This is a genomic window from Amycolatopsis tucumanensis, assembly GCF_021654135.1.
GTDB classification, from domain to species: domain Bacteria; phylum Actinomycetota; class Actinomycetes; order Mycobacteriales; family Pseudonocardiaceae; genus Amycolatopsis_E; species Amycolatopsis_E tucumanensis.
In genome coordinates, this window is sequence record NZ_JAKGSD010000033.1 from 5,924 (window position 1) to 90,665 (window position 84,742).

The 84,742-nt window shown below is 68.2% G+C and carries 94 protein-coding genes and 1 pseudogene; 53 read left to right on the forward strand and 42 right to left on the reverse strand.

Annotated features, from left to right (window positions below; genetic code table 11):
• Positions 1 to 959: 959 nt before the first annotated feature.
• Complete coding sequence (locus tag L2C96_RS27825; RefSeq protein WP_158559785.1) at positions 960 to 1,334, forward strand: winged helix-turn-helix transcriptional regulator; 375 nt, start codon at positions 960 to 962, stop codon at positions 1,332 to 1,334.
• Between the two features lie 26 nt (positions 1,335 to 1,360).
• Here L2C96_RS27825 and L2C96_RS45200 read toward each other — a convergent pair whose 3' ends face one another.
• The 13 genes from L2C96_RS45200 to L2C96_RS27890 form a co-directional block, all read right to left on the reverse strand.
• Positions 1,361 to 4,327 carry an AfsR/SARP family transcriptional regulator gene (locus L2C96_RS45200; RefSeq protein WP_110341341.1) on the reverse strand — a complete coding sequence of 989 codons (2,967 nt, stop codon included), beginning with the start codon at positions 4,325 to 4,327 and terminating at the stop codon, positions 1,361 to 1,363.
• Positions 4,328 to 4,472: 145 nt separating this feature from the next.
• Positions 4,473 to 4,910, reverse strand: a complete 438-nt coding sequence (locus L2C96_RS27835) for a hypothetical protein (protein ID WP_110341339.1) — start codon at positions 4,908 to 4,910, stop codon at positions 4,473 to 4,475.
• Between the two features lie 54 nt (positions 4,911 to 4,964).
• Positions 4,965 to 5,417 (reverse strand): pilus assembly protein TadG-related protein, encoded by a 453-nt coding sequence (locus L2C96_RS27840; RefSeq protein ID WP_237338358.1) that lies wholly within the window; start codon positions 5,415 to 5,417, stop codon positions 4,965 to 4,967.
• Positions 5,414 to 5,911: a TadE/TadG family type IV pilus assembly protein gene (locus L2C96_RS27845; RefSeq protein WP_233520034.1), complete on the reverse strand. Its 498-nt coding sequence runs from the start codon at positions 5,909 to 5,911 to the stop codon at positions 5,414 to 5,416. The genes L2C96_RS27840 and L2C96_RS27845 overlap by 4 nt, the downstream gene beginning before the upstream one ends.
• Positions 5,908 to 6,327, reverse strand: a complete 420-nt coding sequence (locus tag L2C96_RS27850) for a TadE/TadG family type IV pilus assembly protein (protein ID WP_233520033.1) — start codon at positions 6,325 to 6,327, stop codon at positions 5,908 to 5,910. The genes L2C96_RS27845 and L2C96_RS27850 overlap by 4 nt, the downstream gene beginning before the upstream one ends.
• 76 nt (positions 6,328 to 6,403) lie before the next feature.
• On the reverse strand, positions 6,404 to 6,589 hold the full coding sequence (locus tag L2C96_RS27855) for a hypothetical protein (RefSeq protein ID WP_112277136.1): 186 nt from the start codon (positions 6,587 to 6,589) through the stop codon (positions 6,404 to 6,406).
• Positions 6,590 to 6,639: 50 nt separating this feature from the next.
• Complete coding sequence (locus L2C96_RS27860) at positions 6,640 to 7,479, reverse strand: type II secretion system F family protein (protein ID WP_308191187.1); 840 nt, start codon at positions 7,477 to 7,479, stop codon at positions 6,640 to 6,642.
• 50 nt (positions 7,480 to 7,529) lie between these two features.
• The gene (locus L2C96_RS27865) at positions 7,530 to 8,453 is read right to left on the reverse strand and encodes a type II secretion system F family protein (protein ID WP_110341582.1); all 924 of its coding nucleotides are present in this window, start codon (positions 8,451 to 8,453) and stop codon (positions 7,530 to 7,532) included.
• On the reverse strand, positions 8,450 to 9,898 hold the full coding sequence (locus L2C96_RS27870) for a TadA family conjugal transfer-associated ATPase (RefSeq protein WP_110341331.1): 1,449 nt from the start codon (positions 9,896 to 9,898) through the stop codon (positions 8,450 to 8,452). Before L2C96_RS27870 ends, L2C96_RS27865 begins: the two co-directional genes overlap by 4 nt.
• Entirely contained in the window at positions 9,895 to 10,734 is an 840-nt protein-coding gene (locus L2C96_RS27875; RefSeq protein WP_110341329.1) for a CpaE/TadZ family protein, read from the reverse strand. Before L2C96_RS27875 ends, L2C96_RS27870 begins: the two co-directional genes overlap by 4 nt.
• Positions 10,734 to 11,447: an SAF domain-containing protein gene (locus tag L2C96_RS27880; RefSeq protein WP_112277131.1), complete on the reverse strand. Its 714-nt coding sequence runs from the start codon at positions 11,445 to 11,447 to the stop codon at positions 10,734 to 10,736. Before L2C96_RS27880 ends, L2C96_RS27875 begins: the two co-directional genes overlap by 1 nt.
• A 119-nt stretch (positions 11,448 to 11,566) precedes the next feature.
• Positions 11,567 to 12,568: a hypothetical protein gene (locus L2C96_RS27885; RefSeq protein ID WP_199542615.1), complete on the reverse strand. Its 1,002-nt coding sequence runs from the start codon at positions 12,566 to 12,568 to the stop codon at positions 11,567 to 11,569.
• Between the two features lie 35 nt (positions 12,569 to 12,603).
• Positions 12,604 to 12,960, reverse strand: coding sequence for a hypothetical protein (locus tag L2C96_RS27890; protein WP_233520032.1), 357 nt, complete (start codon positions 12,958 to 12,960; stop codon positions 12,604 to 12,606).
• A 517-nt stretch (positions 12,961 to 13,477) separates the two neighbouring features.
• Here L2C96_RS27890 and L2C96_RS27895 point away from each other — a divergent pair.
• Positions 13,478 to 14,122, forward strand: a complete 645-nt coding sequence (locus L2C96_RS27895) for a prepilin peptidase (RefSeq protein ID WP_110341324.1) — start codon at positions 13,478 to 13,480, stop codon at positions 14,120 to 14,122.
• A gap of 66 nt (positions 14,123 to 14,188) precedes the next feature.
• Here the strand turns inward: L2C96_RS27895 and L2C96_RS27900 are convergent, their stop codons facing one another.
• Together L2C96_RS27900 and L2C96_RS27905 are read right to left on the reverse strand one after the other, a co-directional pair.
• A complete protein-coding gene (locus L2C96_RS27900; RefSeq protein ID WP_110341322.1) occupies positions 14,189 to 14,671 on the reverse strand; it encodes an NUDIX domain-containing protein in 483 nt (160 codons plus the stop codon).
• Complete coding sequence (locus L2C96_RS27905) at positions 14,668 to 15,963, reverse strand: helix-turn-helix domain-containing protein (RefSeq protein WP_110341320.1); 1,296 nt, start codon at positions 15,961 to 15,963, stop codon at positions 14,668 to 14,670. The genes L2C96_RS27900 and L2C96_RS27905 overlap by 4 nt, the downstream gene beginning before the upstream one ends.
• 921 nt (positions 15,964 to 16,884) lie before the next feature.
• Between L2C96_RS27905 and L2C96_RS27915 the strand changes: the two genes are divergently transcribed.
• The 12 genes from L2C96_RS27915 to L2C96_RS27970 all read left to right on the forward strand — a co-directional run bounded on the left by L2C96_RS27915 (position 16,885) and on the right by L2C96_RS27970 (position 25,744).
• The gene (locus tag L2C96_RS27915) at positions 16,885 to 17,136 is read left to right on the forward strand and encodes a hypothetical protein (protein ID WP_146240081.1); all 252 of its coding nucleotides are present in this window, start codon (positions 16,885 to 16,887) and stop codon (positions 17,134 to 17,136) included.
• A gap of 215 nt (positions 17,137 to 17,351) precedes the next feature.
• Positions 17,352 to 17,840, forward strand: a complete 489-nt coding sequence (locus L2C96_RS27920) for a hypothetical protein (protein WP_110341316.1) — start codon at positions 17,352 to 17,354, stop codon at positions 17,838 to 17,840.
• The gene (gene queC / locus L2C96_RS27925; protein ID WP_237338359.1) at positions 17,834 to 18,547 is read left to right on the forward strand and encodes a 7-cyano-7-deazaguanine synthase QueC; all 714 of its coding nucleotides are present in this window, start codon (positions 17,834 to 17,836) and stop codon (positions 18,545 to 18,547) included. Before L2C96_RS27920 ends, queC begins: the two co-directional genes overlap by 7 nt.
• Before the next feature lie 207 nt (positions 18,548 to 18,754).
• On the forward strand, positions 18,755 to 19,528 hold the full coding sequence (locus tag L2C96_RS27930; protein ID WP_233520031.1) for a reverse transcriptase domain-containing protein: 774 nt from the start codon (positions 18,755 to 18,757) through the stop codon (positions 19,526 to 19,528).
• Positions 19,529 to 19,533: 5 nt separating this feature from the next.
• Positions 19,534 to 20,091 (forward strand): formylglycine-generating enzyme family protein, encoded by a 558-nt coding sequence (locus tag L2C96_RS27935; protein ID WP_110341310.1) that lies wholly within the window; start codon positions 19,534 to 19,536, stop codon positions 20,089 to 20,091.
• Entirely contained in the window at positions 20,088 to 20,549 is a 462-nt protein-coding gene (locus tag L2C96_RS27940) for a DUF6884 domain-containing protein (RefSeq protein ID WP_110341308.1), read from the forward strand. The genes L2C96_RS27935 and L2C96_RS27940 overlap by 4 nt, the downstream gene beginning before the upstream one ends.
• Positions 20,546 to 21,595 carry a glycosyltransferase family 2 protein gene (locus L2C96_RS27945; RefSeq protein ID WP_110341306.1) on the forward strand — a complete coding sequence of 350 codons (1,050 nt, stop codon included), beginning with the start codon at positions 20,546 to 20,548 and terminating at the stop codon, positions 21,593 to 21,595. The genes L2C96_RS27940 and L2C96_RS27945 overlap by 4 nt, the downstream gene beginning before the upstream one ends.
• Positions 21,592 to 22,569 (forward strand): radical SAM protein, encoded by a 978-nt coding sequence (locus L2C96_RS27950; protein ID WP_233520030.1) that lies wholly within the window; start codon positions 21,592 to 21,594, stop codon positions 22,567 to 22,569. The genes L2C96_RS27945 and L2C96_RS27950 overlap by 4 nt, the downstream gene beginning before the upstream one ends.
• Positions 22,566 to 23,129: a phosphoribosyltransferase gene (locus tag L2C96_RS27955; RefSeq protein WP_110341302.1), complete on the forward strand. Its 564-nt coding sequence runs from the start codon at positions 22,566 to 22,568 to the stop codon at positions 23,127 to 23,129. The genes L2C96_RS27950 and L2C96_RS27955 overlap by 4 nt, the downstream gene beginning before the upstream one ends.
• A complete protein-coding gene (locus L2C96_RS27960) occupies positions 23,122 to 24,261 on the forward strand; it encodes a glycosyltransferase family 4 protein (protein ID WP_237338360.1) in 1,140 nt (379 codons plus the stop codon). Before L2C96_RS27955 ends, L2C96_RS27960 begins: the two co-directional genes overlap by 8 nt.
• Positions 24,261 to 25,115 carry a 5'-3' exonuclease gene (locus tag L2C96_RS27965; protein WP_110341298.1) on the forward strand — a complete coding sequence of 285 codons (855 nt, stop codon included), beginning with the start codon at positions 24,261 to 24,263 and terminating at the stop codon, positions 25,113 to 25,115. Before L2C96_RS27960 ends, L2C96_RS27965 begins: the two co-directional genes overlap by 1 nt.
• Positions 25,109 to 25,744: a PIG-L deacetylase family protein gene (locus L2C96_RS27970; RefSeq protein ID WP_233520029.1), complete on the forward strand. Its 636-nt coding sequence runs from the start codon at positions 25,109 to 25,111 to the stop codon at positions 25,742 to 25,744. The genes L2C96_RS27965 and L2C96_RS27970 overlap by 7 nt, the downstream gene beginning before the upstream one ends.
• Before the next feature lie 52 nt (positions 25,745 to 25,796).
• On the opposite strand, the gene L2C96_RS27975 is transcribed toward L2C96_RS27970, so the two are convergent.
• The 7 genes from L2C96_RS27975 to L2C96_RS28010 form a co-directional block, all read right to left on the reverse strand.
• Positions 25,797 to 26,615: a phosphotransferase gene (locus L2C96_RS27975; RefSeq protein WP_168214097.1), complete on the reverse strand. Its 819-nt coding sequence runs from the start codon at positions 26,613 to 26,615 to the stop codon at positions 25,797 to 25,799.
• A gap of 107 nt (positions 26,616 to 26,722) precedes the next feature.
• Positions 26,723 to 27,622 (reverse strand): phosphotransferase enzyme family protein, encoded by a 900-nt coding sequence (locus tag L2C96_RS27980; protein ID WP_237338361.1) that lies wholly within the window; start codon positions 27,620 to 27,622, stop codon positions 26,723 to 26,725.
• A gap of 1 nt (position 27,623) precedes the next feature.
• Positions 27,624 to 28,940 carry an NsdA family TPR-like regulatory protein gene (locus tag L2C96_RS27985; RefSeq protein WP_199542613.1) on the reverse strand — a complete coding sequence of 439 codons (1,317 nt, stop codon included), beginning with the start codon at positions 28,938 to 28,940 and terminating at the stop codon, positions 27,624 to 27,626.
• Positions 28,941 to 29,020: 80 nt separating this feature from the next.
• A complete protein-coding gene (locus tag L2C96_RS27995) occupies positions 29,021 to 29,380 on the reverse strand; it encodes a hypothetical protein (RefSeq protein WP_110341576.1) in 360 nt (119 codons plus the stop codon).
• A gap of 14 nt (positions 29,381 to 29,394) precedes the next feature.
• Positions 29,395 to 30,726: a helix-turn-helix domain-containing protein gene (locus L2C96_RS28000; protein WP_233520027.1), complete on the reverse strand. Its 1,332-nt coding sequence runs from the start codon at positions 30,724 to 30,726 to the stop codon at positions 29,395 to 29,397.
• A 466-nt stretch (positions 30,727 to 31,192) separates the two neighbouring features.
• The gene (locus tag L2C96_RS28005) at positions 31,193 to 31,921 is read right to left on the reverse strand and encodes a GntR family transcriptional regulator (protein ID WP_110341290.1); all 729 of its coding nucleotides are present in this window, start codon (positions 31,919 to 31,921) and stop codon (positions 31,193 to 31,195) included.
• Between the two features lie 30 nt (positions 31,922 to 31,951).
• Entirely contained in the window at positions 31,952 to 32,485 is a 534-nt protein-coding gene (locus L2C96_RS28010) for a GntR family transcriptional regulator (RefSeq protein ID WP_110341288.1), read from the reverse strand.
• 274 nt (positions 32,486 to 32,759) lie between these two features.
• On the opposite strand from L2C96_RS28010, the gene L2C96_RS28015 reads away from it, so the two are divergent.
• The 9 genes from L2C96_RS28015 (at position 32,760) to L2C96_RS28055 (ending at position 39,937) form a co-directional block, all read left to right on the forward strand.
• Positions 32,760 to 33,449: a 6-pyruvoyl trahydropterin synthase family protein gene (locus tag L2C96_RS28015; protein WP_110341286.1), complete on the forward strand. Its 690-nt coding sequence runs from the start codon at positions 32,760 to 32,762 to the stop codon at positions 33,447 to 33,449.
• The gene (locus L2C96_RS28020; protein ID WP_205215108.1) at positions 33,446 to 34,150 is read left to right on the forward strand and encodes a 7-carboxy-7-deazaguanine synthase QueE; all 705 of its coding nucleotides are present in this window, start codon (positions 33,446 to 33,448) and stop codon (positions 34,148 to 34,150) included. The genes L2C96_RS28015 and L2C96_RS28020 overlap by 4 nt, the downstream gene beginning before the upstream one ends.
• Positions 34,151 to 34,307: 157 nt before the next feature.
• Positions 34,308 to 34,934, forward strand: coding sequence for a GTP cyclohydrolase I (gene folE, locus L2C96_RS28025; RefSeq protein WP_199542610.1), 627 nt, complete (start codon positions 34,308 to 34,310; stop codon positions 34,932 to 34,934).
• Positions 34,934 to 35,749, forward strand: coding sequence for a hypothetical protein (locus L2C96_RS28030; RefSeq protein WP_110341284.1), 816 nt, complete (start codon positions 34,934 to 34,936; stop codon positions 35,747 to 35,749). Before folE ends, L2C96_RS28030 begins: the two co-directional genes overlap by 1 nt.
• Positions 35,749 to 36,816, forward strand: coding sequence for a hypothetical protein (locus L2C96_RS28035; RefSeq protein WP_199542608.1), 1,068 nt, complete (start codon positions 35,749 to 35,751; stop codon positions 36,814 to 36,816). The genes L2C96_RS28030 and L2C96_RS28035 overlap by 1 nt, the downstream gene beginning before the upstream one ends.
• Positions 36,817 to 36,820: 4 nt before the next feature.
• Positions 36,821 to 37,531, forward strand: a complete 711-nt coding sequence (locus L2C96_RS28040) for a dTMP kinase (RefSeq protein ID WP_199542606.1) — start codon at positions 36,821 to 36,823, stop codon at positions 37,529 to 37,531.
• Between the two features lie 31 nt (positions 37,532 to 37,562).
• Positions 37,563 to 38,483, forward strand: coding sequence for a DUF2797 domain-containing protein (locus L2C96_RS28045; RefSeq protein WP_098085328.1), 921 nt, complete (start codon positions 37,563 to 37,565; stop codon positions 38,481 to 38,483).
• 66 nt (positions 38,484 to 38,549) lie between these two features.
• Entirely contained in the window at positions 38,550 to 39,389 is an 840-nt protein-coding gene (locus tag L2C96_RS28050; RefSeq protein WP_098085325.1) for a class I SAM-dependent methyltransferase, read from the forward strand.
• On the forward strand, positions 39,386 to 39,937 hold the full coding sequence (locus L2C96_RS28055; protein WP_098085322.1) for an NUDIX hydrolase: 552 nt from the start codon (positions 39,386 to 39,388) through the stop codon (positions 39,935 to 39,937). Before L2C96_RS28050 ends, L2C96_RS28055 begins: the two co-directional genes overlap by 4 nt.
• Before the next feature lie 20 nt (positions 39,938 to 39,957).
• On the opposite strand, the gene L2C96_RS28060 is transcribed toward L2C96_RS28055, so the two are convergent.
• Positions 39,958 to 40,473, reverse strand: coding sequence for an NUDIX domain-containing protein (locus tag L2C96_RS28060; protein WP_269467510.1), 516 nt, complete (start codon positions 40,471 to 40,473; stop codon positions 39,958 to 39,960).
• 398 nt (positions 40,474 to 40,871) lie between these two features.
• On the opposite strand from L2C96_RS28060, the gene L2C96_RS28065 reads away from it, so the two are divergent.
• Entirely contained in the window at positions 40,872 to 41,471 is a 600-nt protein-coding gene (locus tag L2C96_RS28065; RefSeq protein WP_098085319.1) for a methyltransferase domain-containing protein, read from the forward strand.
• Between the two features lie 70 nt (positions 41,472 to 41,541).
• Here L2C96_RS28065 and L2C96_RS28070 read toward each other — a convergent pair whose 3' ends face one another.
• The 9 genes from L2C96_RS28070 to L2C96_RS28110 form a co-directional block, all read right to left on the reverse strand.
• Positions 41,542 to 42,576 carry a S1C family serine protease gene (locus tag L2C96_RS28070; RefSeq protein ID WP_205215107.1) on the reverse strand — a complete coding sequence of 345 codons (1,035 nt, stop codon included), beginning with the start codon at positions 42,574 to 42,576 and terminating at the stop codon, positions 41,542 to 41,544.
• Positions 42,573 to 43,526 (reverse strand): M48 family metalloprotease, encoded by a 954-nt coding sequence (locus L2C96_RS28075; protein WP_098085316.1) that lies wholly within the window; start codon positions 43,524 to 43,526, stop codon positions 42,573 to 42,575. Before L2C96_RS28075 ends, L2C96_RS28070 begins: the two co-directional genes overlap by 4 nt.
• A gap of 36 nt (positions 43,527 to 43,562) precedes the next feature.
• Positions 43,563 to 46,232, reverse strand: coding sequence for an ATP-dependent chaperone ClpB (clpB, locus tag L2C96_RS28080; protein ID WP_098085313.1), 2,670 nt, complete (start codon positions 46,230 to 46,232; stop codon positions 43,563 to 43,565).
• Between the two features lie 3 nt (positions 46,233 to 46,235).
• Complete coding sequence (locus tag L2C96_RS28085) at positions 46,236 to 46,592, reverse strand: chaperone modulator CbpM (protein WP_098085310.1); 357 nt, start codon at positions 46,590 to 46,592, stop codon at positions 46,236 to 46,238.
• Positions 46,589 to 47,581 (reverse strand): DnaJ C-terminal domain-containing protein, encoded by a 993-nt coding sequence (locus tag L2C96_RS28090; RefSeq protein WP_098085307.1) that lies wholly within the window; start codon positions 47,579 to 47,581, stop codon positions 46,589 to 46,591. The genes L2C96_RS28085 and L2C96_RS28090 overlap by 4 nt, the downstream gene beginning before the upstream one ends.
• A 6-nt stretch (positions 47,582 to 47,587) precedes the next feature.
• On the reverse strand, positions 47,588 to 48,238 hold the full coding sequence (locus L2C96_RS28095; protein WP_098085305.1) for a nucleotide exchange factor GrpE: 651 nt from the start codon (positions 48,236 to 48,238) through the stop codon (positions 47,588 to 47,590).
• A 14-nt stretch (positions 48,239 to 48,252) separates the two neighbouring features.
• Positions 48,253 to 50,136: a molecular chaperone DnaK gene (dnaK, locus tag L2C96_RS28100; protein WP_098085302.1), complete on the reverse strand. Its 1,884-nt coding sequence runs from the start codon at positions 50,134 to 50,136 to the stop codon at positions 48,253 to 48,255.
• A 23-nt stretch (positions 50,137 to 50,159) separates the two neighbouring features.
• Positions 50,160 to 50,615 (reverse strand): YflT domain-containing protein, encoded by a 456-nt coding sequence (locus tag L2C96_RS28105; RefSeq protein ID WP_236808363.1) that lies wholly within the window; start codon positions 50,613 to 50,615, stop codon positions 50,160 to 50,162.
• A gap of 223 nt (positions 50,616 to 50,838) precedes the next feature.
• A complete protein-coding gene (locus tag L2C96_RS28110) occupies positions 50,839 to 51,477 on the reverse strand; it encodes an STAS domain-containing protein (RefSeq protein ID WP_158559783.1) in 639 nt (212 codons plus the stop codon).
• A gap of 266 nt (positions 51,478 to 51,743) precedes the next feature.
• On the opposite strand from L2C96_RS28110, the gene L2C96_RS28115 reads away from it, so the two are divergent.
• Positions 51,744 to 52,199 (forward strand): Hsp20/alpha crystallin family protein, encoded by a 456-nt coding sequence (locus L2C96_RS28115; RefSeq protein ID WP_110341272.1) that lies wholly within the window; start codon positions 51,744 to 51,746, stop codon positions 52,197 to 52,199.
• A 104-nt stretch (positions 52,200 to 52,303) separates the two neighbouring features.
• Here the strand turns inward: L2C96_RS28115 and L2C96_RS28120 are convergent, their stop codons facing one another.
• Positions 52,304 to 53,092 carry a GAF and ANTAR domain-containing protein gene (locus tag L2C96_RS28120; protein ID WP_220818364.1) on the reverse strand — a complete coding sequence of 263 codons (789 nt, stop codon included), beginning with the start codon at positions 53,090 to 53,092 and terminating at the stop codon, positions 52,304 to 52,306.
• Between the two features lie 490 nt (positions 53,093 to 53,582).
• On the opposite strand from L2C96_RS28120, the gene L2C96_RS45375 reads away from it, so the two are divergent.
• From L2C96_RS45375 to L2C96_RS28140, 4 genes are all read left to right on the forward strand, one after another.
• The gene (locus L2C96_RS45375) at positions 53,583 to 54,638 is read left to right on the forward strand and encodes an STAS domain-containing protein (RefSeq protein WP_110341268.1); all 1,056 of its coding nucleotides are present in this window, start codon (positions 53,583 to 53,585) and stop codon (positions 54,636 to 54,638) included.
• Positions 54,526 to 55,008, forward strand: coding sequence for an ATP-binding protein (locus L2C96_RS28130; protein ID WP_369973562.1), 483 nt, complete (start codon positions 54,526 to 54,528; stop codon positions 55,006 to 55,008). The genes L2C96_RS45375 and L2C96_RS28130 overlap by 113 nt, the downstream gene beginning before the upstream one ends.
• Positions 55,005 to 55,394, forward strand: a complete 390-nt coding sequence (locus L2C96_RS28135) for an STAS domain-containing protein (protein ID WP_158559782.1) — start codon at positions 55,005 to 55,007, stop codon at positions 55,392 to 55,394. The genes L2C96_RS28130 and L2C96_RS28135 overlap by 4 nt, the downstream gene beginning before the upstream one ends.
• Positions 55,395 to 55,583: 189 nt before the next feature.
• Positions 55,584 to 56,105 (forward strand): hypothetical protein, encoded by a 522-nt coding sequence (locus L2C96_RS28140; protein WP_098085288.1) that lies wholly within the window; start codon positions 55,584 to 55,586, stop codon positions 56,103 to 56,105.
• Between the two features lie 57 nt (positions 56,106 to 56,162).
• Here the strand turns inward: L2C96_RS28140 and L2C96_RS28145 are convergent, their stop codons facing one another.
• Positions 56,163 to 56,513 carry a MerR family transcriptional regulator gene (locus L2C96_RS28145; RefSeq protein ID WP_308191188.1) on the reverse strand — a complete coding sequence of 117 codons (351 nt, stop codon included), beginning with the start codon at positions 56,511 to 56,513 and terminating at the stop codon, positions 56,163 to 56,165.
• A 134-nt stretch (positions 56,514 to 56,647) separates the two neighbouring features.
• Here L2C96_RS28145 and L2C96_RS28150 point away from each other — a divergent pair, with 134 nt between their 5' ends.
• From L2C96_RS28150 to L2C96_RS28210, 13 genes are all read left to right on the forward strand, one after another.
• The gene (locus tag L2C96_RS28150; protein WP_143271349.1) at positions 56,648 to 57,043 is read left to right on the forward strand and encodes a hypothetical protein; all 396 of its coding nucleotides are present in this window, start codon (positions 56,648 to 56,650) and stop codon (positions 57,041 to 57,043) included.
• Positions 57,044 to 57,435: 392 nt separating this feature from the next.
• Entirely contained in the window at positions 57,436 to 57,867 is a 432-nt protein-coding gene (locus L2C96_RS28155) for an Hsp20/alpha crystallin family protein (protein ID WP_098085284.1), read from the forward strand.
• Between the two features lie 100 nt (positions 57,868 to 57,967).
• On the forward strand, positions 57,968 to 58,372 hold the full coding sequence (locus tag L2C96_RS28160) for a hypothetical protein (protein WP_098085281.1): 405 nt from the start codon (positions 57,968 to 57,970) through the stop codon (positions 58,370 to 58,372).
• A 2-nt stretch (positions 58,373 to 58,374) separates the two neighbouring features.
• Positions 58,375 to 58,569 carry an Rv3202a family protein gene (locus tag L2C96_RS28165; protein ID WP_098085278.1) on the forward strand — a complete coding sequence of 65 codons (195 nt, stop codon included), beginning with the start codon at positions 58,375 to 58,377 and terminating at the stop codon, positions 58,567 to 58,569.
• A 118-nt stretch (positions 58,570 to 58,687) separates the two neighbouring features.
• Positions 58,688 to 59,023 (forward strand): hypothetical protein, encoded by a 336-nt coding sequence (locus L2C96_RS28170; protein WP_127516257.1) that lies wholly within the window; start codon positions 58,688 to 58,690, stop codon positions 59,021 to 59,023.
• A 14-nt stretch (positions 59,024 to 59,037) separates the two neighbouring features.
• Entirely contained in the window at positions 59,038 to 59,367 is a 330-nt protein-coding gene (locus tag L2C96_RS28175; protein WP_098087039.1) for a J domain-containing protein, read from the forward strand.
• A 209-nt stretch (positions 59,368 to 59,576) separates the two neighbouring features.
• Positions 59,577 to 60,305, forward strand: a complete 729-nt coding sequence (locus L2C96_RS28180) for a GAF and ANTAR domain-containing protein (protein ID WP_098085274.1) — start codon at positions 59,577 to 59,579, stop codon at positions 60,303 to 60,305.
• A 568-nt stretch (positions 60,306 to 60,873) separates the two neighbouring features.
• Positions 60,874 to 61,323, forward strand: coding sequence for an Hsp20/alpha crystallin family protein (locus tag L2C96_RS28185; RefSeq protein ID WP_098085272.1), 450 nt, complete (start codon positions 60,874 to 60,876; stop codon positions 61,321 to 61,323).
• A 266-nt stretch (positions 61,324 to 61,589) separates the two neighbouring features.
• Positions 61,590 to 61,802 (forward strand): DUF2905 domain-containing protein, encoded by a 213-nt coding sequence (locus L2C96_RS28190; RefSeq protein ID WP_098087038.1) that lies wholly within the window; start codon positions 61,590 to 61,592, stop codon positions 61,800 to 61,802.
• 55 nt (positions 61,803 to 61,857) lie between these two features.
• Positions 61,858 to 62,634, forward strand: coding sequence for a redoxin domain-containing protein (locus tag L2C96_RS28195; RefSeq protein WP_098085268.1), 777 nt, complete (start codon positions 61,858 to 61,860; stop codon positions 62,632 to 62,634).
• Positions 62,635 to 62,655: 21 nt separating this feature from the next.
• Entirely contained in the window at positions 62,656 to 62,964 is a 309-nt protein-coding gene (locus L2C96_RS28200) for a glutaredoxin family protein (RefSeq protein WP_098085266.1), read from the forward strand.
• Positions 62,934 to 63,410: a thioredoxin gene (gene trxA, locus L2C96_RS44715; RefSeq protein ID WP_098085263.1), complete on the forward strand. Its 477-nt coding sequence runs from the start codon at positions 62,934 to 62,936 to the stop codon at positions 63,408 to 63,410. The genes L2C96_RS28200 and trxA overlap by 31 nt, the downstream gene beginning before the upstream one ends.
• Positions 63,407 to 63,778 (forward strand): nuclear transport factor 2 family protein, encoded by a 372-nt coding sequence (locus L2C96_RS28210; protein WP_098085261.1) that lies wholly within the window; start codon positions 63,407 to 63,409, stop codon positions 63,776 to 63,778. The genes trxA and L2C96_RS28210 overlap by 4 nt, the downstream gene beginning before the upstream one ends.
• Before the next feature lie 79 nt (positions 63,779 to 63,857).
• Here L2C96_RS28210 and L2C96_RS28215 read toward each other — a convergent pair whose 3' ends face one another.
• Entirely contained in the window at positions 63,858 to 64,145 is a 288-nt protein-coding gene (locus tag L2C96_RS28215; protein WP_237338363.1) for a DUF2267 domain-containing protein, read from the reverse strand.
• A 156-nt stretch (positions 64,146 to 64,301) separates the two neighbouring features.
• Here L2C96_RS28215 and L2C96_RS28220 point away from each other — a divergent pair, with 156 nt between their 5' ends.
• The 3 genes from L2C96_RS28220 (at position 64,302) to L2C96_RS28230 (ending at position 68,714) form a co-directional block, all read left to right on the forward strand.
• Positions 64,302 to 64,877: a hypothetical protein gene (locus L2C96_RS28220; RefSeq protein ID WP_127516255.1), complete on the forward strand. Its 576-nt coding sequence runs from the start codon at positions 64,302 to 64,304 to the stop codon at positions 64,875 to 64,877.
• Positions 64,878 to 65,037: 160 nt separating this feature from the next.
• Positions 65,038 to 67,761 (forward strand): nSTAND1 domain-containing NTPase, encoded by a 2,724-nt coding sequence (locus L2C96_RS28225; protein ID WP_098085255.1) that lies wholly within the window; start codon positions 65,038 to 65,040, stop codon positions 67,759 to 67,761.
• Positions 67,762 to 68,069: 308 nt separating this feature from the next.
• Positions 68,070 to 68,714: an HAD family hydrolase gene (locus L2C96_RS28230; RefSeq protein ID WP_110341264.1), complete on the forward strand. Its 645-nt coding sequence runs from the start codon at positions 68,070 to 68,072 to the stop codon at positions 68,712 to 68,714.
• Between the two features lie 18 nt (positions 68,715 to 68,732).
• Here L2C96_RS28230 and L2C96_RS28235 read toward each other — a convergent pair whose 3' ends face one another.
• Positions 68,733 to 70,001 (reverse strand): helix-turn-helix domain-containing protein, encoded by a 1,269-nt coding sequence (locus L2C96_RS28235; protein ID WP_110341262.1) that lies wholly within the window; start codon positions 69,999 to 70,001, stop codon positions 68,733 to 68,735.
• 442 nt (positions 70,002 to 70,443) lie between these two features.
• Here L2C96_RS28235 and L2C96_RS28240 point away from each other — a divergent pair, with 442 nt between their 5' ends.
• From L2C96_RS28240 to L2C96_RS28255, 4 genes are all read left to right on the forward strand, one after another.
• Positions 70,444 to 71,001 (forward strand): 6-pyruvoyl trahydropterin synthase family protein, encoded by a 558-nt coding sequence (locus L2C96_RS28240; RefSeq protein ID WP_112276357.1) that lies wholly within the window; start codon positions 70,444 to 70,446, stop codon positions 70,999 to 71,001.
• Entirely contained in the window at positions 70,998 to 71,450 is a 453-nt protein-coding gene (locus tag L2C96_RS28245) for an NUDIX domain-containing protein (protein ID WP_098085249.1), read from the forward strand. Before L2C96_RS28240 ends, L2C96_RS28245 begins: the two co-directional genes overlap by 4 nt.
• 73 nt (positions 71,451 to 71,523) lie before the next feature.
• A complete protein-coding gene (locus tag L2C96_RS28250) occupies positions 71,524 to 72,402 on the forward strand; it encodes an inositol monophosphatase family protein (protein ID WP_237338364.1) in 879 nt (292 codons plus the stop codon).
• Positions 72,403 to 72,427: 25 nt separating this feature from the next.
• Positions 72,428 to 72,706, forward strand: coding sequence for a hypothetical protein (locus tag L2C96_RS28255; protein WP_127516253.1), 279 nt, complete (start codon positions 72,428 to 72,430; stop codon positions 72,704 to 72,706).
• A 1,419-nt stretch (positions 72,707 to 74,125) separates the two neighbouring features.
• Here L2C96_RS28255 and L2C96_RS28260 read toward each other — a convergent pair.
• The 5 genes and pseudogenes from L2C96_RS28260 to L2C96_RS28280 form a co-directional block, all read right to left on the reverse strand.
• Positions 74,126 to 75,100, reverse strand: a complete 975-nt coding sequence (locus L2C96_RS28260; RefSeq protein ID WP_098085241.1) for a hypothetical protein — start codon at positions 75,098 to 75,100, stop codon at positions 74,126 to 74,128.
• A 587-nt stretch (positions 75,101 to 75,687) separates the two neighbouring features.
• Positions 75,688 to 76,087 (reverse strand): annotated as a pseudogene (locus L2C96_RS28265) (RNA polymerase-binding protein RbpA).
• A gap of 66 nt (positions 76,088 to 76,153) precedes the next feature.
• Positions 76,154 to 76,375, reverse strand: a complete 222-nt coding sequence (locus L2C96_RS28270; RefSeq protein ID WP_112276355.1) for a helix-turn-helix domain-containing protein — start codon at positions 76,373 to 76,375, stop codon at positions 76,154 to 76,156.
• Between the two features lie 21 nt (positions 76,376 to 76,396).
• Positions 76,397 to 78,520: a hypothetical protein gene (locus L2C96_RS28275; protein ID WP_112276353.1), complete on the reverse strand. Its 2,124-nt coding sequence runs from the start codon at positions 78,518 to 78,520 to the stop codon at positions 76,397 to 76,399.
• Complete coding sequence (locus L2C96_RS28280; protein ID WP_098085232.1) at positions 78,517 to 79,353, reverse strand: SAM-dependent methyltransferase; 837 nt, start codon at positions 79,351 to 79,353, stop codon at positions 78,517 to 78,519. Before L2C96_RS28280 ends, L2C96_RS28275 begins: the two co-directional genes overlap by 4 nt.
• A gap of 324 nt (positions 79,354 to 79,677) precedes the next feature.
• Between L2C96_RS28280 and L2C96_RS28285 the strand changes: the two genes are divergently transcribed.
• A complete protein-coding gene (locus tag L2C96_RS28285; RefSeq protein WP_127516251.1) occupies positions 79,678 to 80,550 on the forward strand; it encodes a hypothetical protein in 873 nt (290 codons plus the stop codon).
• A gap of 17 nt (positions 80,551 to 80,567) precedes the next feature.
• On the forward strand, positions 80,568 to 81,335 hold the full coding sequence (locus L2C96_RS28290) for a hypothetical protein (protein WP_098085227.1): 768 nt from the start codon (positions 80,568 to 80,570) through the stop codon (positions 81,333 to 81,335).
• An 18-nt stretch (positions 81,336 to 81,353) separates the two neighbouring features.
• On the opposite strand, the gene L2C96_RS28295 is transcribed toward L2C96_RS28290, so the two are convergent.
• Positions 81,354 to 82,622 (reverse strand): sigma-70 family RNA polymerase sigma factor, encoded by a 1,269-nt coding sequence (locus L2C96_RS28295; RefSeq protein WP_172964539.1) that lies wholly within the window; start codon positions 82,620 to 82,622, stop codon positions 81,354 to 81,356.
• 482 nt (positions 82,623 to 83,104) lie between these two features.
• Here L2C96_RS28295 and L2C96_RS28300 point away from each other — a divergent pair, with 482 nt between their 5' ends.
• The gene (locus L2C96_RS28300; RefSeq protein WP_216641980.1) at positions 83,105 to 83,422 is read left to right on the forward strand and encodes a hypothetical protein; all 318 of its coding nucleotides are present in this window, start codon (positions 83,105 to 83,107) and stop codon (positions 83,420 to 83,422) included.
• A 60-nt stretch (positions 83,423 to 83,482) separates the two neighbouring features.
• On the forward strand, positions 83,483 to 84,742 hold a 1,260-nt coding region (locus L2C96_RS28305; protein ID WP_237338365.1), incomplete at its 3' end, for a DEAD/DEAH box helicase family protein.

Sequence of the window (84,742 nt, forward strand, 5' to 3'; positions counted from 1 at the left end):
CCACAGCAGCCGGCACGGCGGAGCCCAGCGGAGCGGACAGCAGCCGGCACGGCGGAGCCCAGCGGAGCGGACAGCAGCCGGCACGGCGGAGCCCAGCGGAGCGGACAGCTCATCTCTTGCTTTTCTGGGTTTATGAATGGCGAAGTGCCGAGAAATGGTGAATCGCGAGCATGTTTAATCCAGCTTTCGGCTCATGCGATTCACCCCGAGAGAACTCAAACAAAGTTTGAGTATTGACACGCCGTCGAAATTGTGATTGTCAAGCGCAAGTGGCAATCCGATGCAAATTGATACAGCGTCGAATTCGAGTCAAGTTGATCAGCGGCGACTGCACAGCAGGAGGCTGCCACCGTAACGAACAGAGCAGCGAGATGCGGGCAATGCATGACGATCAGACAGCGGGAAGTGGGGTACGGATGGATGGTGACCAGCGCAACCAGGGGGACCACGGGGTCACGAGTAACGGCAGGTGACCACCCACCCAAGTCGACTGTTCATGTGCCTGCCGGCCACCGAGTCGGGCGTTACATCGGTAGCCCCTGCGGGGCCGGTGACCAGGCAGTTCGCGGACTCGGAGGGCTACCGCTCTAGTAGGCAGTTGAATCGGACCGTCGTCCGGTAGGTGACCAGGACACTACGAGGTGATCACTGATCGTACTGTTGATCTACTAGTTGGTCACTCGGTGTGGTGACGCCGGTTCGTCCTAAGTAGAAATACGCTGCACCGGGTACCCCGTTTGACGTAGCGTTGACAACCTTGACACTGATCAACCGAGGTGGCCGATGACGGAGACGATTATACGCCCTCTGGCCAGAAAGGAGGCGATTCTCACTTTGAATTTCAGGGCTCGCCTGTGCCGCGGGGGCGGAGTGTAGGCGAGCCGTCACGAACGATTATGGGGGCGTACATGGTAACGGGGGACGCTAGGTACCTAGCGCGGTCGCGGGATCTCCGTCACGTGCTGAACGGGGAATGGATCACGCACATTCTGGTGGCGTTGAATGCTGGGCCGCTGCATTACAACGAGCTTCATGCCGCCATCCAGGAGATGACCACGTTCGATCCGTGGACCGGGTTGGTCCGCAAGATTCAGAGCCGGGCATTGGGCCGGACCTTGCGAAGGATGGAGACCGCCGGCCTGGTGGACCGGGTCGAGGAACGGACGTTTCCGCGGTCGGTGGTGTACTCGCTGACGCCCGCGGGCGCGGATTTGCTGGTCCGGGCGCGGCCTCTGATCGACTGGGCGGAAGAGAACCTCGATCTGATCGAGCGCCTGCAGAAGGCGCCGGACGACGGCGATCAGCCGCAGGACGACGAGGATCAGCCTGACTGAGCTACCGCTGCACTGGCGGACGCGGTTCAGCTGGCCGCGGCGTTGTCGGTGGAGACCGGCCGCCGAGTGCTGCCGCGGCGTTGGAGGAAGTCGGCGAGGTTGAGCGTGTCGGGGCTGGGATGTTGGCCGATCTCGTCGAGCGTGGTGGTCAGCAGCGCGAGGGTGCGGGGGATGGCGGCGTACTGGTCGAGGCGGGCTTGGGTGCGGATGATGTCGCGGTAGACGCCCTCGTTGTAGCGGTCGAGCTTCCGGGTGCGTTCCAGGAGCGTGAGCATGGTTTCTGGGGCGCTGTCGCCGTGCGCGCGGATCAGGGCGCCGAGCGCGTCCAGGACGTCGCGTCGGGTGGCCTCGCGGACCGGTTCGATCCAGGGCACGAGCAGGTCCTCGGCGAGGTCGCCCTGGTAGAGCTCGACGGCGTCGTGCAGCTGGGCCTGGGCCGCGGCGTCGGGTGGGCGGGGCGCCTGCAGGGCGTGCTGGAGCTGCCAGTAGTCGACGACGGCGAGTTCGTCGTTGAGCTGGTAGCGGCCGTCGTCGTTGACGACGAGGTTGTTGATCCTGCCGTCGGTGGCGTCGGTGAGCGCGCGGCGCAACATGGACAGGGTGTTGTGGAACGAGTTGTACGGCCGCGGTGGCCGGCTGTCGGGCCAGACGGCCTCGTTGAGGACTTCGCGGCGGACGCCGTGGGGGTGCAGCGCGAGGTAGACGAGCAGTTCCCGTTGCTTCGGTGTCAGCGCGCCACTGAGCTCGCGTTCTCCCTCGTCGCCGCGCAGGGCCAGGTGCAGGCGTCCCAGCACACGCACAACCAGCGGGGTTTGCGGTGCTGCCACGTCACCGTTGTCCGGTTTCCGGGGTTCCTCGGCGGCCGGTGCCTGCTCGGCGGCCGGCTTGACGTCCTCGGCGGCCGTGCGGCGCTCGTCGGTGTCGTCCGGGGTGGCTGCGGCCGGGGCCTTCGGCGGGACGTCCACGGGGATGGGGTGGACGTCCAGCAGTTGCAGGCTCGGGGCCGGTGGGGTCTGCTGGTTGTCTTCCTGTTCCGGCGGGCGGGTGGATTCGAGCTGGGTCATCTCGTCGACCGAGCGCTGCTCGGGGACGGGCGGCGTGGGTGCAACGTCGTGATCGTCTGCGGGCGGTGCGAGTTCGTCGCCGGTGAAGCCGCTGGTTGCGTGGTCGGGTGTGGCCAGGTCGGCGGGGCCTTCAGCATCGCGGAGCACGGCAAGCAGTTCGGTGGCATCGGTGGAGGGCAGGCTGAACAGGCGTGTGTCGGCGAGGGCGTCGCCGAGGCCAGGGCTGGTCGCGCTGACGGTGCCGTCGTGGCGGACGCGCACGGTCGCGCCGGGGCGCCATTGGCCGAGGAGCACGCCGGCCAGGCCGAGAGTCGAGCCGTTGTCGAGGACGGCTTGCAGGCGGCGTTCCGCGTGGGGCGTGGGGCTGGCGAGCAGCACGAGCGAGGCCGGAGTGAGTCGGGTTTCGGTCTGCTCGATGGCGTGGCGGGTCCGGGTGAGCAGGGCCGCTTCCATCTCGTCGAGGGCAGCGTCGAGCGTGGCGACGACGTGGACGGTGGACGGCAGGTTCTCGACGTCGGTGCCGTCGAAGACGAGGTGCAGGTCGTCGGCGGGGACGAGCACGCGGATGCCGTCGCCGGGCTGCTGTTCGGTGAGCAGGTGCAGCAGCAGCGCGCGGGCAGCGGCGGTGGCGCCAGGTCCGGCGAGACCGAGGCCGCGGGTGCTGGCCAGGTTCAGGGCGAGTTCGCGACCGCCCCGCACGCCGACCTTCGCCGGTACGGGGACTGGTTTGTCGTCGGGTTCCAGGTCCCCGGCGGCGGTGATGTGGATCCGCGGTGGGGCCGGCGCGAGGTCGACGAACTCCACGTCGTCTACGGGCCTGCGGTCGCCGTCGTCCTGGTCGTAGGCGGCCCGCAGGGCGCGGACCACGGGCGCGATCGGGCGCTGCAGGTCGGCGCGGTCGCCGCTGCCGATGCGGTAGCGGCGTCGGCGCCACATCCGGACCGACACCATGGCCGTCGTGATCGCTCCGGCCAGGCCAAGGCTGACGAACACGCCGGTCAGCAGGTCCAGCCCCGGTTCGGCCTGGTCGTCGTGGTGCTGGCCGGCCTCGTCCGCCGTGGCCGGCGCCGGGGTCGTGTTCGGCGCGGGCTGTGTTGACGGAGGCGTGGTCGGTGCAGTGCTCGTCGGAGGAGGTGGCGGCTGCGGCGGCGGCACCTGCGGCTGCTGCTCGCCGGGAGGATGTTGTTCGGGCGGGGCCGGGATGTAGGCGGTGATCTTCCAGCCGGGGCGCACGAGGTTGGGTTGGGTCAGCGCGCGGCCGTCGGGCTGCTCCACGCCGCGGTTGAGCTGGAACAACTCAGGCCACCGGGTTCCGCCGCCGGGACCGTAGATGCGTTCGGCGACCCGCCACAGGCTGTCGTAGATCCCGTCCTCGGGGAGCCGGACCTCCTCGGTGACCTGGACCATGCCCGGCGGGGCCGGCGCTGCCCGATCGACCACCAACGTGGCGGCCGGGACGACGGCCGCCTGCGGAGCCGCGGCCTGCGCGGTCGGGCCTGGGGTCAGCGGTGCGACGACGGCGACCGGCGTGAGATCGGCGGCCAAGACTGCGGTGGCCGGGGTGGGAGCCGTGTACGGGGTCCGGTTGCCGAGCAGGGTCAGCACGATGGTGCCGATCAGAGCCGCGGCGAGCCCGTGCAGCGGGCCAGGCGGGCGGACCTGCGGCCAGGTGATCCCGCGCGCCGCGTCGACGGTGCAGCGCAGGACGTCGAGCGCGAAGAAGAACCAGACGATCCAGCACAGCACCGCCAGGGTGTTGAGCAGGAACTGCGCGCTCATCGGGTTGAGCAGCGTCGCCTGGATCTCGTCCCACGTCGGCACGTCGTCAGGCAGGGGCCACCCCACGAAGTGCACGAGGGCCCAGGGCAGGCCCGCCACGAGCGCGAGCAGGACGACGAGGGCGAGCAGACCGCGCACGAACCGGAGCACCGCGGCCAGTGCCCACCACGCGGGGCGGCCTGTCCTCGGCCGTATCGGCTTTCGGTGAGGGGAGTGCGAGTGTGCGGTCATGGCGTGCTCGATTCCTTGGACGTACAGGTTTACGGCTCCGCGGTCGCCAGCGGAGCAAGCGGCGTCATGTCACCGGCGTGGGAATCCGGGTGGAGGTGTCCGCCGCGCCGTTGCGAGGTCCGGCGAGCTCGGGTGACGCGGACTGCTGGGTGGTCGGCGCCGGGTTCGATGTGGACGATGCTTGGCTCGCGTCCCGTTTCGCGGTGGCGGTGCCGGCGGTAGACCGCTTGCGCTTGGGGCGAGTCGTCTTGCGGCCGTTGAGCCACTGGGTGAGGTCGGTGGCCGGTACGTCGGTGAACTTGGCCAGCTCGTCAACGCTGATGACGTCGCTGGACTCAGCGAGGACGTCGCCGAGTTCTCGCTCGACGTCGCCGAGTTTCTCGGCCACCTCTGCCCGCAGCAGTGCGAGTTCACCGACGCGCTTGGCAGCAGCTGCCCGCTTCGCGCTGCGGGCCGCGTCGGCTTGCTCGACGCGGCGTTCGATCTCTTCAGTCGTCGCCATCCTGGTCTCCTTCCCCGGTGTGGCACTGAACTGGGTACGAGCATGTGAAGGTCGTCATGGGAGTACTCCGGAGATTCCGCGTTGCGGTTGGGCCTGCCCGGTTCCCGTGACGGTGATTGAGCCGATGCTGACCAGCCCGAGCAGCTGGGTCGGCTGGTCGATGCTGACGGTCACGTTCACGGTGGTGCCGGCGACCGAGACGGTGCCGGTGTGGCCGGCGGCGGCGAGGTAGCTGCGGGCCGCGGCGCTGGCTTGGTGTGGGACCAGGCGCAGGGTGCCGTCGGTGCGGTAGGCGGTCAGGTCGATTTCCTGGGCGCCGGCCCGCGCGGCTTCCTGCGCCTCGCCCATCGCACGGACCTTGGCGGCCAGGGCGAGCCCGCCGTCGAGCACGAGCCCGGCGAACAGCAGCGCGGCGAGGGCGATGATGACGACGAAGGCGGTCACCCGGCCGTCCTGGTCTTCGCGCAGCCGGCCGGTTCGGCGGCGCAGCGATGCGGCCACCCTCATGGCGCACCTCCCGCTTGGGCGTTGGGGGCGGTGCCGCGCCAGACATCGACCGGGGAGGAGAAGCTGGATTGGAACGTCCGGCTGCCGGGCACGCCGAGCGAGGTCAGGTCCCCGAGGCCGACGCTGCAGGACACGGTGACGGTCACCGTGGAGCCCGGCTTGAGTCCCTGAGTGTCGGTAGACACCGACAACGACTGGCAGGTGATCCCCGCGGACGCCAGGGCTGCGCTGGCGGTGGCTTGGGCGTTGGCGGTGGCCTGCGATGGGGTGCGGGCCAGGGTGGCGGCGCGGGCCGCTTGGTGCGCGACGTCGTTGATCCGCAGCTTGGTGTCGGCCAGCCGACCGCAGAACACCACGAACAACAGCAGCAGGATCAGCAGCGGGGTCAGTAGAGTGAGCTCGGCCGCAGCGGAGCCTCGTTCGTCCCGGCGCAGCGCGCGAATACTCGCGCGCATCGAGCGCGCGAACGCGGGAAGACGGCGGGCCGCAGTCATGGTGCCACCGCCCCTGCACCGGTCGGCGGGGTGAATTTCTCAACGGGCCCAACGGCTTCGGCGTGCACCGTGAAGGTCGCGAACGGAATCACGTTGATCACGGTTCCGGTGACCGTCACGGATGCTTGGTTCGGTCCTCGCTGGACGTTGACCGATGTTCCTTGCAGCGGGCCACTTCCGAGTTGGGTGAGGACTCGTTGTCCTTCGGCATTGCCCGCGGCAGTGCTGCCGCCGTACACGCGTGCTGCGGACAGGGCTTCGGAGGCGGCGGCTTGGGCTATGTGGGTGGCGTGCATGTAGAGCGCGAACTGCGCGATCAACAGGATCAGCAGCAACAGCAGGGGCGTGGCGATGACGAGTTCGACCGTGCCGGCGCCACGCTGATCCGTCCGCAGCCGGCGCAGCGCCGCCCGCACACGTGTCCGGTGTGGACGCTCGCGTGTGTTCGGCGTGCGGGGTCGGCTGGGGCGTCGAGGCATTGTGGTCACCGGCCTACAGGTTGATGCCGTTGGCTTTCTGGGTGACCTTAATGACGATGATCGCGATGACCGCGATGGCCAGCGCCGCCAGCAGGGCGGTGACCACGACCGCTTCGGTGGAGTAGCCCGCCTCGTCGCGGCGCAGCCGCTCCAGCTCGCCCCGGATGCGGGCGATGAGGATCTGAACTTCGGTGAACATCAGCTTCTCCCCCGTGGTTCGGGGTCCGGTATGGACAGTTCTTGTGGAACTCAGAGACCTCCCAGCACGCTCGCGAGGGCTGGGAACCCGATGAAAATCAGGAATCCGCCGAACAGCATCACCACGGGAAGGCTCATGCGTTCGGTGGCTGCTTGCGCTTCGCCTTCAGCGTCGGTGAGTTCACGGGTGCGCAGCGCCGCGGCCTTGGCCGCGAGGCTGGCGCGAACGCGGGCGCCTTCGGTGCCGGCGAGGCTGACCGAGGCGGCTAGCTCGGACAGCTGATGCACGTCGAGCTCGGTGCCGAGCTGACCGAGGGTCGACCACGGTGTGGTGCGGGTCAGCTTGGCGGTGACCAGCGCGCGGCGCAGCTGTTGGAAGGCCCAGCCCTTGCCGATGCCGACCGCGTCCGACAGCGCGCCGTCGACTCCGGCGCCGCCGGCCAGCAGGACCCGGATCAGGTTCAGGTAGGCCGACAGCGCGTGCCGGAAGGTCGAGCGCCGCCGCTCGGCTTCCTGCCGCACGCTGATATCCGGCAACAGGAATCCACCGAGCGCGAAGAGCAGGCTCGCGACCGCGGGGACTTCCCAGCCGAGACCAACGTCGGCTACGACGAGCAGCAGTTGCATCAGGATCGGCAGCAACAGCCCGGTCAGCGCCAGCGTGGCCTTCTCGGCCAGGTGGTGCTCGATGCTCTTGCCGGTGACCGCGAGGTCGTTGCGCAGCTTGCGGTTGGGCAACCCGAGTGCGGCCAACGGCTTGATGAACGGCCGGCCCACGCGCAACGCCCAGCCGTCGGAGTCCGCGGTGAGGATCGGTGGCGGCGCGGGCGTCGCGTGCAACCGGTCGACCAGAGCGCGCAGCGGCGGCCTCGGCGGGAACACGTAGATCACGAGCGCCCACAAGCCGACGCCGAGCCCGGCGCCCCACAACAACGCGCTGATCATGACGACGCCCCCTTCCCGGTGAGCAAGTCATCGACGTCCACGTCGGCGTCGTGGGGCCGGATCGTGGCCAGCTCCGTGAGGAAGCGCTCCGGCTCACGCATCCGCGCAATCCTTGCCAGCCAAGCAAAAGCTGCCGCGAACAGCGCGCCGACGAACAGCAACATGATTTGCCCGAACGCGGAGTCGTAGGGGGCGAGGTAGCCGCGGTTGAGCAGCACCAGCCCGATCGCGAAGGACAGCGTGGTGATCACGATGACGCGCACGCTGGTCCGGGTACGGGCGCGGCCGGCCTCGACGCGCATCCGCATGGACGCCTGCTCGCGTGCCTCGCTGGCGAGTTCGCCGAGCAGGTCGGCCAGCTGCCGGGCCTGGTGCTCCGCGGCCAGCACGAGCGCGGAGATCACCAGGTCCGCGGTGGGGTCGCGCAGCTGGTCGGCGAGGTGGCGCAGCGACGGTGCGAGGCGTTCGCCGCGCTCCAGCCGGACGGCGAGCTCGGTGATCTCCTCGCGGATCGCCTCGGGGCAGGCCGGGGCGGTGGCGAGGATGGCCTGTTCCAGACCGGCCGCGGCCACCAGGGTGTCGCGCAGCATCTCGGTCCACCCGGCGATCGCCTCGATGCGTTCGAGGTGGCGCTTGTGGTCGACGTTCGAGCCGAGGATTCGCGGCAGGCCGACGACGGCGAGCGCGGTCAGGATGGCGGCGACCACCCAGCCGGTGACCGCGCCGACGGCCAAGCCGGCGAGCACGGCCACGACGAGCCAGCCAACCCGCTTGCGGTCATGCCGGGCGGCCAGCCAGGCGCTCAGCCGCGACGGCGTCGCCGGACGGGCGGGTCGGCCGCGCAGTCCGGCGGCGATGAGCAGGACACCGACGGCCACACCGGCACCGAGTAGGCCGAACAGGGCGGCGGTCGTGGTCATGGCGTCCACCACCCTTCGCGCCGCTCGAACAGGTCCGGGTCGTAGCCGGCCTCGACGAGCAGGCCGACGGTGTCGGTGCGCAGCGGCGCGCCCGGTACGGCGCGCAGGTCCGGGCCGGGGCGCCAGACCTCGTTGCTGATGATCTGTGCGCCGTCGGCGCCGACGACTTCCCGGATCGAGGACACCACGCGCTTGCTCGGGTCGTCGCGGGGCTTTTCCAGGTGCACCACGAAGTGCAGCGCCGCGGCGACGAGCAGGTTGGTCGCTTCCATCGGCAACCGCTCGGGGCCTTGCACGGCGTAGGCAGCCAGCTTGGTGAACGCACCCTGACTGCTGGAGGAGTGCAGGGTGCCCATGCTGCCGTCGTTGCCCATGGACATCGCGTTGGTCAGCGGGATGACCTCCGGGCCGCGAACCTCGCCGACGATGACCCGGTCCGGGCTCATCCGAAGGGACTGCCACACCAGGTCCGACAGCGAGATCTCGCCCTGCCCTTCGATGTTCGGTTCGCGGGCCTGCAGCGCCACCACATCCGGGTGCGCCTCGGCGTCCTCGCCGAGGCCGAGCTCGAAGACGTCCTCGATGGTGATCAGCCGCTCCCACGACGGGATGGCCGAGGCCAGGCCGCGCAGCAGGGTGGTCTTGCCGATCGCCGTGCCGCCGGTGACCAGGACGTTGCGCTTGGCCCGCACCAGGGCCTTCAGGAAGCTCTCCAGCGCGACGTCGATGGTGCCGTTCTCGCGCAGCTCGGCCAGCGTGACCTTGGCGAACCGGTGCCGGCGGATCGACACCGACGGGCGCGCGGTGACCGCCATGACCGCCGAGACACGCTCGCCACCGGGCAGCTGGAAGTTCACGATCGGGCTGCCGCGGTCGAAGCGGCGCTCCTCCACCCCGGAGCGGGTCGCCAGGTCGCGGATGAGGTCGATCAGCTCGGTGTCCGAGCCGACCACCGGGGGCAACCGCTTGCGGCGGCCGTCGGCGTACTTGACGAAGACACGGTCGCCGTTGATGTTGATGTTCTCGATGTCGGTGTCGGCCAGCAGCGGTTCCAGACCGGCCAGGCCGAAGACCTCGTCGAGGACCTGGCGGATCAGGCGCTGCTCGACCTCGGGCGCCACGAGCATCCCGCCGGTGGCGGAGTTGCGCAGCTCGGCTTGGGCGTGCGCCTCGGCCGCGTCGGTCAGGATCGCCTCGGCCAGCCGGCGGCGTGCTGGGGCGTCCATCGGCGGGCGGCCGGCAGTCTCATCAGCCCGGATGCGCCTGCTGAGTTGGGTGGACAACTCCTCGCGCAGGTGCTGCCGCAGCCGTTCCACCGCGGCGGCTTCCCCGGCGGGCCGGTGTGGCAGATCCGCCGGTCCAGGCGTGTGCTGGGCAGCCAGGTTCGGGCCGGCGCCGTTGGTCGACGCCGCCAGGCGCGGATCACCGACGTCAGGCCGCGTCATGGCGTCGCCCCGTTACGGGTTTGCGGCCCGAGCGGTTGCAGCGCCGCACCCGAGACCGGCTCACCCGGAACTGCCAGCCGCAGGTGCGGGGCACGGGCGCCGTTGCCGGTCGGCTGGTGCCCGTGCGCATAAAGGTTGAGCGCGATCCTGGCGGCAGCCCGCCCCAGCGCGGACTTGTCGGGCCCACGTCGGCCGGTGCCCTGGCCACCGAGCACCGCGGCGCCCTTGTCGTCGCGCGGCACGCGACCCATCACCGGGATGCGCAGCGCCTGGGAGACCTCCGCGGTCGGGTAGCCGTCGCCGACCAGGACGAAGCACGGGCGTCGTGACCACTGTTGGGCGGCCTGCAGCTTGAGCGCGACGTGCGCGAGCTCGTCGTCATGTGGGCGGGCGACCAGCAGCATCGCGTCCGCGCTGCGGATGATCGGGAAAGCGGGTGAGTCCGGATCGACCCGGCCGCAGTCGGCGATGACCGTGGTCTCCGGCTGGTCTGTGGCCCGACGCAGCGGCGAGGACGGGCCCGAGGCCAGCACCGTCAGGGCGGCGCGAGCTTGTTCGGCACCGACCGGGCCGAGCACCACCCGCAGGCCACCGGGGAGACGCTGCGTGTGCTGGACGAGCAGATTCGGATCGGCACCGCTGCGGCCTCGTGCCGCCGCGGCCAAGCTGACCAGACCCGGTGTGTCGGGCAACCGGAAGCGGGCCATCAGGTCACCGCCGGCAGGGTCGACCTCGACCACGATCGGGTTCTCCTGGCCCGGCCAACGGGCCCCGAGCGCGGTCGCCAGGGTGGTCACACCCGGCGACCCTTTCAGCGAGCAGACGGCGATGAGCATCAGCGGCCTCCTCCCGCGATCGCGACCAGACTGAGTTGCCCCGCCGGAGCCGAGGCCAATGCGCGAGCGTCCGATTCGGACAGTTGCAGCGACACCACCGTGGTCTGCTCGGTCTCGCGCGTGGCAATGCTCGTCACCACCGCGGTCCACGACGACGTCTGCCCGGAACCGGTCGACGTTCCGGTCGTTGTGCCCTGCCCTGGAGTCGTGAGCACCGCGACGGTGGTACCCGGCGACAGGTCGGGCGGGAACTGTCCCGGCTTCAGCCCCACCGCAGCGATTGCCTTGCCCTGCAACGGAATCTGCGGTGCGCCGAGCACCGAACGGGTCACCAGCGAGCCAGCGGGCAGGCTGAACGCAACCGGCTGACCCACCACTGTGGACGCAGCCGATGCGGGCATCACGTCCATGCCGGAGTCCGCGGCCATGCTAACCTGCTTGAGATCCTGCGCCGTCAGAACTTGGCCCACGGCAACAGGACGGGCCAGTGCGAGCACACTTTCCCGGTCACCCAGCTGTATTCCGGCGAACACACCGCCGGCCGCGCACACCAGGACCAGCAGAACACCGAGCAACAGGTAGGGCACGCTGCGTCGCCGGCCGCTGCCGCTCAAACGCGAAGGAGTCTTGCCGTCACGACCGGCCCACGCGTTCGGCGACGCCGGTTTCTGCGCCGTCGTGTCCGTGCTGGTCGAACCTGCGGTAGTGGTCACCACCGACCTCCTTCAGGCATGACGCCATCGCGACGCGTCGACTCGGGTGTTCGACGTGCCTTGTTCGCAACAGGGTGTTTCGTTGTGCACGCCCGCCCTCATGAGGCGGGAGGCTTCGCTCAGCCGGTCGCGATTCCCTGGCTCTCCGCCACGCGGAACGCCACCGAGGCCGAGGTCGTCATGTTCGGGAACGTGCCGCCCTGGCCCGCGCCCGACCACGTCACGGTCCAATTCACCGTGGCGGTCACCGGGAACGCGTCCGCGCGCTGCCCGGCTGAAGACGTCTTGTAGGTGTAGCCGCAATCCGGCGAGGCGCTCTTCGGATCACCACCGGCAGGGAACGGCGAGCCAGGGCCGGTACAGGTCACCGAGCCGCCATCACCCATCGACCACGTCACCGAGGTCGGCCTCGCGACCGCAGTCACCGACACGCCCGGCACCGACGCGGTGGCCGAAACGTCACCCCAACTGCTGCGGTCCAGCCACAACCACGTCGGCAGGCTGACCAACTGGTCGCCAGCCGGGTTCGCCTTGATCTTCGGAGTAGGAAGCCGCAGCTGGTTCCGCGCCTGCGCCGCGAGCTCAGCCGGCGACGGCAACGGCACCGGGCCGGGCTGGCCGTCCGTGATCCACACCGGCGGCCGGTACAGCGCATCCGCGAAGCCGGGCCCGGTGCACTTGTAGACGTACCAAGCGCCGGACGGCGGTTGGGCCTGCGCGAACCGCGGCTGCGCGACCGCGAACTGCGCGGTGGCCGGCGCGCTCTGCGGCCGGTACACCGCGGGCACCGCGGTGACCGCACCCGACTTGGGCGGCACGTGGAAGGCCGCCGGCTGCGCGCCTCCCGGTGGCGGGCCCTGATAGTCACTGCGTTCATAGCCGCACTGGGCCAGATTGTTGTTGCCGCCGATGATCGTGTCGCCGTTGGCGTTGGCCTGCCCCGTGCCGGGATTGGTCTGGCCAGGGTTGCTGGGCTTGCCGTTTCCGTTGCCCTGGTTTCCGGTTCCAGGCCGAGGGTTCTTGCCTGCGCCGAGCTCGCAACCAGGGTTGGGGTACTGGCTGCAGTCGGTGAATCCCCAGCCGCCGTCCGCGAACGCGGGTACCGCGGTCGCCACGAGCACGGCCGCAGACAGGCCGGCAACGACTCCTAAACGTTTCAACACGAGCCCACCGCCTCTACTGCGAAGCGGGTGACCCTCCACGTGCCGTCCTGCTGCTTCTTGACTTCCGCGGTGATCGAGCGTCGCCCGCCCGGTGTGTCGTTGACCAACTGGCCGTTCTTGTACTTCAGCCAGCCGCTGTCATCTCCGCAGTCCGAGATCATGACCGTGGTCGGGTTGTCCGGCGGATCCACCTTGGACACCTGGGGGTTCGTCTTCGGCTCGCCCTTCGTCACGACACCGTTGAGATGGTCCGTGTACAGGCTGCGGTTGATCACCCCGAGCGCGTCGCCGGTCGCGTACTTCGCGAGCTCAGGCGACTGCCAGTCGGCGGTTTCACCGGCCTTGGCCATCTGCCGCCACATGCCCGTGTAGGCAGCCGTCGCCTGCTGACGTGCCGTGTCCGCCGGAGAAGCCGACGACGGCGGAGCGCTGGTCGTCGATGGCGGCGTTGCCGCCCCAGTCGTGCCCCCAGGCGTCGAAGACGAGTTCGAACTACAGGCCGCGAACGTCAGCGCCGCGAGTCCAACTACTGCCAGTCCCACCCTGCGCCGGCCGTTGCGGCCGTGTACGTTGCCCCCGACCACGTGCACCCCCTCGGATCTGCGAAAATTCCTTTCGATCTAGTGTGGTACTCCTCACGTCTACCTGGCGCCCCCTAGGAGACCGCAATGTCCCTATGAAGGGACACAAGTGTCGGAACAGCAAAAACAGGGCAAAATTCACCCGAATGGGCTAATGACAGCGTGTCCAAATGGCGCTGAGTAGTAGGTTCGCTACACCGGAAGGCCGTAATCAGGGGGCTACAGGGGGTAGATCGTTGGCAAACTCCGTCACTCGTGCGAACCGGCGAGCGGCACGAGATCCACGGTGACGCCGGTCAGCATCGCCGGCTGGGGCCTGGTCGGGCTCGCACTTGCCAGCGTCCTGCGTATGGCCGTCCAACGGAGCTCGATCCTCCCAGCGAAGGGCGAGCGGCTGGCGCCACCAACCCTGCTGGAAGTGGTCACCGCCGCCCTGTTCTCGGTCCTCGCCTGGCGCATCGGCGCGGAACCTGACCTGTTCGCCTACTCCTGGCTTGCCGCTGCCGGTGTTCTGCTCGCCGCGGTGGACTGGAACTCCCGCACGCTGCCCACCAAGCTGATCTGGCCCAGCGGAATCATCCTGGCCGCGCTGTTCAGCCTGGCCGCCGTCCTCAACCGCGACGCGTACCCGCTCATCCGCTCCGCGGCCGGCATGCTCGCGCTCCTCGCGTTCTACGGAGCGCTCTATTTCCTTCAGCCTGGCCAACTCGGCGGAGGAGACCTCCGGCTCGGTGCCCTTCTGGGCCTTGCCCTCGGGTGGGCTGGCTGGTCGACGGTTCTGGGCGGCACGCTGTTCGGATGGTTCAGCGCTGCCGTCGCTCTGCTCGTGCTGCGTATCGCTCGGCGATCGGAGCCTGGCCGTGACGTGCCGCTAGGTCCGTTCCTGATCATCGGTGCCTTCGCCGCCTTGCTCATCCAACCGACGAATTGACGTCGTCCACGGTCGGTCTGTCGACCGCCTCTTGGCAACGCCTCTCCCGCGCTGGAGCCGGGCGTGTCACTCGGAATAGTCTGTGGCGCCTGTGGCGAGGGCATCGTGAGCACGGGCCAGTCGTTGCGCCATGTCGGGCCGCAGCATGGCCTTCGCCTCGGCAAGTTCGACGAACGCGAAGTCGCTGATCTCTGGATCGGAGATGCTGATGGTCTCCACCTGCGTGGCAGACAGCGTGCCTCCGTCGAAGATGAACACCAATTGGTCGTCCCACGGCCCGTGAGGTCCGATCCAGTCCAGAACGAGGACGCGGCCAGCGACCACGGTGAGCCCGAGTTCCTCGGTCAGCTCGCGCTCGCCTGCTGCCCTCGGCGGTTCATTGCTTTCCGCCATACCGCCAGGCAGGTCCCAATTCTCCTTGTAGGTCGGATTTACCACCAGGATGCGTCCGGCTTCGTCACGGATCAGCAGGTCGGCGGCCACACGCTTGCGTGCCTGCTTGGCGTTCCCTTCCGCCAGGTAGGCGAAGCGTGCCTCGTCGTCGGTCATACCGGCCACGACGAGACCGCGCCGTTGTGTTCACCCGAGGTGGCGGATAGGCCGGCCAACGCGGCGAGAAACGACGAGACCTGCCTCGACCGCGGCGCGAGGCTGAGCACGCCGCCGAGGGCACGGAGCTGGTGGACAACCCTGGCTGAGCTCAATGAGACGGTCGTGCTGCAAGCTTCGTGGCCGATCGCCGCTGCCTCGTCAACCCGGCCCGCATGCACCAGAACGTTGGCCAGGGTGAGCTGGGCAAAGGTCCGGCTTCGGACCCGATCGCCTGACCGCAGTCGGATGACCTCGCGGGCACGGCGCTCGGCTTCATCGAGTTCCGCCAGTTGCAGGAAGCACAGCGCGGCTTCGCTTGCGAGTGACGCTTCGTCGAACGCGGCGATCCATTGGGCGGGTTGCTCCGCCGTCGCTTCGTCCAGGATGCTCTCGGCGTCCTCCAACGCCTTACTGCACCCGGCGCGGTCACCGATGAGGGCGAGACCACGGGCGCGCATTGTGTGCAGTCGGGCGACGAGACGCGAGGTGCCGTAGGCAGCTGTGGCTTGCCCGAGCCCTTCGACGGCGATGCGGACAGCGTCGTGGGGCTGCCGCAACTCGATGGCCAGATGCGCCATCGAGGCGCAGCTGTTCGCTGCCAGAGCCCGGTCGTCTCCTGCCATTGCCAACCGGAAAGCGCGATCGAAGTACCTTCGCGCGTTTGCGTCGTTCCCGCTGTCATGTGCCATCCATCCGGCAATCTCGGTGACTGACGCGGCGGCTGCGAACAACCGAGGAACCGACACTCCGTGGGAGGGTGACATCAACTGCGGCCCGATCTGCTGCGTTAGGTAGTGCGCAACTGACGGATACAGTGCGCCCCCACCGATTCGGCGGTCGGCGATTTGCAGATCTTGAGCTGTCGTGAAGATGCTGTCGACGACTTCCGCGCCGTCGAGATCGCTCAACCGCGCCGCGTCTCCCGGAGCAACTGCCGAAGCGAGTGCGCGGTCCGGGGCGCTTCCACCCAGCATTGCGGCCAGGCTGGCAGGTGTCAGCTGAAGAGCCTTCGCCAGGGTAGGCCGCATCCACGGCTGAGGTGATTGGACGCCGCGCTCCCAGCGGGCAACCGTAGATCGGTCGACCCCCATCTCTTGTGCGAGCGTCTCCTGTGTGTATCCCAGGGCTTCGCGACGTTCCGCGAGGCTTTGTCGCCGCACAGCCATACCGTCTCCGTCCGCACCGATAGCCCCAGGATCGTCCCGCTGCCGTTTGCCCAGGTCAAGCCCGGGCTTACCTAGCGAGGCCATTGCACCCTAGTCGATCTTCATTGCCCGCGGAGCACCGCGCGATGACCACTGGTCGACCACCCAAAAGGGGCGCCAACTATCACAGACCGCCCTGTGGTGTCTCGCATTTCTGCGGCCAGTACCCAGAGTATTGCGCGGTTTCACCCGTTCGGCACAACCACGCCCGATCGAGATTTCCGCAGGTCACGACACCTGCCGCCCCGTGCACGCCCCATCGCCGCCGCGCTCGCGCTCTGGTTCGTGTCGGGCGGCGGACGTTTAGCTGCATTGGCGGGTTCGCAGCGGTCCTACCAGCACCGTTGCTGTTAGAGCCCACCGTTCGCCCGGCTTCGCCGAGCGAACGACTAAACGCTCGACGCTATGGGAGTAGCAGAAGTTCGGGACATAAGTAAATCGGGACTCGCTGAGTATCGGAGTAGATGATGAAACTCTCCCAGCGATTCGCGGAGCTTTCGGTTCCGCGATGCCCACAAACAAAGCTCGCTGTGCCGCGTTTCCTCGTGCAGCCGGTGTGGGTACGGAGTTGGGCCACCGCACGAGGCGGTGACGCACGATGAACGACCGCGGACCTTGGGCGGTGACGTGCCGCGATGTCGCCGGCCGCCCTCGGAGCCTGACGGTGCTCGTGCGCGGCTCGGAGGTCGTAGTGGTGGCGCCTGCGGGTGAGGCCGCCTCGCTCGACGCTGCCGAGGCCGAGCAGTTCCGCTCCGCCTTCACCAAGGCCAAGGAGGTGGCCGCCACCCCGGCCCCCGGTGGACTTGGCGCCTCCGAGGGAACCGGCACGGCGAGCACGGTGAAGCAGTACAGCGGCGGTCATCCCCCAGCCGTCGTGGGGCGCCCTGCTTCACCGCCATGTCGCGGCGGAATCACGACCCCGATACCTGGTTCCGCTGCGATCCCCGCCCTGCGAGGTGAGATTGCATGATCCCGCTGGCCCCGGTGATCACCGCGGTCGCCGCCGTGGTGTTGGTCAGTTGCCTGCTGTGCCGCGCCTTCCGGCAGCGCCGCCGTTCCGATGTGACTTCTACTGGCAGGCACCGACTTGCCAAGTTGCCGCCCGTTGGAAGGCACTGGCGCGAACCGCACCAACATCCGTCGCCGGTACTCGTGCACGCGCTGAAGACCGTTGGCACACACGGCCTGGGTTTCATTCGAGAAAGCGAAGCCGTATGAGGTGGCCGACATCAAGGCGTCGCGTTCACTCGGCACTTCCCAGGCAGTTCCGAGCATTGCCTGACGTTGCCTGACCTGAACTGCCTCGCGCCGCCTGTCGTCCAGCGCGATCTCGCGCGGTGTCACCACCGCCTCCTCGATCACGGCGGAGCTGGAGTTTTCCCGTTGAGGCGCTCTGGCTCCGCCGCACCATCCCTTGCATTAAGGAGCACACCATGTCCACCGCCACAGCAGCTGACGTTCAGCAGCGTGAAGCGGCTCACGAAAGTTCGCAGTCGAAGTACACCAAGTTTCTCAGCTGGCCGACCACCATCGAGCCGTCGACCGGCGAAGTCCGGCTGCGTCTGGGTGACACCGTGGACGCGCTGGTCATGCGGGCCGGGCTCGGTGGCCAGGTAAACCATCAACTCGTCCAGGCGATTCTCACGGCCCCGGTCATCGTCGTGCCCGGCATTCCAGGCACAAAGCCCGACGACTGGATCTTCCTGACCCAGCCACGTACGCGCATGCGGGAGTCCACCATCGCCGACCTGATGTCCATACAGGTCGGTTGGTATGAGTCCGATACGACGATCCCGTTGCCCGCCTTCGGTTGCACTGAAGGTGGGCTGCGCTGGCTGGCGTGGCCCGAGGCCGGCCTGGAGTTGCCGACCTGGGGAGTCGTCGTCGGTGCTGTCCGGCGCACCTTGTCGCGGGCATGGTGAGCATGTCGACTACCCAGGCCGAGCACAGGCACCCCGAACACGTCGTCGTGATCGCCTCCGGCGGACTGGATTCGACGGTCCTGGCCTACTGGCTGGCGGCCCGACACTCCCGCCTGACGCTGCTGTCGTTCGACTACGGACAGCGGCATCGCATCGAACTCGATCACGCCGCCGAGATCGCGCGGCTGCTCGACAGTCCACATCGCATCATCGATTTGACCAGCCTTGGCACGTTGTTGACCGGATGCGCGCTGACTGACACCTCTGTGGCGGTACCGGACGGGCACTACACCGATGAGTCGATGGCGGCCACGGTGGTGCCCAACCGCAACGCGATCATGCTCGACATCGCCGTCTCGGTCGCGACCTCCGTCCGCGCCGACGCGGTGGCGTTCGGCGCACACGCCGGAGACCACGCCATCTACCCCGACTGCAGGCCCGAATTCGTCGAGCGGTTCGCCCGCAGCGTGCAGGCCGCCAACGAGGGCCTACTCGTGCCGGACTTCCAGGTGCTCGCACCTTTCCTGACGTTGTCCAAGACCGACGTCGTACGAGTCGGGGAAGCACTGGAGGTGCCGTTCGCGCGAACGTGGTCGTGTTACCGCGGTCAAGACGTCCACTGCGGCACTTGCGGAACCTGTACGGAACGGCGGGAAGCCTTCCGTGGCAACGACATCATCGACCCCACCGTGTACCGGGCCGCGTAGAGGGGCGTGACGACCGTGGACGTAGACGCCTCCGGGGCCGGGCCTGAGCGGGGCCGTCTTTCCTCGGGTCACAGCTCGCGCGTGTTGGGTTGCGAGCCTGACGTCAGTGACCGGGGGAGCGTGCCTGCCGCCCAAGCAGCGCCGACGCTAGCGCACCGCTGTGCCGCGCCGCCACCCCGCGGCCCGCAAGCGCACTCGCTGATGCCGATGCTGGATGAGAAGCACCTGCGAACGGCCTTGAGGCAGTGCGGTCGGCGCACCTCGGCGCCCGGCGTGGACCGGATGACCCTGGCGGAGTTGCGTCGGCGCTCCGGCGAACTGCTGCCTCGGCTGGCAGACCAACTGGCCGATGGCACCTGGCGACCAGGACCGCTGCGGGAGGTGCGGTTCCCGACCTACACGGGTAAATCGATGGTGGTCTGCGTCCCCACGCTGCTCGACCGGCTCGTACACCGCGCACTGCGCAACGCCATCGAACCGATCCTCGAAGCCCGTGTGCTGCGCGACTGGGTGTCGGGTTACCGACCTCGCCGCAACCGCATCACCGCGCTGCGGGCCGCCGCGGCCCACGCCGAGGCCGGTTTCCGCGCAGTGGCTGACGTGGACGTGGCCTCGGTGTCCGAGGGCGTCACAGTCGACCAGGTCGTGGACTGGTGTGCCCACCACGTCCATGACGGCACCTTCCTCGGCCGTATGCGCACCGCGTTGACCGCGATGCCGTATCCAATCGCTGCTGGGTCGGGACTCGCACCGATGCTGATCAACCTGCGGCTGTCGAGGCCGGATGCGCTGCTGGACGGATTGCGGGTGGTGCGGTTCGCCGACAACTACGCGGTCTTCTCCGCCGATGAGGCAGGAGCACGAGACGCCTTCGCGGTCATCAATGCCGCGCTCGCCGAGTTCGGGCTCCGTCCCAACGAGTCCAAGAGCCGAGTGCGGCTACGCGCGAACGTCGAAGACCTCTTTCTGATCGGGGGCTGACTGAGGTGAACGTCGAGTGGATCGAGGTGCCCGGTGGGACTTGCGCGTTCGGCGATGACGCCCGACCTGCCGAGATCGGCACCTTGCTGTGGACACGCACCCCGATCACCTACGCCCAACTGAGCGGCGGACGCACCAGTACACGCAGCCTGCACCCGGTCACCGGCCTCAAACACGACCAGGCCGTTCAGGTCGCGCACGCTCTGGGCGGCAGGCTGCCGACCTCGGCGGAATGGGAGTGGATGGCGGCCGGGCCCACGGGCCGACATTGGCCATGGGGCGATCAGGAGTGGACTCCGGAGCTGGCGAACCTGAATGGCTCAGGGCTGGACGCCACGAGTCCGGTCGACACCCACCCCGCCGGCGCGACCCCTGAAGGGCTGTTGGACGTAGCGGGCAACGTGTGGGAGTGGACCGCTCGCTCGACGATGGGCAACGGGGCGGTCCTGCGTGGCGGGTCCTACGCCTCGCTTCCGCTGTACGCGCGGTCAACGTTCCTCAACGCCGCGCCCGCCGAGCTGGCCTCGGAGGGCATCGGGCTTCGGGTGGTGCGCCGACCATGACGTTCGCCGCCGCCATCGAGCCTGAGCAGGGCCTGGTCATCGTCTCTTGCAGCCGCGAGAAGCTCGTTACCACCGATCCGACTCCGGCGCTGGAGCTGTACCAGGGCGCGCTGGTGCCTCACTTGCGCGAACACCTGGCCCCCAACTACCAGGTGCGGATCAGGATCCTGTCCGCGGAACACGGCCTGCTGCACCCCGAGGACCTGGTCGGCACGTACGACCACAAGCTTCGTAGCCGCGGCGAGGCCGAAGCCCTCCGGGCTCGGGTGACCTCGCGCCTCGCCAACGACCTGCGTGGCAAGACGCTGCGGCAGGTGCTCGTGGTGTTGGAGCCGCTCTACGTGATCGCCGCCGAATGCCTGTTCGATCACGTTCCGCCGCTGGAGTTGGCGGTGTTGCCGGAACCGACCGATTGGTTGGGCGCAAGGCGAGTGCTGTCCCGTTGGGGCTGGCTATGATCGACAACTCCGTACCGCTGCGGGAGGAGTTGCTGCGGCACGGCAACAACCACAGCTCCAGCACTCATGCTTGGGAGGCTCTCGCCGACGGGATCGGCTGGCACCAGCCCACTCCGTCGGACTGTTGGCTGGCGCGCTCGCGCACCGTCTCGGTGGTCATCCCCGCCCACGAGGTCGGTTACAGCCTGCCCACCGTGCTCGACGCTCTGGACGCCCAGCATCGCCAGGACGAGTTCGAGGTCATCGTCGTCGACGATGCCAGTGCTGACGACACCGCCCAGGTCGCCGCGCGGCACCGGGTGGTCGACCGGTTGGTGCGGCTGCCGGAGCGGATGGGCGCGGCCACCGCCCGCAATGTCGGTACCGCGCTCGCCCGAGGTCAGACGGTGCTCTACCTCGACGGCGACATGGTGGTTCCCCCACACGTGCTCACCGACATCGCTGCTCGCGCCACCGATACCAGCGTGCTGGTCGGGTTCCGCCACAACCTGCGCCACGAGGTCCACTCCCACGACGCGGCCATCCTGGCGCGCATCCCGAATCTCGCGGCCGATCACCGGGTCGTGTGGCGGCCACCGCCGAACACCACGCTGCCCTACAGCGGGATCACGCTGCCCGAGCCGCTCGACGGCCGCCCGCTCGACGACACCCACGACTTCATCGACCTCGGGTACGGGCAGTCCTACTACGACTGGGACCTGCCCCGCATGGTCGTCACCGCGCTGGTCGCCGTACCGCGCGCCGCCGTGCTGGACGTCGGCGGGTTCGACGCGGAGTTCGGCCGCCTTGGGTGGGGCATGGAGGACACCTACCTCGGCGCCTGCCTGATCGCCGCCGGGCTGCTGGTCATCCCGCTGCGCCAGGTCGTCGGCTTTCACCTCGATCCACCCGACGCAGCCGAGCAGTGGCAACACAAGCTCGCCGGCTGGCCGCGCACCCTCGCCCGCTACCGCGATCTGCTGGAGCTGCCCGCTCCGCGAGGACGCTCCGAAACCTTCATCGCCGCCATGTCCGAGCTGCTCACCCACTGCGAGGTACGCCCATGACTACGACAACGACGACCATCGGACGTGCCTCGGGGCGCCGGATGGTCGGCTGCGGCACGCGCGGCGGCAGCGGTGTCGCCTACGACCCGCTCACCGGCATGACCCACCGAACCGGCCAGCCGATCCTCACCGGACGCACCGCCCTGGCCCACGAGAGCATCACCGCACTACCGGAAGTCCACCCCGGCGAACTGGGCGACGTAATGCCGGTGAGCGTGTGCTGGTCGCCCATCGTGCGCTGCAACCTGGCCTGCCCGCAGTGCCTGGACGACAAGACCGTCGCGGAGCTCGGCCGCGGCGAACGTGCCGACGTCGCGGCCAGGATCGCTTCTTCCGGGGTGCTCGGCGTGGACGTCTCCGGCGGCGAACCGCTGTTGATCCGCGACCTGCCCACCCTGCTCGATGTGCTGGTCGACGGCGGCTGCGCGGTCAGCGTCACCACCAACGGCACCCACCTGCCTCGCCGCGCCGAAGCCCTCGCCCGCCGGGTCGACGCGATCCGGGTCAGCCTCGACGGCCCCAACCCCGAGCGTCACGATCGCTGGCGCGGCGAGGGCAGCTTCGCCAAGGCCGTCTCCGGCATCCGCGCCGCCCTCGCCCATGGCATCCCGACCCAGATCCAAGCCGTGCTCATGCGCTCCACCGCCGCCGGACTACCCGCGCTGGTCGAGCTGGCCGACCGGCTCGGCGTCCACGGCCTGACCGTCCTGCAGTACCTGCCCTTCGGCGAAGGCGCGTCGCTCGCCACCGCCGAACAAGTGCCGGACGAGGAGGCCCACGACCTGATCGGCGCGCTCGGCACGCCCCCGGTCCCGGTGCGATTGCGCACCCGCGCCGACGCCGCCGGGTTCACCGTCGTGCGCGCCGACGGGCAGGTCTGGCGCAACACGCCGGATACCACCGCCATCGCCGCCCTGCACCCGCTGACCGGGCCGGTCAGCCTGGCCGTGACCGGACGGGACGGTTCGGCATGACCCGCACCGCACTGCGCGTGTTCGAGCACCAGCGCATCTGGCGGGTCACCCCCGAGGCCCTGAGCGACGCCTGCCTGCTGCTGTTCGCCGCCATCAGCCGCGACCACCCGAAGGTCGACCACGTCATCGGTATCGCCAACGGCGGCGTCGCCCCCGCCCGCATCCTCGCCGGCCGCCTCGGTGCGAAACCCCGAACCGTGCAGGCCCAGCACAACGCCGACGACGGCCTGTACCGCCAGGCCACCGGCAAGGTCACCGTGGACGTCGACGCCTTTCGCCGGAGCATCGGCCGCAGCAAGCTCCACGGCGCCATCCTCGTTGTCGACGACATCTGCGGCAGCGGCGCCACTCTGCACAAAGTCCGCAACGTCCTCACCCCGGTCCTCGCGCCGGACGCTCACGTGATCACCGCGACGTTGTGCTTGAACACCGGGGCCGAGACCTGCCCGGACTACTCGGTGTGGACGGTGTCGGACTGGGTCAGCTTTCCCTGGGAGAAACGCCCCGCCCAGCCGACCACCGACATACCCATCCCCGCGCAGGTGACCAGCCATGCCTGACGCCACCAAGCCGGTCACCGTCGCATTCGTTCTGGCTTCCTACGCCCCCGACGCGCCGGCCGGGATGGAACGCGCGACCGCCGCCCTCGCCCGCGGACTGCGCCAGCTCGGACACCGGGCCCTGATCATCACCGCAATCGAGCCCGACTCGACCGAGGACGAGGTCGACGAGGACCTGGTCGTGCTCGGCTCGGTCGGGGTCACCTTCCCTGCCAGCGACGACGAACTGCGCGAGGCAATCAGCACCGACGGCCAAGACAAAATCATCGCCGCTGACCTCCGCGCTCTCTACCGCCGCCATCACGTGGACATCGCCGTGTACGTCGACGCCTTGTGGGGACTCGGACGCCTCGCCCCAGCTTGCGACGGAGTGCGCACAGTGCTGGCGATGCACGTCGTCGGCCACGACCAGGACCTCGTACCGGCCTTGGAACGCACCGACCTGGTGATCGTGCCGTCGACCACGGTCCTCGGCCATGCCCACGACCGGGACTACGACAGCACCTGCTGGCAGATCGTGCCCAACGCCCTGCTCGGCAACCACAGCGCACCCGATGCCAGCCAGCGCGAGGCGCTGCGGCGGAGCGGGCCAGTGCGGGTGCTGGCCCGGCTCGGGCCGGAGAAGAACGTCCGCGCTCTGCTCGACGCCGGCCGCCTCGTCGACCGCGGCGTCGAGGTCGTCCTCGCCGAGGCCGGGTTCGAGCACGCCGCCGGCGCACAGGCCGCCGAGTATCGTCGCTGCGCCCACTCGGCCGCCTACCTGTTCAGGGGCAGCGTCCGCGACGACGGCCTGCCCTGGGACCAGGTCCAGCCGTGGCTCGCCAACGCCGCCGTGGTCATCGTGCCCTCGACCAAGGAGACCTTCGGCCTCGTCGCCTTGGAGGCCATGAGCGTCGGCACCCCGGTCGTCGCCTTCGACGTGGACAACCTGCCCACCCTCATTGGCACCGGGGAAGGAGCGGGCGGGATCGTGGTGCCTCGCGCCCACGGCGAGTTCGGGCTGTGGGGTGCCGCCGAAGTCCTCCTCGACGATCCGGTACGCTACGCAGCGCTATCACGGGCTGCGTACTACCGCTCGCGGGACTATCTGCCCACCACAGTCGCCCATGACTTCCTCAAGGCGGTGCGGTGATGAATGACGTCCCTCTTCTGCTGGTCGACGGCCACAACCTGCTCTGGCGCGGAGCCTTCGGCTTCCCGGCCGCGATCTTCTCCCGCGACAAGACACGCGAGCTGACTGCCGAGTTCGCCTTCTTCGCACTACTGCGCGTAGCGATCCGCGAGGAGTTCACCTCCCCGCCGGAGGTGATCGTGGTGTTCGACGGCCAGAACGGCGCGGCCGAACGTCAAGCCACCGACAGCGACTACAAGGCGAACCGCGTCCTCGACGAAGCCGCACTCAAACCCATCCGCGCCATCCCACACGTCCAGGAAGCGCTGACCGCCTACGAGCTGGCCTGGATCGAGATCGACACGGCCGAGGCCGACGACGTGATCGCATCCCTCGTCGCTCGCGTCCGCCGCGACGACCCCGAGCGCCGAGTGTGGATCATGTCCGGCGACCGTGACTTCTACCAGCTCATCGACGAGCACGTCCGGGTGGTCAACACCGCCATGAAGCGAGGCCGCCGCCACATCGAGCCCGGCACTGTGTTCGACCGCTACCAGGTTCAGCCGACCCAGTGGGCGGACTTCCGGGCCCTCACGGGCGACCCGGCGGACAACATCCCCGGCGTGCGCGGGGTCGGCGCGGGCACTGCAGCCAAGCTTCTGGCCGGTGGCCTCACTCTCGACCAGCTGGCCGACGCGGGACGGCTCATCGGCACCAAGGGCAAGGCCGTCCTCGAAGCCTGGGACCAGGTCCTCGGCTGGCGCGACCTGATCAGAATGCGCACCGACGTCACCCTGCCCCTGCTACCCGCCGGCCGCAGCAGCCGGAGCCTGCCCAAGCCTGCCGACGTCATCGACAAGCTCGGGCTGTGGTGATTCCACTGGTCGCGTTCATCCCGCCCGCCTCGGTGTTGACCGTGATGGCCCATCCCGACGACGCCGAACTCTGGGCCGGCGGCACTCTCGCCCTCTGCGTCGCCGCCGGGGCCGACGTCACCATCGCCGTCCCACGTCACCCCGAGCCCCGCGCCAGCGAGGCCGCCGCCGGGGCCGCCGCACTCGGCGCCGGGCTTCATCAGATCAACCAGGCCACCGCGGGGACCGTGCGCGAGCTGCTGCTGGATACAGGCCCCGAGGTTGTCCTCACCCACCCGGTGCGCGATGTACACCCTGACCACCGGCGCATCGCCGAAGCAGTGTTGGAAGCCCTTCCCGAGGTCGTCATCGCCACGGGACACCCCCGCCGGGTCTACACCACCGACACCTACAACAGCCTCACCCTCGACGGCCCCGTTCCCGCGCACACCACCGTCGACATCACGACTACCTGGGTCACCAAGCAACGCGCCCTGGCCGCACACGCGTCCCAGCCCATCACCGAGCACTTCGGACCAATGGCCGAGATCCTGGCCCGGCTGTGGGGCGCACGCATCGGCGTCGACCACGCCGAGAACTTCGTCCCGCTTCCTGTCCTCGGACGTCTTCCCGCCGCGCTGACCCTGTGACGCCGTCGGACGATGGTGTCAGTCTGCACGTAAGGACGCCCTCGCTTAGAAACTACGAGAACAGCGCGCACACACGATCGAGTTGGGCGAGGAACTCGGGCTCACGTTCGTCGCGTCGTCGCCAGAGGACGGCCAGCCATCGCAGGGCGATTGTGCGTCGGGCGGCAGCGAACCTTGACCGGTTCTGCCGGTTCACGCCGAAGTCGTCCTCTAGGGTCCGCCAGGTGCTGTCGGGAACTTGCCGAGCGCTGATGTGCTCGATGTGGTCTGCAGCGTCCACCGCCCGATCGCTCCAGCCGCTGAACTCGAAGTCGACGACGTGGAGCCCTTCGTTCTCAGACAGCCAGTTCAGCAAGTTGGCGTCGCCGCGCGAGAACACGGCTGGCGTGGGGCGACGCAAAAGGCCGACATCCCCGCTAGCCTCCCAGCGGTCGAGCAAGGTCCGCATTTTCCCTGTATGTGCGTCGTCGGCGGCGGCCAACTGCTGTGGCCAGATGTCGGTCAACCGCGCGATGTAGTGGGTGATCGAATCGACTCGTGGCCAGGAGGCCAACGGCTCAGCCATCGGCAGTGCTTGCATGGCTCCGGTGGCGGCGGCAATCCACGGCAGCACCAGCTCGGGATTCGTCAGCTCGGGTATCGGTCGGCCGGGAACGAAGCTCATGCCGAGTGCGGGTTGGTCTGGATGATCGTCCCGCCATAGTGGCTGCGGAGCGAGACCAAGTCCAGCAACATGGTTCAATCCGTGCCATTCCCGAGCCACGCGGTTCTTGTCGGTCTTGCGGTAGAGCTTCAGGCAGACTTCGCCCCATTGGAAGACATCGCTGTTGCGACCGCCGCTCAAGGGGCACAGCCGCCACTCGTGGAGCACGGCTTCGAGTGGCAGCTGTCGACCGCGCGCCGCTCGGAGGTCGGCCAAGAGTTTGTGAGGCACGACGCGGCTGGCGGCCGAGAGTGATGTCAACGTGTACTCCGGTCTCAGAAGGCGGACCACGACCACGGCCGTTCGATCTCGCCTCTCAGGCACGCCACCCGATGGCGTACCTGTTCCGCGGCTTCTGGGCTGGTTGTGGCTTTGCCGAGGACGAAGGCAGTCCACCGGAGTTCTCTGATCGTCGCCAGGGTGCGGTAGCCGGGCCAGGCGGTCATGTCGTAATCGCCGTAAGCGTCCACAAAAGCCTGGTAGTCCACCTCCGTGATCCGGGCGAAGTCGGTGTAATCGACCGCCAAGGAGACCAGGTCCCACTCAGGAGGCCCGATCCCGACATGGTCGAGATCCAGCAGCACGGGGGCGCCGCCTGCCCTGGGGACAACAACGTTGCCCTGCCAGGCATCGCCATGGATGACGCGCCGAGGCAGTTCCGGAACCAGCACCAAGTACTCACTGTGCAGCTGCCCTGCGAGATCTCGAAGCCAGGCCCGGTCATCCTCGGGCAGGATGGTTCCGCCGTCGATTGACTCGCGTAGCCCTTCGAAGGGGTCAACAACGGGGAACGAAGGCGATTCCGGCACCTCTAGGGCGTGAAGGCGCCCCAGTACCGCGCCGAGTTCGGCCGGCGTGGCGTGGCGGTGGTCAGGAAGCTGTACCCACCATGTGACGGGCCGATTCCCAACAACCGTGGGCTGGTCGATGTCGTCGACGGCACGCACGACGGGGATCCCGGCATCAGCCAGCCAACGCGACGCCTGGATTTGACGGGCGGCCACGAGCTGCGAGCCCGGAGGGCCCACACGAGCGACGACCCTACCGGCCACCTGGTAGATGACGTTCGTACCGTCGCGGATCAACATCGCTTCCGCGGTTGATACGCCGGCCTTCCTGCCCGCTGCCGTTAGCACGTCACGTGGATCTCGCGACAGGACCAAGTTCGTGTCCACATCAGACATTGGTCATGGCCGATGTCGCGAAGTCCGAGAGCTCGGCCACTTCTGGTATTGACAGGTGAGGTTCACACGCTCGTACCAGTTTGGACAGTTCCTCGCTCATCCGCCGCGAGTGCAACATCGGCGCATCGGCGATGGCTTGCCGTCCAATGTCGACGGCCTCCCACGGGTCGCCGATCGTCATGTTCAAAGTCGCCAACCGCGTCCTGGAGAATGCCCGTGAGCGAGGGTAAGCGTCGCTGTGCAAGCGGATCGCCGTTTCGAGGCGTCCGGCGGCGTCACCCGGCCGCTTGTCGGTCATAGCGAGTGGAGTGAGTGCTCGCGCGCTGCTGCCCGCATGTTCAGCCTCGTCGTAGTAGATCAGCCAGGGCGGGTCCGTCTCCGCTTGACGCCCGACGAAATGCTCGTCGGCGCGGTCGACCTCAGCTCGCGCTTCGTCGTGGCGGCCCAGCATCGCCAGCAATCGAGCGCGGACGACGCCGATCATCGCCCTCGCGGTGGCGGTCAGCCGGTCAGCCCGGACTTGGGCGAACTCGATCAACGACAGGGCGTCGTCCAAGTTGCCCAAATAGATGGCTTGGCGCGCCATGTCGGCGAGCGTCGCGGCGCGTAGTTCCCACGACCCGCCCTGTTCTGCGCACCATAGGCCGAAACGGAAGCATCGTGCTGCGGCGTCCTGGTTTCCGACGTCGAACGCTGAGAAGGCCACAACCCCCGCCAGGTTCCCGACGGCCTCGAACATCCCTGCTTCGACGCTGGTGCCGGCCTGAGAGCTCAGCAGGCGGCTGGCCCACCGCAGGTGGGCGAGTCCTGCCTCACCGGCCATGCCGCCGCCGTAGAGGTTCTCGCTGGCGGCCAGCGTGCGCGTCATCAGCCTTACCTGCTCGACCTCGGCCCACCCGACACGCCGAGGAGGCTGCACGTCCAAGGTCAACGGCTTGAGGAACTCGGCTGGGCTGGCTCCCACGTCAACATGTGCAGTCGGGTCGTATCCGGCCACGCCAGTGGAAGCGGAGCCTGGCAGCGCCAGGGAGGTTCCGTGGGATTGCCCTGGGACTTCTTGTCCGGTGCTCAACTGTGACGGACTTGTCGGGGCGTCAGCCGAGACCGGTCCGAGCAGGGCGTCCAATTCATCGAGGGAAACATCAAGCGCTGTCGCGATGCGGGGCCTGCGCCATGGCTGAGGAGTCAGGGCACCGCGCTCCCACCGGCCAACGGTCGAGAACTCCACACCGACGGCAGCAGCGAGGCTCTCCTGGGTGAAGCCCATCGCCTCGCGTCGAGCTGCGAACGCTTCACGCCTGTTTCCCACGCGTTTACCTCACTCCACCCGCTCACACGTCCGCTACGCCTGGGCTTAAAGACGATGCTTGCCTTGCCCCGGCATAGGGGTTACACGTCCTGTTCGATGCGCTCGAAGATGTCGATGTCCGTCGCCCTCTGCCAGTCCGGCAAGTCGTCCCAGTCCGCGACGTAGGACGCCTTCGGCTCGGGGAAGTGCTTGAAGATCTGGCCAATCCAGCACAGCGCGACGAAACGGCCTTTCTGGTCTCGGGTGAGCTTGGCGGTGGCGCCATCGGTAGCCTTGATGAAGGCGAAGACCTGGTCGTATACAGCGGTCGCGGCGTCGCGCTCCCAGTCCGGGGTCTGGTCCCACGGCGTGATGTATCCGGGCTTGGGCTCGCCGGGGTAGTGCTTGGTGACTCCAGCGATCCACGCCTCGCGGAACACGCGGCCTCGGTCATCCTGCATCCTGTTGTCCTCCATCAAGCGGCATGGCTGCCGATAAGGCTGTTGATCTCAGCATCGAGTTGTTGGATCTGCTGGTTGGTGAGCAAGGGTGCCAAGTGCGGCTGTAGGCCACGCAGCTTGCGCACGACGACTCCAGAGCCCGTCTGGCGAGCGGTGGCCAGGACGGCGGAGGCGTAGTTGACGATCTGGTCGGGATCGCGCCGGTGCACGCCGATCATCGCCAGATCAGTGAGGACGCCTGCTTTTCGCCGAGCGGTCAGGTTGCCGGCCAGTGCGTCGGTCAAAGCGGCCTCGGCGAGATCAGGGCGACCAAGGGTGACGTAACAGGTGCCGCGTTCCTCGGCGAGACGGGAGCCGTCGAACCGGAGCCAGCCGCCGTTGTGCACCGGCTCCTGCAGGTGCTGGACCTCGGCGGCGGTGTCGAGTGCACGCTGACAGGCATCGAGGTCTCCGAGTCCGGCAAAAGTCTCGGCCTGTACGACGGCGATCCAATGCCGAGTCGAGAGACCGGGGTTGCCGCGGCGGGCCAGGTCTGCAGCCAGTTCCAGGATCGGGGCGGCTTCGTTGAACCGGCGTTCGTAGACGGCGATGAAGGCGTGTCTGGTCAGCGCGCAGGCCCAGAGGTCAGGGGTATTGGCTTCTTTGCTCGCTGTCGCGGCGAGGGTGTAGCAGTGGGCGGCGTCGGTGTAGCGATCACCGTCGAAGAAGATCTCGCCCGCCAACTGGAAGAGATCGGCGGACAACTCGCAGAGTCGCTGCCGGGTAGCCGGTGACTGTGGTCGACGCAAGCCTTCGGACAGTACGTCGAGCTGGGCGCGGACCAGGGGAAGTACCTGGCTCTTGGTCGATGCGAAGGCATATACACGCCACAGATGGCTGTTGAGCTGCTCAAACTCAGCGACTGCCGTCGAGTCCACGGCACCAGTTCGAGCCGCCGCAGCGAGCCTTTCCGCGTCGCAGACAGCCGACTCGGCCGCTGGCAACGCCAGCAAGGCGCCGGTCATGCTGAACAGGCGTAGCAGGTCGCGACGGTTCATGTCGTCTGTCTCCGCGAGGTCTGGCTGAACAGGGAGGACATCCGCTCCCGCGATCTGGGCTAGGGCGACGGCCGAGGTGCCGTTCGGCCCGGACGGTGTCGGTGCGAGCAACGTGCCCAGCTCTTCGAGGGTGAGACCGAGTGCCTTCGCGATGCGGGGCCGCCGGTACGGCTGCGGCGTCAGATCACCGCGTTCCCACCGGCCGACGGTGGAGAACTCCACACCGACGGCTGCTGCGAGGCTCTCCTGGGTGTAGCCCATCAGCTCACGCCGCGCGGCGAACGCCTCTCGCCGGTCGCCCATGAACATCACCTCGCTCCGTCGGTCCAATGCCACGATAACCAGCTACCGGTCAAGCCTGATCACCCGCTCGGCGAGCAGCACCCGTTCGGACTACTGCCGTAAAAATGGCGTTTGCGCAGGTCAAGTCGGGTGCCGCCTCATTGCCGCCTCATTGGCGCCGCGTCTCCGCTCTGGCCGTCGTTGATCATCCCCACTTGACTGGGGTCGCTGCGGTCTGGGCGAGTTTCCGTCTTCGGCGGCAGCCCGAGTACCTAGAAGCACGTTCACCAGAACGCACCGCTGGGGATGCCGGGCGACGAGACCACCCTCCACGTCTATGGGGAGTTCCCGTTCCCGCGGACGTGCTGGCGGGGACGCTCGACGCACCGCATTGAGGTCTCGGACCAAGTCGTAATTCGAGGGCGTGACCGATGAGGAGATCGTCACCAATGCAGTTGTCGTGTCTGAAATCGAAACCCTTGGCATCGTGGCTCTAGCCCAACTCGGTCTCTACGGTCTGGCGGTACAACAGCTCATACAGGTGTGCGCCCTTGATGAGGACCGAGGCTTCGACGGGGCGCTCGTTGTCGCTGTAGATGACACGCAACTGCCGGATCACCGGCGTCCCATCTGGAAGGTCCAGTGTCTCGGCTTCCTCCACCGTCGGGGATCGTGCCGAAATCCGGTCGACGAAGGTCCGCTGAGGAAACCCGAGGTCGGCGAGGGCTTGGGGCGCGCCGCCGCGGATCTTCGCGGCCTTGGCCAGGCTGCTGTTGTCGGCGATCTCGGAGGGGTAGTAGGACGCGGACAACTCCACGGGCTGGTCGTCGTGGAGGAGGATTCTGGTGCGGAGGATCGCGGTAGCGCCCGGCGTCAGCTGCAATCCGGCGACGATGTCCGCCGGTGGAACGACGTTGTCGACCTTGAGCAACTGGTAGCGGAACCGGCCTGGTTCGGGCGTGATGTAGGCGGAGGCGTCGATGACGAACGGCTGCCGGTCGCGGACGTAGACGCCTTTGCCGACACGGCTGTCGAGGAAGCCTTCGTCCTTCAGGGCCTTCAGCGCGTGCTGGATGGTGGCGTTCGCTGCGCCGTACCGCTCCACGAGTTGCGCGGTGGACGGCAGTTGCGTACCAGGGCTCAGCTCGCCACGCATGATGAGATCGCGCAGTTCCGCTGCGATTTGCTGGTGCCGGGGCCGGCTGTCACGGGCGCGAGGCAAAGTCGGCTCCTGGAGACGTCGTTAGAGCGATCATGGCGTCAGCTCGTATCGCAGCCGTCGTCCGTCGGCCACCATCGTCATCAGGCTGGCTTCGACAGGCCGTTCGTCTCCGGTGAGGAGCACACGGGCGAGCAGCAGCACGCAGGACGGGTCGTTCAGTTCCAGCGTGGTCCGTTCGTGCGGCGTGGCAAGCCGCGCGCTGACGTCTTCACGTACGCGGCGTGGCCGATGTCCGAGGTCAGCCAGGAGAGCGACGGCTCCGCCAGGGATCTTGCGGGGCTCGGCCAGCCGGGTGCCCCGAGCGATGTTCACCGGGTAGTACGAGTCGACGAGCTCGACTGGGTGGTCGTTGAACAGCATGAGGCGGCGCCGCACGACCACCGGCTCGCCTGCAGCCAGGCCGAGCATGTCCGCCACCATCGCGGAGGCGGACACCTCCTCCACACCCAGCAGCTTCTGGGTTCCCGTACCTCCGTGCTCTGCCGCCTCGGCGCTCCAGGCGTCGCCGCGGTGGCCGCTCACGTACGGCATCGACACGCTCGTCCACGGGCCGGCATCGGTCATCGCTCGCCCTCCTTGCGTCTCCTGGTGGGGGGTGCTCCCACCGTTGACCTTAGTCGTAAGGCAGCAAGGCTGCCCTCGACAGCGAGACCTCAACCTTATTACCTTTCTGATATCGCAGTAAGGTTCACCGGTAGCGAAGGTACTACAGATCGTCACGGCTCGGTTCGGCCCCCGGACTTTCCGTCGCTGCGTCGTTCGTGCCGGTACGAGCAGTTCCGCCGCCAGCGCACATCGGTCCGAGTGCTGTTCGGCATGACCGACGAAGGAGGGCTACATGAAGGCCGCTGAGGAGAAGTGTGTGGCGGACGGCCAGATCACCATCTCGCAGTCGTTCGGTTTCAGCGCCAGCCATGAGCTGAGACTGTTGCCGGCCAGTCACAAGTGCAGCCGCAACCACGGCCACAACTACACGGTGACCGCATCGGCGCTCGTGCACAATGACGGCCCCGGTGACCTGACGCCTCTTGGGGACTATCTGGCCGCGACGTTTGACCACCGATTGCTCAACGAGCAGGTCACCTTCCACCCGACGAGCGAGCTTCTCGCTTCTCACCTTGCCGAGTGGTTCCGGGACAACGTTGAGTCCGCGGTGCCGATCACGCTCGTCGCGATGGTTGTTTCGGAGACCGCGACCACGTCGGCACGCTGTGACGGTGTCACCGGCGAGGTCACGATCTCGAAGACCTTCAAGACCGGCCACGGTGACGTCACGCTGGTGCTGGGGGCGGACGGGCTGGACGAGGTTGGGTTCATCACCGATTTCGGCGACCTGAAGCCGTTCGGGGCTTACCTCCAGGCCCCTGCCGCCGACGCGGGGCTACGTGCCGCCGGCCCTGCGCTGGTCGCCCACCTGGCTGGCTGGTTCGTCGACAACGTCGAGCCGGAGATCCGCGGTCGACTCGTATCCGTACGGGTCGACTCGGGGACCACCACTGGCCTGTGGGAACGAGGCGATGCCTCGTGAACACGCTGACCTTGGCTCCCGAACGGGTAGAGGGTTCTGCAATTCTCACGGAGAAGTTCGAGTCGTTCCAGGGCGAAGGCCCCTGGACAGGGCAGCGCTGCGTGTTCGTCAGATTCTCCCGCTGTAACCTCCGGTGCGGCTACTGCGACACCCCGGAGAGCTGGGACTGGAGCAGGTACAACCCGGTCGAGGTCAGCGACCGAGTCCCCGTCGCCGAGCTGGTGTCGTGGGTGCGCGAGCGCGGCGTGGACATGATGGTGATCACCGGCGGGGAGCCGATGTTGCAGCAGCCCGCCATGACCGCCCTCGCCCGCGGCCTGGCCGACATCCGGGTGCAGGTCGAAACCAACGGCACGGTCGCACCCACACCGGAACTCACCTCCTTGGTCGATCTCTGGGTGGTGAGTCCGAAACTCGCGAACTCTGGCATGACCTACTCCACCCGCATCAAGCCCGAAGCCCTCTCGGCGTTGGTCGCGACAGACCGCGCAGTGTTCAAGTTCGTTGTCACCGAGCCCGACCGCGACCTCGACGAGATCGCCCAGCTCGTCGAGGAACACCACCTGGCTCCGGTGTGGGTGATGCCGGAAGGCACCACCCAGGAGAAGGTTCTGGCCGGCATGGACGCGCTCTACGGCCGGGCCACTGAACGCGGATGGAACGTCTCCACCCGCCTGCACATCCTGACCGGAGCGCGGTGACACCGACTCCCAGACCGAGCACTGGATCGCGGTGCTCGCGGTCACTGTCGCTGCGCCCGGCATGTCGTCCCCGCACCTGCGGGCCGTGGCGCTATCAGGAGCCGCCGCCGCTGACGTCCTTGACCCATTCACCACTCCCGGAAGCGAGGCGAAGTCCGTGACCAACACCCTCGACAGGCTTGCTCCCAGCGAAAGCCAGGACCTGGTGTCGCCGGGCCCGGTCGACACTGAGCGCGTTGCCGATCTTGTCGGCCAGCTCCTCGCCGCGATCGGCGAGGACCCTGGACGGGAGGGTCTGTCGGACACGCCGGCCAGGGTCGCCGCGTGGTGGCGCGGGTTCTTCTCCCCGGAGCCGTCGGCCGCCCCGACCTGCTTCCCCGAGCAACATCTGAGCGGCCAGTTGGTGGTGATCGGCGGCATGAGCGTCTGGTCGCTGTGTGAGCACCACCTGCTACCCATGAACCTGGACGTCGCCATCGGTTACGTACCGGACGGCGAAGTAATGGGCCTGTCGAAGTTCGGTCGAATCGCACAGCAATACGCGGGCCGCCTTCAGGTGCAGGAGCGCTTCACCCGGCAGGTAGCCGACGAGATCGCCGTCGTGATCGGCAGTACCGACGTGGCCGTCGCGGTTCGTGGCACGCATCTGTGCATGAGCGCGCGGGGCGTGCGGATGGAGGCAGCTCGTACCACCACACTGCAGGCCCGCGGCCGATTCGAGAGTGATCCTGTGCTCTCCCAACAGTTCCTCGCCCTCGCCACGGACAGGTGGAGGGTCGCCTGATGGCCAAGAGCATCGCCTTCTCCGCGATCGCCCCGCCCGACTACCTGAACGTCTTCGTCGCGCAGGAGCCCGCCAGCGTCCACCACGTGGCGGCCCAGCGTGTTCTGACCGACGCTGCCTACCGCGCGTTCTTCCACCGCGAGGCGCAGCGGGGTGCGGAGATCATTGTCGACAACGGGGTCTTCGATCTCGGCCACGCCCTGCCGGCCGCCGACCTGATCGCGGCGGCCCACATCGTGGACGCCCGCGAGATCATCCTCCCGGACGTCATGCGCGACGGGCTCGCCACCATCAAGGCCAGCGACGAAGCCGCTCGCGAGATCCTCGACCTCAGCGACGAGTTCCGCCTGTGCGTCGTGCTGCACGCGGCAGACGATCAAGAGTGGCTGCGCTGCTACGACTACTTCGCTTCCAACGAATACGTCGGAGCGATCGCGCTGCCCGCATCACGACGTCCCGCGCCCGAAGACCAGCTCTGCCGCACCCGCTGGGCGGCCACCCGGTACCTGGAAGACCACGGCATGGTCGAGGACCGGATCGTCTATCGGCTGCTCGGCCTCGGCCGCACCGGGCACCTGGAACTCGTCGAACAGCGCGAGCACGAATGGATCGCCTCGGTCGACGGCGCCGCCCCGGTCATCCTCGGCGCGATGGGCATCGAGATGCTGCCCGACGGTCCCTACGAGAAACCCCCGACCCCTCGAATCGAGAATCTGGGTCGGATCCCCGAAGAGCGGTTCGACTTGATCCGGCGGAACATCGCCGTCGTCCGCGAAGCGGCGGGTAGTAGCGTGCGGATCCCGGAGGCGGCCTGATGAGCCTCCTCGCCAACACAATCCCGACCGCGGGAGCCAGCTCGGCGTTGCAGACGTCCCCCATCGCGGTGGACGGGCACACGATGGCCCCGGACCGCCTTCTGCGCTACCTACAGATCAAGGTCCACCACCTCATCCAGGACCACGACTGGGACAGCATCCACGTCGTCGGCGGCTACGACCGCGAAGCCGTGATCTCCACGCACGAGAAGACCGGCAAGCTGTTCAACTTCGAGCGCCCCACCGCCGAGGTCCACGGCCGTGACCTCATCGTCAAGGCGTTCCCCGGTGCCGACTACGTCCACCACTACGCCCTGATCATCGCCACGTACCTGTCCATGACAGGAAAACCGGCCGACACGGTCACCTACGAGTTGCCCGACCCGATGTTGTCCCGCGAGGCGGTGGCGAAGCTCGGCCTCGAACTCGATGGCGACCTCGTGATCGTCGGCTGGGGCCTGGCGCACCTCGCTCCTGCCGACGGAGCGTGGACCTACGGGCACGGCTACGCCTGGCAACGCGCTCAGATCCACGGCCGACGAGTGGTCTACCTCGGGTTCCTCCACAGCATCTGGGGCGACGTCGCCGGACGCGTGGTCACGCGCCTGGCCGAGCTCGGTGCCCGCGACGTCGTCTACGTCGGCAAAGTCGGTGCGCTGAACCCCGACATCGAGCCCAACACGCGGCTGGCTACCGGAAACACAAGCCTCGTCGGCGGCAGCCTCGTGGCGTGGCCTGACTTCTTCGGCGACTTCGCCACCGCCCAACCAGGCGTGCACACCGGCATCCACGTCACGTCACCCTCGATCCTGCTGGAGAACAGGGACTGGCTGACCGAGCACGCCGAGCACGCATTCGTCGATCCCGAGATCGGCCCTATGGGAGTTGCAGCACGCGACGCCGGGATCGATTTCGGCTACCTGCATGTCATTTCCAACAACCTTGCTCGCCACTACCCCGCGGACTTGTCCAACGAGCGTCACAGCGACGTTGTCCGGCGGCGCACCGTCCTAATTAGACAGATTCAAGACATCGTCGCCAACCGACTGGCCGCCCGGCCGATCTGATCCCTTGGAGCGCACCAACATGACGAACGCAGCACCACTTTTCAACCCTGCGCGCGGGCGCGAGATCACGGTCGTCGGCATCGACGGCGCGGGCAAGTCCACCCTCGCCACCCGCCTGCACCAAGCGCTCAACGAGGCCGGCCACGAAACGATCCTGATCGGCAAGCACAGCACCGAAGTCCCGATGGACGCCGAGTTGTCCGCCTACGTCGACAGGCTCAACGCATTGGTCTATCGCCGCGACGCGCGCGTCGCCCAGGCGTGCGGCGATCACTACTGGCTGCTGGCGCTGGCCGCCTGGTACACCCTCCAGGACAAACTCGTCATCCAGCCCGCCCTCGCCGCCGGAACCCACGTGATCCTCGACAACGCCCACCACAAGATCCTCGCTCGCTACGCGGTGAATCCCGACGTCTCCACCAGCCTGGCCGAGCAGGTCTTCGCCCACCTCACCGAACCCGACCTGGTGTTCTTCCTGCGCATCAGCGCCCGCGACGCGCTCGCCCGCAAGGGCGAATTCAGCTCCCTGGAAACCGGCCACTCCGGCGGCGCGGACGAGGACTTCATCCGCTACCAGGACACCGTTCTCGCGAAGCTGCGCGAGCACGAGCAGCGCGGCGGATGGCTGTCGATGGACGTGACCGACATGGACCGCGACGCGGTCTTCAAGACCGCTGCCGAAGCGCTCGCCGACCGCCTCCAGCTCGCCATCTGACCCCGCCAACAGTCATCACGAGGAACGCACCATGCCAGCGACCCGACCAACCGGCGGCGAGTACGTGTGCCACGGCATCACCTGGGCGACAGGAAATCCCCGGCTGCTGCTGGCCCCGCTGCCCGACGGGCCGCTGGTCTACGCCGAGATCATGAACCAGCGACTCGGTTTTGCGGTCGGTACCGGCCGGTGGTGCACCGGCCGGTACCAGTTCGCCGACACGGTGCGCGTCGAGGCCCTCGCGTGTCCCGACCGCGCGCCGACCGAGCAGGGCGACCAGTGCGCTCGGTGCTTGCGCCAGGACGAGTTCCGCTTCGCCCACCAGTTCCACCAGGACGGCAACGTCCCCGCGGCCCTGCGCCAGTACATGGACCAGCCGCACTGGCTCTACCTCGCCACCTTCGCCGACGGCGCCACCAAGGTCGGCACTGCAGCCGAACCACGCAGGCAATCCCGCCTCGACGAACAAGGCGCCCTGATCGCGACCTATCTGACCAAGAGCGCCGACGGCCGCGCCGTACGCCACCTCGAAGACGCCATCACCCGCGGCCTGCAGGTGCCCCAGACCATCCGGGCCTCGACCAAGCTCAAGGCGCTGGCCAATCTGACCGACCTGTCCACCGCGAGCGCGACCCACGACCGTCACGTCTCCCGCGCCGCGGACGCGCTCGCAGCGATGAACACTCCGGCAATGCTGGAGACGTGGACTCCTCCTGCCGAAGGCGACCGAATGCGCGTCGCCGACGGCGTACGGATGCTGTACCCACACGATCTGCGCGACGGTGAGCACGGCTTCACCGTCGTCTCGTGCGTCGGCACCCAGGTGCTGGCCGCCCTGGACGGTGACGACGAAGTGGACTACGTGCTCGACCTCGGCACCCTCAAGGGTCGCCGCATCACGCTCGGCCCGTTCACCTCGCCCGCCGCCGCCTTCCAGAACTCCCTCTTCTAACCGACCCCGGCTCGTCGCGTCCGTCCGCAACGAGCCTGGCCTGCGCCCTGAAGCGAGGTACCCGCGATGGCACCACTGGACGCCCTTCTCGGCTGGGACGAGGACACCACTGCCGAGGCGTACGCCGCCTTCACCCGTGCCTTCCCCATGTATTCGGCCACCAGCCGGGACCTTGCTCGCCGCGCCGATCTCACCGACAGCCGGCTGGTGGTCGACCTCTGCGGCGGAGCCGGCGCGACCGCGGAGGCAATCCTCGAACTCGTGCCGATCGACGCCCAGGTCGTCTCCCTGGACAACGCCGCTGCCATGCAGCGCGTTGGCCGACGCACCCTGGCCGACCCACGCCTGAGCTGGGTCACCGCACCAGCCGAAGATCTGGTCGGCCACGTTCCCGGCGCGGCAGACGCGGTGGTGTGCAACTCCGCGATCTGGAAGACCGACGTGCCACAGGTGTTCGCCGCCGTCCACCAGGTCCTACGACCCGGCGGCCGGTTCGTGTTCAACGTCGGCGGCGGCTTTGCCGGCGTCCGCCACCCCGACGAGACCAATGTGCGCACCGGCCCCTCGCTGAACACCTTGATCCGTCAGGTCGCGGCCCGTGACCACGGCTACGCCCCGCCTCCAGCCGCCGAGCCAGCTCCGAAGCTGCCACTGGACACGATTGCCGACCACCTGTCGGTCGCCGGACTGACCGTGCTCGACACCGAGGTCGTCGCCCAGCGCAGCACGATGGCCGAGAAGAAGGCGTGGTTGTCGATTCCGGTCTTCGCTCGACCCGACGGGGACTTCACCCACGCTCAGCGGATGGACATCCTCGACAAGGCGTACTCGCTGACCACGCCCGACACGCCTACCGTGACGAGCTGGCTCGTGGTTGTCGCACAGCGACCCAGGGAACTACGTTGACCGCCCCGCCACCGACCAGTAGCCACGGCAGCAGGATCAAGTACTGCGACCACGCGGCCGTCGGCGTGCTCATCTCCTCACCGGACGGGCTGCTGGTCTTCGAACGCGCGAGGCCCCCTGCGGGGATCGCGCCGGTCGCTGGTCATGTCGACCAGCACGGAGGCCCCGAGCAAGCCGCCCGCATTGAGGTCGCCGAGGAAGTCGGCCTGACCGTCACCTCACTTCACCTGCTGCTGACCGCATGGCGGCCCAACCACTGCCGCCGACCGACCAGCGACCGCGTGGGCCATCAGTGGTGGATCTATCGGGCCCAGACCTCTGGCCCGATCCGACCCTCTGCCCAAGAGGTGCGCGCACCCCGATGGCTGCACCAAGACCAGCTCCAGCAGCACGCGCACCGCACCGCGGCCTACGCCGAAGGGCAGCTGAGCGAGGAGCAGTTCACCGCGAAGCCCGGCTTGGAGCCGGTGTGGGTTCGATTCCTGCACGAGCTCCAACTGGTGACGCTGCCCGACGACATCCTGAGTCTGATCGACAAGGTCCTCTGACCGTGCACCGGCGACGGGTCTCAGCGCGCCCCCACCACGTTCCCCGCTGCCAATCGGCGTACGTACGCGCGGATACGTTCGCGGTCCTCGGGGAACACGCTCTCCCACGTCTCGTCCAGGTCAACCCACCTCGATGGCTGCCCAGTCTCCCCGCCGAGCGGCACGTCGCGGTCGACGACGGCGCCGTAGGACAGGCTCAGCGTCGGCGCCCAGTCGGCGCGGAAGGAGCGGACAGCCACCGCGGCCGGCATAGGCAGCAGCTCGCCCGCTACGCCGGCCTCCTCCACGAGTTCACGAGCTGCGGCTGCCCGCGGCGTCTCGCCTGGCTCGACCTTGCCGCCAGGCGGCACCCATCCGCGCACGCGGTGCCGTACCAGCAAGACGTGGCTGTACGTCGGGTCGGTGACCCAGACCTCGGCCGCGAGCGGCTTCAGCAGCGACTGGTGGGCGTGGAGCCACGTCTGGGCGTCATCGAACTCCATCGCGGCAAGGCGAGCGTCCGCGACCGCCGCTTCCACGGTCAACTGGTCAATCACCTGACCCAGCCTAAGCCGACGTCGCAGCCGACCCGGACATTGCAGGGGGACAAGGCCCGCCGTGTCCTGGCCTGTGAAGGAACGACCCGGAGGTTGGATGCCCCGAATGGTGGAATCGTCAGCGACGAGTCGCGATATTCATGCAGGTCAAGCTTGGTGACGCCTCAACCGCGCCTCCACGGCACTGCCCGAACGCGCTTGATGACATGGCCCATTCGCAGTTGACTACCTCGGGCTGCGCCGAGAGGGAGGTGCTGCCTTAGCGGCGCGCTCTGTCGAGAGCATTTCTGCCCGAACAACCCAGGGTGTCCGCCCTGTCTCATATCTGGATGCGTCGTAACCGGGCCATGCTGACCATGGCCGTCCACATAGTTGATCGTTGAACTAGAAGGGAAGCGATGGGCACCGATACCACCACCGTGTCGCCGGGGTCGCTGCGCGCGGAGATGGTCGCCAAGGTCCGCAAGTCGGGATACGCGCAGCTCAGTGAGGTCGCGCGGGTCCTGCTGGACACACCACGTCATGAGTTCGTGCCCGACGCCCCACTGGCCACTGCCTACGACCCGTGGCAGGCGGTGATCACCCACCGGTTCCAGGATGGCCGGTCGTTGTCCTGCGCGTCGGCGCCGTGGCTGGTCGCGGCGATGCTCGACCAGCTTCACGTCCAACCCGGCAACCGCATCCTGGAAATCGGCGCGGGAACTGGCTACAACGCCTGCCTGCTTGCCCAGTTGACCGGCCGCGCGGACCTGGTGACCACGATCGACATCGACCCGGACGTCACCGCGAAAGCCAAGCGGGCCCTGACCGCCACCGGCTACGGCGACGTGCATGTGATCACCGGCGATGGTGGGCTCGGCTATCCCGACCACGCCCCGTACGACCGCATGATCGCCACCGTCTCGCCGTGGGACATTCCCGCGCAGTGGTGGCAACAGCTCGCGCCCGGAGGACGGCTGGTCGCCCCGCTGCGCTTCCCTGTCAAGTCAGCGTGTTGAACCGTTTCGTCGGGCGGTGGTGGCGTTCCCAGCCGCCGCTCGGACCGATTAACGTGGGTGCTGAGGGTGCTCAGCCGGTGCGCGAGCCGATGGTCAGGGTGACGGATTGGGATGTGTCTGCGCGGATGAGGGTGGCCGGCACCTTCTGTCCTGGCTGGGTGTGTCGGAGGGCAGCCAGGAGGTCCTCGACGCTGCGGATTGGTGTGCCGGCGAATTCGGTGATGACGTCGCCGGTGCGGATGCCGCTGGCGGCGGCGGGACCGCTTTGGTCGATGCCGAGGACGAGTGCGCCGTGGTCGGTGTGTACGCCGAGTTTTTGTTGGATGTCGGGGGTGAGCCGGCCGAGTGAGATCCCGAGGTAGGGGTGGGTCGCGGTGCCCTTGGTGAGCAGCTGGTCGGCGATGTCGGTGACGGTGGCTGAGGGGATGGCGAACCCGAGAGACACCGCCCCTGCGGCGGGTGGGATGTATGCCTCGTTGATGCCCACGACCCGGCCTTGCGTGTCGAGCAGTGCACCGCCGGAGTTGCCGGGGGAGATCGAGGCGTCGGTTTGAATGAGGTCCACAAGGGACTGGGTTTGGCCGGCGGATCCGGGGATCTCGCGGTGCAGCCCGGAGATGATGCCGGCGGTGACCGAGTTCTCGAAGCCCAGGGGGCTGCCGATGGCCAGGGCTCGTTCACCGGGCCGGGGCAGGTCGTTGCGGTACTGCGGCACGGGCAGGTTCTTGCGGTCGGTGCGCACGACGGCGAGGTCGGTGATGGTGTCGGTGGCCAGGACGGTGCCGGGTGAGCGGGCGCCGTCGGCGTAGGCGATGGTGACCTCTCGCTGGGTTCCCACGACGTGCTGGTTGGTGACCACGACGTCCGGGCGCAGGACGACCCCGCTGCCCAGGTCCTGGCCTGCCTGGACGGTGACCACGCTGGGGCTGACCCGGTCGACCACGTCGGCGTACCCGGCCCCTGGCCCCGCGGGGGCCGGGGTGGTGGTGGTGGCGTTCGGCTGGGCGGGATTGCTCGATCCGGTCGTGCAGGCTGACAGCGCAATGGCCGCCGCCGCGACTGCACCGCAGATCCGCGCCGTTCGAGGGCTAACTGTGCTGTTCATCGCGCGAGGCTCCTCATCGTGGGGGCCAGTGCACCCGCCCAACTCGACCGGGGCGCGGGGCGCGCTGGACCCGACGGGCCGGCCGCTACCTGGCTGGCTAGCTGCCGCAGGCGGCGGATGCGCTCGGCGGTCGGCGGGTGGGTGCTGAACAGCGCCGCCACCCCGTCGTCGCTGAGCGGGTGAGCGATCATGAGGTGGGCGTAGGCGGCGTGTGGAGCGTCGGCGGGCAGCGGCAGCCGCCGTGTCCACTGGTCGATCTTCTGCAGGGCGCTTGCTAGAGCGAGCGGGTCGCCGGAGAGATCCGCGCCGTCGACATCGGCTTGGTATTCGCGGCTGCGGCTGATGGCGAGCTGGATCAGCCCGGCCGCGACGGGGGCGAGGATCAGCATCAGCAGCGCGGCCACCGGGTGGGGTCCGTCGTCGTCCTCGGTGGACGAGCCGATGGGCAGGAACAGGGCGAGGTTGGCCAGGCTGGTGAGGATCCCGGCCAGGGCGGCGGCGACGCTGGAGGTGAGGATGTCCCGGTTGTACACGTGGGACAGTTCGTGGCCCAGGACCGCGCGCAGCTCGCGTGGGGTGAGCAGACGCAGGATGCCGTCGGTAACGCAGACCGCGGCGTGGCGGGGACTGCGGCCGGTGGCGAACGCGTTGGGCTGGGCGATGGGGCTGACATACAGCCGCGGCATCGGCTGGCCGGCACTGGTGGCCAGCTCGCGCACCATCGCATGCAGCTCGGGTGCCTGCGCTTCGTTGACCGGGCGGGCGGCCATGGCGTGCAACGCGATCGTGTCGGAGTAGAAGTAGGCGGCCCCGTTCATCACCAGCGACAGCACGGTGGCCACGATGAGTCCGGTGCTGCCGCCGAGCGCGTAGCCGATGGTGAGGATGAGCGCGGTGAGCACACCGAGCAGCAGCGCGGTCTTGAGCGCGTTGGTGTAGCGCCGCACCATGAGGATTCACCTCCCGTTGTCGTCTGGTGTTGTGGGTTATGACCCGGTGCCGGCGGCTACTCGGTCGGCCGGGTCCTGGCTCGGGCCGGTGTTGGGGTTGTCGAAGCTGACCGTCAGCCCACCGTCGGATAGTCCGATGTGGATGGTGGCGCCGTCGTGCACGTCGCCGCCGAGCAGGGCGCGGCCGATGCGGGTTTCGACCTCGCGGGCGATGAACCGGCGCAGCGGTCGGGCGCCGTAGACCGGATCGAACCCTTGCTGGGCGATGAAATGCCGCGCCGGGTCGGACAGATGGAGGGTCATCCGGCGTTCGGCGAGCCGGCCGCGCAGCTCGTCGGTCATCAGCTCGACGATGCGCTCGATCTCGGCCTCGGTCAGCGGTTTGAACAGCACGATGTCGTCGATCCGGTTGAGGAACTCGGGCCGGAAGTGCCCGCGCAACGCCGCCATCACCCGCTCCCGCGCCTCCGGTTTGATCTCCCCGCCCGCCGTCGCGCCCTCCAGCAGATATTCCGAGCCGATGTTGGAGGTCATGATGATGACCGTGTTGCGGAAGTCGACGGTGCGGCCCTGGGCGTCGGTGAGCCGGCCGTCGTCGAGGACCTGCAGCAGCGTGTTGAACACGTCGGTGTGGGCCTTCTCGATCTCGTCGAACAACACGACCGAGTACGGCTTGCGGCGCACCGCTTCGGTGAGCTGGCCGCCCTCCTCGTAGCCGACGTAGCCGGGTGGGGCGCCGACCAGGCGGGAGACGGTGTGGCGTTCCTGGTACTCGCTCATGTCCAGGCGCACCATGTTGTCGGCGGTGTCGAATAGCGCCGCTGCAAGGGTTTTGGCGAGTTCGGTCTTGCCGACGCCGGTGGGGCCGAGGAAGACGAACGACCCGATCGGGCGGCGCGGGTCCTTGATGCCGGACCGGGCGCGGATGATCGCGTCCGCGACCAGTTGCACGGCCTCGTCCTGGCCGACCACTCGCTGGTGCAGGATTTCGTCCAGCCGCAAGAGTTTGTCGCGTTCGCCTTCTTGCAGGCGGGACACGGGGATGCCTGTCCAGCGCGACACGATCGCCGCGATTTCGTCCGCGGTGACGACTTCACGCAACAACCGCTGCCTGCCCTGCTTGGCCGTCAGCTGCTGTTCCTCGGCGTCCAGGCGGCGTTCCAGCTCGGGCAGCCTGCCGTGACGCAGTTCGGCGGCACGGTTGAGGTCGTAGTCGCGTTCGGCCAGCTCGGCGTCATGGCGCACCTGGTCGATCTCCTGCCGCAGCGACTGCACCTTGCGCAGCGCGGCACGTTCGGCCTCCCACTGCGCCCGCATGGCGTCGGCTTCGGCGCGCAGGTCGGCCAACTCCTTGCGCAACTCCGTGAGCCGGGACTGGCTGGCCGGGTCGGTTTCCTTCGCCAGCGCCGCTTCCTCGATCTCCAGGCGCATCACCCGCCGGGTCAGCTCGTCGAGTTCGGCCGGCATCGAGTCGATTTCGGTGCGCAGCATCGCGCAAGCCTCGTCGACCAGGTCGATGGCCTTGTCCGGCAGGAACCGGTCGGAAATGTAGCGGTGGCTCAAGGTCACGGCGGCGACCAGGGCGCTGTCCTGGATCTTCACGCCGTGGAAGATCTCCAGCCGCTCCCGCAACCCACGCAGGATCGAGATCGCGTCGGCCTCGTCCGGTTCGTCCACGAGCACGGGCTGGAAGCGGCGTTCCAGGGCGGCGTCTTTCTCGATGTGCTTGCGGTACTCGTCGACCGTGGTGGCGCCGATCATGTGCAGCTCGCCGCGGGCCAGCATCGGTTTGAGCATGTTCCCGGCGTCCATCGCCCCTTCCGCGGCGCCGGCACCGACGACGGTGTGCAGTTCGTCGACGAACAGCAGGATCCGGCCCTCGGCGGCTTTCACCTCGTTGAGCACGGCCTTGAGCCGCTCCTCGAACTCGCCGCGGTACTTCGCGCCGGCGACCAGAGAGCCCATGTCGAGGGCGAAGACGGTCTTGTCGCGCAACCCTTCGGGCACGTCGCCGCGGTGGATGCGTTGCGCGAGGCCCTCGACGATGGCGGTCTTGCCGACGCCGGGGTCGCCGATGAGGACCGGGTTGTTCTTGGTCTTGCGGGACAGGATCTGCACCACGCGGCGGATCTCAGCATCACGCCCGATGACCGGGTCGAGCTTGCCTGCGGCGGCGTCGGCGACGAGGTCGCGGCCGTACTTGTCCAGCGCTTCGTAGGCGACCTCGGGCATCGCGGAGGTGACCCGCTGGTTGCCGCGGATCGCGGTCAGCGCCTGCAGGAACCGGTCGCGGGTCAGGCCGTGCTCGTGCAGCAGCCGGCCCGCGGCGGTGGTGGTCCCTTCCTCGATCAGCGCGATCACCAGGTGTTCGACGGAGACGTACTCGTCTTTGAGCCGCTTGGCCTCGCGCTCGGCGGTGTCGAGCAGCCGGACCAGCCGCTGGGTGAGGAAGATCTGCCCCGGTGCGGCGCCGGGCCCGGACACCTTGGGACGGCGTCCCAGTTCGGTCTCCAGCGCGGTGCGCAGCGTGTCCGGGTCCGCCTGGGCCTGGGCCAGCAGCCGCGGCACGAGTCCGTCCGGGTCGTCCAGCAGCGCCAGCAGCAGGTGCTCACCGTCGACCTCGGTGTGGCCGAAGCGCACCGCCTTCGTCTGGGCGTCGTGCAGTGCCTGCCGGGATTTCTGGGTCAAAGGGTCGGTCTTGTCCACGGGTCACCTCCACGGTTGTCGTTGACTACGGCGCAGCGCGCGTTCCAGCTGGTCGACCCGGTCCAGCAGATCCAGCACCAGCCCCAGAGCGGCGTAGTTGACCGAGAACGCGGCGCGCAGTCGCTGCATGCGGGCCAGCCTCGCCAGCTGGTCCGGGGCGAACCACAGCGCCCCGGCCCGGTCTCGCTCTGGGTCGAGCAACCCGAGCGCGACGAACCGGGTCACCAGGTCCGGGTGGGTGCCGGTGGCGCGGGCGAAGGATTCCAGGTCCAGCCACCCACGCCGGTTGTGGTCGGGATCGCGCTGGTAGCGGATCAACGCATAGCTCATCGGGGCACCTGGGATCGAACTGTCGGTCATGACCGCCTCCTCGCCGACGTGCCGCGGGGGTCGAAGGTCGAGGCTGTGGCCAGTTCGGCGAACAGCCGGCGCTCGGCGTCGGTAAGCCGGTCGGGTACCACGATCCGCGCCTCGGCGTAGAGGTCACCGGCCTGGCCGCGCGGGTGGGGCATGCCCTGTCCGCGCAGCCGCAACCGCCGGCCGCTGGAGGTACCCGCCGGGACCTTCACCTTGGTCTGCCCGCCGGGGGTGTCCACCGCGACCGTCGCGCCCAATGCGGCTTCCCATGGCGCCAACGGCAGATCGACGGTCAGGTCTCGTCCGTCGACGCGGTAGCGCGGGTGCGGTGTCAGCCGCACCACCAGATACAGGTCGCCCGCTGCCGCGGCGTTGCCGATGCCCTGGCCGCCTTGCCCGGCCAGCCGGATCCGCTGCCCGTCGGTCACCCCGGCGGGAATGGTCACCCGCAGCGTGCGCGGCCCGTCGGGGCCGGGCAGGGTCAGCGAACGCTGCCCGCCCCGGTATGCCTCCTCGACAGTCAATTCGAGTTCGGCCTCCTGGTCCGCGCCCCGCACGGACTGCCCGCGGGCGCGGGCGGTGCGCTGGCCGAAGATGCTGCCGAACAGGTCCTCGACATCGAACTCGCCGCCGAACCCGGCACTGAACGGCGACCCGCCGAACCCTCCGCCGGGCCCGGTGTTCACCCAGACCCGCTCACCACCGGAACCGGACCGCGCGCCGGTGCCGGCGCGGGCGCGCTGCCAGGTCTCGGGGTCGACGCCCTCGGGCACCTGCCGGAAGTCCGGCCCGAACGCGTCGTAGCGGCGCCGCGTCTCCGGATCGGAGAGCACCTGGTACGCCTCGGAGACCTCCTTGAACCGATCCTCGGCCCCCGGTTGCTTGTTCACGTCCGGGTGGTACTTGCGCGCCAGCGTGCGGTAGGCGCGCTGGATCTCCTCCTGACTGGCGGTGCGCGACACCCCCAGCGCCTCGTAGAAGTCACGAGCCACCGAGCGTCACCCCCTGTCCCGCTCGTCTCGGGATCCGTCATCGGCGGCGCGGGCGGCGACCACGACCGTCGCCGGACGTAGTTGCCGGTCGGCGTCACCGTAGCCGGGGCGCAGTACCTCGACCACGGTGCCGGGCTTGGCCTCGGTGTCCGCGCGGGTGGACACGGCCTCGTGCCGGGTCGGGTCGAACGCCACGCCGTGGTCGTCGCGGCGTGGGTAGCCCAGTCCGGCCAGCACCGTCAGGGCCTGGTCGCGGACCGCGCGGATGCCCTGCACGATCGAGCCGGGGTCGGCGTCGGCGTGGGTCAGGGCGAGGTCGAGGTTGTCCACGACCGGCAGCCAGGCCGCGGCCACCCGGCCGCGCTCGTCAAGGCGTTGCCGTTCGCTGTCTCGGGCTACCCGCTTGCGCAGGTTGTCCAGCTCCGCGGCGGTACGCCGCCACCGGTCTTCCAGCTCGGCCACTTGTGCCCGCAGCCGAGCCACCTCGTCCTCGGGCTCGGCCTGGTCGGCCGGGGCGGCCGGGTCGGTTTCGGGAGCGGGCGGCTCGGCCCGCTCCCGCACGAACCGCTCCTCCCGCGGCTGCTGCTCGCCGACCGTCGCTCGGCCGCCGGGGTCGAGGTGCTCGCCGGGGCCGGAGCGGATGCGGTCCTCGGCCATGGCGTGCCCTCCTCTCACTCGCTGGTGAACTCGGCGTCGATCACGTCATCACCGCCGCCGTCCCGCCGGGCGCCGCCACCGGCCTGATTGCCGGCGGTGCCTCCGGCCGCGGTATCCAGGCCGTAGAACAGCTGCTGCAGCTCCGAAGTCAGCTCCCGCAGCCGCTCGATACCGACGGTGTCGTCCTTGACGGCCTGGTGAGCGTCGCCGATGAGTAGCTCCGCGCGGGCCTTCTCGTGCGCGGGCGCGGCGTCACCCAACTCACCGAGGCGCTTCTCGACCTGGTAGGCGATGGTGTCCAGGGTGTTGCGGGCGTCGACGCGCTCGCGGATCTTGGCGTCCTCGCCGCGGTGCCGTTCGGCGTCGGCGACCATCCGCTCGACCTCACTCTGGTCGAGGTTGGAGCTTTCGCTGATGGTGATGGTCTGTTCGGCGCCGGTGTCCTTGTCCTTGGCGGAGACGTTGAGGATGCCGTTGGCGTCGAGGTCGAAGGTGACCTCGACCTGCGGCACCCCACGCGGGGCGGGCCGGATGTTCTCCAACCGGAACCGGCCCAGCACCCGGTTGTCCGCCGCGCGTTCCCGCTCACCCTGCAGCACCACCACATCCACGGCGTTCTGGTTGTCCTCCGCGGTGGAGAACACCTCGCTACGCCGCGCCGGAATGGTGGTGTTGCGCTCGATCACCTTGGTCATCACCCCGCCCAGGGTCTCCACACCGAGCGACAGCGGAGTGACGTCGAGCAGCAGGACGTCGGACATCTCGCCCTTGATCACCGCGGACTGCAGCGCCGCGCCAAGCGCGACGACCTCGTCCGGGTTGACCGTCATGTTCGGGTCCTTGCCGCCGGTCAACCGGCGCACCAGCTGCTGCACCGCCGGGATCCGGGTCGAACCGCCGACCAGGATCACCTCGTCGATGTCGTTCGCGGTCACCTTCGCATCCGCCATCGCCTGCTGCACCGGGCCCATGCAGCGCTCCACCAAGTCCGCGGTGAGCTGGTCGAACTTCGACCGCATCAGCGTGGTGTTCAGGTGCTTCGGCCCGCCGGCGTCGGCGGTGATGAACGGCAGGTTGATCGTGGTCTGGGACACCGAGGACAGCTCGACCTTCGCCTTCTCCGCCGCCTCGTACAGCCGCTGCAGCGCCTGCGGATCCTTGCGCAGGTCGATGCCGTAGTCCTTGCGGAACTCCTCGGCCAGCCAGTCCACGATCCGCCGGTCGAAATCGTCACCGCCCAGGTGCGTGTCGCCGGCGGTGGCGCGGACCTCCACGACCCCGTCGCCGACGTCGAGCAGGCTGACATCGAAGGTGCCGCCGCCCAGGTCGAACACCAGCACGGTCTCGTTCTTCTTCTTGTCCAGCCCGTAGGCCAGCGCCGCCGCGGTCGGCTCGTTGATGATCCGCAGCACGTTCAGCCCGGCGATCTTGCCGGCGTCCTTGGTCGCCTGCCGCTGGGCGTCGTTGAAGTACGCCGGCACCGTGATCACCGCTTCGGTGACCTTCTCGCCCAGGTACTTCGACGCGTCGTCGACCAGCTTGCGCAGCACCGCCGCAGAGATCTCCTCCGGCGCGACCTGCTTGCTACGCACATCGAACCGTGCCGCGCCGTTCGGGCCGGACACCACCTCATAGGACACCGTGTCCCGTTCGGTGGCCACCTCCTCGAACCGACGGCCGATGAACCGCTTCGCCGACGCGATGGTGCCTTTCGGGTTCAGGATCGCCTGGCGGCGCGCGAGCTGCCCGACCAGCCGCTCGCCCTGGTCGGTGTACGCCACGACCGACGGGGTGGTGCGGCTGCCCTCGCTGTTCGGGATCACGGTCGGCTGGCCGCCCTCCACGGTGGCGATCACCGAGTTGGTGGTTCCCAGGTCGATACCGACTGCCTTAGCCATGAGAAGCGCCTCCCCTCACGTGATCAGGACTGGCTGGTCTGCAGCAGTTCGCGGGCGCGTTCGGCGTGCGCGGGGTCGACCAGCACCTCGTAGCGGTCGGCGATCAGCTGGCTGGCCGAGAGGAAGTCCCGGCGGCCACCGGAGAGCGCGTGCCAGATCAGGGCCGCCACGGCGCCGACCACCGCGCCCCACAGCAGCGCCCACAAGATCACCGCGAACCACGCGACCGCGTTGGTGGTGAACAGCGCCAGGAACACGCCGAACAGCAGCCCGATCCACAGCCCGTTGAGGGCGCCCAGCCCGGCTGCCTTCGGATATGTCAGCCGGCCCAGCACGTCTTCCACCAGGCGCAGGCCCACGCCGCTGATGGTGGTGTGCTCGACCGGGAAACCCTTGTCGGACAACGAGTCCACCGCGCGTTCCGCGTCGGCGTAGTTGTCGAACCCCGCCACGACCTCCCGGTTACGGGAGCTGGTCACCTGAGCCAATCGAGCCATTGCTTCCGCCTCCCTGCTGTTGTGAACTCGCCTTCGATGGGTCTCTCCGCCCCACGAGCGCTACTACACGCATGCCGCGCGTAGCGGGAGAGAAATCACCGGCCAACCACCCGCATACCCGCCGCGGCTCGCACCAACCGGGCTTGCGGTCACCGCCGCGGACAGGTCGACGGGGTCGCCCTGTCGGCTGGTGCGGATGCTGCACCTAGCGGGATGCCACGGGACTGCGGTGCCGGTGTCGGTCGCCGTGCCTGCTGCGCGCCGTGCGGCTGGGGTTGCTGCCGTGCGCCGCACCGCCGGGATGGAGCACCCGCTCACCAGGCAGTCGGCGTGGCGCGCGGTGCGCACCGTCCGGTGTGGGCCAGGGCGCGGTGGGAGCGCTGGTCCGGGGCGGTCGATGCGGGGCCGGCACCAGCTGGGCGTCGGCGAGCAGGTCGAGCTGGTTCAACGTCGCCGCGACGTGCCCGGCTGCCTCGGTGATCACCACCGGAACCCTGAGCACGTCACGGAGCAGGCGCAGCAGCAGCCCGAAGCCGGTGAAGTCCAGGCGTCGGACCCGGTGCAGGTCGATCACGACCTGCCGGGCGCCGCCGGTGCGCAGCCGGGCCAGCCACCGCGGCAGGTGCCGGGCCAGGCGCTCGGCCTGCTCCGCGCTCGGACGCAGAATCCATACGCCGTCGCCGGAGTCGGCCAGCACGCGCCCGGCGGGCACCCCGCTGGCACTGGTCCCACGGTCACGCGTGCACGCCTGCGGCATGAGCCGGTTCGTGCCGGTGCGCGCTGGCCGGGCGCCGTGCCCGGTGCTCGGCGCGGGCGTCGATACGAACGTCGGTGCACTCGCCATCCCGAACACCACCTCCCATCCTGGCGTCCGCGAGCAGAGCGGGATGAGTTGGCCGTCGTTCACCCAACAAGACGTGCACGACTCCATCCCGTGTTCCCGACACCACCCGTGTTTGTGACTCAGATCACATAAATCTTGAGTCGGATAGGCTCAACTTCGGGAACAAGAGGTGGCTCATGTTCGTCGTGGTGGATGTCCGGCCGCCGGGGCGACAGGTTCTGGCGGACGCGGTAACGACACGTGATCGAGTTGTGGAGGTGAGAGCCATGACGCTGCCTGCTGTGCGATCGTCGAGCTCGCTGCGGCACTGGGACCCGTTCCGGGAGTTCGAGGACCTCTACAGTCAGATGGGCCGCTGGATGGACTCGGTGGCCGGTCGCCTCGACGAGGGCGTGCGGGCCTGGTCGCCGCTGGCCGACGTGACTGAGACCGAGGACGCCTACCTGGTCGAGGTCGAGCTGCCCGGGATCAAGCGCGACGACATCACCATCGACGTGGTCGGCACCGAGCTGGCCATCAACGGTGAGGTCAAGGAGAAGGAGCGGCAGGGCTGGTTTAGGCACCGCACCCGCCGCACCGGCCAGTTCGCCTACCGGGTGACCCTGCCGCAGGACGTGAACGCCGACAAGATCGAGGCCACCCTCGACGAGGGCGTGCTGACCGTCCGTGTGCCCAAGACCGAGGCGGCCAAGCCGCGCCGCATCGCGATCAGCGGCAAGTGACCATCCCCAGGCAGTCCACCGGCAATGCCCGCGCCACCTGCCCCGCCTAGCACAGCCGCGGGTCGGTGGCGCGGGCGTTGCTGTGGCTGTGAGAAACCGGGCTGCTAGCTCGTCGCGGCTCCCGCGGTGGTGGCGTCAAGCCGGAACTTGGTCAGGGCGCTGTCGAAGGTGTCCTGTTCGTGGGCGGAGACCAGCATCTCGGCGACGTCCCGGAGTTTGGTGTTGGTGTTCTGCGAGGCTCCCTTGAGCAAGTGGAACCCGCCTTGGGCGTCGCAGCCGAAGTGGCGCATCAGCAGGCCCTGGGCCTGTCCGATCGTCTGCCGGGTCTCCAGCGCCACCTTGAGGTGGTCCACCAGGCGGCGGCTGTCGTGGAACAGTTGCGCGTTGTCGAACACCACGCCGGCGTGCACCGTCAGCAGCAGCGCGACGTCGTGGACGGTCTCGTCGAATCGGTGCGGCTCGTCGGAGAACACCGTCAGCACCGCCGACCCGCCCGATCCGCCGCAGCGGCGGGTCGGCACCGGCAACACCAGGACACTGCGATAGCCGTGCTCGGCCAGACGCGCGCTGAACCGCGGCCACCGCTGATCGGTGTGCGTGTCGTCCACCCGGCGAGGTTCGCGATACCGCAACGCTTCCACGAGCGGGCCGTCACCGGTCAGCATGTCCTGCGTGGGCGCCGCTGCACCCGGCGTCGCGCAGGCCGCCACCACGTCCGCTTGCTCGGCCCGCGCGCCGGTCATGGTGACGGTGACCGCCGCGCAGCCCGGCACGGTGCGCAGCACCCGCTCGGCAAAGCGTCCCAGCGCGCCCGTCACGTCGTCGTCCTCGACCAGCCGCGACACCTCGGCCAGCTCCTGGGAGATGGTCAGCAGCTCGGTTTCGCCGGTCATGCGCACAAACCCCTTTGTCGCGGCAACGGCCACGGTCGCGCGGACTCAACCCCGGCCTGCCGCGGGAGCGCCGGAGGCGACCTTCATCGCATCCGATGCTGCGCTGCTGAACACCGACCGTCGATGACCGTACCGAAGTATCGAGGTCGCCCCCGACGACCCCAAGTCTTGGCACCGCCCGCGCCGACCGCAACCCTGTCCAGCGCGCCGCCTCCCCGACAGTGCTTCGCCCTCTGGAAACCGGGCAGCGCCGTCACTAGCATGTCGGTCAGCTCGCGGTTGTGCAGTCAGCCGGGACGTGCTGCAAACCCACTCAGGTGGAGCAGGACAACCAGGCCCATCCGCACCTGCGACGGCTCGCGCACCGCACGACTTCGGCGCGGGCCACGGCCGGCGTCCCCTCCGCCGCATCGCGAGACGGAGGTCTGGCCGTGTTCCCTGCCCACCCGCTGCCGCCGCGACGTTCCAGTCGACCTCCCTGGGGCGTGTCATGACCGACCGCCTCATTCGGCCGCCCGGCGCCGGTGAGCCCGACCACCCGGACCACGCGCACGCCAGCCACGGCACGTGTCCCGCGTTCCGGGTCGCGCTGAGCAGCCCCACACCCAGCGCGCTGCTCGCCGAGGTTCACGGCGAGCTGGATCTCCTCACCGCGCCCCAACTGCGGAGCCGACTCACCCACGCCCTAACCGGCTCCCGGCACACCGTGCTCGTCACGGACCTCACCGACGTGCGGTTCCTGGGCGCCGCTGGCATCACCGCGCTCCTGCAGGCCCGCGAGCACGCCCACCAGCGCCGGATCGCGTTCCGGGTCGTCGCCACCCACCGGCCGGTGCTCCTGCCGCTGACCCTGCTCGACCTGACCACCACGTTCGACGTCCACCCCAGCCGTGCCCAGGCCCTGGCCGCACCGTCATACCTCGCAGGCAACGGCCGCGTCCGGCGCGAACAACCACCGACCCGGACGGCGGCGAGCCAGGTTCAGAAGGCCACGGCCCCTGACACGACCAGGCGGCACGCGCAACCCGAACTCCACCAGGCGCGCGACGACACAACATCCATAGACCGTGGTGAGGGGATGCAACCTCATCGCCATCAGGCTGTCCGGCGAGTGCGAGCCCACTCCAGCGCGCAACCGACTCGCGGATCGCCTCGTCACCTGGCAGCGTTGCCGGGCACGCCGCTGGGTTGCGATGGAAACACCGCCCACGCCGTGCCTGGGCGCCGCTGGGTCAGTGAGCTGGTCGAGTGGAAGTCGGCCCAGGGAACGACACGGCACCTAGCGTGGACACCGCTCAGGTTTGCTGTGGTGAACCGTCGGGTATCTCCGGGGATGACTCTTCGCCGTGGAGAGTGTTCTCGGACGAAGGTGGTGTGGTGCCATGTCCACCCAGGCGTGGGAGACGGCAGGCAGCACCTCGACAGCGCCCGGCGTGAGCTGCGACCTCGATACGACACCGACCAAGCACGTGCGTCGGCTGGTCCGCGGCTTGGTGGCCGACCACGGCGGCGTGGTCGTCGAGGACGCCGTTCTGGTGGCCGATGAGCTGGTCAGCAACGCGCACCGACATGGTGCGCCCCGGCGCACCTGCCGCGCCACGCTGATCCATCATGGTCGGCGGCTGCGGATCGAGGTCGACGACACCGCGAGCGGGCTGCCCCGGATCCGTCCGCCGGATCACTCGGGGGGACGCGGCCTGCTGCTGGTCGACCGGCTGGCGTCGGCCTGGGGCGTGCAGCACCGCGCCGGTGGCAAGACGGTGTGGGCCGAGCTGGCCCTGGACGGCGCAGGACATAACGGTGCGTCCCGGCATCTGGCGGTGGCACGCGCGCGAGGCACCGAACCCCGTAGTGGCGGCTCGCTCACCTCGGCATCCTGGCCCGCCCTCACCGACACCTCCCACGTGCCGACGTGACCCCTCCCAGCGAGCAACCGCCGCCGGTGGAGTTGAGCATCCGCTCGCACCGAGAGGCCGACGACGGCACCCTGGTGATCGAGGTGACCGGCGAGGTCGACCTGGACACCGCGCCGCACCTGGCCGCGGCGATCATCGAGTGCCTCGATCGGGAGGCCAGCCGCGGCCCCTGCATCCTGGATCTGACCGCGGTCACGTTCCTGGACTCCGCCGGACTGACCGTGCTGCTGCAGGCCACCCGGCACGCGGGACGGCGGCACGCATCGCTGCCGGTCGTGGTCGACGCGAACCGTCCCGTCATCAGGCCCATCGAGGTCACCGGCCTCGACGACGTCCTGGCGCTCTACCACACGGTCGACGAGGCGCTGCAGGCTCCCAGACCCTAAGCCGCCCCCTGGGTTGCTGAGAGAGCGTCGGCGGCCACCGACCTCCGGCTGATGCATCCGAGCGATGCGCGGCGACCGGTGGTGCACGATCGCGCCGACCCTGGGGTGGAGCGGTCACGGTTCACTCGTTCGGGTTGAGTCCGCCGTCGGGCCGCGGCCATTGTGGTCCGCCGACCGTAGGGTGGCCGCGTGCGCGCCATCACCCGCAGCAACCAGGTCGCTGGCGGTGCGCACGGCACACCCCCACCACGGGATCACCTCATCATCGGGTGCGCGGGCGCCGAGCAGGTGCCAGGCCCGACCGTGCGCTACGCCGTGATCACACCCGAGGGCCTGTTGATGGTGCGCGAGGCGGTCGGCGACACGGGGCCAGACGAGTGGGGTGAGCCCTACCAGCACGAACTGTGGACCGCGGTACGCGACCAGGTCGATCCCGACGGCGGCGCCGTCAACGGCGTGCCGCTGGCCGGCGGGATGCGCGCCAAAGTGGCCGACGCGGCCGATCACCTGCCGCGAGTCCACCCGCCCAATCCGGTCGGCTCGGCCGTGCTGATCTCGCTGAGCTGCGCGCCGCGGGTCTGGCGCGGCAGCATCGCGATCATGGGCGAGGAGACCGACGAGGGCATCACGACCTCGCTCACCGCCGACCAGCTCGACACGCTGGCCGGGGCACACCGGCGGGCCCTCTCCTTCTACGCGCGCTGCCGTTGATCCCCGCACCGGCGCGGACTGAGCCGATGCGGAGCCGTGACTGAACGTGCCGGGCGATCAGGGTTGCGTCGCGGTGTCCAGCCGGCTGCGCAACTCGGCGATCTGGGCGTGTGCGGCGGCGAGTTCGTCTTCCAGCGCGATAATCCGGGCGCTCGCGACGATCCCGTGGCCGTCGTCGAGCAGACCCCGGATGCGCGCGGCGAGGTGCAGCTGGCGGCGGCTGTAGCGGCGGTGCCCACCACCGGAACGCTGCGGACGCACCAGCCCAGCGGTGTCCAGGCTGCGCAGGAACGCCTGCTGCACACCGAGCATCATCGCGGCCTGCCCGGTGGTGTACGCCGGATAGTCGACATCATCGAGATCGCGCAGATCAGTACTGGTCACGAGCGGGCCTCCCACGGACACCACGGGTCGACCTGACCCTCACCCGACACTCTCCGAACCACGGTACCTCCAGTGGCGCCTTGACATAATCTACAGTACTCACTATAAGAAAAGTATCGGTCAGAACCTGGTGGACACACAGCTGGGGAGTGATCGAGATGGATGGCACGAGCATCGCCCGCACGGCGGGAAGCGACCTCGCGTGGCCCCTGGAGGTCGGGCCGGCTCGCTTCGCCGACCTGATCTGCGCGGAGCCCGCGTGGGTGCGCGCGGAGTTCGACGCGATCGTCGCCGCCAACTTCGGCTCCTCCGCGACGCGGCCTCTCCCGCCGCACGACCGGCCACCAGGACCAGCGCCCACCCGTCGCCACCGCGGCGACGAGGCGTCGTCGCGCCGCGACCCGCTGTCCCACGCTGTCAGCGGTGATCTCGCGCGGACCGCGCGGCGAGTCGGAGCTCGCGAACGGTCTCCTCCGCCGCCGCTGTGCGACGCCGCGCCGACCGCGCGGACCCTCTTCCCGGATCGCAGCACCAGCGAACACGTAAGGAGGTGATAACGGCACGACCGTACCGGGGCACCATCACGTGAACCTGCCCGTGGCAGCCGGCTCTCGTCGTTGGCTGGCACACCGGTGAGCAATGCCAGCACCGCGTCTCGTGACGCACCTACCGACCCGCCACGGCCAGCACCGGTCACGGTCGTCGCTGGGGACAGCGTCCAGCCTTCCTCGATCATGTGAATCCGCGAGGCCCGCCACTGCATCGCCAGGGCGGGCTTCGGCGCGTCCGGGCACCCCCAGGTTCCCTCGCCGTCGTCGCCGAAGTTGTGGTCACGGGAACAGAAAAGCTGAGCGGACCGTTAGCAAGAATGAGCGGCGGGGATGCAGCCCCGTCCGATCGGAACTGACCTGATCGACAACCTGATGGTGTGGAAGGAGACTGTGACATGTTGATGCGTACCGACCCGTTCCGCGAGCTCGACCGGCTGACCCAGCAGTTCTTCGGCGCCAACGGAACCGCGGCCCGTCCCGCGGCGATGCCGATGGACGCCTACCGCACCGGGGACGAGTACGTGGTCGCATTCGACCTGCCCGGCGTCAGCCCGGACTCGATCGAGGTGAACGTCGAGCAGAACGTGCTGACCGTCAAGGCCGAACGCCCCGGCCAGACCAAGGAGCACGTGGAGTACCAGGTCGCCGAGCGGCCCCGCGGCGTGTTCAGCCGGCAGCTGTTCCTGGGCGAGGCTCTGGACGCCGAGCACATCCAGGCCGGCTATGAGGCCGGTGTGCTGACGCTGCGAATCCCGGTGGCTGAGAAGGCCAAGCCCCGCAAGATCGCCATCAGCGCCGGCAGCGACCGCAAGCAGGTCAACGCCTGACCCGCACGCCCTCGCCGGCCCCGCCGACGCGCCCCGTCGGCGGGGTGTTTCCGGGGCCGTGCCGGGGGAAGCCGACGAGGTGCGGGAAAGGAGGGAACCGATGACCGACACCAGGCATGACGGCGCGGCGCCGATCGACGCAGCGCGGACCGAGGTCGCGCGCGTCGGCGGGACGCGGATCGACGGGGCGCTGGCCGATGCCCGGCGGCGGCTCGCCGACACCGCCACCGCCCTGCGCACCGGTTTCCCTGGCGCGGCCGAGGTGTCCGCGGTCATCACCGGCACGCACGAGGTCACCACCACCCTGGCCGACCTGGTGCAGACCCTGATGGACCGCACCCCGGCCCTCGCCGAGCGGCACGGCCCGCAGGTCAGCAACGAGATCCACGCCGATCTGCGGGCACTGCACGGCTGCCTGACCACCGGCGCACTGCTGCTCGCCCCCGCCCTGGACGACCTGGCCGGTACCAACCGCGACGGGAAGACGCCGCAAGGGGAGGAATGACGATGAGCCTGGACAAGCCCTGGAACGACGTGGCCGACCAGCTGCGCCCCGCCCGACCCGACCTGGAGGACGAGTCCGGCGCGGACCCGCTCACCGAGCCGATCGACGTGGTCGAGGCCGACCCGGCCGACGTGGCCGATCAGCGGCGCGTCGTGCCGCTGCCCGACGAGCCCGCCGACGACCAGTCCTGGCCGTGATCGACGGGAGCAACGTGCGATGCCCCGTTCCCGCACTCTTTCAGGATCACCGCCCGGCGCGTCGCTGGCCGTCGCGCTGACGAGGGTGACCGAGGCCGTGCAGCACGCGGTAGGCCGCGTGACAGCCGGCCACGGGCCCGGCCCTGCCGGCCTGCGCGAGGAGACCTGGCAGCTGATCTATCTGCTCGGCGCGTTGGGTGACCTGGCCGCAGCGCTGGCACCGCAGGTCGGCGGCTATCCCGAGCGGTATCGGCTGCGTGCCGACGACGACGTCGACCCCGCCGAGCACGTCGCCCGCACCTGCCGGGAACTGGCCGCGCTGCGCCACGCGCTGGACGAGGCGGAAGGTGCCGCCCGCGAGGTCTACACCGCCGTCAGCCACCTGCACACCGTGCCCGAGAACACCGTGCCCGAGGACACCACGGGAACGGCGAGCAGGACCGACCATCCCTGACGGAGCGGATGACCATGTCACCGTCACCGGTACCCGACCCGTACGAAGTACTCGGCGTCTCGCGGGAGGCGACGCCGAGCGAGATCGCCGCGGCCTACCGGGCACTGGTGCGCCACCTGCACCCCGACGCCGCGCACGCACCCACCGATCCGGCCCGCCTGACCGAGGTGCTCGCCGCCTACGCCGAGTTGCGCGATCCACGCCGACGCGCGACCGACGACCGCGACCATCCCGCCCCGTCACCATGTCGAGAGCCCATCTCCATTCCCGTGCGGATCCACCGCCCCGGTGCGCGCAGCCAACCCGACCTGCGAGTCGGCCCCGTCCGCCGCCACCTCCACTGACCGCGCGACTGACCGCCTCCGCACCGACTTTCACCGGGTCCGCGACTTGATGCCCGGCAGGCGTGTCACCACCGGTTCCCGCAGGTCATGTGGCATCGACTGCGCTGGCGCACCGGATGCACCCCCAGGGTTCATGGGTAACGGGCGGCCTGACGGGATACCCGAGGTAGTCAGGCGTTGCGGCGCCCGGCAGCCGACGAGAGGCAATCATGGACCGCGCACGGGACGAGATGTGGCCACAGGTGCTGGACGAGGTCACCGGCGCGCTGGAAAGCCTGACTGCGGCGTTGGGCAGCGTGGACGACTTCACCGTCTTGCTGCAGCAGGTGTGCGCCCAGGTCACCAAGGCCATACCGGGCGTGGACGAAGCGACCGTGACCCTGCTCGACGATGGCAACGCCCGGACCGCGGCCACGACCAGCGACGTCGTCGCCGGCCTCGACGGTGACCAGTACGCCCTCGGACACGGACCCTGCCTCGACGCCGCGCGATCAGGCGCGCTGGTGCGCGTGTCGATCGCCCAGGCCCGTGACCGCTGGCCGGACTTCGCCCGCGACGCCACCGAGGCAGGATTCGCAAGCTTCCTGTCCGCGCCGATCGTCATCGACGACGGGCACGCCGGCGCGGTGAACTGCTACAGCACCCACGCTCACGGCTTCGCCGAACTGGACGAGAAACTGCTCGACCTCTACACCAGCGCCGTCACGGCGGCCCTGCGCGTCTACCACCGCTACCAACACGCCCGCCGCACCGCCGCGCACTTGCGGACCGCGCTGGAGAGCCGGGCGGTGATCGACCAGGCCAAAGGCATCCTCATGGCGGTCAGGCGGATCGACGCCGACCAGGCATTCACCCTGCTGGTCGAGCAATCCCAGCGCGACAACATCAAGCTGCGTGACCTCGCCACCCGGTTCGTCGCGCACGTCACCAGCGCGTGATCCCCGACGAGGCGGTGATCGTCGTCAGCCAGCACTCCGGTTGTCCACCGACCGCTTCGGCGAGCAGCTGCTGGGTGGTGCGCAGCGCGGCAGCCAGTCGCGTGCGCCGGTCCCTCCAAGTCGTCGACGCGACGCTGGGTAGATCTCCACCCCACCTATGCTCTCGCACTCACCGCACAACCCACCCCGCATGTCTGACCACCGCCTGGCCACCTGTCCACGCAGGCGCACACCGTCACACCTGCCCAGGCTCGGCAGGACAGCAAGTGCGCGCCGCCGGTCAACCGTGCGGCCCTGCCAAATCAGGACGGTCCGCGGTGCTGATGTGCTCTTGCGTCTGATTCCCGAGTCGACAGGCCGTTCCAGCACTGCCGTCACACCATCCTTGAACTGCACCTTCATACTTCAATCCATTTAGCAATAGATCGACGCGTGAACTACATCACATAGGGAACATAGGTCAGGAGTAGTGCGTTGCTAGGGATGTCAGCGACGTGATGGTGCTGACGCGACGCGGTTGTCCGCGACGCGAGCACACGGACACGACGAAGGGAAGGAGGAGAACGCCATGCTGATGCGTACTGATCCGTTCCAGGCGCTGGACCGGTTGAGCCAGCAGTGGTTCGGCAGTGGTTTCGGCGGCGGCCTGTCGCGGTCGGCGGTCATGCCGATGGATGCCTACCGCTCCGGCGATGAGTTCGTGGTGCACTTCGACCTGCCCGGCGTGAGCCCAGAGTCCATCGATGTCGATGTGCAGAACAATGTGCTGACGGTCAAGGCGCAGCGCACCACGGTCATCGACGAGAACGGCGAGAAGGTCGAGACGATCATCAGTGAGCGGCCGACCGGCACGTTCAGCCGGCAGCTGTTCCTGGGTGACACCCTCGACACCGGCAACATCCAGGCCAGCTACGACGCCGGGGTCCTGACCCTGCGCATCCCGGTCGCCGAGGAGGCCAAGCCGCGCAAGATCGCCATCACCAGCGGCACCGGGGAACGCCAGGCGATCAACGCCTGACCCCTGGTCGCCGCTCCGCGGTGATAATTCGGCGCTCACCTCAGTGCACGTGGTGACGCGGTCATCGACGCCTGGGCGCCCCTGACCCTTTCCGGCGGCCTGGGCGCGAGCCGCCCGGCGTCCTGTCGACGCGGCAGCACGGGTGAAGTGCCGACCGTCCCGTCTCTTACGAGCCGGTCGTCGTGCGCGGTATTTGGCCGCGCACGACGACTGGCTCTGTTCTGTTGGTGGGGAACATCGGGAAGCGGTGGGAGGAGAGATCCACGATGGGCACGAATATCGGGCCGTACGTGGTGGCGGCGGGACTGGTGCTCGCCGTTGTCGGCGTGCTCGCGTGGACCGGTGGGCTGTCGTGGTTCGATCGTCTCCCGGGCGACATCCGCCTCATCGGCGAGAACGTCCGCGTCTACATGCCACTCACGTCCATGCTGTTGGTGTCCGTCGTGCTGTCTCTGGCCATGACGCTGCTTCGCCGATGAGGCTCGCGCCGACCGGCGCCGCGCCACCCGAATCTTTGTCAGGGAGGTGAGGATCATGATTCCCGCTCGTGGCTGGGATCGGCTGCACGAACTGGAGCAGCGGTTCGCCGACCTCGGTGACCGTCTGGACGCGGACTCCCCGGTGACCGAGGCACTGTCGGTGCTGCACGCGATCACCCAGGAAATCGTGCAGCACGTCCCCGTGACGGGGGAGACACAGGCCGTGGGGCACCAGGCGCCCGACGGCATCACCACGCAGGGCGTGACGCTGGAAGACGTCGCGAACTTGCACCGCAGCGCGCCCCCGATGCAGGGCGCCCGCGAGTCCACTGGCCTGGCGGTAGGCACCCGAGCACCCGATTTCACGTTGCCAGACGCGAAGAACCGGCCGGTGAGCCTCGCCGATTTCCGCGGGCACCCGGTCCTGCTCGTGTTCTACCCGCTGGACTGGAGCCATGGGTGCAGTCGACAGTTGGAGCTCTACCAGCAGGAGCTGCCGGAGTTCGCCAGCCGGGGTGTGACCGTGCTTGGCATCTCCGCGGACTCCCTCTACAGCCACGGCGCCTGGGCGGCCGTGCGCGGCATCACCTTCCCGCTGCTCGCGGACTTCCACCCCAAGGGTGAGGTCGCCCGCCGCTACCAGGTCTGGCGCGAGTCCGACGGGTTCAGCGAACGCGCGCTCTACCTCGTCGACGCCGACGGGGTCATCCGCTACGCGCACGTCTCGCCACAGGTGGACCACATCCCGGACATCTACGAACTGTTCGACGCGCTCGACCAGGTCGCCCAGCAACCCGCGTCGCGCGAACCCCACGACCTGACGAACCTGTGACCTGTCGAGGAGGTGACGACAATGACGATCCCGATGGTCGCCCCGATCAACCGCGCCGCCCGCACCGTCGGCACGGTCGCGCCCGCCGCGGTCGTCGTGTACGGAAACCGCTGGTGTGGCATCACCCAGATGGTGCGCCGCCTGCTGGACCGCGCCGGCGTGCCCTACCAGTACGTCGACCTGGACCTCAACCCCCAAGCCAGGCAACGACTGCGCTGGCTGGCCGGCGGAGACATCCGCAACCCCGTCGTCTACATCGGCGGCCAGTGGCTGGAACAACCCACCATCCAGGAGCTGCAATGGGCACTGACACGACACGGACTGCTGTAACCGGGGCGATCACACCGTGCCCTCGGTGCGGGCGCCGCAACCGGACTCCGGTTGCGGCAGCCGGCCATCCCCGCTGCGGGGCGTGCAAGACCGACCTGCCCTGGCTGGTCGACGCCGACGACACCAACTTCGAACCCGCCGTCCAGCACGGCACACTGCCCGTCCTCGTGGACATCTGGGCGCCCTGGTGCGGCCCCTGCCGCACGATGGCCCCGGTCATCGATCAACTCGCCCGCGACCAGGCCGGACGGCTCAAAGTCGTCAAGGTCAACGCCGACCACGCGCCCCGCACCGCCCAGCGACTCCAGGTCCGCGGTATCCCCACCCTCATCCTGATGAGCAACGGCACCGAACGCGGCCGGATGGTCGGCGCTCAACCCGCGCACGCCCTCCAGAACTGGCTCACTCAACAGGGGGCCATCGCCGGGACAGGAGGACCAAAATGATCTCGACCACCGGCGACGAGGTGATCGACCTCGAAGAACAGGGCTGGCAGGCCCTGTCGTCCACCCCAGAGACGGCGCGACGGTTCTACGAGCACATCCTCGACCACACCGCGGTCATGCTCCTACCCGGTGGCCTCGTGCTAGACAACCGGACGGCGATCCTGGACTCGCTGTCCGGCCCACCCTGGTCCGCCTACCAGCTGCGCGACCCACAAGTGCTCCACCCCACCAACGACACCGCGATCGTGACCTACGAAGCGACCGCCCACCGAGACGACGCACCCACCTACACCGCCCTGACGAGCAGCGTCTACGTGCGCCGCACCGACGGCTGGAAGCTGACCTTCCACCAGCAGACACCCCGATAGCACCCGCAGGAGGCAGCGCGTGCCGACAGCGTTCCCAGGCAACAGCGGGCACACCGGCCGCTGAGCTGGGTCCTCCGGCTCAGTTCAGCGGCCCGATGCTGCCCGCATCGACCAACTCCCGCACATCGGCCGGCAATGCCTCGCACACCTTGTCGACCACACCGCCGGTCGTGGCTTCGCGGAACACCTCGAACACCACCCGTGCCCGGTACACCGCCGCCGGCTCGTCGGCGCGGTCCCGCTGGACGACTCGCATGACGAACTCGCCACGGTCGAACCGCACGCCGCTGCCCGCGCCGCCCATCGTGACCGTGCGCCGCAGGTGCTCGCTAATCTCCTGTGGCAGCTGCACCGCATCCCGCGACACCCAGAACACGCCAACCCGCCACGCCACCATCCCTCCCGAAGTGGATCAACACCCACCTTCAATAGGGAACTGCGGTGGCGCGGCCAGGGACGCAGCGTCGCCTTCACCTACACCGATGGCCGTCTGGTGTCCGATTCGCTCCACCTGTGCGGCTTCGTGTACCTGGTCGGCGACGACGAGGGCGAACTCAGCGGCGCGATCACCACCGACGAACTGGTCACGCTCCACTGGGACCGCGATCAGGCCGTGGACCTCGATGCGCTGCGTGGGGTGCTCGACCAGCCGCGTGTCACCGCCTGGTCCGGAACGACGCTCGGCAGGAACGAGTCGCATGACGGGCTCTGGCTCCGCCTGACCGTGACCGACCCTCGCGTGTGCCGGATCAAGGTTCACGCCGACGTCCCACCCGAGGTGTGCGACCCCGTAAGGGGATGGTGGCGCATGGCGCTGGTCGACGGCGACACGCTGGTCTACCTCACTGCCCGGCGACTGGAATCCGGCGACGAGGTGTGCTGGGAACTGGGCGCGATCGGTCATGGCCCGGCCGCCGCCGAGGTAACCGAGTACCTCTGCGAGGAGATCCGATCCTGGGCGCCCGAACGGAACCGGCACACGCCATCGCTCATCGTCTATCCGGCTGGTACTCCGGACAGCGAACTGGCCGGCTCCGCCATCGACAAGACCCACAGCAGGTTCGTCCTCACCTACGGCGACCTGACCAGGGTGACCTAACGCTGGCCTCAGCTGTGACCGGCGCTTCAGTTGGCCCAATTGAGCGCGGCTGTTGGCCAGTCGGAGCTCAAGCCGGGCTGGGTGCTCCGGGCTGCAACGTCCGCGCGGGAGCCAAACACGTGAACTCCCAGCTGACAGCACCAGCGCGTACCCTGCATCCGTGGATCAGATCACCGTTGACACGGCCGCCGTCGTTGTTCTCGCGGAGGGCTCATCGACGAGCGAGATATCTAACAGGCGCGGTCACCTCTTCGAGATGTTTATCGCAAAGCTTCTTGCGACGCAGGGATACGGCGATCCCCACCCTGAAAATCTAAACTTCACCAGCGAAGGTATCGAGCTGGACGTCCAGGCCCGTCACACCGTTACCAACGAGCAGCTGATTTGTGAGTGCAAAGCCTACAGCTCCAATGTGCGGGTCCCCTTGTTGACATCCTTTCTAGGGAAGTTCGCTCTAGCCCGAGCCGATGATGACCGGATTCACGGACTCTTCATTGCGCTCCCTCGTTTGACTCCCGAAGCGAAGGAGAAAGCCGACGCAGCTCAAGCAAAGTTGCCCGGCTTTCGATACCTCGGCTCTTATGAGATTTGCCAACTACTGCAGGCGGCAAATGTTCTGCCAAGTTGGGACGAAGGGCCAGAGATTCGATCAGACCCGACCGTCATCGTTACCGAGCATGGCGTCGTCCTGGCCGCCTGTGAACTTGACTCTCAAACTCGCCGAGCGTCCAGGTGGGTGACATGGACGCGGACGCAAGATGTTCCGGCTCCTGTTGTTCGCCTAATCGAGCGACATCTATCAAAGGGCCTTCCGGTTGTTCGCGCAGGCCATGAAGCGGGAGCGGTGCCGATTCGCGTCCCATCCTTGCCCAAAATTGTCGAGGTCCAGGGCAGCACGTCTGATTTCGAGTACCAACTTCCAGCGGCACCCGAATTCTTCATCGGCCGGAAAATCCTCGCGCAGTCGCTACTTGAAAAGCTCAGGGATCGCGACACGGCTGGTTCAATAGTAATTAATGCCAAATCCGGCTGGGGTAAGAGTTCGCTAGTTCTGCATCTGCAGAAGGGGATCGAGAAGGCAGGCGGCGTCGGCATCGTTATCGACTCAAGAACGGCGGAGCGATCCGAATTCGTTCCCGCCGCAATGGAACGCATTATTCGGAAGGCGGTCGAGAGAAAGGTTCTTGAGTTGCCGCCCCAGGCTGCGTTCAGCAGTCTGCAGAGCATCGTGGAGACTCTCAAGCGTGCCACCTGGACATCTCCCGCCCGGCCAATCTTTCTCGCTTTTGATCAATTTGAGAATGTTTTTCGAGACTCGGATCTTACCCGAGAGTTCCGCGATCTCGCATTTCTGATCCGCGAAATAAATGCGCCGTTGACGATCAGCTTTTCCTGGAAGACTGACGTGGTTGCATGGACCGAGGGGTACCCATTTGGGCTGCGAAATGATATACGTGACGCATCCCTAGTTTCCATCCTTGAACCGTTCGGGCCACGCGAGGTCGAGGCCCTTCTGCGACGACTTGAGAAGTCGCTCGGCAGTAAGCTCAATCGCGATCTGCGACAAAGGCTTCGCGAGTACAATTCACAGGGCCTCCCGTGGCTCTTCAAGAAGTTCGGCGCCCATATACTCGCCGAGGTTGATCGCGGCGTCACGCAAGACGATCTCGCTAAGCAGGCACTGAACGCCCGCGGCCTGTTCGAAAGTGACCTTGCCCGGTTGAGCCCAAGTGAGCAAGCCGTTCTCCGAACCGTTGCTCAGGCGGCACCAGTCGCGATATCCGATCTTGACTACGATGTGGCCACTGGCGCCGTTCTGGATAGCCTGCTTCATCAACGTTTGGTAGTGCAGGTCGGTCATACTATCGACGTCTACTGGGATACCTTCCGTGACTATCTTAATAACGGCAGCGTGGCGATCGAGGACTCATACGTCGTCCGCTACGCCCCTCTCGGGGCCGGCCGCCTGTTGCGCGTGGTTGTTGCCGAAGGTGGTAGCGTTTCAGTCCCAGATGCAGCTGCGAGGTTGGATACGACAGCAACAGTTGTCTTTAACTACTCTCGTGAGCTTCGGCAATTCGGCGTGCTGAGTGCAGAGTCGAACCGCGTCACGCTTGAGCCGGACCTGCTCGATTCCCCCGATAGGGAAGAAGCTATTAGGGCGCGCGTTTCTCAGGCACTGCGTAGACATAAGATGTACAAGCTTGCTGCCGATATGCTCACCCGCGAGGACATCGTCTCAATTCCACAGTTTGCAGCTGTTCTTGCTGCCGAATTCAGGGCCGTGGCGGCGAAAAGTGATAGTTGGGTTACATATGCTCGCTCTTTCTGTCAATGGATGGAATATGCCGGTCTAGTGCGGCTTCTAGCAAACGGCATGACAAGGATGACGGAAAGCGATAGCGAACCCCTTGGTCGACTCTTGAGCGGAGCAGTACCTGTCCGGGTGCGGAGCCCTTTCCCTGGCGCAAACCCTGGGCCCGCCCTGCAGCTCCTGCTGCATCTCTCTGATCCAGCCGGGCACACCCGCCCTTCCAAGAACGGATTTGCGACCGCAGTCCGCGACCTAACCGCACTCGGCTTGGTGGATACCGATGAGGGCGAGCGTATCGTTCTGTCGGGCAACAGCGTGTTTTCGCACGGCGCGGTGGAGCCGGGACGACTCCGCGAGATCGTAGAACGGCAGCGGGGCATGCGCGAGGCGTTTGCTGCGCTGGAGTCAAATCCCGGCCTTTCTCCACTATCGCTTGGCATTGCACACAGGGACGCACTCGGCGCCGAATGGGCAGAATCGACGATGCTTTCGGCTGGAAAGTTTATTCGTGCATGGGCCAGAGCGTGCGGAATCTCTACACAGCTACGCACGACTGACCGACAAGACTGATCGCTTCTTGGCCGAACCCGACCATGAGCATCACGTTAAGTAGCCGCGAAGCGCGCTCACGGCTACGGTCGCCACAAGTGATCGAGTCCTGGCCGACAGCTGAGCACCGGACTGGCCAACTGACGCGCTCTCTCACACCAATCGCCGTTAGGTCGAGGCTCGGCCTGCTCGCTGTTCGGGCTGCGTCGACGTGGTCAACCGGGAAGCGGACAAACCGGCGGTCGCCGCGGACACGGATGTCAGTGAGTTGGGCGGCCGAAGGGCCCTCGCTGTCGCGCGGTGTCTGCACGTGACGTAGGAGTAGGAGCATGGTGACCGCGGTTGTGTTCGACGTGGGCGAGACGTTGCTGGACGACTCGCGGGAGTGGGGTGCGTGGGCCGACTGGATCGGCGTCTCGCGCCATACCTTCTCGACAGTGCTGGGCGCGGTCACCGCCGCTGGCCGGGACAATGCCGAGACGTTCCAGTACTTCAAGCCGGGCTTCGACCTTGCACGGGAACGACGGCTGCGCGAGGAGGCCGGCCAGGGTGAGCACATCGAGGACAGCGACCTTTACAGCGATGTGCGGCCCGGCCTGGTCGCGCTGCGAGAACGCGGCTTGTGGGTCGGGGTGGCCGGGAACCAGACCGCTCGCGCAGCCGAGCTGTTGCGTGCACTGGAGCTGCCGGTGGACCGGATCGCGACCTCGGGCGAATGGGGTGTCGCCAAGCCGTCGCCCGAGTTCTTCGCCCGCGTGGCGGAGATGGTGCCCGACGAACCGGGCGAGACGGTATACGTGGGTGACCACCGGGACAACGACGTAGTTGCCGCGAAGGCAGCTGGGTTCCGCACGGCACTGATCCGGCGGGGCCCGTGGGGCTATCTGTGGGCTGACGACCCGTTGGTCCGTCGCGACGCGGATTGGGTGATCGACTCCCTTCACGACCTGCCGGATCTGCTATCCCCGCGCTGAGCGGCTGTGGCAGGCGGATCAGCGAGCACGGGCCCAAGCGGCGAGGTCGAGCAAGCCGGCGCTGGGCGCGCTGTGGGTGCGCAGGAGGGACGAGAGGGACTGGCGGACCTGCGGGTGGGTGCGGGTGTGCTCGGGCGCGGCCTGGCGGGCCGCCTGAAGGCACAGGTGAGCGTCTTCGTGGCGACCGAGGGTGAGCTGGGCGCGGGCCAGATCGATGAAGTAGTGGGAACGACGCTCGGCGGGAAGTTCGTCGGGCGGGCGCCAGGACGCCGCGCGTTCGATACCCAATGGATCTCGAAGTTCGACCGCGACCGCGAGTTCGTGGATGCGCAGCGAGGCCGGGCCGAACGCGGTGCCCACGTAGATGCCCTCGGGCACACTGCCCGCGGCGCGGCGAGCCTCACGCAGGTGGTCGGCGGCGAGGTCGGCCTTGCCCGCCCGACCAGCCACGACTGCCGCGCGCATGTGCAGGGCACCGAACGCGGCCAAGGAGGAGGTCGTGCCGAGATCGGGCACGTGGTCAGCGGCGAGTTCGAGAGCGCGGGCGGCGGTATCCAGGTCGCCGGTGGCGAAGAAGGTTTCGGTTCGCACGTATGCAACGGCGGCCAGCAGCAGCGGGTCCTCGGCGATCTGGGCGGCCGAGCGCATCAGGTCGATCAGCCGGGCTGACAGATCCAGGTAGCCGAACTTGAACGCCACGCCGTCAGCAGCCCGCAACGCCAAGGTCAGCAGGGCGGCGGCGTGGCGCTGGCCTGCAGCGTCGCCCAGTTGACCGGCACGGGCGAGTTCGGCGATGAGGTCGGGCAGGCGGCGGGCGAGGTTGCCGTAGCGGGACTGCAGCCGGTCGTCGCTGGCGCGGATGATCTCGCCGTGCAGGTCGTCCGGAGACCTGGTTGGTCCGTCGTCGGGCAGGTCCAGTCGGTCAAGCGCGCGGCGCAGGCGCGGGATGGCGGCGTGGATGACGTCGGCATCGGGTGCCGGTGCGTCCTCGTGAACGGTCCGCTCGGCAGGGAGCGTCACCAGGCTCGACGAAGGTGAGATCAGGACCGTGGTGATGTCGGCAGCAGGTTGCCGAAGGCTACGTCGTAGCAGGTCGTCGAGTACGTCGAGCGAGATCTGCAGGGCGGTGGCGAGGCCGCGCCGCTGCCAAGGCTGAGGTGACTGGACCCCACGTTCCCAACGTCCGATGGTGGTCCGTTCGACCTTCAGGGTGACGGCGAGGGACTCCTGGGTATAACCAGCGGCCTCGCGGGCAGCTGCGAGCGGGGTGAGAGGCCGTGCTGCCATCGCGTCGTCCCTCCTGCCAGACCCTCCATAGCGCACAGTACTCGCCGGTTTTCGCAGCGTAGGGAAGGTGTCGCCTCATCGCTGCCTCATGGCCGCTCCGTTCTCGACCACGGCTGACGATCCGGCTGACCGCCAAACGCAGTTGCCCGCCCATCTGGGTGAAGCCCCTCGCTCCAGCAGACCACTAGCGCCCTGGTCAGCGCCTGGGCCGCCCCGTTGACGCCTCGTTCTCGCCGCACGGCCGCTCTGGTGATCGGCAAGGGCGGCGTCGTTGACTGGGATTCGGCCTGCGGTGGGCGACCTCCGACCGCCCATCGCAGGCCATACCGGTCTCGGCCACTCCTCTCGGTACGGAAAGTGAGCTTGTTGCAGTGGATATGCGCGAGGTGCAACCAGCACGCTCACCCGCGCCGGTTGACCAGTCGAGCCTGGTGCCCCGCTGATGTCGCACAAGATCACCATCGAGCACTCGTTCGCGTCCGGGCATCGCTTACCGCACCTGGGCGGCAAATGTGTAAGCCTGCACGGCCACTCCTGGTCGGTCGCGGTGACAGTGAGCGCCGCGGAGCTAAGCCCCGAGGTGACCGTCGTGGAGTTCGGCGCGCTGAAGGTCGGGGTACGGCGCTGGATCGACGAGCACCTCGACCACGCCACGATGCTCGGCGTCCGCGATCGGCTGATCGCGCCGCTGGTCGCCGAAGGCAACCGGGTGTTCCGCTTCGGGGCCGAGCAACCGGCCGACCATGCCGAAGAATTCGGATACGGGCTGCCGTGGCCCACGGTGGAGGCAGTGGCGGTACTGCTGGGCCGAGTCGCCGAGAGCACGCTGATCGGACTTGCACGCGCCGACGGTGCGCGGGTCGAGCGGGTCCTGGTCCGCGAGACCCAGTTGAACACTGCCGTCTACGAACCCCGGTTGTGCGATGAGCACCACCACGTTGGCCTCTTTGAGGCGTCACCTCGGTTATCGTCCTGTCCGTCGATCGTGAGAGCACCATGATGACCTCCACCACCACTCCAGCTCTCGGTCCGCTTGTCGGGGCATACGGCCTCGTCGGGCACGAGGAGCGTCTCCTGCTCGTCCGAGACCGGGACGCCAGCGCCTTCCGGCTACCCGGCGGTCGAGTACAACCAGGTGAATCCGTTGAGGACGCCCTGCGGCGCTCCGTGCGGGAACAGACCGACGTCGACCTCGCCTACCTCGACTTCTGTGCCACCGTGGAACTGCGCGATCACACCTCACCGAACGGGCCTGCCCTCTACGAACTGGCCCTGCTGTTCGACGTGACTCTCGCTGGCCCCGAAGCCGCCCGGTCCAGCGAACACGAACTGCGGTGGCTCACCCAAGCGGACCTCCACCAAGTCGAGCTGCGCCCCGCGGTCATCGCGGAACGACTGCGAAGCGACGCGCTGACTGTCGAACACCCGTGGTGGCCGCACTACTCCTGACCCTCACCGTCCACGGCCCGGTCCATTTGGCGCAGCTACGTGAGCCGGGCGCGCCCGAAGAACCGAAGGAACCATGCTGTCGGCACCCGACCTCACCGCTGCCCTGCCCGCGGCACAGGCCGCGATCGATCTTGCGGTCGAGCATGTCCTCAGCCACCGTCCTCGCTCGATCCGGTACAAGGGCGACCGCGACCCTGTGTCCGAAGTGGACGAGGACGTCGAACACGTGGTCCGCCAACGGTTGATTGCCGATGGACGCACCGAAATCGGGTTCCTCGGAGAGGAAACCGGCTCGGTTGGCAACCAGGAGACGTACTGGGTTCTCGATCCCATCGACGGCACGATCAACCACCACCACGGCAGTCCCTTGTGCGCGATCGCGCTCGGGCTCGTGCACAACCACCGCCCCATCCTCGGCGTCACAGCGCTTCCCTTTCTCGGACACCGCTACTGGGCGACCGACGGGCAGGGCGCTTACCGCGACGGAGAACCAATCGCCGCCTCGGGCACTGAGTCGCTCGATCGAGCCCTGATCGGGTTCAGCGACTATGGCAGCGGCCAGGACACTGCGCTACGAGACGTGCTCTGCTCCACTGTGGACCGGGAACTCACGGCACGAGCACAAGGGCTTCGCCGTCACGGCTCGTCCGCACTTGACCTCGTCTGGGTCGCCGACGGCACCCTTGATGCCTGCGTCCTGCTCGGCAACCGGACGTGGGACACCGCGGCCGGGGCCGTCATCGCCCGAGAGGCCGGAGCCCTCGTCCTGGATGCCGACGCCAGCCCACACACCACTCGTTCCCGGTGCGCGATTGCCACCACGCCAGGACTTCGCGAGGAGTTGCTGCCCTTCCTGCACGTCCTGCGTGGCACCCGTTTTTGGCCCGATGGCGACCGACACGAACCCGTCATGAGTCCGACCAGTTTGCCGCAGAGCAGTGAACCACAGTGAGGAGCCGGACACGAAGGCGGACGCGATGGTGATCCTGCCGAGTCCTCGCTGCTCGCCGGAAACCCCCGAACTGCCGTTCGATGCTGTCCACGGTAAAGCCGCGTGCCGCCATGCCGACAACGGACCACTCACCGAGTACCTCCCCAGCCTTGGACAACTGCCCGCCACGGGGCCGTCCGCGGTTCCGCTCGACCTCGACGAGGAACGAGCCGCCGCGCGGCGGGCCGCGCTGGAGGGACCGCGGCCCGACGACGAGCACCTGGCGCTTCTCGACCGCGTGCTGCAAGCACTGCGCCGCCTGTGACCAGCGCCGCCGCGACCTTGGCTGGAGTCCGTTTCATGCACCCGGCAACCGATGGCCTCAAGATTCCCGACCCGATCCCGGACGCTTCGATCTTCCAGCCCGCGCCGTGGGTCGCTCCGTCTTCCGAGCAGCTTCCCTTCCTCCGCCGGCGGCTTCACGAGCACTACGCCAACATCGCGGCCGAGGGCGCCCAGCAAGGACGTACAGGCCAGGTCGCCCGAGCCGCCGCGGCGGAGAGCGAGGGCCGGGAAGTGCGTCGATACGCCCGCGATGAAGCCGACCGCCTCCAGAACGCGAGCCTGACGTGGGTCGACCACGAGGCGATCGAGATGGCCGTGACCTACTCGTCCACCCCGTCCACCGAACCCGCCCGCTCGGACCGAATGCCCAGCATGACCGGCTTCATGCTGTTCGAGAGCTGCATCGGCGGCGCCCTCTATGACGCCGCGCGTGCGCAAGACCTGCCAGGCTCAGGATGGATACCAGCCCCCTGGCTCTACGACGTCTCCGGTTACGTCGAGGCCCCAATCGTCGCCATTAGCTGGTCACACCTGCCACCGCCGCACGAGGACCGGGTCCAACTGTCGTTCTACACCCCAAATCGGCCGCCCCACTGGACCGGCCTGCCCCCGGACACGTTCGTCGCCCAGTGGGCAGCGACAAAGACCCGCTACAGCGCGGGCTACTTCGCCGACCATGTCCGCTCGGTCTCGGCCCGGATGAGCCCGATGCCGGTACTCGCTACCTTCACCGCGACCCTTCAATTCGGTGAACTGCTCCCCGAACCCGACGCGAACCACTGCGCCGGGTGGGTCCAGACCGTCTACGGCCTATGGCAATTGCTCGACCACAAAGTCAAGAAACCGCTGACCCAGACCGATGTGATTGCAGCTCCGCGATCAGTGACCCGAGGCGACGCCCGAGCCGGCATCATCGCGACGAGCGCCGTGAACGTCGTCCGGGTACACCCGCGGTTCAGGACTGAAGACCTGCCTCCCCACGACGGAGACGACAACGCCGACCACGACACGTCGGACGAAAGCCGCAGCTCGCCTCACTATCGCCACCGGTACTGGCGCGGCCCGTATCGCGCAAACATGTGTATGAACACCTGGGGGCATAGCGAAGGAAACTGCGAACACAAAGAGGTGTCCGTGGGTCGGCATTTGTGTCGTCTGCCACGGCCGTGGGACCACCACGTGGCCAGTCATGGGACCACCGACAGCGGTGCAGAACTGGAACAGGTTATCGCGATGGCGATTGGCGGACGCTGTGTTCCCGGATGGCCGGTCAGCGGCTATGAGCGGACGTTCAGGCGGCCCGGAATCTGGCTGCTGATCTTGATAGTGCGGGCCAGCGGCCGAACTTCACCTGTGAACACAGTCAGTGCTGGGCGGCAGCAGCAACCGCGGTGGATTCTCAGACCGTGCGGCGCTCTTGCCGGTCGAGTTCGGCCAGCGTGCGTAGCGGATTCACGATCAGATCGAACAGACAGCTCGTCCGACGAGCCCATTGCATCGGGTTGTTGCCCTCGTCGAACGCAGCGGCGGACGCGAACTGGTCCTGGAGGTTCACCGGCAGCTTGCCGGCCAGAGCCGCACCGAGCTCGCGACGCAGGAGAGCTTGCGGAGACGACGGCCGAATGAATCGACTAAGCCTGTCGGTGGCCGGGACAGGGGTGTCGGAGGTGCCATCGAGAGCCGTGGCGGCTTCTCGCACCCAATCGTCGTCGCAGGCGTCAGGGAGCGGTACGGCGACCTGCTGGACGCTGGCGATCGCGCTCCGTCCCAGGGCGAGTGAGAGTCCGCCGGGGTCCTCGTGATAGTTGAGGTAGCGGGCGACGTCCACGCCTGGAGGGCAGACCTCGTCGAGAACTACGTCACCCATGAAGTCGCTGGGGTCTATGAGCCAGCCCTCCCGCACAACGACGGACGGCACCAGAAGAACGCGGTACAGGTAGAACTGGCTGCCGCGGTCAGCTTGGTCGCGCATCCGCCTCAGCATGTTGTGGACCGCGGACTCGTATGTGCCGACATGGAGGGCTTTCCCGCGCTGGCGCGCGGCCCACGCGGCGACCCGCTTCGCGCCGCCCATCACTCTTCGTGTCTCGGGCGTGAGATCGGCCGCCGGGTCGAAGTCCCTCGTCGGCCAGTCCGGCACCGTGGTCGTGTGGTACCAGGCGAACTGTGCGATCTTGTCGGCGTCGAGCGCAAGATCGTCGGGATTGACCGTCACCCGGGGAGCGTTTTCGTGTTCGCACGTCGTTCCGCACCCAGGGCACACCTCTCTACCTTGCTCCCAGCGGTCGATCCAATCGAGTCCGACCAGCCACTCGTGGGCGCAGATCCCGCACAGCATGCGGCGGTCGCGCGAGAAATCGATCGGCCGTTCCATGGCTCCATTATCCGGAGGGAGGTCGATGGCGGCGGATCGAGCCGTTGTTACCGCAGGTGCAGCGCTGGCGTCCGTGTCGGGTCGGGCCACTCTCGGCCGTCTCATCGCCGACCCATCCATAGAGACACTGCCGTGTTGATCGCGTCGCTCAGTGGCCTGTGCCAGCGGCATCAAGGTCACTGCGCAAACAATCGGAATCGGTCATCCACCGTTCGACCGCACATCGGCATTACAGGACATTCGGTCGCCATCGCCATGATCGCTCCGCGACGCAGATCTGGAACACGTTTCTCTCGGTAGATTACCGCTGTCGCTGGTCCCATGACTGGCAACGTGGTTGTCCCACGACGGTGGCAGACGACAATTTGCGCGGGCCGGTCGGCGCGCCATTCCGCGAGCGTGTCACGGAACTGCGCGGCTCACCGGCTCGTAACTCCGGCACCGGCCAGCCCAAGCCGTAGACCGCGACCTGCACGTCGATGATGAGGCGAGGCGCCCTCGGGCTCGATACGTCGCATGCTCCGAGGTAGTCGGCTCGAAACATCAGATCAGAGCTGGCCTGCCTGTTACGCCTTCTCGGCCGGCGGTCATGGCTCGAATCGGAAACCGTAGGTTCGGTCGCCGATGGGCACGCGACCGTAAGGCGATCGGCGCTGCAGGAGGATGCCCGCCAGCGCCTGGTCGACGAGGTCTTCAAGATCGACGATGCTGCGTCGTTCCAAGAGCATGACGTAGTGCGTTGCGTGGGGGCTTTCCCTTGGGAGGTTGCCAGTCGGAGTCTTCATTGATGCGGAGGCAATGTTCGACGCCGTGTCGCGGGCACCTCCAGACGGCGGGTATCTCGGCGTCTGTCGAGAACGGCACAGTGAACTCGTGTCCTCTTCGGCACGCGAAGCGGACTTGAATCCGCGGCGCCGGCCGCGCATCGCGATCCGGTTCGCCAGTGGGCGTTCCCAGGCGGTAGCCCCGCAAGACGCGTCTGGGCATCATGATCTCCGCTCGCGTATCGGATGGCTGGTGTCGCGAGCCGTTCTCGTGCCCGCTGTCGCTTGGCTATGGGGTTTTGGTTTTGGTCCGGGTAGCGCCGCCGCGTCCACGCAGCACCACGCCGGACTCGGTCAGGATTCGGTGCACGAAGCCGTACGAGCGGTCGGTGGCCTCGGCCAGTGCACGGATGCTGGCGCCCTTTTCGTACTTCTTCTTCAGGTCAGCAGCCATCTTGATGCGGGCCTCGCCGGTGATCCGCTTTCCCTTGACCGTGGTGTGTGCTGCCATGTCGTTCGCTCCTCTTCGCATTCAGGCGGTCGGTTGGTCGGAGTCGAGGGCGTCGCGCCGGGCGATGACGGTGGCCTTGCTCTTGTCGGCGCCGGGGCCGGCGGCGGTGTAGTAGTCGATGGCCTGGCTGTAGCAGCGGTGGGCCTCGGCGGTGTCGCCGAGCGCGGCGTGGACCTCGCCGAGCACAGTGCATAGGTCGGCCAGGTAGCCGACCGAGCCGTAGTCGCGCACGGCCTGCTCGATCTCGGCCAGCTCCGACACTGCCTCGGCGGCTTGCCCGTTCAGGGTCAGGGCCCGCGCCAAGTGCAGGACGGTGCGGGCGTGGCCGATGTCATCGCCGATGCCGGTGAACATGCTCGCCGCCAGCCGCAGGTGGTGGAGTGCGAGCTGGGCGTCGGCGATCTTGGGGTGCAGGGCGGTTTCGCCGAGGCGTCGGTGTCGCAGCGCGATGCTGCGGGCGTCGTTCATCCCCTCGGCGACTTCCAGGGCATGTTCGAGGTCCGGGAGGGCGGCGTGCGGGTCGTCGGCCTTGAGGTGGGCGCGGGCGCGGGTGGACAGCGCGCCGGAGTGCAGCCACGGGTCACCGACTTCGGCGGCCAGCTCGACGGCGATCGTGCAGATGGCGACTGCGGCCTCGTGGTGGCCGAGGTTGGTCTCGCCGAAGCCCTGGCGGGTGCGGCAGACGACCTCCAGGATGTGCCCGGCGTCGGCGGCGGCATTAGCCCCGAGGAACTGCGAGCTCACCAACTCACCGGCGGTGTAGTTGGGTCGCAGCGGGTTCCACAGGACCTCGCCGAACTGGTACACCAGCTCCGTCCAGCCCTGGTCGGCGGCGTCCTGTTGAGCGGCGAGAAGGTTGGCGCGTTCGGTCTCGGCCCAGTCCAGGGCGGCCTTCGCGTCGGCGAACATGCCGGTGTCCAGATCGGTGTAGACGGGGCTGAACCGGCGAGGGAAAGGATTGATGATCTTGTCGGCCGCCGCCCCGCGCCGCAGGTACCACTCGATCATCCGGCGGCGCACCGCCAGCCGCTTGGCCTGGTCATCCTGGCCTGCCAGGGCTCGCACGTGCTCACGCAGGACGTCGTGCAGCCGGTAGCGCTCGTCCCCGGACTCGGTGACGAGGTTCGCCTCCACCAGCCGCCCGAGCCCGCGGCCGACGTCGGTGACCGGCACGTCGAGCCCGGCGGCGAGCGGCTCGGCTGTGAACTCGACGCCGGGATGCTCGGCCAGACCGCGGTAGAGCCGGGCGGTGGTGGCGTCTAGGTCCTCGTAACTCATCTGCAGCACTCCTTCAACGGACAGCTCGTGCGGGTCCAAAGCGCCAGTGGACGCCTCGGCGAGGTGGGTCAGCCGGGTGATCAGGCGCGCCGGGTCGCGCCGGGGGTAGGCGGCGAGATGGGCTCCGGCGATGGTTAGGGCCAGCGGATGCCCGTGACAGCGGATGGCCAGCGCGTGCAGCAGCTCCTCGCCGATGGGCTGTCGATCCTCGTCGAGGAGGCCGGTCAGGAGCGCGGCGCCGGTGGCGGCGGGGAAGCAGTCGAGGTCGAGGTGGCGGAAGCCCGCGATGGCCAGCTCGGCGAGCCGATTGCGGCTGGTGACCAGGATCGTGCCGCGCGCCGTGGCAGGTACCAGGGGCTGCACCTGCTCGGCGGAACGGGCGTTGTCGACCAGCATGGCCACCGCCTTGTCCGAGGTGACCGTTCGGTACAGCGCGACCAGCTCGGCCACCTCGCCCGGCAGGTCGTCGGCGGCGACGCCGAGCGCGCGGAGCCATCCGGCGAGGACCTGCGCGGTGGCCGGTGGCGGGTGGCCGCTCCAGCCGTTGAGGTCCACGTGCAGCACGCCGTCGGGGTGGCGCTCGTGGTGTCCGTCGAGCCAGCGCACCGCCAAGCCGGTCTTGCCGACCCCGCCCAGGCCGGTCACCACCACGCGGGTCGGGCCCGCCGTGGTGAGCAGACGGTCCAGCCGCTCCAATTCATCTGCGCGGTCGACCCAGGTGTGCGCGGGCGGCGGAAGCTGCCGGGGAACCGGCACTCGGTGCTCGGGAGCGTGCAGGACGATGGTGTCGGCGGTTACCGTGCGGGCTTGCAGCACCTGGCCGTGGACCGATCCGGACACGGTGTTGATGTGCTCGGCCTTGTTCATGCGCGCTCCGCGGGCTCGGGACGGCGGTCGGCGAGCACGGCGTTGCCCCACAGGCACTCGCGTACGGGCAGGGTGAGCCCGTCCGGTCGCCACAAGCCGATCGGCGCCACGCCGTCCGGGTGTGGTTGCCACGGTCCCAGCAGGTCGGCGAACTGCCGCCGGCTTCGGTGGACGAGCGTGATCCCGGCCCTGGCGAGACAGTCCTCGATCGCACCGGCCGATTCCAGCCCGAGGACGATGCCGTCGGCGTGTGAGGCGGCCAACAGCGAGCCGGGTGCCAGCCGCTCGTGGTACCTGGCCAATGCGGCGGCCGGATCCTCGGCGTCGGGCAGGCAATGCAACACCGACCCGGCCACCACGCCCACCGGGCGAGTCAGATCGAGCAGCCGAGTGGTCACGGCATGGTCGAGCACCTCGTCAACGTGCCGCAGGTCGGCCTCGATCACCCCGGTGCTCGGATCGTCCGCATGGACGATCAGACCGAGACCGGCGATGGCTATGGGGTCGCGATCGACGTAGACGACGCGGACGTCAGGACGTTCAGCCTGGGCGAGATGGTGCACGGGGTGGGCGCTGAACATGCCCGCACCCAGGTCGAGGAACTGCTCGATTCCGGCCGTGAGCATGTGAAGGACTGCGCGGCGGACGAAGGCGCGGCTCTCGCGGACGAATACGTCATACCCAGGCACCAGCGTGGTGATCTTGTCGGCCACGGCGCGGTCGGACGCGAAGTTGTGCCCACCACCGAGCAGGTAGTCGTAGATCCGGAACAGCGACGGCGCGTCGGGGTCTACCTGTTGTTCAAGACCTGACGCGCTCTCATGCGTCGCCATCACCGTGACGTTCTCCCACCCCGTCTCGCCATCACGAGCCGACTCACCGTGCGTCTGGTCGACCCACCTGCCGTGACCTGCGGCGCACCAGCACCAGTCGAACCGGCTGGGTCGATTCGTGTGGGCGATTAGACGGCTGTATCAAGATCTGAACCAGAGCGGCGGCGAGGCGCTGGTGAGGCGCCAATGAGGCGACACCACACGTGAGCTCGACAGCAGCGGCGGCATGGTTCACCCGGTTGAGTGGGAGGGCGGATAGGTAGGCTTCGAACGTGCTGGCCCTGACGGGACCGCTTCGACGAACGGCGCTTGGAGGGCCTGCTCATGGGCGAGCTCGGTGTGATCCGGAGTTACGCCTACTGGTCGGATCGCCGTATCCGGGACATCGCGTCGGCAAACGGCATCGCCCTCGAACGGCGCGTGAGTTGGAAGGCCAAGACGGCGTCGATTCCCTTGATCGGTGGGCTCGAATTTGCGCAGGAGGCGCGCACGCTCGACCGTGCTGAGGTCGCACGTCGAATCGAAACGGCGATCGGAGACCTCGCAGTCGAGGACTTCGTCACCCCGCCGCCGGCGGTGTTCGCCAAGGGCGTCGGCCGTGTCGAGTTCGCCCAGTTCACGGGCGGTATTGAGAAGCGACAAGGCGTCGTGATGTACGTCAGCACTCGCAGCAGCACTGGCGTCCGCGTCGATGTGTGCCTGTTCGGCAGCCTTGAGAACACCGCCGACTACGTCGGCGGCTCCGACAAGCCACCGGAAGGATGGTCGTCCTCCGCAGCTCGGGCGATTGCTCTGTACATCCGGAGCCGCGGCACGATCAACAATTCACAGTGGGACGACCCAGAGTCCATCGCGGTCGAAGCCCTGAAGATCGCGACCGAGCAGGGCGTGACCGGAACCTGGGACGAACACGAGGACAAGCCCTGGACGCGGGGCTTCACGCTCGGCCACGCGACTGAATCCGAGTGGTTCGCGCAGATCTACAGCGACGTCGTGCTCGACAAAGACCGGTGGACCTTTGACCGCGACGGCGGCATCAGCCCAGACGTCGAACGCATCCTCATCGGCGCTCCACTGTGGGTACGGACTCCGGGCGCACACGCCGTCACCCGCTACCGGGACCTACGTCGAGGGAGCGGCGGGGAACATGACGGTCGGCTCCTGCCTGGCCTGGATGGCCAACGCCTACGTCGTTGACGGGACACAATGATCGAGTGAGCGACGACTGGGAGCTGCGCTGGGCATCGGGAGCCCGGCGGTTCTACGTCGCCGAGATCGTGCGGCAGGCGAGTTACGCCTTGGCCGCGGTGCAACAGGCTCTCATTCTCAGCCGGGATCCGCAGCGGCGTTCCGAGGCGTGGCCTGCGGTCCAGTCGTTCCTCACCGCGTCCGCCATCATCAGCAAGCTGTTGTGGCCCGTCAGGGCCGATGGAGCGGATCCCAAGTCCCGTTGGCGTCGCTTCCGCGCCGACCGACTGCGGACAGAGCTGATGATCAGCGACACCTCGGCCCTCCGGGACAGGAAGGTCCGGGACTCCGCCGATCACTTCGACGAACGCATCGACGACCTTGTCCGCGACCAGCGCATCCCACAGTCGTGGACAGACCTGGCGGATGCGGAGTTCGTGCGGCAGCCAGCCCCGTTCCGCGCCATCGACCCTGACACTGGCGAGGTGCTCGCAGGCCATGATCGAATGGCTCTGGGGCCAGTCATCGCGGAGCTGAATGCGGTTCTGCGGCGGTGCGAAGACATCGAGCCCGGATTAACCAGCGCTCCAGACATCGCCATGCTGCTAGCCACGCTGAGGTGGCCGCCGCTGCCGTCCCTGTTCGCCCCCACCGAACGCCCTGACGAACCGGTCATTGCCGGGGCTACGTTTGGAACGACCGGGCCTCAGTCCCTGGAAGAGCTCATCGCACTGGTTGCCGACCAACTCTCCGACCACCCGGAGCCGAACCGACCACACGGCGCAGACGGATAGTTACTACGACCGGCTGGCTCAGTTCTCGTCGAAGTGCGCCTCGGCGGCCCGGCGGATCTGCGCTAGGCGCTTCGAGACGGCGCTGTGGTTGGCGTACCCGAGCACGTCCGCGATCTCGGTCTTCCTGGTCACGCCGCTGTTGAGCAGCACGACGATCTGCCGGTTCCGGGCGTCCAGCAGTGTGAGGAAGTCGTTGGTGACCAGGTTGTCCAGCACCTCGCTCTCCGGCCCTTGGACCGGGATGGTGTCGGTCAACTCGACGAACTTCACCGTGACCTTGCGTCGTTTGCCGTGCAGCTTGCGTTCGAAGTCTTCGCGTGCGTACGACCAGTGGCTGGAGAAGTCGTCCTCGATGCGGTGGGAGCGGACGGCGTCCAGGATGCCGCGGAGCTGGCCGGTCCGGTCGGCGGCTTCCACGGTCTCGACCACGGCGTCGTGGGCGTCGTCCTCGCCGAACCACACGGGCCCGCCCATCCGCGGGTTGCCGGCGATGGCCCCGGCGAGCACGCTGCCGTCCTCCAGGAGGACCGGGCCGGGCGTCTTGCCCTTGTCGACCTCGGGGAAGTCCCGCAGCCGGTCTTGGATCGTGGCGGTGACCGCGGGCACCCAGAAGTCGAGGTTGTGGGCCAGCAGCCGGATCGGGTCGTCGGCTGAGAACGCCTTCATCTTCGACCCCGACATCAGGTGCGGCCAGACCGTCCACGCCCAGGCGCGGGCGAGCCGGGCTTCGAAATCGGTCGGCAGGAAGTCGTCGATGCCGGCCCAGTCGGCCATGAACGGCCACTGGCCGCCACGCAACAGCGGGAGTCCGAACATGTCCAGGATGCGCTTGGGCAGCAGGTGGAACAGCGGCGCGTACTCGAAGTACCGCGCCCGCGTCCGGGGCACGAATGTGACATTGACGTCGCCGAGATCGGCGATCTTCGCCATCGGCTTCGGCAGGTCGTCCAAGTCGAAGAAGCGCCGCCGGAACTGGGCCGCTTCCCACAGCATGTTCCACTGCGCGAGTGCGACGAAGTCCCGGTCCGAGGTGTGGGACATCGGGAGCGTCGCGTACTCCGGCGGAGCCGGTTCGCGCGGGCGGACGACGCCGCCGAAGATGAATCCGGCTGAGATGTTCCGCAGGGATGGGAACTCCTCCGGAGTGGCCTCGGCCTCGGGGAGGAACACGTCATCGCGCCGCCACGCCAGCACCTCGGCCGCAGTCGGCTCGCGATCCTCGCTCACCTCATCCTCCGCCGTTCGCTGCTCCGTGCGCTGACCGGTCCGCTCGTCGATCTGGGTCATACCTACATCACGACAGTCTCCGCGGGATTCGTTCCGAGCGCCGCGAGAGTCACCGGACGTCACCGCACTCCTCGCCTCCGACGCAACCGCCGAGGACGCTCCTAGACCTCAACCGGACACCGTCCGACACACTCGAACGTATGTGCGAAGAGATGGTACGTTGCTGGTCATGGACCCGCGGCTACTCCGAACTGCTCAACCGGACGGCAGGCTGGCATACGGGCGCGACAGCTCCGGCAGGCCCGTGGCGCTCCTGCCGGCCAGGTGCAAGCTCGGCTTGCACACGCTCCCTCCATCCGAGTATCGGGCGGTTGTGCACGATGGCGAGGTCCATATCAGCTGTCCGGCTTGCGCTGCCGAGGGTGCTGATCATTGCTGGCGGCTGACTACCAATGGCCCGACTCCCGACCGCGCTGAACTGGACGAGGAGACCTATCGCGACCTCGTCCTCCGTCGAGCGAGGACAACACCGTCGTTGGCGGGTGGCCAACGTGATCAATAGCCCGTTCACCACCTGGGAAGGCGACGACGTTCACGGCCGAAGGCCCGTGCTCACCAGCGTCTGGGTCCTGCTGGACGACCTGTTCCCTCGCCCGCCCGATGCCCCTCGACACGTCATCGTGACTGGCCTGGATCTGACGGGCAAGGTGCAAGGCCGGCTCCACGGACGCTTTCCCAGCGTCGATGGCAACTGGCTCGGAGTGGTCAACTACGAGATCAGCTACGCCGATGGCCGCCGAGAGAAGCTGCACCTGGTCGACCAGTTGCTGCCGTTCTCGGTGCTGCGAGAACCGAAATAGCTCGATCGAGCATGCGCCCCGCGCCGTAGAGTTCATGCCCTACGGATGGAGGAGTGAGCGGTGGCGGAACCGGCGGCAGTACCCGACTTCGACGAACGGCTTGCCGGATTCCAGTCGACCACGTTCAAGGAGCTTCGGCCTGGTCAGAGGCAGGTACTGGCCGCCTACGCGGCTCACCACCTCACGACACCGGACGTGGCGATCGAAATGCCGACCGGTGAGGGGAAGACCCTGTTGGCGCTGTTGATCGCCGACTACGCCCTCGACCAGGGAATGTCGGTTGCTTACCTGACCGGCACCCGCCAGCTGGCAGAGCGGGTTGAGGACGAAGCCACCAAGTTGGGCCTGGAGGTCGTCCGGTTCGCCGCGAAGGACTACGGCGGCGCCAAGCTCGACGACTACCACCAGGCCCAGGCGGTGGGCGTGATGAACTATTGGGTCTACTTCAACAGCAGGCCCGTTCCGAAACCCGCCGACCTGGTCATCTTCGACGACGCCCATCTAGCGGAACAGCCGCTCAGCGGGCTACAGACCCTGCGCATCCCCGACAAGCCTGGCCCTGCTCGCGTCCTGTATCGAACGATCTGTGATCTTGTCGTCGCGCACACCGACGCATACGCCGGACTGCAGGCGATGCGCGATGGCACCGCTCGGCCGGGCACCCCGCCCGAGCTGCTGTCGTTCAGCGACTGGGCGGCGATCGCCACAGCGTCGCGGGACGCGATCGAGGCGTCGCCGCTGGTCGCCGACCTCGCGCTCAAGGACGAGTCGGACGAGATCAAGGCAGAGGTCAAGAAGCTCCGGGACGAGATCAAGTGGGTGTGGCCGAAGGTCCGTGAGCACCTCACCCACTGCGGCGTGCTTGTCGGGCCGTCCGGAATCGAGATCCGCCCCTACCACCCGCCGACGGCGCTGAACGCGGGGTACAGCCAGGCCAAGCAGCGGATCTATCTCTCGGCGACCCTCGGTTCGATGGACGACCTGCAACGCCGCATCGGCGGCGGCCGGGTCACCCGGCTGGAGACCGAGCAGCCGCTGCTTTCCGGCAGCACCGGCGAGCGCATGTTCGCGTTGAACCCCTCGTCCGAGCAGGCACTCGACCTCGGCGTGCTCAGCTGGGCACTCGAACAAGTCCAGGCAGCCGGTGGGAAGGCGGCCTGGCTGTGCGCCAGCCACAGCGAAGCGGACACACTGCAAGCGATCCTCGGTGGGCTCGGCCATCCCGTCTACCGCCTCCGGGCCGGCGACGACACCGCAGTCGACGGCTGGAGCCGCGCTCCCCAGGGGCAGTTGATCACTGCGGGCCGCTATGACGGGCTC

Coding starts and splice junctions, on each gene's coding strand:
- L2C96_RS27835 (WP_110341339.1), bottom strand. CDS start 4,910: ATGGCGACGACTGAAGAGATCGAACGCCGCGTCGAGCAAGCCGACGCG.
- L2C96_RS27840 (WP_237338358.1), bottom strand. CDS start 5,417: ATGAGGGTGGCCGCATCGCTGCGCCGCCGAACCGGCCGGCTGCGCGAA.
- L2C96_RS27845 (WP_233520034.1), bottom strand. CDS start 5,911: ATGACTGCGGCCCGCCGTCTTCCCGCGTTCGCGCGCTCGATGCGCGCG.
- L2C96_RS27855 (WP_112277136.1), bottom strand. CDS start 6,589: ATGTTCACCGAAGTTCAGATCCTCATCGCCCGCATCCGGGGCGAGCTG.
- L2C96_RS27865 (WP_110341582.1), bottom strand. CDS start 8,453: ATGACCACGACCGCCGCCCTGTTCGGCCTACTCGGTGCCGGTGTGGCC.
- L2C96_RS27870 (WP_110341331.1), bottom strand. CDS start 9,898: ATGACGCGGCCTGACGTCGGTGATCCGCGCCTGGCGGCGTCGACCAAC.
- L2C96_RS27875 (WP_110341329.1), bottom strand. CDS start 10,734: ATGCTCATCGCCGTCTGCTCGCTGAAAGGGTCGCCGGGTGTGACCACC.
- L2C96_RS27890 (WP_233520032.1), bottom strand. CDS start 12,960: ATGGCCAAGGCCGGTGAAACCGCCGACTGGCAGTCGCCTGAGCTCGCG.
- L2C96_RS27900 (WP_110341322.1), bottom strand. CDS start 14,671: ATGACCGACGACGAGGCACGCTTCGCCTACCTGGCGGAAGGGAACGCC.
- L2C96_RS27905 (WP_110341320.1), bottom strand. CDS start 15,963: ATGGCCTCGCTAGGTAAGCCCGGGCTTGACCTGGGCAAACGGCAGCGG.
- L2C96_RS27915 (WP_146240081.1), top strand. CDS start 16,885: ATGATCCCGCTGGCCCCGGTGATCACCGCGGTCGCCGCCGTGGTGTTG.
- L2C96_RS27920 (WP_110341316.1), top strand. CDS start 17,352: ATGTCCACCGCCACAGCAGCTGACGTTCAGCAGCGTGAAGCGGCTCAC.
- queC (WP_237338359.1), top strand. CDS start 17,834: ATGGTGAGCATGTCGACTACCCAGGCCGAGCACAGGCACCCCGAACAC.
- L2C96_RS27930 (WP_233520031.1), top strand. CDS start 18,755: ATGCTGGATGAGAAGCACCTGCGAACGGCCTTGAGGCAGTGCGGTCGG.
- L2C96_RS27940 (WP_110341308.1), top strand. CDS start 20,088: ATGACGTTCGCCGCCGCCATCGAGCCTGAGCAGGGCCTGGTCATCGTC.
- L2C96_RS27945 (WP_110341306.1), top strand. CDS start 20,546: ATGATCGACAACTCCGTACCGCTGCGGGAGGAGTTGCTGCGGCACGGC.
- L2C96_RS27950 (WP_233520030.1), top strand. CDS start 21,592: ATGACTACGACAACGACGACCATCGGACGTGCCTCGGGGCGCCGGATG.
- L2C96_RS27955 (WP_110341302.1), top strand. CDS start 22,566: ATGACCCGCACCGCACTGCGCGTGTTCGAGCACCAGCGCATCTGGCGG.
- L2C96_RS27960 (WP_237338360.1), top strand. CDS start 23,122: ATGCCTGACGCCACCAAGCCGGTCACCGTCGCATTCGTTCTGGCTTCC.
- L2C96_RS27965 (WP_110341298.1), top strand. CDS start 24,261: ATGAATGACGTCCCTCTTCTGCTGGTCGACGGCCACAACCTGCTCTGG.
- L2C96_RS27995 (WP_110341576.1), bottom strand. CDS start 29,380: ATGCAGGATGACCGAGGCCGCGTGTTCCGCGAGGCGTGGATCGCTGGA.
- L2C96_RS28000 (WP_233520027.1), bottom strand. CDS start 30,726: ATGTTCATGGGCGACCGGCGAGAGGCGTTCGCCGCGCGGCGTGAGCTG.
- L2C96_RS28010 (WP_110341288.1), bottom strand. CDS start 32,485: ATGACCGATGCCGGCCCGTGGACGAGCGTGTCGATGCCGTACGTGAGC.
- L2C96_RS28015 (WP_110341286.1), top strand. CDS start 32,760: ATGAAGGCCGCTGAGGAGAAGTGTGTGGCGGACGGCCAGATCACCATC.
- L2C96_RS28030 (WP_110341284.1), top strand. CDS start 34,934: ATGGCCAAGAGCATCGCCTTCTCCGCGATCGCCCCGCCCGACTACCTG.
- L2C96_RS28035 (WP_199542608.1), top strand. CDS start 35,749: ATGAGCCTCCTCGCCAACACAATCCCGACCGCGGGAGCCAGCTCGGCG.
- L2C96_RS28045 (WP_098085328.1), top strand. CDS start 37,563: ATGCCAGCGACCCGACCAACCGGCGGCGAGTACGTGTGCCACGGCATC.
- L2C96_RS28050 (WP_098085325.1), top strand. CDS start 38,550: ATGGCACCACTGGACGCCCTTCTCGGCTGGGACGAGGACACCACTGCC.
- L2C96_RS28065 (WP_098085319.1), top strand. CDS start 40,872: ATGGGCACCGATACCACCACCGTGTCGCCGGGGTCGCTGCGCGCGGAG.
- L2C96_RS28070 (WP_205215107.1), bottom strand. CDS start 42,576: ATGAACAGCACAGTTAGCCCTCGAACGGCGCGGATCTGCGGTGCAGTC.
- L2C96_RS28075 (WP_098085316.1), bottom strand. CDS start 43,526: ATGGTGCGGCGCTACACCAACGCGCTCAAGACCGCGCTGCTGCTCGGT.
- L2C96_RS28085 (WP_098085310.1), bottom strand. CDS start 46,592: ATGACCGACAGTTCGATCCCAGGTGCCCCGATGAGCTATGCGTTGATC.
- L2C96_RS28095 (WP_098085305.1), bottom strand. CDS start 48,238: ATGGCCGAGGACCGCATCCGCTCCGGCCCCGGCGAGCACCTCGACCCC.
- dnaK (WP_098085302.1), bottom strand. CDS start 50,136: ATGGCTAAGGCAGTCGGTATCGACCTGGGAACCACCAACTCGGTGATC.
- L2C96_RS28110 (WP_158559783.1), bottom strand. CDS start 51,477: ATGGCGAGTGCACCGACGTTCGTATCGACGCCCGCGCCGAGCACCGGG.
- L2C96_RS28115 (WP_110341272.1), top strand. CDS start 51,744: ATGACGCTGCCTGCTGTGCGATCGTCGAGCTCGCTGCGGCACTGGGAC.
- L2C96_RS28120 (WP_220818364.1), bottom strand. CDS start 53,092: ATGACCGGCGAAACCGAGCTGCTGACCATCTCCCAGGAGCTGGCCGAG.
- L2C96_RS45375 (WP_110341268.1), top strand. CDS start 53,583: ATGACCGACCGCCTCATTCGGCCGCCCGGCGCCGGTGAGCCCGACCAC.
- L2C96_RS28150 (WP_143271349.1), top strand. CDS start 56,648: ATGGATGGCACGAGCATCGCCCGCACGGCGGGAAGCGACCTCGCGTGG.
- L2C96_RS28155 (WP_098085284.1), top strand. CDS start 57,436: ATGTTGATGCGTACCGACCCGTTCCGCGAGCTCGACCGGCTGACCCAG.
- L2C96_RS28160 (WP_098085281.1), top strand. CDS start 57,968: ATGACCGACACCAGGCATGACGGCGCGGCGCCGATCGACGCAGCGCGG.
- L2C96_RS28165 (WP_098085278.1), top strand. CDS start 58,375: ATGAGCCTGGACAAGCCCTGGAACGACGTGGCCGACCAGCTGCGCCCC.
- L2C96_RS28175 (WP_098087039.1), top strand. CDS start 59,038: ATGTCACCGTCACCGGTACCCGACCCGTACGAAGTACTCGGCGTCTCG.
- L2C96_RS28180 (WP_098085274.1), top strand. CDS start 59,577: ATGGACCGCGCACGGGACGAGATGTGGCCACAGGTGCTGGACGAGGTC.
- L2C96_RS28185 (WP_098085272.1), top strand. CDS start 60,874: ATGCTGATGCGTACTGATCCGTTCCAGGCGCTGGACCGGTTGAGCCAG.
- L2C96_RS28190 (WP_098087038.1), top strand. CDS start 61,590: ATGGGCACGAATATCGGGCCGTACGTGGTGGCGGCGGGACTGGTGCTC.
- L2C96_RS28195 (WP_098085268.1), top strand. CDS start 61,858: ATGATTCCCGCTCGTGGCTGGGATCGGCTGCACGAACTGGAGCAGCGG.
- L2C96_RS28200 (WP_098085266.1), top strand. CDS start 62,656: ATGACGATCCCGATGGTCGCCCCGATCAACCGCGCCGCCCGCACCGTC.
- trxA (WP_098085263.1), top strand. CDS start 62,934: ATGGGCACTGACACGACACGGACTGCTGTAACCGGGGCGATCACACCG.
- L2C96_RS28210 (WP_098085261.1), top strand. CDS start 63,407: ATGATCTCGACCACCGGCGACGAGGTGATCGACCTCGAAGAACAGGGC.
- L2C96_RS28230 (WP_110341264.1), top strand. CDS start 68,070: ATGGTGACCGCGGTTGTGTTCGACGTGGGCGAGACGTTGCTGGACGAC.
- L2C96_RS28235 (WP_110341262.1), bottom strand. CDS start 70,001: ATGGCAGCACGGCCTCTCACCCCGCTCGCAGCTGCCCGCGAGGCCGCT.
- L2C96_RS28240 (WP_112276357.1), top strand. CDS start 70,444: ATGTCGCACAAGATCACCATCGAGCACTCGTTCGCGTCCGGGCATCGC.
- L2C96_RS28245 (WP_098085249.1), top strand. CDS start 70,998: ATGATGACCTCCACCACCACTCCAGCTCTCGGTCCGCTTGTCGGGGCA.
- L2C96_RS28250 (WP_237338364.1), top strand. CDS start 71,524: ATGCTGTCGGCACCCGACCTCACCGCTGCCCTGCCCGCGGCACAGGCC.
- L2C96_RS28255 (WP_127516253.1), top strand. CDS start 72,428: ATGGTGATCCTGCCGAGTCCTCGCTGCTCGCCGGAAACCCCCGAACTG.
- L2C96_RS28260 (WP_098085241.1), bottom strand. CDS start 75,100: ATGGAACGGCCGATCGATTTCTCGCGCGACCGCCGCATGCTGTGCGGG.
- L2C96_RS28270 (WP_112276355.1), bottom strand. CDS start 76,375: ATGGCAGCACACACCACGGTCAAGGGAAAGCGGATCACCGGCGAGGCC.
- L2C96_RS28275 (WP_112276353.1), bottom strand. CDS start 78,520: ATGAACAAGGCCGAGCACATCAACACCGTGTCCGGATCGGTCCACGGC.
- L2C96_RS28280 (WP_098085232.1), bottom strand. CDS start 79,353: ATGGCGACGCATGAGAGCGCGTCAGGTCTTGAACAACAGGTAGACCCC.
- L2C96_RS28285 (WP_127516251.1), top strand. CDS start 79,678: ATGGGCGAGCTCGGTGTGATCCGGAGTTACGCCTACTGGTCGGATCGC.
- L2C96_RS28295 (WP_172964539.1), bottom strand. CDS start 82,622: ATGACCCAGATCGACGAGCGGACCGGTCAGCGCACGGAGCAGCGAACG.